The organism is Goodfellowiella coeruleoviolacea, assembly GCF_024171785.1.
Taxonomy (GTDB): Bacteria; Actinomycetota; Actinomycetes; order Mycobacteriales; family Pseudonocardiaceae; genus Goodfellowiella; species Goodfellowiella coeruleoviolacea.
Map to the genome: position 1 here is coordinate 350,491 of NZ_JAMTCK010000001.1, position 114,894 is coordinate 465,384.

Below are 114,894 nucleotides of genomic sequence, written 5' to 3' on the forward strand. Positions count from 1 at the left end.
GGAACCGGCCGGCGACCAGCGAGGCGAGCACGCAGAACGCCCCGCAGCAGCCCAGCGACACGGCGGCGGGCACGCCGGCGCCGAGGGTGGCCGCGCCGACCACCGCCGCGATCGCCCCGCCGATCGACCACATGGCGTGGAAGGCCGCCATGATCGGCCGAGGGTAGGCGCGCTCGACCACCACGGCGTGCGAGTTCATGGCGACGTCGAGGGCACCGTTGCCGAAGCCGACTAACAGCAGGCTCAGCCCCAGCGCCCACCACGACCCGGCCAGGCCGGGACCGACCAGCGCCAGCCCCAGGAGCACGCCGGCCGCGGGGACCAGCCGGCGGTGGCCGAGCCGGTCGGCCAGCGGGCCGGCCACCTGCATGCCGACGAAGGCCGCGCCGCCGAGCACCAGCAGCAGTGCCCCCAGCGTGCTGTGCGAGATGGCGGTGGCGCGCTCGATGCTCGGGATGTGCACCACCCACATGCCGACGGCGAACCCGTTGAGGCCGAAGAAGATCCAGGTGGCCACGCGGGCCACGCGCGGGCGGGGCGGGGAGAGGACGGTCATCGGCTGAGGCCTCCTGTGGGGTGGGGCGGCCGGCGGCGTGCGTGGGCAGCGCGCCGGGCCGGTGGACGGTGGTCCGCTGCCGGTCGGCGCCGCACACGCCACGACCCCAGCAAGGACCACGGATTCGCACAATAATCTTGTGCGTACGATCACGACAACTGTGTGATGTTCCGCTGCGGCATGATGAACGGGTGCATGGCACCGAGACCACCGCGACGTCGTGACCGCCGGGGGCTACCTGAAGGGCCGGATCCGCCGGGAGGACATCATCACGGCGGCGGCCACCGCGTACGCCGAGGCCGGCTACCAGGGTTCGTCGCTGCGCGAGATCGCCAAGCGGGTGGGGATCTCCCACGCCGGCCTGCTGTACCACTTCCCCACCAAGGAAGCCCTGCTCGCCGCGGTGCTGGAGCGCCGGGACGCGGAGGACGCCGAGCGCGAGCAGCTGGCGGCGCCGCCCGGGCTCGCGGTCCTCCGGCACTTCGTCGCACTGGCCGAGCACAACGTCCGCCACCCGGGCATCGTCGACCTGTACACGCGGCTCGCGGCCGAGGCGGTCGCCGCCGACCACCCGGCACACGAGTACTTCGAGCGCCACTACCGCATCGCGCGGGAGAACGTGCTGCGGTCGTTCCAGGCGTTGGCGGCCAACGGTGAACTGCGGCCCGGCGTCGACCCGCACGCCGCCGCCCTGACGTTCATCGCGCTGATGGACGGCCTGCAGGTGCAGTGGTTGACCACGCCCGACGAGGTGGACCTCGTCGGGTCGCTGCGGTTCTACCTGAGCACCCTGCTCACCGTCCCACTCGACTAGCCAGGGCCGCCGGTCAGAGCGTGCGCGCGTGCGGGTCCCAGTCGGCGGGCAGCGCGGGCGGGATCTCGGCGCTGCTCGCCACCGCCACGGTCTGCCCCCGCACGATCGACTCGTCAATGGCCAGCATCGCGTCCAGCACGTGGTAGGCCAGCTCACCCGAGGCGCGCTCCGGCACGCCGGCGCGGATCGCCCTGGCCAGTTCCAGCGCACCCGTGCCGCGCGAGGCCGGGTGTCCCCGCGCCGCCAGCTCCTCCGGCTCCCCGTGCCCGACCAGGTGCAGCAGGGTCGCGCCGTCGAACCGGTTCGGATCGGGCAGCACGGCGGCCCCGTACGTGCCGATCACCTCCAGGCTGGCGCGCGGTAACGCCGAGTCGAAGGTGAGCAGCAACTGGGCACACCCGCCCCGGTGGAACTCGACCAGGGCCCGGACCGTGGTCGGCACGGTCACCGGGAACTCGGTGCCGGCCCGGGGACCGGAGCCGATGACCCTGGTCTCGCGGGCGCGGTCACCGCTGGCCGTGACCTGGCGGATCGGCCCGAACAGGTGGACCAGTGCGGTCAGGTAGTAGGGCCCCATGTCCAGCAGTGGCCCGCCGCCGGCCTGGAACAGGAACTCCGGCGCCACGTGCCAGCTCTCCGGGCCCGGCGTCTGGAACAGCGCCAGCGCGGTGCGCGGGTCACCGATGCGGCCGTCGTCCACGGCCCGCCGCGCGGTCTGCAGGCCGGCCCCGAGCACGGTGTCGGGTGCGCTGGCCACCCGCAGCCCGCTGTCCCGCGCCCGGTCGAGCAGCGCCCGGCCGCTCTGCCGGTCCAGGGCGAGCGGCTTCTCGGTCCACACGTGCTTGCCCGCCGCCAGCGCGGCCAGCCCGACCTCCACGTGCGCCGCCGGGATGGTCAGGTTGACGACCAGCTCGATCTCCGGGTTGTCCAGCAGCTCGGCCGCGGTGCCCGACCACGGCACGCCGTGCTTGGCCGCCTGCGCCCCGGCCCGCGCGGTGTCCAGGTCGGCCACGCCCAGCACGCGCAGGTCCGGGAAGCTGGTGAGGTTCTCCAGGTAGGTGTCGCTGATGACGCCGGCGCCGATGACGCCAACGCCCACCGGCCCCGTGCCGGCGCTCACCGCTCGGCCCCGATCGGGTCGACACCGGTCAGGAAGGCGTGGCTGGCGGCGATGCCGGCGAAGAGGTCCCCGGCGTAGGCGTCGAACTCGACCACGCGCAGCGCGTCCGGCGCGGCCGCGAGCACCTCGGTGACCGGTACCCGCCCCTGCCCGGCCGGGACCTGGCCGGTCGCGTCGGTGGCGAGGTCGCCGTCCTTGACGTGGATGGCGTGCACGCGCTCGCCCAGCCCGCGCAGCAGTGCGGGCACGTCCGCGCCGCCGGCCAGCGCCCAGTAGGTGTCGACCTCCAGCACGACCTGCGGGTCGAGCTGGTCGGCGAACACCTCGAACGCGCTGCGGCCGTCGATCCGGGACTCCAGCTCCCACCAGTGGTTGTGGTAGCCGACCCGCAGCCCGTGCTCGGCGGCGAGCCCGGCCGCGCTGTTGAGGGCGGCGGCGGTCGCGGCGATGTCCGCCGGGTCCCGCCACCGCTCGGGCTGGACGAACGGGTCGATGACGACCTCGATGCCCAGTTCGGCCGCGGCGGCGAACACGGCGTGCTGGTCGACGCCGATGAGCTGCGCGTGCGCGGTCGGCGCGGTCAGCCCGTTGTCCGCCAGCCCGGTGCGCAGCGCGGCCACGTTCTCGACCACGCCGTAGGGCTCGACCCGGGTGAACCCGATCGCGGCCAGCCGCCGCAGCGTGTCCGCGGGATCGGCGGCGAACGCCTCGCGCACCGAGTACAGCTGCACGGAAAGCCTGCTCATTCCAGCTCCTGACGTCGACCCTGACTTCATGGAAGCGCTCCCACAGTTTTCTACCACCTGGTCAAAATTGCTGCCAGAGCTTTTCCGCCTGGTAGCCGCGTCGGCCGGAACCGGACAGCCCGGTCAGCACCCCCGCCCCCACCGCCGGGCCCGATCACGGCGAGGCACCCGCACCGGTCGTGCACAATGCCGGCGGCAGGCCAGGTGGAAGCAGTGGACAGGAGGGCAGCGCCATGCGGCAGCGCACCACGGACGGCAGCGCCGGGGACGCCGACTACGGCAGCATCGGCACCAACTACGCCGTCTACCGCCGACCCGACCCGCGCATCGCCGAGGCCATCTCGCGCGCCCTGGGCCAGGCCCGCACCGTGCTCAACGTGGGCGCCGGGGCCGGCTCCTACGAGTCGGTCGCCCGCCAGGTCACCGCGGTGGAACCGGCCGCGGCCATGCGCGCGCAGCGCCCCGCCGACCTGCCCGAGGCCATCGACGCGGTGGCCGAGGACGTGCCGTTCGCCGACAACACCTTCGACGCGGCCATGACCACGTTCAGCGTGCACCAGTGGAGCGATGTCGCCGCGGGCCTGCGGGAGATGCGCCGGGTGGCCACCGGACCGGTGCTGGTCCTCACCTGCGACCCGCAGCGCGTCCGCGACTTCTGGCTGCACGAGTACGCCCCGCTCGTGCTGGACACCGAGGCCCGGCGCTACCCCGCCATCGAGGACATCACGCGGATCCTCGGCGGCACGGTCACCGTTGAGCCGGTGCCGATCCCCCTGGACTGCACCGACGGCTTCAACGAGGCCTACTACGGCCGCCCGGAGCGGCTGCTCGACCCCGGCGCCCGCCAGGCCTGCTCGGCCTGGAGCTTCGTGGCCGAGGCCACCCGCGCGCACTACGTCGACCAGCTCCGCGCCGACCTGGACAGCGGGGCCTGGGACCAACGTCACGGCCACCTCCGCCGGCAACCGGAGTTCACCGGCTCACTCGTGCTCGTCCGGGCCCTCCCGTAGCACCGCACCGGCCGCACCCCCAGCCGGCTGGTCGTTGTGCGCCAACGGTTTCCGGTGCCCCGACAGGCAGGGGCGGGCCCGGCTCGGGTCGATGGTCAGCGTCCGGCCGGCCAGGTCGACGGCGAGCCAGCCCGTCACGTCCTCGGCCGGGCACAGGTCGGTCCAGGCCGGCACGGTCCCGCCAGCCGCGGCGGAACCGAGGAACAGCGTGAAGTTCCACTGTTCCTGCCAGTCCTGGCCGTGACCGACCCAGGCGCGCCCCCGCACCCTGGGCCGGTCACCGCCGGACTCCACCGCGCCGGGCAGGAAGCCGTCGCACCAGAGGTGGCTGATGTCCTTGTCGGCGAACCCCTCCAGCTCACGGGAGACCCGGTACTCCAACCACGTCCAGAACTCGCGATCGTCCACAACGCTCCTCACCCGCCGGGCTTCCCCACCACCAGCGTCCGGCCCCACCGGCCGTTCTCCCTGTGCCCCAACGCTTTTCGGCCCTAGTCGGCGATCAGGACGCGGCGCCGGTGGGGACCGCGCTCCTGCTGGCGGCGCACCAGCCACCGGCCGGGTGCCACCCCGCTGCCCCCGTGCTCGGGGTGCACCAGGTAGACCGGCGCGATGTTCTCGAACATCACGATGGCCAGGCCGAGCGGGTCGTGCACCGACCCAATCCACCAACAGGTGTCCGGGTCCGCCACCAGGGTGTGCGGGTTGTTGCCGGCCACCCCGCGCACCAGTTCCACGCCCCCGGCCGCGACCGCCTGCCAGTGCGCCCAGGAGTCCGGGGTCACGGTGGTGAGCATGGCCATCGGGATGACGATCAGGTCGCCCTGGGCCTGAAGCCCGTCGACCACCGGGATGGTGGCCTGCCGTTCCAGGTGGTCCAGGGCGTCGACGTTGGTCCGGTCGAGCAGTTCTGCCAGATTCATGATGATCACCTGTGGTGTGCGCGGGGTCGGGGGTCAGGTGCGGCGGCGCAACTGCGCGTACTGGACTCCGGTGAGCCCGTAGGACCAGCCGGCCGCGTCAACCGGGTCGTCGAACCAGGGCGGGACCAGCAGGCCGTACCGGCGGCGGGTGCCGTCGCGCTCCACCGAGCCGTTGACGGCAAGCAGCAGCCGGGTCGGCGCACCCCACCGCGCGTACGGCAGGTCGTAGAGGCGCAGTTCGCAGCCGGGGTTGCCGGGATCGTCGGCCCGGCCGACCAGGGTCAGCCCGGCCTGGTCGATGAACGCCGCCCAGCCGACGCGCTCGATCGCGCACCGGCGCACCTCGACGTTGCGTTCCGCGGCGATCAGCTCGACCGTGGGCGACTCCACCACCCACGCCGGCACCCTGGTGCCGTGCCAGGCGTGCACCGACCAGCCGTCCGGGAAGACGACGGCAGGACCGGTGGGGTTGTGCAACCGCACCTCGCCGTACGCGCTGCCGGCGACCGGTTCGGTGCGGATCGCCAACGGACGCTCGACGACCACGCACACGTCACCCCGGGGCCACCACCAGCCGCAGGAGCGCACCAGCGCCGCCCACAGCTGCCACTGCTCGGCGTCGGCGGCGTCGAAGCGCGCGTCGAGGACCCGGCGGTGCACGTCGTAGTGCGCCACCCAGTCGACGTCGTGCTGGCCGCCCCACCACAGGCCGAGCCGTTCCTCGGGGATCGCCGCCCGGACCAGCCCCGCCACGGACTCCCGGACCACGGCGCGCAGCACGTCGTGCACTCCCCTGGTCACCACCGAGCGCAGATCAGCCCCGGAACGCAGGGCCAGCACCGGGTCCGGTGGTGGCGGGAAGTGGGCGGCGTAGCGGTACCAGTGGTCGTGGATGGCGTGGTCGAGGCGATCGCGCAGCCGCGACACCAGGGTCGCCAACTGCTTCTCCACTCGCCACAGCTCATCGGTGACCCGGGCAGGTGGTGTCGGGGGCACCAGCCGCACCGCGGCGGCGGGCGACGGCACCCAGACAAACCTCGGCCGAGGCCGGTCGAGCAGGGCGTACAGGGCGGTGATGGCGTTCTCGGCGGTGTCCCGATCGGCCGGTGCGCAGCACAGCGCGTGGTTCAGCCACTCGGTGCGCAGTTCAACGGCCCGCGCCCACAGCGGGACCGCTCGCGCCGGATCGGGTGGGACGGGCAGGCGGCGGGATTCCCGCCGCTGACGGGCGCTCATCGCGCCAGGGCGATCACGCCCTTTCCGTTCGACATGCCGGAGATGATCGCAGCCGACCTCCCGAACGCGCAACCCCCGGCCACGCACGCCGACCAACACGTCCGTCCACACAGGACCGAACGGCCCGGCGCACCGCCCGTCCTTGACACCACAGGCGGGACCGATGACACTCGGACGCGACCCACACCGCACCGTCGCGCACCGCAGACCACGGGTGGACGCCGCCGAGGGCCGTCAGAAGACCCGGACGTGACACGTCGTAGCCGTCCCTGCTCGGCCCGGTCGAGTTCCCGCCGCCAGTCGTGGTTCCCGCGCACCGGTTGTGCTCGACCGCCTTGCGCCACAGAAAGGCGCGTCAGCATGCCGCTGCGCCACCGAGTTCTCGCGTTCGCCGTCGGCCTGGCCACCGCGGTCACCGCCGTGGTCGCCACCGCCCCGGCAGCCGCCACCGCCCCGACAGCCGCCACCTACACCGCCTACGTGATGGGCTACTTCACCGAATCGCCCAGCGGTCGGGGCAGCGACTACGGCCTGCACCTGGCGGTGAGTCCCGACGGGCTCAACTGGACCCCGCTCAACCAGAACAACCCGGTGGTCACGCCCACCGCCGGCACCCAGGGGCTGCGCGACCCGCACATCCTGCGCAAGCAGGACGGGACGTTCGTCGTGCTCGCCACCGACCTCAAGGGCACCGACTTCACCCAGCCCAACCAGTACATCCACGCCTGGGACTCGGTGGACCTGACCAGCTTCACCAACTACCGCCGGCTGAAACTGCACTCGATGAACACGCACACCTGGGCGCCGGAAGCGTTCTACGACGCGGCGCGCGGCCAGTACGGCATCGTCTACTCGGCCAACAACGGCACCCGCGACGTCTTCATGGTCAACTACACCACCGACTTCGTCACGGTCTTCGACCCGGGCTTCAACGTGCTGGACGCCACCGTGCTGGTCGACGGGAGCACGAACTACCTGTACTACAAGAACCTCGCGGACGGGAACCTCTACGGGGCCAGGTCCAGCACGCTGGACCCGCGCAGCTTCACCACCTACACCAGCGGCCTGCGCCAGGGCAGCGGCATCGAGGCGCCGATCGTGGTCAGGGCGAACACCGGGGGCGCCCACTACCTGTGGGGTGACTCCTACTCGCCGGTCAACGGCGAGTTCTACGCGTGGTCGTCGACCAACATCGGCGGCGACTCGTGGAGCCCGCTCAACCAGCGCGCCTACACCCAGCCGCTCAACTCCAAGCACGCGACGATCGCGCCGATCACCGCGGCCGAGCAGGACCGGCTGCTCAGCCGGTGGGGCGCGCCCCGGTGGAACCGGCTCAAGTCGTACAACTACCCGGACCGCTATGTGCGGCACCAGAACTACGTGGGGCGCATCGACGCGTACCCGTTCGACCCGTACTCCGACCAGCAGTGGGTCGTGGTGCCCGGCCTGGCCGACGCGGCCGGCGTGTCGTTCCGGTCGCTGACCGACCCGACCCGCTACCTCAGGCACTACGACTACGCCCTGCGCCTGGACGCCAACGACGGCTCGGCCACCTTCGCGGCGGACGCGACCTTCTACCGCACCGCCGGACTCGCCGACAGCGGCTGGGCGTCGTTCCGGTCCTACAACTTCCCGGACCGCTACCTCCGGCACGCGGACTTCGTCCTGCGCATCGACCCGGTCTCGGCGGGTTCCAGCAGCGCCGACAAACAGGACGCGACCTTCCGGGTCGGCTCCTGACAGCGTTGCGCGACAACGGTTACCGCCCGCTCCTGGCCCGGGGGCGGTGAGCCGGCGACGGGTCGGTGGTCGGCGCGGTACCGGCCGGGGCGATCGCGAGCGGCCGTCTCGTCCTCGCCCCGGCCGGTCGCCGGTTCCGCGCGTCGGCCTCAGATCCGGGTCATGGTGGAGGCGTACCCGCCCCCGCCCGGGTAGACCCACTCGCCGGTGACCGTGGTGTCGTCGGCGCTGAACGTGCCCCGGTAGTAGGCCGGGCTGCCCTTGGCGCCGCCCCAGATGGTCAGCTCGTCACCGATCAGCTCGTAGACGTAGTCGAGGGTGTTGCCGGTCGAGTCGTAGAACCGGGACACCACGTCCGCGCCAACGGGTTCGCCGAACGGGCGGAGGTTGCCGATGACCTCAAGACCGGTGACGGGCTGCCCGAACTGGGTCAGCTCGACGTGCTGGAGCAGGAAGAACCGGCCGGTCATCCACTCGTAGCGCACGGTTCCCTCGGCTCCCCCGGTCACCGCCCAGATGCCGACCAGGCGGTCCAGCGCGGTCAGCTCGGCGCTCGGCTGGATGGTGCCAGTCGTCTCGTTCGTCTCGTTCATCTCGTCCTCCTCGGTGGAGTGCTCGCTGTGCTGCACCGGTACCTCGGAGGCGGCGGCCCGGCCTCGACACCCATCACCTATGACGTGTATCACACCGGGAGCGTGTCGAGATCCCGGTGTCCGCCCCGAGGTAGCGGCGGAACTCGCGGATCTGCGCAAGGAGGAAGTCGTGGCCGCTGTCGCCGCACCGCGCGCGCTGACCCGACGTACCGTGTCCGAACACGACCGACGACAAGGACAAACCGTGAAGTACCTGCTGCTCGGCCACACACCCGCCGCCGACTGGGACGCCGCCTCCGCCGAGGCCCCCTCTGCGGAGGCGCTGGCCGCGTTCGCCGCCTACCAGGAGTTCGAGCGGGAACTGCGCGCGACCGGCGAGTTCGTCACCAGTGCGGGTCTTGGCCACCCCGCGGTCAGCACCACGATCCGCAGGACGCCAGCGGGCGTGGTGGCCACCGACGGGCCGTTCGCCGAACTCAAGGAGGTGCTGGCCAGCTTCGCCGTGATCGACGTGGCCAGCCACGAGCGCGCCGTGGAGATCGGCTCGCGGATCGTCGCGGTGCTGGGTGAGCCGATCGAGATCCGCCCGATCATGGGCGAGGACTTCGGCCAGGACGCCACCGCGTGACCCGCCCAGCCACTCCCGCCACCGGGGCGGTCGAGCACCTGTTGCGCACCGAGGCGCCGCAGGTGCTCGGCGCGCTGGTGCGCCGCTTCGGCCACTTCGACCTCGCCGAGGACGCGGTGCAGGAGGCGCTGCTCGCGGCGAGCCGGGCGTGGCCGGCCGAGGGCGTGCCGGAGAACCCGCGCAGCTGGCTGATCCGCGTCGGGTACCGGAAGATGGTGGACCTGCTCCGCGCCGAACAGGCTCGGCGGCGCCGCGAGCAGGAAGCGGGGCTGGTCGAGCTGGCCATGCACGAACCGGCCCGCCAGGCGCACCCGGTGCCGGACACCGACGACAGCCTCGCCCTGCTGCTGCTGTGCTGCCACCCCGCGCTGAGCAGCACCTCCCAGGTGGCGCTCACGCTGCGCGCGGTGGGCGGTCTGACCACCGCCGAGATCGCCCACGCCCACGGAACGACCGAGAACACCATGGGCACCCGGATCAGCCGCGCCAAGCAGCAACTGGCCCGCGCCGGCGCCCGGTTCACCCCGCCGACCGACGCCGACCGGGACAGCCGGTTGGCCGCCGTGACGCAGGTGCTCTACCTGATCTTCAACGAGGGCTACACGGCGTCCACCGGTGACGAACTCACCCGCGTCGAGCTGACCCGCGAGGCGATCCGCCTCACCCGGATGCTCCTCGGTTCCCTTCCCGACGACGACCCGATGACCCCCGAGGTGACCGGCCTGCTCGCGCTGATGCTGCTCACCGAGTCGCGGCGCGCCACCCGCACCGGCGCCGACGGCGCACTGGTCCCGCTGGAGGAGCAGGACCGGACGCGGTGGAACGCCGACCTGATCCGCGAGGGCACCGAGCTGATCGACGGTGTCTGGCACCGCCGCGCGGTCGGCCCCTACCAGCTCCAGGCGGCGATCGCGGCGGTGCACGCCTCGGCCCCGGCACCGGAGCGGACCGACTGGCCGCAGATCGCGGCGCTGTACCTGTGGCTGGAACGGCTCAGCCCGACCGCGCCGGTGCGGCTCAGCCGGGTCGTGGCGGTGGCCAAGGCCCACGGCCCGGTTCGGGGGCTGGCGCTGCTCGACGACCTCAACCGGCGCCACCACCTGGACCGGGAACCACTGACCCGGCAACGAGAACGCGCGGTGCGGGCCCACCTGCTCCAGCTGATCGGCGACACCGCCGCCGCGGCGCGGCTGTACCGCGAGGCGGCCACCCTGACGGACAACCAGGTCGAGCAGCGCTACCTGGAGGCCAGGGCCCGCGAGCTGGACTGACGGCCCCGCCGACACCGGCTGGAGACGGGCAGGGCTGGCTGCGGCCAGTGCTGGGCGGGTTCAGTGCTGGACGGGATCAGTGCTGGACGGGCTCCGGGCGGTAGGCGCGCAGGAAGGTGTCCACCGCGGCGGTGGCCACGGCGTGCGTCTCGGCGGCGGACACCTCGCGGGCACCCAGCCCGGACCGGTGCTCCAGCGGACCGGTGAGCAGCGCGAGGAACTGTTCGGCGGCCTCGGTCGGGTCGCCCGCGCGCAGACGTCCGGCCAGCGCGAGCCGGGCCAGCCGGTCGGCCAGCGCCTCGGTGAGCCGGACCGAGGTGCGCTCGTGGACGGCGTCGGCCAGGTCGGGGAACACGGTGAGCTGCGCGTAGGTCAACTGGCGCAGCGACCGGCAGCGCTGCCCGGAGCACACCTGGAGCAGCCCGCGTGCCACGTCCTCCAGTGCCGCGCGCAGGTCGTCGCCGGGGTTGCGGACGCGCTCGACGACCGCCAGGTTCTCCGCCGCCACCGCGTCGGCCGCGGCCGTCACGGCATGCCGAAACAGGTTTTCCTTGTCGTTGAGGTGGTTGTACACGGTCGGCTTGGCCACGCCGGCCACCTCGGCGATCTCCTGCACACAGGCCTGCGCGTAGCCCCGGCGCGCGAACACGGTGAACGCGGCGGCCAGGATCGCCTGCCGCTTGTCAATGCGCCCCCGCGAGGCGGTCGCTCCGGTCACCCCCGCATCCTATCCGGCGGACCGGCCGAACTTGACGACCTGGTCCAGCCCGGTGAACCGGTCAGTTCTGCGCGAGCGCGGCCCGCAGCCTGGGCAGCGCGTCCGGATCGGACAGTGCCGAGCCGACGGCCACGGCCCGGCACCCGGCGGCGAGGAAGTCCCCGGCGTTGCCCGCGCCCACACCCCCGGTCGCCACGAAGCGGACCGCGGGGAATGGGGCCAGCTGCGCGGTGATCCAGTCCGGGCCCAGCTGCGCGGCCGGGAACGCCTTGAGCCAGGTGAACCCGCTCGCCAGGGCCGCGGCGATCTCCGTGGCGGTGGCCACCCCCGGCAGGTGGGGCAGGCCCACCCGACGCGACTCGGCGACCACCTCCGGGTGCAGCCCCGGCGCGACCGTGAACGCCACGCCCAGTTTCCGGACCTCGGTCAGCTGTTCGACCGTGGTGACCGTGCCCGCGCCCACGCTCCTGCCCCGCTCGGCCGCCGCGGCCAGCGCCGCCCGCAGCGACGGCAGCGCGTCCGGCGACTGCACCGGCACCTCGATCAGGTCGACGCCGAACTCCCAGGCCCGCTCACACGCCGCCACCGTCTGTTCCGGCGAGTGGTTGCGGAAGATCCCGAGCACGGGCGTGCGGGCGAGGTGCCGCTCGAAGAACTCAGCGCTGTCCATGGCTCGTCTCCTCGTCAACCTGGCGGGTGGTGCGCCTCCATGGTCGCTCGCGCGGTCAGCCCGGCCGGTCCCGGGTCAGCGCACCCGCTCCCCACCCGGGTCGGCCGCCGGCCGCAGCCGCCACAGCGAGGTGACCTCGGCGGCGCGCGCGGCGTGCAGCGGGTCCGCGGTGTCGCGGGCCCTCGGGTGGCTCGGCCTGGTGTCGACGCGGTCCACCACGCGCAGGCCGGCGGCGGCGATGGCGGCCGGCAGCTCGCCGGGCGCGCGCAGGCCGAGGCGCTCGGCCAGGTCCGACAGGACGAGCCAGCCCTCGCCGCCCGGGAGCAGGTGCCCGGCCAGCCCGGTCAGGAAGTCGCGCAGCATGCCGCCGCCCGGGTCGTAGACGCCCTGCTCCACCACGGACATCGGCGTGGCCGGCAGCCACGGCGGGTTGCACACCACGAGCGCGGCGCGCCCGGCGGGGAACAGCGTGGGCCCCACCACCTCGACCTGTCCGGCCAGGCCCAACCGGTCGACGTTCTCCCTGGCGCAGGCCAGGGCGCGCGGGCTGATGTCGGTGGCCACCACCCGGTCGAACCCCCGGCGGGCCAGCACCGCGGCCAGCACGCCGGTGCCGGTGCCGAGGTCGAAGGCGGTCCGGGGGCCGGGGCCGGCCGCCGCGGCCGGGGGCAGCGGCACCCGGGCCACCAGGTCCACGTACTCCCCGCGCACCGGCGAGAACACCCCCCAGTGCGGGTGGATGCGGGCGTCCAGCGCGGGCACGGGCACTCCCCTGTCCCGCCACTGGTGCGCGCCGATCACCCCGAGCAGTTCGCTGAGGGGGACCGCCAGGGGGCCGTTCGGTGGCCCGTACGCCTGCGCGCAGGCCAGCCGCACGTCGGGGGCGCGGCGCAGCGCCAGCGAGTAGTCCGCCTCCAGCAGCACCAGGAGCATGCCCAGCACCCGGGCGCGGTGCGCGCGGGCGCGGCGGTGCAGGTGGAAGGACTCGGCCGGGGTGGCGCCGGGCCGGGGCGGCTTCTGGTCGATCCGGCGGCCCACGGCCCGCAGCAGCTGGCGGGCGTTGTGGTAGTCGCCGCGCCACAGCAGCGCGGTGCCGGTGCACGCCAGCCGGTGGGCGGTGGCGGCGGTGGTGCTGTCGTCGGCCACGACGACGCGGCGGGGCAGCGGACGCTCACTCGCGGAGCGCCAGCGGGCGGTTCGGACGGTGTTGTTCTCGGTCCAGCGGATCGTGGACACCGGGTACTCCTCGTGAAGGGACGTGCAAGGGCACGAAGAGCACTTCGACGAGGAGCCGGGGCGCGGCCCGCGGCGGGTGGGGCGGGTGGGGCTTACGGCTCCCGCGTCAAAGCGCGCGAGGAGACGTCGCCGAGCACCATGCCCAGTGTCACGATCAGTCCTTTCCCAGGAGTCGCCCGGGACAGTGCCACAGCCGCGGCGCGCGGGGCAAGTCCGGGTCGGCGCGCGGTGCGCACGCGGGCGCTGTCCAGGGCGCGGGGCTCACGCGGGTGGTGTCGGCGCCCAGAGCCCGACCGCGGTTCCCTCCCGCAGGTGCCGCTCGTAGGTGCGGACCTTGTCCTGGATGACGGCCAGGTCCGCGGTCAGCTCGGCGATCTTGGCGCGCACGGCCTGTTCGTGGTCCCGCAGCAGCGCCAGGCGTTCGGTTTCGTTGCCCGGGCCGGAGCGGACGAGGTCGGCGAACCTCCTGATGGTGGCGATGGGCATGCCCGAGTCGCGCAGCCGGTTGCACAGCAGCAGCCAGTCCACGTCCGCCTGGTCGTAGACGCGCTGTCCGCCGCTGGTGCGCGGGATCGGGCGCAGGAACAGCCCCTCCCGCTCGAAGAACCGCAGCGCGTGCACGCTCATCCCGGTCGCTTCGGCCACCCTGCCGATGGACAGGCCACCAGCGCTGTTTCCCATGCCCCTGTCCCCGCTGCCCACATCTCCGCCGCCCATGTCGGCGACCATATCTTGACCTAGAGTCCAGTCTAGAAAATAGCGTCGCCGCCATGACGACAACGCAGCAGCACAAGATCGGCAGTGGGTTCGGCGCGCACAGCACCGCGGCCGACGTGCTCGCCGGCATCGACCTGACCGGCCGCACCGCCCTGGTCACCGGCGGCTACTCCGGCCTCGGCCTGGCCACCACCCGCGCGCTGGCCGCGGCCGGGGCGCGGGTGGTCGTGCCGGCGCGCCGGCCGGCTCAGGCCCTGCGGGCACTGCACGACATCCCCGCCGCCGAGGTGGCCGACCTCGACCTGGCCGACCTGGCCAGCGTGCGGGTCTTCGCCGACCGGTTCCTGGACACCGGTCGCGTCCTCGACATCGTCATCGCGGGCGCGGGCATCATGGCCTGCCCGGAAACGCGGGTGGGCCCCGGCTGGGAGGCGCACTTCGCCGTCAACCACCTCGGCCACTTCGCCCTGGTCAACCGGCTCCGGCCGGCGCTGAACCCGCAGGGGGCGCGGGTGGTGTCGGTGGCCTCGTCCGGTCACTTCCTCTCCGACATCCGCTGGGCCGACCCGCACTTCCGCCGCGGCTACGACCGGTGGCTGGCCTACGCGCAGTCCAAGACCGCCAACGCACTCTTCGCGCTGCACCTGGACGCGCTGGGCGCGGGCAGTGGGCTGCACGCCTTCGCCGTGCACCCGGGCAGCATCCTCACCCCGCTCCAGCGGCACGTCCCGCACGAGGAGCAGATCGCCCAGGGGTGGATCACGCCGGAGGGCAGGCCTGCCCCCGGGTTCAAGACGCCCGAGCAGGGCGCGGCCACGGCCGTGTGGGCGGCGACCACACCGCTGCTGGCCGGCCGGGGCGGGGCCTACTGCCAGGACTGCGACATCGCCGAGCCGGCGACCACCGACGACATGCTGATCGGCGGCGTCAAACCCTGGGTCAGGGATGCCGACGCGGCGGCCCGGCTGTGGACGCTGTCCAGCGAACTGACCGGCGTGGACGCGTTCGCGTAGCCGCCACGCCCGCGAGCTGGCCGCGCGCGGTGGCCGGGCGACCGCGGTTCGCGAGCGGGCAACCCGGCCCGGGCCCGCGGCAACGCCCTCCGGGCCTGCGCGGATTCGTCCTCTGGGACACTGGAGGAGCACCACCAGCACCGCGTGGCGCGCGCTCGACGCAGGAGAACCCGTACCGTGTCGCACCAGCCCGAAGCCCCCTCCGCCGGTCCCGGCCACCTCGACCTGCGGGCCGACTGTGAACGCTGCTTCGGGCTGTGCTGCGTGGCACTGCGGTTCACCGCGTCGTCGGACTTCGCGATCAGCAAGGACGCCGGCCAGCCCTGCCCCAACCTGCGCGCGGACTTCCGCTGCGGCATCCACGCGCAGTTGCGGGGCAGGGGTTTCTCCGGCTGCACCGTCTTCGACTGCTTCGGCGCGGGACAGCGGGTCTCCCAGGTCACCTTCGGCGGTCAGGACTGGCGGTCCCACCCGGAGCTGGCCGGGCGGATGTTCGAGGTGTTCCCGGTCGTGCAGCAGCTGCACGAACTGCTCTGGTACCTCGCGGAGGCGCTGACCCTGGAACCGGCCCGAGCGGTGCACCCCGACCTGCGCCGCGCCCAGCGCAGGACCGAGGACCTCGCCCGGGGCAGCGCCGAGGAACTCGCCGCGCTGGACGTGGCAGCGCACCGGGACGAGGTGAACGTCCTGCTGCTGCGCACCAGTGAACTCGTGCGGGCCGGGATCCCCGGCCGGAAGAAGAACCACCGGGGCGCGGACCTCATCGGCGCCAACCTCAGGGGCGCCAACCTGCGCGGCGCCAACCTGCGGGGGGCCTACCTGATCGCGGCCAACCTCAGCGGGGCGAACCTGAGTGGGGCCGACCTGATCGGCGCCGACCTGCGCGACGCCGACCTGCGCGGCGCCAACCTGACCGGGAGCATCTTCCTCACCCAGGCGCAGGTCAACGCCGCCAAGGGCGACGCGGCGACCCGGTTGCCGGCCGCGTTGACCCGCCCCGCCCACTGGTAGTCGCGGCCCGACCGCCTCCACTCGGCACTTACCGGACGGCCGGTGCCTTCGCTACGTTCTGGACGTGTCCACCCCGCGTGACCGGTCGAGCCGGGTGCGTGGTGGGGCTCGCCCGCACCGGCGTGCCCACCGGGGTGGGCCTTCGAACGCGCCGGGGAGGTGTCGCGTGGCCGATCGGGAACTGGGTGGCCGCAGGATCGACCGGGGAACCCAGCGGGCCGACTGTCCGGTTCGGCGTGGGCCGGACGGCGTGTGGCAGGTGCACGGCTACGCCGCGGTCCACGCCGTCCTGCGCAGCACCGACACGGTGCAGGCCGGCCTGGGCATCGAGACGGTGGCGAAGCTGCCCGCGTCGATCCGCCGCCCCGTCCTCTACCGGGACGGCCAGGAGCACCGGGAACACCGCAGGCAGACCGCCCGCTACTTCACGCCGCGCCGGGTCGACGAGCAGTACCGCGGGATCATGGTCCGGATCGCCGAGGAGCAGCTGGCCGGGCTGCGCGCCGCCGGCCGGGCCGAACTGGGCGAGTTGAGCTTCCAGCTGGCGATCGGGGTGGCGGCCGCCGTGATCGGGCTGACCGAGAGCCGGCCGGGGATCCGGCGGCGGCTGGAGAGCTTCTTCCCGGAGAAGTTCGGCAAACCGGGCCTGACCAGCTTCAGCGGCCTCTACTGGCTGATCCGGCACAACGTCAACTGGCTGCGGGTCTACCTCGGTGACGTGCGTCCGGCCGTACGCGCCCACCGCGAGCGCGGCCGGGACGACCTCATCTCACACCTGCTCGCCGAGGGCTGCTCGGCCGGGGAGATCCTGGGCGAGTGCCTCACCTTCGCGGCGGCCGGGATGATCACCACCCGGGAGTTCGTCAACGTCGCCGCCTGGCACCTGTTCAGCAACGAGGCGCTGCGGGAACGCTACCGCGCGGCCGACGAGCCGGGTCGGCTCGCCGTGCTGCACGAGATCCTGCGGTTGGAGCCGGTCGTCGGCCGACTCCGCCGCCGCACGACCGCCGCGCTGTCGCTGCCCGGCGCCGCCGGGGCGGTCGCAGCGGAAACGGGCGCGGCAGAAACGGGCGCGGCGGGGACGGTCACCGTGCCGGCCGGAGCCCTGGTCGACCTGTTCGTGGACAGCGCCAACGTCGACCCGCGGGTGGTGGGTGACCGGCCGGAGCGGATCTGCCCCGGCCGGGCCATGGCCGATCACGCCGGCGCCGCCGGACTGTCCTTCGGGGATGGTGCGCACAAGTGCCCCGGCGCCAGCATCGCGATCCTGGAGACCGACGTCTTCCTCAGCCGCCTGTTCGCCCTGCCCGGACTGCGGATGCTGACGCCGCCGAGGATCAGCTTCAAGCACGACATCGGCGGTTACGAACTGCGTGGTCTCACCGTGGCGCTCGACGCCGGTCCGGGCGCCTGACTCGAATCAGCGCGGCGTGGGGTCGCCGACCAGTGCGCCGATGAAGGACGCGCTCGGCGGCAGCGTGGTGATCAGCGCCGCCTGGTAGGCGTGGTAGACGTCGGGCTTGCCCTGCCACACCGAGGCGCCCGGCACGTTGTCCGGGGTGAGTTCGTGGTGCCAGGAGCCGTGCGCGCGGTCCACGAACAGGGTGTCCGCGTGCGCACACCAGCGCTGGAACCAGTCCAGGTACTCCTGCTCCCCGGTGACCTGGTGCAGCACCCAGGCCGTGGCGATCGCCTCGGTCACCACCCAGTGCAGCCGGTCCCGCACCACGGGTTCGCCGCTGAAGTCGGTGGTGTAGACGAAGCCAGGCGCGCCGTCAACGGACCACCCGTCCCGCACCGCCGTGGCGAACAGGTGGCGGGCGTCGGCCAGCAGCCACTCCGGCGCCTGGTCGCCCAGGGCGTGCCGGACGTGCAGGGCGAGCCGCGACCACTCCAGCAGGTGGCCGATGGTCACTCCGTAGGGCCGGAACGGGTGCGCTGGCTCGTCGCGGTTGTAGTCGAGCCGCACCCGCCAGGCCGGGTCGAAGTGCTCGGGCAGCCGCCAGTCGTGCGCCCGCGCGAAACCGTGCACCACGCGCTCGGTGATCCTGGCCGCGCGCCGCGCCCACACCGGCTCGCCGGTCACGTCGGCGGCGGCCAGGAACGCCTCCACGCTGTGCATGTTGGCGTTGACACCGCGGTAGTCCTCGCGCGCCGTCCAGGACCGGTCCCAGACGTCGGCCACCAGCCCGTCGTCCTCGATCCAGAACCGGGTCTCCACCACGGACAGCGCCTCGCCGAGCAGCTCGCGCGCGCCGGCCACGCCGATCGCCGCGGCACTGGCCGCGGCCAGCACCACGAACGCGTGCTCGTAGGCGCGCTTGTCCGCCACCACCGGTCCCGCCGCGCTGGCCGAGGCGTACCAGCCGCCGTGCACGTCGTCCCGGAGCAGCCCGGTCAGCGCGGACACGCCGTGGGCCACCAGCTCCCGCAGGTCGTCCCGGCCGGCGGCGACCGCGAGGGCGAACACGTGGGTCATCCGGCAGGTGATCCAGGTTTCGACCGGCCGCTCCAGCACCGGTGCCCCGTCATCGTCCAGCCACGCGAAACCACCGTCGGGGTGGACGGCCGAGCTGGCGAAGTCGAGCAGTCGGGCGGGCTCGGCCCGCAGCCACTCGGGGACGGCCTGGTCGGTTGCGCGTGATCGGTTCACAGCCCTTCCTTTCCTCGGAGGGGAACCTAACCGATGGCGGGTGGCCGCCAGCGCACTGCCCTGGCCGGCGGGCGGCGCTCAGCCGGGGGCGCGGCGGTGCCTGGTGCGCTGCTTGGCGCGGTTGCCACAGCGCTCCATCGAGCCACACCGTGGCCGACGCGCCCGCCTACGGTGCCGCGCTGGCCGCGGCGCGGTCCTGGGAACGGCCGAGCGTGCTGCGCGGCCACGGCGTCACCCTGGCGCAGCTCAACGCGATCATCGACGCGATCGCCGAGGTGCTGCCCGGTCAGGTGCTGACCCGCGAGGAGCTGACCGAGGCGGTGCTCGACCACACCGGCGAGACCGCCCTGGCCGACGTGCTGCGCTCGGGCTGGGGCTTCGCCCTGAAGCCGGCGAGCTGGCTCGGGCTGCTCTGCCACGGCCCGACCAGCGGCAACCGGGTCACCTTCACCAGCCCGGCCACCTGGCTGCCTGGCTGGCACCCGGTCAGCGCGGACGAGGCCGGCCCCCGACTTGCTGCGCGCCTACCTGGCCGCGCACGGCCCGGCCACCCTGGCCGACTTCGGCCAGTGGCTGTTCCGCGGGGCCAGCACCCGGCTGCTCAAGGGCTGGCTGGCCGCGGTCCGGGACGAGCTGACCGAGGTCACCGTGGACGGCGCGCCGGCCTACGCCCGCACCGCCGACCTCGACCAACTGCGGGAGACCCGGCCGAGCGGCGCGGTGCGGCTGCTGCCCGCGTTCGACCAGTACGTGCTGGCGGCGAACCGGAGCCTGATCCCGGCCGAGCACCGCGGCAAGGTCAGCCGCACCGCCGGCTGGATCTCCCCGGTCGTGCTGCTCGGCGGCCGCGTCGCCGGGGTGTGGACCGTCACCGGGACCGGGGAGATCTCCGTCGACCCGTTCGAGCCGATCCCGCCGCGGGCACTCGCCGCCGAGGTGGCCCGCGTCCAGTCCGGCCGGACCGACCACCCCTGAGCGGCGAGCGCTGTCAGGCGTCCCGGTCAGGCTTCTCGGTCAGGCGTCCCGGTCAGGCGTCGGGGTCGTAGGCGAGGTTGGGCCGCAGCCACCGCTCGACCTCGGCCAGGTCGAGACCCCGCCGCAGGGCGTAGTCCTCGGCCTGGTCCCGGCCGATGCGTCCGACCGTGAAGTAGCGCGACGCCGGGTGGGCGAAGATCAGCCCGCTGACGCTGGCCGCCGGGGTCATCGCGAACGACTCGGTCAGGCCCATGCCCAGCTGGGTGGCGTCGAGCAGCTCGAACAGGTCGCGCTTCTCGCTGTGGTCCGGGCTGGCCGGGTAGCCGAGGGCGGGGCGGATGCCGCGGAACCGCTCGGCGTGCAGGTCCGCCAGCTCCGGGTTGGCGTCCGGCTCGAACCAGGCCCGGCGCGCCCGCAGGTGGGTGTGCTCGGCGAACGCCTCGGCGAGCCGGTCGGCCAGGGCCTTCACCATGATCGCCCGGTAGTCGTCGTGGCGTGCCTCGAAGCTGGCCGCGAGTTCGTCCGCGCCGTGGATGCTCACGGCGAACCCGCCGAGGTGGTCACCGGCCGGCGCCACGTAGTCGGCCAGGCACCGGTTGGGCCGCCCGTCCGGCTTGGCGGTCTGCTGGCGCAACATGGGCAGGCGCAGGACACCGCCCGCACCGGTGTCGAGCACGATGTCGTCGCCGTCGGCGTGGGCCGGCCAGAAGCCGAAGGCGCCCTGGGGCTGGAAGTCGCCGTTGGCGATGATCTGGTCGAGCAGGACGTTGGCCTCGTCGTAGAGTTCGCGCGCCACCGGCTGGTCCAGGATCGCCGGGAACTTGCCCTTCAGCTCCCAGGCGAGGAAGAAGAACTGCCAGTCGATCATCTCGCGCAGCTCGGTCAGCTCCGGGCGGACCGTGCGGATCCCGGTGAACTCGGGCACCGGCAGGTCGTCGAACGACACCTGTTCCCGGTTGGCCCTGGCCTGCGCCAGGGACAGCAGGGGGCGCTGCTGCCGGTTCGCGTGCTGCTCGCGCAGGCGCTGCTGTTCGACCCGGTTGCTCGCGGCCAGTTCGTCGGCCCGCTGCGGGTCGAGCAGGTCCGAGACCACGCCGACCACCCGGGACGCGTCCAGCACGTGCACGGTGGTGGCGTCGTAGGCGGGCGCGATGCGGACCGCGGTGTGCTGGCGGGACGTGGTGGCCCCGCCGATCAGCAGGGGCAGCTTGAGCCCCCGGCGCTGCATCTCGCCGGCCACCGTGACCATCTCGTCCAGTGACGGGGTGATCAGCCCGGACAGCCCCACCACGTCGGCGCCCTCGGCCACCGCGGTGTCCAGGATGGTCGCGGCGGGCACCATCACCCCGAGGTCGATGACCTCGTAGTTGTTGCAGCCGAGCACCACGCCCACGATGTTCTTGCCGATGTCGTGCACGTCGCCCTTGACGGTGGCCAGCACCACCTTGCCGTTGCCCCGGCTGACCTCGTCGCGCCCGGCCAGCCGGGCCTGCTCCTTCTCGGCCTCCATGAAGGGTTCGAGGTAGGCGACGGCCCGCTTCATCACCCGGGCGCTCTTGACCACCTGGGGCAGGAACATCTTGCCCGCGCCGAACAGGTCGCCCACGGTCTTCATGCCGTCCATCAGCGGGCCCTCGATCACGTCCAGCGGCCGGGCCGCCCGCTGCCGGGCCTCCTCGGTGTCGGCCTCGATGAAGTCGACGATGCCGTGCACGAGCGCGTGCTCCAGCCGCTGCTCCACCGGGGCCTCGCGCCAGGACAGGTCCACCTTGCGGCGGGTGCCCTTGCCGTTGACCGTCTCGGCGAACGCGACCAGCCGGTCGGTGGCGTCGGGCCGCCGGTCGAACAGCACGTCCTCGACCAGTTCCAGCAGGTCGGCTGGGATGTCCTGGTAGACGGCGAGCTGCCCGGCGTTGACGATGCCCATGTCCAGCCCGGCCCGGACCGCGTGGAACAGGAACGCCGAGTGCATGGCCTCGCGCACCACGTTGTTGCCGCGGAAGGAGAACGACAGGTTGGAGATGCCGCCGCTGGTGCGCGCGCCCGGGCAGCGCTGCTTGATCAGCGGCAGGGCGTCGATGAACGCCTTGGCGTAGCCGTTGTGCTCGGCGATGCCGGTGGCCACGGCCAGCACGTTCGGGTCGAACACGATGTTCTCGGGGGCGAACCCGACCCGCTGGGTGAGCAGGTCGTAGGCGCGGCCGCAGATCTCCACCTTGCGCTCGGTGGTGTCGGCCTGGCCCTGCTCGTCGAAGGCCATGACGACCACGCCGGCGCCGTAGTCGCGGATGCGCCGGGCCTGGTCGAGGAACTGCTCCTCGCCCTCCTTGAGGCTGATCGAGTTGACCACGCCCTTGCCCTGCACGCACTTGAGGCCGGCCTCCAGCACGCTCCACCGCGAGCTGTCCACCATGATCGGCACGCGGGCCACCTCGGGCTCGGTGGCGATCAGGTTCAGGAACGTGGTCATGGCCCGCTCGCTGTCGAGCAGGTCGGCGTCCATGTTGACGTCGAGCAGGTTGGCGCCGCCGCGGACCTGGTCCAGGGCCACGTCCACGGCGGCCTGGTAGTCCTCGGCCTCGATCAGCCGGCGGAACTTGGCCGAGCCGGTGACGTTGGTGCGCTCGCCGATCATCACGAACCCGGTGTCCGCGCCGATCTCGAACGGCTCCAGCCCGCTGAACCGGGTCCGCGCCGACGGCGCGGGCACCTTCCTCGGCGCCAGGCCGGTCACCGCGTCGGCGATCCGCGCGATGTGCGCCGGGGTGGTGCCGCAGCACCCGCCGACGATGTTGACCATGCCGGTGGCCGCGAACTCACCCAGCTTGCCGGCGGTCTCCTCGGGCGTCTGGTCGTAGCCGCCGAACGCGTTGGGCAGGCCGGCGTTGGGGTGGCAGGCCGTGTAGGTGTCGGCCAGCTGGGCCATGGCCGCGACGTGCGGTCGCATCTCCTCGGCGCCCAGCGAGCAGTTCACGCCGACCACCAGCGGGTTGGCGTGTTCGACCGAACTCCAGAACGCCTCGACGGTCTGCCCGGACAGGGTGCGCCCGCTCAGGTCGACGATGGTCACCGAGATCCACAGCGGCAGCTGCGGCGCGACCTCGCGGGCCGCGGCGATCGCGGCCTTGGCGTTGAGCGTGTCGAAGATCGTCTCGATCAGCAGCAGGTCCACCCCGCCGTCGGCCAGCGCCTGGATCTGCTCGGCGTAGGCGGCGCGGACCTCGTCGAAGGTGACCGCCCGGTAGGCGGGGTCCTCCACCCGGGGGGACAGCGACAGGGTGACGTTGAGCGGGCCGATCGAGCCGGCCACGAACCGCCCGCCCACCTCGTCGGCGGCCTGGCGGGCCAGCTGGGCGCCGCGCAGGTTCATCTCCCGCACCAGCTCCTGCAGCCCGTAGTCGGCCTGGCCGATGCTGGTCGCGGTGAACGTGTTGGTGGTGGTGATGTCGGCACCGGCGGCCAGGTACTGCCGGTGGACGTCCAGGATCAGGTCCGGCCGGGTCAGGTTCAGCAGGTCCGGGTCACCGGTCACGTCCCGCGCGTGGTCGCGGAACCGCTCGCCCCGGTAGTCGTCCGCGGTGAGCTTGGCCCCCTGCAGCATCGTGCCCCAGGCACCGTCGAGCACGGCGACCCGCTGGTCCAGCAGCTCGCGCAGGGCCTGCGTCCGGTCGGATGGGTGAACAGCGGTCTGCGGAGAAATACGTCCCTGCCCGTTGTCGTGGCCTGCGGGCCTGTGCACTGGACCACCTCCCGAAGTGTCTGGGAGGCGCCCTTGGTCACTGAACTCCAGCCCGAGCGTGGCGGACCGGAGTCCGTTGCAGCGCCTCTCGACCTGGGCTTGTCACGATACCGGAAAGAAAACGCGCGCGTGAAGCGCGCACCGCGCTTTCCCGGTCGCACTGACCGCGGCCCGCGCATTCCCGCACCGCGTACCGCACGGTAATCGACCGGGCTCGCCCGCACCCGATCCGGGGCTGCCGCCGGCCCGGCCGCCGGGAGCCGAAACCGGCCGCCGGTCATTTCCCGAGCGGGAGAGGGGAGCACCCGGAAACCTCCACGGGTGACAAGCGTCCACCCGGCCAGGCCGGTCCACCCCGTGCGGAGTCGGGCACCGCGGCCGCCGCCCCGCTCCGCTCCCCCAGCCGCGGTGAGCCCGGCTGACCAGCCCGTTCCCCACGCGCCACGGCCAGCGGCGCCGGCCGGCACCGGCCACCCGCACTGTCCGCCCCCACTGGCCAGCGCGACCGGGAAACACGGCGGGCCACCCTTTCCCCGGCCGGCGGGCACACCCGCGCGGAATTCCGGGAATTCCCCATCCCGAATTCCGGGGGAACCCATCGGAGCGCATTCGTTCCCACCGTCGGGGGAAATACGGCCGGGCGATTCGACCGGGCCCCCGGATGGAATGGCCCGGCCGCGTGACGCGGTTAGCCACCCGCCACCGGCGCGTCCACTATTTGGGACATGACAGGCGTGGCAGCGGGGTGCCCGATCGGCCGGCGCGGGCCGCCGGACCAGCGCCGCCGAGCCCGGCCACGCCTCCCACCTGCGACGCCCACCCAGCGCGATCGATAGCCTCACGTGTCCGTTCCCCAGGTTTGTTGGAGATCTTCGCCCATGTCCGACCGAGCCACCATCGACGCGCTGTTCCCGGCCGACCTGCCCGAGCCAGGGCACTGGGAGCAGCGCTACCCACCGCGCCAGCTGCCCGAGGGCGCGAAGGTCACCCGGATCGGTCCGTCGCCAACCGGGTTCATGCACATCGGCGGGATCTACGTGGGCATGATCGACCGGGACGTCGCGCACCGGTCCGGCGGCACCTACCTGGTGCGGGTGGAGGACACCGACCAGACCCGCGAGGTCGAGGGCGCTGTCGAGCAGTTCGAGCGGGCCTTCGACTACTTCGCCATCCAGCCGGACGAGGCCGAGGGCACCGGCGCCTACGGCCCCTACCACCAGTCGCGGCGCTCCGAGATCTACCTGACCTACGTGCGGGAGCTGCTCCGCCAGGGCAAGGCGTACCTGTGCTTCGCCACCAAGGAGGAGCTGGCCGAGATCACCGCCAAGCAGCAGGCCGCCAAGCTGCCCACCGGCTACTACGGGCGCTGGGCCATCTGGCGCGACGCACCGGCCGAGGAGGTCCAGGCGCGCCTGGCCGCGGGTGACCCCTACGTGGTGCGGTTCCGCTCTCCCGGCCAGCCGGGCGAGCGGGTGCGGTTCACCGACGCGATCCGCGGTGAGCTGGAGCACGACGCCAACCGCAACGACGCCGTCATCCTGAAGTCCTCCGACCAGGAGCCCCGGCTGCCCACCTACCACTTCGCGCACGCGGTCGACGACCACCTGATGCGCGTCAACCTGGTGATCCGCGGCGAGGAGTGGATCTCCTCGGTCCCGCTGCACCTGCAGCTGTTCGACGCGCTGGGCTTCGAGCGGATCGAGTACGCGCACATCGCGCCGCTGATGAAGCAGGCCGGTGGCGGCAAGCGCAAGCTGTCCAAGCGCAAGGACCCCGAGGCGTCGGTCGACTTCTACGTCGAGGCCGGCTACCCGGCCGAGGCCGTCCAGTACTACCTGCGGGGCCTGGCCAACGGCCGGCTCGCCGAGCTGCCGCTGCGCCAGGCGCTGGACGAGCCGATCAACCTGGCCGAGTGCGGGGTGGCCGGTCCCCTGGTCGACCTGGTCAAGCTGGAGGACATCAGCGCGGACCACATCGCCACGCTGTCCGGCGAGACCGTCCTGGCCGCGGTGCGCGCCTGGGCGGACCGCTACGACCAGGAACTCGGGCAGGTGCTGGACGCCGAGCGGGAGCTGGCGCTGCGGGCGCTGGCCGTGGAGCGCGAGGGCGTGGACAACCCGCGCAAGGACCTGCGCAAGTGGTCGGACTTCCGCCCGGTGTACGGGTTCTTCTTCCCGCAGCTGTTCGGCCTGGTCACCGACCCGGCGGACGAGCGCTTCGGCGGCATGGACCCGAAGCTGGTCACGGCGTTCCTCGCCGACTTCGCCAGCGGCTACCGGGAGTCCGACGACTCCCAGGAGTGGTTCGACCAGATCCGCTCGCTCGCCGCGCGGCACGGCTTCGCCAACAGCGTCAAGGAGTACAAGAAGAACCCGGACACCTACGTGGGCTCGATCCGGGAGGCCTCGCAGGCCGTCCGGGTGACCCTCACCGGCTCCACCCGCAGCCCTGACCTGTACCAGGTGGCCAGGGCACTGGGCGCGGACGAGGTGCTGCGCCGGGTGCGCGCGGTGACCGGGGCCTGAGTCCCCGCACTCCGGTGCCTGTCCGGTCGGGGGCGGTGGTGGTGCCGCCGGCCCCGACCGCACCGGCCGCCTGCAAGCGCGTGGGCAGTCTGCCGGACCGTGCCGCTGGGGCGGTCGGGTCACACCGGAACGCGGGTGTTCCGGATTCCCGCACCGGCACCGGTGCCGGTGCCGGCTGCCACCATGCGAAGCCATGAGCAACGATCCGCTCGTGCTGTCGCTGGGTGACACCCGGGCCGACATCGCCACGGTGGGTGGCGAGGCCGCCGCGCTCGCCCGCCTCGGCCGGACCGGCTGTGGCCGGTGCTGAACCGGCTGGTGGGCGCGGACGACGCCAGCGCACTGATGACCGGGCTGCGCGAGGCCGCCGGCGCGGAGCTGGTGAGTCTCGGTCCGGTGCTGGGGCTGGCCCAGCTGCGGCGGGGCGAGATCGACCGGGACAGCTACGTCCGGGCCTGGGGCCACCGCTGCCCCGACGAGTTCGAGATCTCCGCGCCCCGCCCGGTGGAGGACCCGGACTGGCTCGACCGGCAGCTCGACCGCGCCGCGGCCAGGGCGCGGACCCGGGAACGCGCCCGCTCCGAGTTCGCCCGCGGGTTCTGGGTGCTGCGGGCGTTCGTGGTGCGCGCCGGCGAACTCACCGGCCGCGGCGATGACCTGTTCCTGCTGTCCATCGACGAGATCCTGGCCGTGCTCGGTGGCGACGAGGCCCCGCTGGCCTCGGTCCCGAGCCGCAGGGCGCGCTACGAGCGCTACCGCGCGCTGCCGCCGTACCCGACGCTGATCCGCGGCCGGTTCGACCCGCAGCGCTGGGCGGCCGACCCGCACCGGCGCACCGACCGGTACGACGCGACCGCCGCGCACGGTGGCCGGTGGCCGCGGCGGTCACCGGCTTTCCCGGCGCGGTGGGCGTGGTCGAGGGCACCGCCCGGGTGGTGTCCACAGTGGATGAGGCGCAGGCGCTGCCGCCGGGCGAGGTCCTGGTGACCAGGGTGACCAACATCGGCTAGACCCCGCTGTTCCCCCGGGCCGCCGCGGTGGTCACCGATGTGGGCGCGCCGCTCTCGCACGCCGCCATCGTCGCCCGCGAGCTGGGCATCCCCGCGGTGGTCGGCTGCGGCAACGCCACCACCAACCTGTCCACCGGCGACCGCGTCCGGGTGGACGGCGTCCGGGGCACCGTCACCGTCCTGCGGTCCACGGCCTGAGCGCGCCGATCGCGCCCTTGGACGCCGAGTAGGTGGCGGCGGTTCGGCCGGCGCGGACACCGGGCCGGCCGCTGAGGCAGTGGTCGTGTACCGACTAGTGGGTACATTGTCTGGTGTGAACACGTCCGAACGGCTCATCGAGAGCACCCGCGAACTGCTGTGGGAGCGCGGGTACGTCGGCACCAGCCCCAAGGCCATCCAGCAGCGCGCCGGAGCCGGGCAGGGCAGCATGTACCACCACTTCAGCGGAAAGCCCGACCTGGCGCTCGCCGCGATCCGGCGCACCGCCGAGGAGCTGCGCGCCGCGGCCGAAGCGGGGTTCCGCGCTCCCGGCACCGCGCTCCAGCGGATCACCGCCTACCTGCGGCGGGAACGCGACGTGCTCCGGGGCTGCCCGGTCGGCCGGCTCACCCAGGACCCGGACGTGATGGCCGACCCGGTGTTGCGCCAGCCGGTCGAGGACACCTTCGCGTGGCTGCGGACGCGGATCGCCGAGGTGCTGGCCGAGGGGCGGGAGCGCGGTGAACTGACCGCCGCGCTCGACCCCGCCGCCACGGCCACCACCGTCGTCGCGGTGCTCCAGGGCGGCTACGTGCTGGCCCGCGCCGCCAACGACAGCGCCCCGTTCGACCAGGCCGTCGACGGCGTCCTGAACCTGCTGGCCGCGCACACCGCGGACGCCGGCTGAGCCACCTCCGACCGAGCCACCGCCAGCTGGGCCCACCACCGCCGCGGCCGCCCCGGTCCACCTCGTCGCGCGCTGGTCAGAGCGCCGCCCGGCCGGCCGCGCCGGGCACGACCAGGCCGGACTCGTAGGCCAGGACCACCGCCTGGGTGCGGTTCTGCGCGCCCAGCTTGGCCAGCACGTTGCCCACGTGGGTCTTGACGGTCTCCAGGCTGACCACGAGCTGGCCGGCGATGTCCTGATTGGACAGTCCGGTGGCCATCAGCCGGAGGATCTCGGTCTCCCTGGCGGTGAGCGGGACCTGGCCACCGAGCGCGCCGGTCGCGGGCAGGGGCCGCGCCGCCACCATTCGGCGCACCGCGTCGGGGAAGAGCAGCGAGTCCCCGGCGGACACCAGCCGGATGGCGTGCGCGATCTGCCGCGCCGGCGCCCGTTTGAGGATGAAGCCGTCCGCGCCGGCGCGCAGCGCGTCGTAGACGTGGTCGTCGCTCTCGAACGTGGTGATCACCACGACCTTCGGCGGACTGTCCAGTTCGGACCGCAGCCGGCGGGTGGCCGCGATGCCGTCCAGCACGGGCATGCGCACGTCCATCAGCACCACGTCGGGCCGCAGCCGGGCGACCATGGGCACCACTTCCGCGCCGTTGCCCGCCTCCCCCACGACCGCCAGGTCGGGCTCGGCCGACAGCAGCACCCGCAGACCGGTGCGGGTGAGTTCCTCGTCGTCGGCGATGAGCACGGTCACCGGCGGTACGGCTGTGGTCGGCGCGGGCACGGGCGGGGCGGTCACGGTGTCGACCGTAACGGCATCCGGGCCAGCAGCCGCCAGTGGCCGTCGGCGGTCGGGCCGGCCTCGACCTCACCGCGCAGCAGCCGCACCCGCTCGCCGATCCCCACCAGGCCGTGCCCCTGCCGCTCGGCGCGGCCCGCGTCGCCGGCGGCCGGCAGGGGGTTGCTCAGCTCCAGTTCCAGCCAGTCGTCCTGGACGGCCACGCGCAGGCTGATCGGCTCCCGGCCGGCGTGCCGCAGCGCGTTGGTCAGTCCCTCCTGGACAACGCGGTAGGCCTCCCTGGACACCACGGCCGGCAGTTGGGCCCGGTCTTCGTCGAGGTCGGCGCGCACCTCGGCGCCGGCCTGCCGCACCCGCTCCAGCAGGACCTCCAGGTCGGTGAGCGTGTGCCGGGGTGCGGTGCTGGCCTTGCCCGAGCGCAGCACGCCGAGCACGTGGTCGAGTTCGTCCAGCGCGCTGCGGGAGGACTCCTCGATGCTGCTCAACGCGCGCCGAGCCGTCTCCGGGTCGGTGTCCAGCGTCTGTCGCGCCACGGCCGCCTGGATGGTGGCGGTGGTGAGGGTGTGCCCCACCGAGTCGTGCAGTTCCTGGGCCAGCCGGTTGCGTTGGGACAGCAGGTGCATCTGGTCCTGGAGCGCGGCGAGCCGTTCCGCCGGCCCGGGTCCGAGCAGGGCCGGTGCGAGTGCGCGGAACCCGGCGGCGGCGGCCGCGCAGGCGTGACCGGCCAGCAGCAGGACGGCGAGCGCCGCCAGCGGCACCCACGCGCCCAGCCAGCCGCCCGGCAGCTGGACGGACAGGCCGAACACCACGATCCGGTCGCCACCGCCGAGCCAGACGCCGACGAGCACGCCGGCGACCATCAGCAGCAGCCCGGTCCCGGCCAGCACCGCCCAGCCGAGCCAGACGTGCGCCAGCAGCCACGCGGCGGTGCGCCACCGGTTGCGCCAGCCGGTTTCCGGCAGGTCAACGGGCGCGGGCAGGCCGGTGCGCAGCACCCGGTTGACCAGGCGCACGCACCGCCTGCGCACCGAGCGCGGCACGCCGGCGAGCGCGACCAGCGCGGTGGACACCACGGCGAAGCCCAGCAGGCGCGGCCCGGCCGACCAGACCCGAGTCAGCGGGGCCAGCACGGCCGCCGCGGCCAGCAGTGGCACCAGGCTCAGCAGCACGCCGGCGAGCGCACAGCACCAGCCCCGGTAGGTGTCCACATGGAACAGTGGGCGGATCAGCTTCGACACGGCCGCCAGTGTGCCCGGGCGGAATGGCCGCCCGCCTCCCCCTGGAGAGCCAGATCCGGGCTGGCTCCGTGCGGGGAGCGGATCTCCCCCACCGCCGGGATGTGCCCGGCCGCCACCCGGGGCGAGAGTGCTCGCCATGGTCGAACCACGAGAAATCAGCGCGGCCAGCCGCCACCCCGACAACCAACCCGGGACCTCGCGGAACACGGGGGTGCTGGTGTTCCTCGCCATCACCTTCGGCGGGTCCTGGCTGTGCATGCTGGGTGCGTGGCTCGCGGGTCTGTCGCTGGTCAACCCGCTGGTGCAGCTGCCGTTCGCGGTGATGCCCGCGATCGCCGCCGTGGTGGTGCGCGCCTGGGTCACCAAAGAGGGTTTCGCCGACGCCGGGCTGCGCCCTCGGCTGCGCACCGCCTGGCCGCACTACCTGGTCGCCTGGCTGGGGCCGCTGGTGATCGCCGCCGCCACCGTGGCGCTCGCCACGGCGCTCGGGCTGTGCCGCCCTGATCTGTCCCTTCTGGACGGTCTGGTGCCCGGGCTGCCCGGGTGGGCGGTCGTGCCGCTGCTGCTGGGCGTGGTCGTGCTGCTCACACCGGTCTACTGGGGTGAGGAGTTCGGCTGGACCAGTTACCTGCGTCCCCGCGTGGCCTCCGGCCGACCGCTGGTGTCCGTGCTGGTGACCGCGCTGATCTGGGCGCTGTGGCACTACCCGTTGGCGTTCCTGGGCTACATCAGCTTCGCCAACACCGCGGTGGGCCTGCTGGTCTGGACGGTGTCCTTCTGCTGCCAGGAGATCCTGCTCGCCACGCTGTACGTCCACAGTGGCACGGTGTGGGTGGCCAGCCTCGCCCATGCCGGCAACAACATGGTCCTCTCGCTGCTGGTGGGGCTCCTGCTCGGGGACGGCGGCGGCCTGGACAGCACCACTCTGACCTGGCTGCCCGCCGTGCCCATGGCCCTGCTCGGCGGCTGGATCGTGCTCGGCCGGCGGCTCACACCGCGCGCCGCCGCCGCACCGGCGGGTACCGGCCAGCCGGTCGGCGAGGGCGTCCAGCCCACTCCGGGACAGCGCCCCGCCCGAGACCAAGCCATTAGGGGATCAAATGTTTAGAAAGGGAACATTCGCCGCACCAACAACGATGTGGATCGGCGGGAGCACCGATGAGGGGTTGTTAGACTGGCCGCATGGAGACGCCGGCCGAGGATGTGGCTCCCACCCGGTTGACGGGTCTGCCGAGCTGGCTGATGACCCAGACCGCCGCGCACGCCCATCGGCTGGTGGCCAACGGGCTGGCCGCCGTCGACGCCCGCGGCTACCACTACCGGCTGCTGGCGACGCTGGACGAGTTCGGGCCGGCCAGTCAGGCCGCCCTGGGCCGCCGCACCGGCATCCACCTCAGCGACATGGTGGCCGCGATCAACGAACTCGCCGACCGCAAGCTGGTGGTGCGCGCCCCCGACCCGACCGACCGGCGGCGCAACGTCATCACCATCACCCCCACCGGCCGGCGGCAGCTGCGCCGGCTGGACAAACAACTGGACCGGGTGCAGGAGGACCTGCTCGCCCCGCTCACCTCGGCCGAGCGCGACCAGTTGACCCTGTTGCTGGCCCGGCTGCTCAACCACCACGCGCGGCACCACTGACCGCGTGCGGCCCGGGACCGGCGCTGCCGGCCCGAGCCGCGGCCGCTCACCTCACCAGGTCACCGGCACCGCGGTCACCCCACCGGTCACCCGGTCCGCGCGGATCGTCAGCTCGTCGACCGGCACGGCCAGCCGCAGGGTGGGGAACCTGCGGAACAGCGACGAGAACACCACCCGCAGTTCGGTGCGGGCCAGGCTGGCGCCGATGCAGAAGTGCGCGCCGTGGCCGAACGACAGGTGGATGTTGGGGCTGCGGGACGGGTCGAACCGCTCGGCCTCGGGGAACACCGACGGGTCCCGGTTGGCCGCGCCCGAGGAGATCATCACCGCCTCGCCCCGCCTGATCAGCTGCCCGCTGATCTCGATGTCCTCGTGGGCGTAGCGGAGCAGGGCCAGGCCGCCGGGCGCGGACAGCCGCAGGATCTCCTCAACGGTCTGCCTGGCCAGCCCCTCGGGGTCGGCCAGGAACGCGTCCCGCCGGTCCAGGTCGGCGAGCAGCATCAGCACACCCAGGTCGATGCGGTTGACGGTGGTCTCGTGCCCGGCGAACAGCAGGCCGGCGGCGAGCCTGGTCAGCTCGTCGTCGGTGAGCGCGGGGTCGTCGCGCTGGGCCCGGACCAGGTCGGACACCACGTCCTCACCCGGGTTCGCCCGCTTGGCCTCGGCCAGCGCGCCCATGTAGCGCTGGAACTCGGCCATGGCCGCCTTGGCGTCGCCCCCGGAGTTCATCCGGCCGACCCGGTCGGACAGCCCGTGGAAGTACTCCCGGTCGGCGAAGGGCACCCCGAGCAGCTCGCAGATCACCAGCACGGGCAGCGGGAACGACAGGTGCTCGTGCAGGTCGACCGGCTGGTCCGGGGCGCTGGCCCTGGCCGAGGCCATGGCGTCCAGGCAGCCCTCGGTGAGTTCCTGGACGTGGTCGGCCAGGCGGCGCATCCGGCTCGCCGAGAACGCCGGGACCAGCAGCGACCGCATCCGGGTGTGCTCGGCCTGTTCGGTGGTGTAGTCACCGGTCGGACCGTTGATCACGGCGGCGTCCGACACGATCGAGGCGTTCTCCGGTTCCGGGTGCGACCGCCCCAGCCTCGGGTCGGCGAAGAGCGCCCGCGCCTCCTCGAAGCGGGTCACCAGCCAGGCCGGGTCACCGGCGGGGGTGCGCACCCTGGTCAGTGGCGCCTGGCGGCGCAGCACCGCGTAGAGCGGGGCGATCTCCAGCACGTTGGGCCGGTCGAAGGGCAGTTGTGGTGCCTGGTCGGTGCTCGCGGTGACGGTGGTCATCGGGATTGCTCCTCCCTCGGTGGTGGTGTCGCCCGGGCGCGCAGCGCGCTCACCCAGTGCTGCTCGGCGTGGGTGCGGCGCAGCACGTGGTCGAGCACCACGCGGGCCCACCCCTCGGCCGGCGCGGTCCGGGCCAGCCCGTGCAGCCGGGTGCGCCGGGCCGACAGCGCCCGGTCGCGCGCGTCCAGCACCCCGAGCCGCTCGGCCGGGGTCAGCCGGTCGAAGTGGGCCACCCGCGCCAGGAACTCCGCCTCGTCCGCGGCCAGTTCGTCGGGCAGTTCGGCGAGCAGGTCGTGCAGCAGCTCCCGGCCGACGTCGGTGATGGCGTAGACGTGCCGGGCCGGCCGGCCCTCCTGGGGCTGGGCGGTCCTGGTGACCGCCCCGGCTTCGAAGAACCGGTGCAGCGCGGGGTAGAGCGAGTTGTTCGACAGGGCGTACCCGCTGGTCCGCTCCACTCGCTGACGCAGTTCATAGCCGTGCGCCGGCTGGGTGGCCAGGTTCGCGAGCAGCAGGACGTCGGTCCACATCTAGGTCAGGCTAACCTGATGGCGTGCTGATGATCTAGGAGCAATCGGCAGCACATCCACCTCGACCGCCCTCGAATGTTCCTTAGCATCGCTGAAAAAACGCCCAGCGGACGACCAATCGGGCAATCCCGCCCGCCCGGACCGGTCAACCTTGAATAAGACACCCGACTTAGCTGGTCGGTGTTCCCGCCAGCACCGGAGGCGCCCATGACCATCGAGAGCGGCGACACCGCCCAGGACGGCTCAGCGGCCAGCGCCGCGGTGACCGAGCGCAGCGCCGAGACCAGGGAGGCGATCCTGACCGCGGCCGAGCGCCTGTTCGCCGAGCGCGGGATGAGCCCGGTGTCCAACCGGCAGATCGGTGCGGCGGCCGGCCAGGCGAACAACTCCGCGGTCGGCTACCACTTCGGCAGCAGGACCGAACTCGTCGTGGCGATCCTGCGCCGGCACGCCGCGCCGATCGAGCGGCGGCGGGCCGCCATGCTCGCCGGTCTCGACACCACGTCCCAGCTGCACGACTGGATTCGCTGCCTGGTCCAGCCGCTCACCGATCACCTGGCCGACCTCGGCCACCCCAGCTGGTACGCGCGGTTTCTGGCCCAGGCCGACATCGAGCCGGCACTGCGCCGGGTCATGGTGGACAACGCCGCCGCGTCGCCGACCATGGGGCAGGTGGTGGACGGGTTGTGCCAGCTGCTGCCCGCGCTGCCCGAGCACGTGCACGCGGAACGCGGCGCCATGAGCCGCCAGCTCATCGTGCACACGTGCGCGGAACGCGAGCGGGCCCTGCACGAGGGCGGCCCCACCGCGCACCCGACCTGGCAGGCGACCGCCACCGGGCTGGTCGACGCGATCGTGGGACTCTGGCTGACCCCGGTCACCCCGGCCTGACCGCGCCGTCCGGTGCGGACCAGCCGGGCGGCGGACCGGCTACCCGGCCTGCTCGGCGAGCGCCTTGATGCCGCGCAGCGTCTCGCGCATGCCGGCGCGCAGGCTGTCCAGCCGCGTGGCGACCAGCTGCTCCTCATCGGCTGGCCTGCGCTCGATCGCCAGGGTGAGCCCGGAGCGCGCCGGGCCGATCCGCACGGTGTGGCGCAGCAGGGTGGTGCCGTCGTCGCACGGTTGGAGGTCGAACCGCCAGCGCGCGATCGAGGCCTCCGGGTCGGGCAGCGGCTCGCCGAAGCGGTTGTCCGGATCGACCACGACCCAGCCGAACGCCCGTGGCGCGTCCAGTTCGACCACGTGGGAGACGGTTCGCCAGTCCCCGAGCACCGCGTGGTGGTTGTGGCCCTCGAAGCGGGCCCCGAGCACCGGCCGGTCGGCGCCGTCCAGCCACCGCACCCGCTGGAGTTCCGGGCTGAACCGGGCGGGCAGCTCGATGTCGGTGACCAGCTCCCACACCCGGGCCACCCCGGCCGCTACCCGCACCGCGCACTCGGTCGTCGGTCCGTCCGCGAAGCGCACCGCCCGCCCCCTTTCCTCCAGACAGCGTCTGCCGACCAACCTAGTCCGCCAGGGCCGGTGACAGTCATGTGCAATTCTGGCAGGATCTTTCGCTACTTGGTTGACAGTTAACGACAATGGAGGAAGTGGCGATGGCACGACATCCCTCGGTCGCGGCGGTGCTGGCGTTGCTCATGGCCCTCCTGGTCGTTGCCGGACCACCGGCCAGCGCCGCGCCACCAGTGGCCGCCGCACCCACCGCCGACCCCGGGCCAACGGCGGGCGCCTCGGCGGTCCCGGCGCGGACGGTCCGGGTGATGACCTGGAACGCCTGCGGGAACAACAGCGCGTGCAAGTACTACGAGAACCCCGACGGCCTGATCGCGACGGTCCGGTGGCACATGCTCAACCACGGCGCACCCATGGACGCCGCGATCATCCAGGAGTTCTGCCGTTCCTTCGCCAAGCCGCTGGAAACCCAGCTGGAGGCCTACTACGGGTACGGCTGGGACGTGCGGTTCGCGCCCATCAAGATCAAGAAGGGCAGCGACCCGGCGGCCGCGCCCAACAAGCAGTGCGTGCGCGGCCGAGGGGACTACGGGATCGCCCTGGCGGTGCCCGATGAGAACACCTGGTGGGAGGCGAGGTACCTGCCCTCGGCCGAGGGCGCCGAGTGGCGGGTGGCCCTGTGCGCGACGGTGGACTCGTGGTGGGTCAAGCTGTGCAACGCCCACTTCAGCTACGGCGGTGACGACCCGACCGGCAGCTTCCGGGCCCAGCAGGTCGCGGCGTACCAGTCGTTCGTCTGGCCGTCCCGGTTCCGGGTGATCTTCGGCGGCGACCTCAACCTCCGCCCGCCGGGCACGGCGACCTCGGGTGGGCTCGTGCCCGTCTACGACTCGTTCGTCGAGTGCGCGCAGGCCGACCAGAACTCACCGCGGACCGGACCCGGCACCCACTACGAGAGCGAGCCGCACGACGACAGCGACACCGTCAAGATCGACTACCTGTTCACCAACCCGGGCAGCACGCACTCCTGCGACCTGCCGACCGCGCCGGTCCAGTCCTCCGACCACCGTCCCATGTGGATGACGGTGCAGCTGCCGACGGTCTGAGGACACCGCGCCGGCCGACAGCGGCGGCGTGACCGTGGGCGCCACCGGAGGGCAATCCGCGGCGCCCACGTCCGGCTGGCTCAGCCGGCCGCGCGGGTGACGTCCTCCCACTCGGCCCAGGTCTGCAACCGGTTCGCGTACAGCCCCTGCGCGATGTCGTAGGCCGTGCCGGACAGCAGCAGGCGCAGCGGCGGGTTGTCCGAGTCCACCACGGCGAGGATCGCCGCGTCGGTGGCCTCCGGCCCGGGTCGCTGGACGTTCGCCAGTTGCGCGGCCCTGGCCTCGCGCAGCGGCTGGTAGGCGGGGTTGGCCGCGGAGCGCACCGCCGAGTCGGTGGACCAGTCGGTGGCGTAGCCGCCCGGCTCGATGATGGTGACCTTGACGCCGAACGGCGCGACCTCGTGGGAGAGCGCCTCGGAGAAACCCTCCAGGCCCCACTTGGACGCGTGGTAGAGGCCGAGGCCGGGGAAGGCACCGACGCCACCGATGCTGGAGACCTGGAGGATGTGGCCCGCGCCCTGCTCGCGCAGCAGCGGGACCGCCGCCTGGGTCACCCACAGCGCGCCGAACAGATTGGTCTCGATCTGGTCCCTGGCCTCGGTTTCGCTGACCTCCTCGACGAAACCGAAGTGGCCGTAGCCGGCGTTGTTGACCACGACGTCGAGCCGGCCGAAGTGCTCGTGCGCCTGCCGCACGGCGGCGAAGGCCGCGGCCCGGTCGGTGACGTCGAGCGTGATCGGCAGGATCGCGTCACCGTGGCTGTCGACGAGGTCCTGGAGCGTCGACACGTCGCGGGCGGTGGCGGCGACCCGGTCACCCCGCTTGAGGGCGGCCTGTGTCCAACTGCGACCAAAGCCCCGCGACGTGCCGGTGATGAACCAGGTCTTGCTCATGAGGACGTGTCCTTCCCGCACCGCGGCTCGCGGCGCAGCCAGGTGGACCGGTGGGTGGTGGTGAGCGGCAGGGTCAGGACTGGTCCGCGGCGAAGCCGCGACCGGCCTGCGCGAAGCAGTCCCGCACGAGCCGCAGGAAGCGGTCGAAACCCTCGTCCGGCGACCACGCCGCGTAGGCCGTGACCAACACCGCCCGAGCGCTGTTGACCAGCAGGGTGGCGCGCACCCGCCGCGCTTCGGGCGTGCGGGCCGCCACCCAGTCCGACAACTCGGCGTTGAACCGGTCGGCCGAGTCGTGTGCGGACTGGGCCAGCGTTGGCGAGGTCGCCTTGAGCCGCTTCTGGATCGCCATCCGGTCGGCCATCAGGGACAGGTAGCCGATCAGGATCTCCTGCAGCGACGTCCACAGCGGCTCGTCGGCCGGCCGGTCCCGCATCAGCTCGCGCCACGCCTGGGTCTCCTGCGGGTCCGGGTCGAACACCAGGGCTTCCTTGCTGCTGAAGTAGTTGAACAGCGTGCTGCGCGAGACGTTGGCGGCGGCGGCGACGTCGTCGACGCTCACCGCCTCGAAGCCCCGCTCGTTGAACAACCGCAGCGCCGCGGCCCGGATGGTCCGCCACGTCTGGAGCTTCTTGCGCTCCCGCAGGCCCAGCTCGTCCTCGCCGCTCACACCACCCACCCTAGAAGAAACTTGGACTCAGTGCAAGGTTGACCTCCGTTCATGTTCTTCGCCCACCTCGGCGGCGCACCGGCCGGCGGGGCCCGCGGTGCGCGGGACGCTCATCCGTGGTTGCCGCCGTGGTCGCACTTGAGGACGACGTTGATGCAGTTGCTGACCCGCCGCTGCATCTCGGCGGCCGGCCACACGTTGATGAAGTCACCGTGCATGGTGTAGCCGGGCCCGGACGCCAGGCGCATCCGCGCGGTGCTGCCGGTCACCGGGTAGCGCAACACCATGCGCAGCTTCGGCACCGGCACCGGGTGCGAGGCAGGGCAGGCGCCGGCCACCGGAGTGCTCATGTGGCTCTGGTGGTCGGCCGAGTCGAGGTCCCTGCCGTTCCAGCACTGGGGAAAGTCCAAATAGGTCTCCAGCATGGAGTCGGCCGGGCAGACCACGAAGTCCTTCGACGGGTTGACCTCACCGTGGTGCAGGCAGGACCAGCGCGCGCTGCTGTCGGCGTCGCCGGTGGCCCTGGCGTTGCCGGCGACGATCTTCAACCCCACCGGCAGCGGCCTGATCGCGGCCGGGTTGTTCACCCCCTCGCCGAGGTAGTAGAACGTGATGCCGGTCGGCGCGATCACGGTGTCCCCGTTGTAGAGGGTGGGCACCCAGTACGACGACAGGTCTACCACCGGGTTGCAGTTGCCGGTCGCCCCGAGCAGGCTCTGGTAGTTCGAGTGGGCGTTGGTGGACGTGTTGCCGAAGAAGTCGTGCGAGTGGGAGGCGCCGGCGAGCCCGGGCAGCACGATCGGGTCGTCCGGCAGGCGGTGGCTGAGCGCGCACTCGGCCAGGAACTCGGCCACCCGCACCGGCTCGGCCTGCGCCCGCTCGCTGGTCGCGGTCAGACCACCGGTGATCGTGGCGCCGACGAGCGCGGCCGCCAGCCCGATCCGCGCGACACCGCGCCACCTCGTCAGTTTCTTCACCATTGAAGACGAACTCCCTCCGCTGTCGTGTGGTCGAACACGGAATGCGAGAGAGCGCTCTCACCGAGAGCATGGCGCGGCTCACGCCGGCCGTCAACGCGGCGGTGGCGCAAGGGCTTGCGGCTGGTCCATCCCGGCCCACCGGGGACTCCGGAGGGAGTAGCGGTCCCCTCGGGCACCGCGGAACGTGCAAGCGCTTTCCCGACACCGCGGGGTTCCTCGGCAGGAGCGCGGAACGCGGATCGATCAAGGGCGGTCCGCCTCGGCTTCTTGACAGCCGGTGGCGTGCGCTGCACCCTACTGACACCGAGAGAGCGCTCTCACACACCGCTTTCCCAGGCGCTGGTCCCGCATCACTTCTCTCCCCTTTCCCCGCTGCCGCGTCGGCGGCCTGTCGCCCTGTCCGCTTCACGCACCGCAAAGGAGCAGTGCATGACAACGGCTCCGCCCCAACCGCGCCGGTGGCGTCGCCGCCGGCTGTCCCCCCTCCTCGCGATCACCGGCCTGCTGGTCGGTCTGGTGTCGGCGATCGGCCCACCCGGCCAGGCGGTCGCGGCCGGCACCCTGCTGTCGCAGCACCGCCCGGTGACCGCGTCCTCGACCGAGTCGGCCGCCTTCCCGGCGGCTGCGGCGGTGGACGGCGACGCCGGCACCCGGTGGTCGAGCCAGTTCTCCGACGCCCAGTGGCTCCAGGTCGACCTCGGCGGCACCGCCAGCCTCGACGAGGTGCGGCTGACCTGGGAGGCCGCCTACGCCACCGCGTTCACCGTCCAGGTCTCGGCCGACGGCTCGGCGTGGACCACGGTGCACACCACCACCTCGGGGACCGGCGGCAGCCAGGTGCTGCCGATCAGCGGCAGCGGCCGGTACGTGCGGCTGAACCTGACCAGGCGGGCCACGCAGTACGGGTACTCGCTGTGGGAGTTCCAGGTCTACGGCACCGCCGGCGGCACACCCGGGCCGGACCGGCTGCTGTCCTACGGAAAACCCGGCACCGCGTCCAGCAGCCAGGACGACGCGAACTGCGGCGGCTGCGCCCCGGCCAAGGCGTTCGACCTCGACCCGGCCACCCGCTGGGCGACCAGTTCGACGACCGGGTGGGTCGACCCGGGCTGGATCGCGGTGGACCTGGGCGCGACCGCGACGATCTCCCGGGTCGTGTTGCAGTGGGACCCGGCCTACGCGACCGCCTACCAGATCCAGGTCTCCGACAACAACACCGACTGGCGCGGCATCTACTCGACCACCTCGGGCCGGGGGTTCAAGGAGACGCTCACCGTGTCGGGCACCGGCCGCTACGTGCGGATGTACGGCACCCAGCGGTCCAACGGCTACGGCTACTCGCTGTGGGAGTTCCAGGTCTACGGCACCGGTGGCAATCCGGTCACGCCGCCGGCGCAGCCACCCGCGCCGCACTTCCCCGGCACCCTGGTGTGGGGCGACGAGTTCACCGGCCCCAGCGGCGCCACGCCGGACCCGAGCAAGTGGACGCCGGAGATCGGGCCCGGCGTGAACAACGAACTCCAGTACTACACCAACAACCGCAACGCCACTCTGGACGGCAACGGCAACCTGGTCATCCAGGCGCGGCGGGAGGTGACCCCCGGCTCGTCCTGCCCGGTCGACCCGGTCAGCGGCAGCACCACCTGCCAGTACACCTCGGGCCGGCTGAACACGCACGGCAGGTTCGACTTCACCTACGGGCGGGTCGAGGCGCGGATCAAGGTGTCCAGCACCCCGGGGCTGTGGCCGGCGTTCTGGTTGCTGGGCAGCAACTTCTTCGACACCAGGACCCCGTGGCCCAACTGCGGTGAGATCGACATCATGGAGCACGTCGGCAAGGAGCCGACCCGCACGTACTCGACGCTGCACGCACCCGCCTACTTCGGGGGCGGCGGCTACGGCCAGCCGCTGGAGTTCGGCGTGCACGTCAACGCCGGGTTCCACGTGTTCGCGGTGGAGTGGGACGCCAGCCACCTGGCGTTCAGCGTGGACGGCAACGGCTTCTTCACCGTCAACCGGGACCAGCTGGAGACGACCCGCGGCCCGTGGGTCTACGACCACCCGTTCTTCATCATCCTGAACAACGCGGTCGGCGGTGACTGGCCGGGCCCGCCGGGAGCGGGCACGGTGCTGCCGCAGGACATGGTGGTCGACTACGTGCGGGTGTACCAGTAGGTCCACATCGGACGGTGACGGGTGCCGGGCCGCGCGACTCGGCACCCGCTCCGCTCGCCACCGAGTCAGCCGAGCACACCGCTGCCGGGGATCGCGTCCAGCAGCTGTCGGGTGTAGGGCTCGGCCGGGGTGCTCAGCACCCGCTCGACCGGTCCCTGTTCGACCACCCGGCCGTGGCGCATCACCACCACGTCGTGCGCGATGGACCGGACCACGGCGAGGTCGTGCGAGATGAACAGGTAGCTCAGCCCGAGGTCCCGTTGCAGCGTGTCCAGCAGCCGCAGGATCTGGTCCTGCACGAGAACGTCCAAAGCGGACACCGCCTCGTCGCAGACGACCAGCCGGGGCCCCAGCGCCAGCGCGCGGGCGATGGCCACCCGCTGGCGCTGGCCGCCGGACAGCTCGTTGGGGTAGCGGTGGGCCACCGAGGCGGGCAGTGCCACGTGGTCCAGCAGCTCGGCCACCCTGGCCCGGCGGCTGGCCCGGTCGCCCACGCGGAAGATCCGCAGCGGCTCGCTGATCAGCCGCTCCACCGTGAACATCGGGTCCAGCGAGGCGTAGGGGTCCTGGAACACCGGCTGCATGCTGCGCCGGGCCGCCCGCCGCCGCGCGCCGCGCAGACCGGACACGTCCTCGCCGCCCAGCCGGATGCTCCCGCTGGTCACCGGCACGAGCCCCAGCACCATGCGCGCGGTGGTGGTCTTGCCCGAGCCCGACTCGCCGACGATGGCCAGGGTGCGGCCCTCGGCCACGGTGAACGACACGTCGTCCACGGCCCGCAGCACGCCGCCGCGGCCGCGCACCCGGTACTCCTTGGCGATCCGGTCGACCTCCAGCACCGGCCGCGCCGGCTCGCCCTCCCCCGCCGTGGCCGTGGCTCGGCCGGCCGGCGCGGTCACGGTCACCGCCTCGCGCGTCCTGGCGGTGGCCAGGGACGGGGCCGCGGCCACCAGCTTGCGGGTGTACTCGTGACGCGGGTCGGTGAGCACGGTCCGCGCCGGGCCCGCCTCCACCACCCGGCCCTGGGACATCACGATCACCTGGTCGGCCCGGTCGGCCGCCAGGCCGAGGTCGTGGGTGACCAGCAGCAGCGCGGTGCCCAGTTCCCGGGTCAGCCGGTCCAGGTGGTCGAGGATCTGCTGCTGCACGGTCACGTCCAGCGCCGAGGTCGGCTCGTCGGCGATCAGCAGCTCGGGCCGGCAGGCCAGGCCGATGGCGATCAGCACGCGCTGGCGCATGCCGCCGGAGAACTCGTGCGGGTACTGCCTGGCCCGGCGGCGCGGTTCGGGCAGCCCGGCCTCGGCCAGCAGCTCCACCGTCCTGGCCGCGGCCTCCCGCCGGCTGGCGACACCGTGCGCCATCAGGGTTTCCGCGACCTGCCGGCCCACCCGCGCCACCGGGTTGAGGTTGGCCATCGGGTCCTGCGGCACCAGGCCGACCTCCCGGCCGCGCAGCCGCCGCAGCCGCTTCTCGTCGGCGTGGGTGATGTCCTCGCCCCGCAACAGGATTCGCCCGCCGGTGACCCGGCCGGTGCCGGGCAGCAGGCCCAGCACCGCGTGCGCCGTGGTGGACTTGCCCGAGCCGGACTCGCCGACCACCGCGACCCGCTCGCCCGGCATCAGCCGGAAGCTGACCCCGCGCACCGCCGCCACCGCGGCGGCACCGCTGCCGAAGGACACCTCCAGGTCGTCGATCTCCAGCAGCGGCTGCTTGTCGGAACTGGTCATCGTCGTCTCCTCAGCTGCCGGACTTCGGGTCGAGCGCGTCCCGCAGGGCATCGCCGAACAGGTTGAAACCCAGGCAGATCAACGCGATCGCCACCCCGGGGAACACGCCCGGCCACGGCGTGCGCAGCAGGTACTGCTGGGCGTCGGAGAGCATGATGCCCAGGCTCGGGTCGGGCGGCTGGATGCCGAGGCCGAGGAAGGACAGGACGGCCTCGCCGAGCACGGCGGCCGGCATGATCACCGTGGCCTGCACGATGATCGTGGACAGCGCGTTGGGCAGCACGTGCTGGCCGAGCACGCGCCACGGGCCGGCGTCCATCGCGTGCGCGGCGAGCACGAAGTCGCTGTCCTTGAACCGCAGGGTCTCCGCGCGGACCACCCGGACCATGGTGGGCACGTGCGCGATGCCCAGGGCGATCGCGGCGTTGCCGAGCCCGCCGCCGTTGATGGCGGCCAGCCCCACCGCGACGATGAGGAACGGGAACGCGAGCATGAGGTCGACCAGCCGGGACACCACCGCGTCCAGCCAGCGCCAGTACCCGGACAGCAGCCCCAGCGGCACGCCCACCACCACCGCGAGCAGCACCGACAACAGTCCGACCTGGAGGGAGACCCGCGTGCCGTGCAGCACCCGGGACAGCAGGTCGCGGCCGAGGTCGTCGGTGCCAAGGGCGAAGCCGACCGTGAGCGGCCGTTGGAACGGCGTGCTGAAGTGCACCTCGGTCGGCGGGTAGGGGGCCAGCCACGGGGCGAACACGCCGGCCGCCACCACGACGACCAGCAGTGCCCCGCCGATCAGGGCCATCCGGTTGCGGGCCAGGCGGCGCAGCACCCGGCCCCGGGAGCGGCCCAGCGCGGGCACAGGGGTTTCGGCGGCGGTGGTCATCGCGCCCTCCCGGACACTCGCATGCGCGGGTCGATCACCGTGTACAACAGGTCGACCAGCAGGTTGATCACGATGTAGGCGGTGGTGACCACCAGCACGACGGCCTGGATCACCGGGTAGTCCCGGGTGAACACCGAGTCCAGGGTCAGCTTGCCGATGCCGGGCAGGCTGAAGATCCGCTCGGTGACCACGGCGCCGGCGATCAGGCCGCCCAGTTGCAGGCCGACGATCGTGGTCACCACGATCAGGCTGTTGCGCAGCCCGTAGCGGAACACCACGGCCGCCCGGCCGAGGCCCTTGGCGCGGGCCGTGCGCACGAAGTCGGCGGTGAGCGTCTCCACCATCGAGGCCCGGGTCTGCCGCTGCACCACGGCGGTGTGCGACAGGCCCAGGATCAGCGCGGGCAGCGTCAGGTAGTACAGGCCGCGCAGCGGGTGTTCGAACGGGGAGACGTAGCCGGAGGCGGGGAACCAGCCCAGCCGCACCGACAGGTACAGCACGGCGAGGATGCCCAGCCAGAACGTGGGCACGGACAGCGTGACCAGGGACAGGCCGTTGGCGGCCCACTCCGGCCAGCGGCCCCGGAACACGGCCGCGAGCACACCGGCGGACATGCCCAGCAGGATGGCGATGACCATGGCGTACACCGCGAGTTGCAGCGTCACCGGCAGGGTGGCGCCGATCATGTCGCTGACCGGGGTGCCGGTGCGCACCGACGTGCCGAGGTCACCGGACAGCAGCTGGCCGGCGAACCTGAGGTACTGCTCGGGCAGGGACCTGTCCAGCCCGAGCTGGGCGCGGATCGCCTCGACGGTGGCCGGGTCGGCCTCCTCGCCGGCCATGGCCTGGGCCGGGTCGCCCGGCAGCGCGCGCACCCCGACGAACACCACGACCGAGGCGAGCACCAGGGTGAGGGCGGACTGCCACAGCCGGTGCAGGAGATAGCGTCCCACGGTTCAGCCCTCCTGGTCGCTGACGAACGCGGCCCTGCCGAGCCGGACCACCCCGTCGGAGAAGACCCGCACCCCGGTGACCTGTCCGGAGTGGACGGTCAGGTTGCGGACCCGGTAGGTGTAGACGATCGGGTTGTCCCGCTGCACCAGCGCCACGGCCTGCCCGTACAGCTCGGTGCGCTGGGCCACGTCGGTCACCTGGGCGGCCCTGCTCAGCAGGTCGTCCAGCTCCGGCGAGGAGTACCCGCTGTAGTTGCCGCCCGCGCCGGTGGCCAGGAAGCGCGAGGTGTTGGCGTCCGGGTCGATGCGCCCGGACCAGCCCAGCTGCACCGCCTCGAAGTCGCCGCGCTTCTGCACGTCCAGCAGGGTGGAGTACTCGACCGGGACGATGCGCAGGTCGAAGCCGCCCTCGGCCACGCTGGCCTGCAACGCCTGGGCGAAGCGGAGCTGGTCCTGGGAGTTGGACACCTGCATGGTCACGGTGAACGGCACCGGCACCCCGGCCTCGGCGAGCAGCTGCCGGGAGCGCTGCGGGTCGAACGCGGGGCAGGCGTCGCTGGCCGGCGAGGCGTACGGGCTCTGCGGCGCCACGGGCGAGCAGGCCGGCTCGTACCAGTCGTTGAAGACCGTGTTGACCAGGGCCTGCCGGTCGATGGCCGCGGAGAAGGCCGCCCTGATCCTCGGGTCGCGGGCCAGTGGGGTGTCGATCTGGTGGACGGGTTTGCCCACGCCCTCGGTGTTGCCGATGTTGATCGTGACGCCCTGGTAGCCCAGTGACCCGGCCTGCAGCACCCGCAGGTCCGGGTCGCGCACGAGCGCGTCCACGTCCTGCGGGGAGATGGTGTCGGCGACCTGGACGTCCCCGGAGCGCAGGTTGGCCGCGCGGATGTTCGCGTCCGGCATGATCCGGTAGGTGATCGCGTCCAGGTGCACCTGGGCCGCGTCGTAGTACCGCGGGTCGCGGACGACCTTGATCGCGGTCTGCGGCACCCGTTCGGCGAACTTGAACGGGCCGACGCACACCGGCGCGTCACCGAAGTTCTCCGCCTTCTCGGCCAGCGCGGTCGGCGACATGATCATGCCGGCCCGGTCCGCGAGCGCGGCGGTGATCGGCGCGAACGGCCGCTTGTAGTGGATGCTCACCTGGCTGTCGCCGACGGCCTCGATGCTCGCGATCGGCCCCATCTCGCTGGCCCGCTGCGAGCTGGTCATGCTGAGGTGCCGTTGCAGGCTGGCGCGCACGGCCTCCGCGTCGAACGGGGTGCCGTCGGCGAACACGATCCCGGTGCGCACCGGGATGGTCACGGTGCGGCCGTCCGCGGAGATCGTCGGCAGGGCGGTGGCCAGCTGCGGCACGATCTGCCCGTCCTGGTCCAGGTCGTAGAGCTTCTCGCAGATCGCGCTCATCACGTAGCGCGTGTACAGCGAGCTGGACGTGGTCGGGTCCAGCCGGTCCGGCTCGGACGACAGCCCCATCACCAGCTCGCCGCCGGAGCGCACCGGTCGGTCGCCGACCGGGGTTCCGTAGTCGTCGACGTGGGTGGCCGTGCTGGTCACGTGCTGGACCGGGACGCAGGCGGTGAGCGCGGCCGTCGCCGCCACCACCGCGCCGGCGAGCGCCGGCAGCCGTCGGGCACGGCCTGGTAATCGGAATAGCCGGAACAACATGAACCACTCCCGCCGCATTTGTCTGAGCGATCTGAATGCTAGTAACCGGTGGTCCCGAATTGATGTCACCAGGGTTTCGGACTGTTAATCCCGAGACTCCCCGAAATGACCACGAAAATACACCGGGTACTACCAAAAGGGTGGCGAACCACCGCCCGGTTCTTTTCTTCGGACGGTGGTTCGCCACACCGGCGGCGGGTGGTGTCGTTACACCGCGCTACCGGCCCACGGCATAGCCCTGCATGCCCCGGGGGTTCGCCCCAGCTGCGAGAACTCCTGTCTCCGGATCGCGGGAGACCGCGCAGAGCCGGCCCTCGGACCACGGCTCGCCCACGGTCACGTCGTGCCCGCGCCGCCGGAGTTCAGCGATGACATCGTCGCCGATCCGCGATTCCACGGTGACCCCGCCCGGCCGCATCGCGCGGGGGTAGAACGAACTCGGGAAGCTTTCGCTGTGCCAGTTCGGCGCGTCGATCGAACCCTGTAAGTCGAATCCGCCGCGCACCTGCTCGCGCAGCACGACGGCGAGGAAGAAGTGCACGCTCCACTGGTCCTGCTGGTCGCCGCCGGGCGTGCCGAAGGCCAGCACCGGCTCGCCGTCGCGCAGCGCCAGCGAGGGCGAGAGCGTGGTGCGGGGCCGCCGCCCCGGGGTCAGCGAGTTGGGCAGGCCGTGGTCGAGCCAGCACATCTGCAACCGGGTGCCCAGCGGGAAGCCGAGTTCGGGCACCACCGGGTTGGACTGCAGCCAGCCGCCGCTGGGCGTGGCCGCGATCATGTTGCCCCAGCGGTCGACCACGTCGAGGTGGCAGGTGTCGCCCCGGGTCGAGCCGTCCTTGGCCACGGTCGGCTCCCCCAGGCCCGCGGTGGGCGTCGGCGGCGCCGGCACGTTGCCGTCGATGATCTGGCGCACCTGCCGGCTCAGCCGCGGTTCCAGCCCGTCCGGGCTGCCCGGCCGCAGCTCGTGGGAGGCCTGTTCACCGATCAGGGCGCGCCGGGCCGCGTTGTAGTCGGCCGACAGCAGCGCGTCCAGCCGCACCTGGGTGCTGTCGCCGTACCAGGCCTCCCGGTCGGCCATGGCCAGCTTGGTGCCCTCGATCAGGGTGTGCACGTACTCGGGCGTGCCGTAGTCCAGGCTGTCCGGCAGCAGCGCCAGCTGCTGGAGGAAGGTCGGGCCCTGGCTCCACAGGCCGGCCTTGCACACCGTCCAGCCGTTCCAGGTGTAGCTGGCCGGCTCCTCGTAGCCGGCCTGGAACGCGGCCAGGTCGTCACCGGTGAGGGTGCCGGTGTGCCGCTCCCCCGAGCTGTCCATGGTGGGGGTGGCCGCCGCCGCGACCAGGGCCTCGGCGATGAAGCCCTCCCGCCACACCCGGCGCGCGGCCTCGATCTGCGCCTCCCGGTCGGCACCGGCGGCCTCGGCCTCGGCGATGACCCGCCGCCAGGTGGCGGCCAACGCCGGGTTGCGCAGCAGGGCGCCGGGGGCCGGGGCTTTCCCGTCGCGCAGGTAGATCTCGGCGGAGCTGGTCCACTCGGTCTCGAACAGCTCGCGCACCGTCTCCACGGTGGCGCCGATCCGCTCGACCGCGGGAGCACCGTTCTCGGCGTAGCCGATGGCGTACTTGAGCACGTCGGCCAGCCGCTTGGTGCCGTGGTCGCGCAGCAGCAGCATCCAGGTGTCGAACGCCGAGGGCACGGCCGAGGCCAGTGGACCGGTGCCGGGCACCAGGTCCAGGCCCAGCCCGGTGTAGTGCTCGATCGTGGCGCCGGCCGGGGCCGGGCCCTGTCCGGACAGCACCTGCGGCCGGCCACCCCGGGGCGCGATGATGATCGGCACCTCGCCGGCCGGACCGTTGAGGTGCGGCTCGGCCACGTGCAGCACGAAGCCGGCGGCGACAGCGGCGTCGTAGGCGTTGCCGCCGTCCTCCAGCACCGCCATCGCCGTGGACGAGGCGAGCCAGTGGGTGGACGACACCATGCCGAACGTGCCCTGAAGAGTCGGTCGAGTGGTGAACAACCTGGTCCTTTCCCCGGCGTGGTTGGGAAGTAAACACCGCCACCCTGCCGCACGTCCAAAACATCTGTGACACCATCCCGATAGCCAGTCGCTATCGATCAGCCCGCGAGGACACCGTGGAACGCCGCCAGCTCGAATACTTCGTGGCGATCGTGGAGCACGGCGGGTTCACCCACGCCGCGCGCGCACTGCACGTCGCCCAGCCCTCGCTGTCCCGGGCGATCGGCAAGCTCGAACACGAACTCGGCATCACCCTGTTCCACCGGGTCGGCCGCAACGCGGTGCTCAGCGCCGCCGGCGAGGCACTGGCCGACCGGGCCCGGCTGGTGCTGCGCGACCTGGACGCGTTCCGCGCCGCGGCCAGGGCGATCGGCGCGGGCACCGCCGGCCGGGTGGACGTGGCGGCCACCTCGTCCTCGGCGCTGGAGCCGGTCACCAGCGCCGTCGCCGAACTGCGCCGGCACCACCCCGGCGTCACCGTCAGCACCTCGTCGGCGTTGTCCGCCACCGAGGTGGTGGCCATGGTGTTGCAGGGCCGGTGCGAGGTCGGGGTGTGCGGCAGCGCCGAGCGCCCCACCGGCCAGGGCCTGGTGGCGCACTACCTGCGCGACGAGGAACTGCTGCTGGTCACGCCCCCCGGCACGGCCGTCGGCACGGGAACCTCGGTGACTCCTGCGGACCTGCGCGGCATGCGGTTCGTGGTGACCAAGCCGGCGACGGCGGTGCGCACGCTGTTCGACCGGTTCGCCGCCACCGTGGACGACATGGTGCTGGCGGCCGAGGTGGGTGACCGCAGCGCGGTGCTGCCCATGGTGCTCAAGGGCATCGGCGCCGGGCTGATGCCGGACGGCTGGGCCGACCTGGCCCGCCGGGCCGGTGCCCAGGTGTACCACTTCAACCCGCCGGAACGGCTCGCCCAGTGGCTGGTGCACCGCCGGGGCGGGCTGACCGCGGCGGCCAGCGCGTTCGTGGAGACCACCCTGGCGCTGTGCGACCAGCGGGCGGACTGAGTCCACCGCGGGCGGCGCCGCCGGGGCGCACCGCAAACGTTCGGGTGGCCGCCACCTGATTTTTCACCTGTTCCGGCGCCAACGCCGGCGCTAGCGTCCGGCTGCTTCCCGAATTCCCGGCATTGTCGCTCATCCAGGAGGAACGCTGTGACCAGCGTCGACGCCCGCGCGAACGAATTGGGATTCGGCCCGTTGGTGGCCAGGTTGCCACATCCGAACGGCGGTGTTCACGCGTTCGTCTACTGGATTTGGTGCGTTGTTGTCGCGCTGATGCCGCTCAGCATGGTCCTGGTCGTGTTGACCGGCGGGGCGAACGTGGCGGGAGCGGCGCAGGGAATCACCCTCGCCCTGGTCGGGGTGGCCACGGCGGCGCTGGCCTGGCTGCTCGGCGCACTGGCCGTGGGCCAGGTGCGCCGACGCGCCTTCTACCTGTACCCCCAGGGCTACCTCAGCACGGACGCGCTGGGCCGGGTGGCCCGTGCCGTGCCGTGGAACACCGTGTCCCGCATCGAGATCCCGCCGGTCAGCGTGGGTGTGCAGCTCGGCATGTGGGGCTCGAAGCAGCGCACCATCTGCGAGATCCGCCACCACCGGGGCCGGCTCGTCCGGTTCACCGAGGTGACCGGCGAGGAGGTGCTGGCACCGCTGGCGATCGAGTTGCACGCCCAGGCCACCCAGCCATCACGCTGAGCACCGGGCACCACGGCCACACCCCCGGCGCACGCCGCTGACCCGCGTCGACCCCGCCCGGAATAGGCCGATCGGCGCAGCGTTGAATGGGTAGGTGAATCTGCAACTATCTGGCCGGCTGGAGTGAGGGCGATGCAGTTCGGGATCTTCACGGTGGGCGACGTCACCCCCGACCCCACCAACGGCAGCACGCCCAGCGAGCACGAGCGGATCAAGGCGATGGTGGCCATCGCGCTCAAGGCCGAGGAGGTCGGGCTGGACGTGTTCGCCACCGGTGAGCACCACAACCCGCCGTTCGTGCCGTCCTCCCCCACCACCCTGCTGGGCTACGTGGCGGCCCGCACCAGCCGGCTGGTCCTGTCCACGGCGACCACCCTGATCACCACCAACGACCCGGTGAAGATCGCCGAGGACTACGCCATGTTGCAGCACCTGGCCGACGGCCGGGTGGACCTGATGCTGGGCCGGGGCAACACCGCGCCGGTCTACCCCTGGTTCGGCCAGGACATCCGCCAGGGCATCCCGCTGGCCATCGAGAACTACGCGCTGCTGCACCGGCTGTGGCGCGAGGACGTGGTGGACTGGCAGGGCCGCTTCCGCACCCCGTTGCAGGGTTTCACGGCCACGCCCCGGCCGCTCAACGGTGTGCCGCCGTTCGTGTGGCACGGCTCGATCCGCAGCCCGGAGATCGCCGAACAGGCCGCGTTCTACGGCGACGGCTTCTTCGCCAACAACATCTTCTGGCCCAAGGAGCACTTCATGCGCTTGATCGGCTTCTACCGCGAGCGCTTCGCCCACCACGGCCACGGCACGCCCGAACAGGCCATCGTCGGCCTGGGCGGACAGGTGTTCATGCGCAGGAACTCCCAGGACGCCGTCCGCGAGTTCCGGCCCTACTTCGACAACGCCCCGGTCTACGGGCACGGCCCGTCGCTGGAGGAGTTCACCGCGGAAACCCCGCTGGCCGTGGGCAGCCCGCAGCAGATCATCGACAAGTACGCGCGGATGCGCGAGTACTTCGGCGACTACCAGCGCCAACTGTTCCTGATGGACCACGCCGGCCTGCCGCTGAAGACCGTGCTGGAACAGCTGGACATCCTCGGCGAGGAGGTCGTTCCCGCGCTGCGTGCGGAGTTCGAGGCCAAGCGCCCGGCCGGCGTGCCCTCCGACCCACCAGCGGGTGGCACGGCCAGCGCGTGAGCCGATCAGCCCTTGAAGACAAGGATCTCCACTCGAAAGACGGACGCCTTGCGGGCCCGGTAACCACCACGTTCACCCTGTTGAATTAGTCAGCTACTCCAGCCGCATTTCGCCCGCACGGTCAGCGCCCCGTGCGGGCGTTGTCGTGCCTTGCCCCCGGGACCGGGTCTACACCATCCAGGGGGCCCTTTGCGATCCCCCGCAAGCCGGTGACGTTCCGGTGCTAGCCTCCGCACACTCAGTGACATCATCCGTGCAGAAGGGGGGCGCGTGATGGCGAACGAGTCCGCACCAAAGGCGCCGATCGACCAGGAAGTCCAGCAGTACGCCGAGCAGGTGAAGGAAGACCTGAGCCCGACCACGGGTGGTTTTCTCGGCGGGATCCTCGACGGCATCGGCGACATCTCCAACAAGATCACCGCAGTGGCCGCCGCCGCCCGCGCCGGCCAGTTCGCCGTCAGTCCGGACAAAGCCGAGGCGATGACCAAGGAACTCAACAACACCTTGGACACCATCGACCAGATGCGGTCACAGGTCGAGGTCATCTCTCGGGAAACCCCACTGGGTCGTGGTTACGCCGAACAGATCGGCAGTACGAACGCCTCCGTGGGGCAGACCGCAGCCGACGTGCTGGTGGAATTCGCACAGCGGGTGGCAACTCTGCGCGACTCAGTGCGGCAGTCAGTGGCCAACTACCGACGGGTCGACGACGAGAACGCTGGAGGACTTGAAGCCTGATGGGATTTGACGAAATAACTGTCATGAAACGTCGCACCAACGGCCGCCCCATCGTTGCCGCGATCGGAATGGCCGCACTCCTGCTTGTGTCGTCCTGCGGTGGAACGGGTAGCGGAAGTGGGCGCACAAACACGACGACGAACGAGGCAACCAGTTCTGGAGCAACCACATCACCCAACACGTCAGAATCAGCAGGCACCGGGTCTCCCTTGGCTGATCTAGATCCATGCCAGCTGATGACGGCTTCCGAAGCGACAGAACTTGGGATCAGCGACCCTGGGAAGCCTGGCTCGACAGCTGGTTCCCCTGAATGCAACTGGCGAGTCTCTGGTCAGTTTGGCGTTGTGATCTCACTGAGTCCGGACAAGGGAGTTGACAGCTTCAACTACCACGGGAAAACTCCATCCTCGATCAACGTGGGAAAGCACCCTGCCACCAAGGTGGAAGACAGCCTGCAGGGCACCAGGGTGAACACGGGCCTGTGCAACGTGTTCATCGCGGTGTCGGATTCCTCGGCTGTCCAGGTGATTGTTACCAACTCGGGAGCGACAGACACCGCACTTGCCTGTGAGCGTGCGGAGACAGTCGCTGAATTCGCCGACGCAAAGCTTCCGTAAGATCATCAGTAGGGGGGACAGCGACATGGGGATGCGTGAGCGGCCACAGGTGCCGATTTCGGACGCCAATTATTCGGGGTTCGAGCACCAGGTCATGAAGGAACAGGTCACCGCCAACAACGACCCGGGCGTGGCGGGTGCTATCGCTGACGCCTGGAAGCAGCTTGGCCAGAAGTGGGCTGATGTCGCGATCAACTTCAAGGTGATCGTGGAGGGGTCGCGGGAAGCGTGGTCGGGGGAGGCCGCGGAGGCCGCGCGGGCTCAGTTCACCGAGTTCGGCGAGGCGGCGCGGCAGCTCGCCGAGCAGCACACCAACACCGGCAACGTGGTCGCGCAGCAGGCGAGTGCGGCGGAAACCGCGAGGAACAGCATGCCCGACCCTGTTCCCTACGATCCGGCGCAGATGTTCCGGGAGGCGGCGGGCAGCGGGAATCCGCTGAACATGGCCGCGTTGCTGTGGGAGATCCCGGCGCAGAAGGCCAGGTCCGAGGAAGCGCACAGCGAAGCCGTGCGGGTGATGACCGAGCGGGACTCCACGTTCCAGGCCGCCGCATCGGGCCTGCCCGGCTTCACCGACGCCCCCACGCAGACCAGCACCGGCGACGCCACGACCACGTCGTCGGTCACCGGGATCGGCCAGGTGAGTGGGGAGGCGAGGACCTACAGTTCGGCATCGGTGCCGACCGGCGCTTCCGTGACCGGCGCGGGTTACCCCCCGGGCGGGGTCACCACCCCGGGCGGGATCACCGTGCCGAGCAGTGTGGGTGGCGGTTACCCCGGCGGCACGGGCAACGTCGGCGGCCCGGGCGGTCCAGGCAACCCCGGCAGTCCGGGCGGCACGGGCGTCGTCCCCGGCGGGACGGCAACGCGTCCGTCCGACTTCGGCGGAAACCAGAACAACGTCGTGCCACCAGGCGGCCACCGGCCACCGGGCAACTGGCAGCGGCCTCCTGCAACGGGTGGAAACCCGGGTGGTTACCCGTCTCCACCCGGATTCGTCCCCGGGCCTGGGCCGATCGGTGCTGGCAGGCCGGGGCTGTCGGGTGCTGGTGCGCCGGGTCTTCGACCTGGTGGCCCGGGTGGCCCGGGTGGGGCCGGTGGTGGACGCGGGTTCGGGCCGGCTGGCTCGGGGATTCCCGGTACGGCCCGGGGTGGGACCGGGTTCGGCCCGGCAGGTTCGGGCGTCGGCGGATCGGGCGTTGGCGGATCGGGCGTTGGCGGACCGGGCGTCGGCGGACCGGGTGTCGGCGGTCGAGCCGGGGCGTTCCCGGGTGCCGGCGGGGCTGCTGAGGCGGCTGGCCTGCGCGGTGGCTCGACCGGTGCGGCGGCCGGCCGTGGCGGGGTTGGCGCTGCCGGAGCTGGCGGCACGGGCGCTGCTGCTGGTCGCGGCGGGCAGGGCGATGAGGACAAGGAGCACAGCTCCCAGTACCTGGTGCCCACCGACGAGTACTTCGACGACGAGCGCAGGGTCGCCCCGCCGGTGATCGGCGCCTGACCCCCACGGCCGGAAACCCATGTCTGTTATCGCTGAGTTGTCCCTGCCTGCCTTTGACGTGCTCTGGGACGACATGGAACTCGGTGCCGTCCCCGGTTTCCTCCAGGTGCGACACCACGGGGAGACGATCGCCGAGCGCGCCCGGATCAAGGCGGCCGTGTACGTGGACCTGGAACGGCGCGGGCTGGTGCGCCGCGGCCGAACCGAGCCCGACCTGGGGGACGCGCTGCGGTTGCTGGCCCAGCACGACATCCGGCTCGATGCCGTGGCCCTGCTGGACATGGCCGCCACCGACCCGATCAACGCCGTTGTGGTGGCCAGGGGCAGTTACGCGGTTCGCGCGGTGCAACGCGAACGGTCCATCACCCTGGACCACCTGCGGGACACCGGACTGGCCACGGCCATCACCGAGGTGGTGCCCGACAACCGGCCGGGAACGGGTCGGTCGGTGACCATGCCCGTCAACGACCTGAAGGCAGGCCAGCGGGCACCGGTCCAACCGAGCGGCGGATTCACCGAGGCGGTCCGCGCCAGCGGCGGCTCGCGCGGGCAGGACGAGGCGCGGGCACTGGCCGAGATCATGGCCCGTCCCGTGCTGCGCACCGGCCAGTTCGGGGTGACCCTGAAGAACCCGCACGGGCGCGTGCACCAGCTGCCCGGGGTCAGCTGGTTCGACACCGAGGCAGGCCGCTACCTCAACGTCATCTCGCCTGGCCCGAACGGACAGGACTGGGTGACGGTGGCACCAGCCGACAACGCACGCATCGCGCAACGACTCGGTCAACTGCTCGCCACCGCGTGACACCTCACGTGAGACGGTCAGCCTTGGCCGAGGCCAGGAACGCACACCAACGGGCCGGTGTGAACCCCAGCACCGGCCCGTCAGCGTTCTTGGAGTCCCGAACGGCCACCGCAGCCGCCCCGAACGCCACCTCGACGCAGTCGATAAGTTTGTCGGGGTTGCTGTAGCTACTCTTCCGCCAGGAAGTGGTCTGGTAGGTCATCCGGCGTCCTCTCGGGTGACGTTGGTCCGTTGGCCAACCCGGCCAGGAACACCCGCGATTCTGCCTCGTCCAGGGCAAGCTTTTCGAGCCGCTTCCAGTGGCGCCGGAAGATCTCGATGTCCTTCTTCTGTTCCAGGAACACGCTGGTAAGGGCGGCCTCCAGGAACACAACTGCGCGCTTCTCAGGCAGGTCCATCAGCACAAACGAGTTGACCGGAGCCTTCAGCCCGAGAGCTGCCGGCACCACCCGGACGGTGATGTGCGGCCGAGTCGCCTTGAAGATCAAGTGCAACAACTGATCCCGCATGATCGCCGGGTCTTCGAAGGAGCAACGCAATGCGTGTTCGTGGATGAAGAACACCCCGGGCGTGGGAAACTCACCGCGCAGCACGTGTTGCCGCTTCCGCTTGGCCTCCACGAGCTGTTCGATCTTCTCCTCCGCCACGTCCCAGGCACGTGCGGCTTCGCGCATGTATCCAGGCGTCTGAAGCAGACCGGGAATGAGCAGCGGTTGATAACTGACGATGCGGAGCGCGTCCCACTCGTACCGGAGGTAGGTCCTGGTACGCAGCTCCTCCTCATCCGACGCCCGTTGCAGCAGATCCGGCTCGTTCGCGTGGGCGGCGAGGTAGAGCAACCGGTCCCGGTCCGCGCCGGTCACCCGGCAGACCGCGAGGTAGGCGACCACGTCCTGAAGGCGGTACCGGGTCTTGCCCGACTCCATCCGGGACACCTTGCTCGGGTCCCAGCCGAGGATGTGCGCCAGATAGCTGCCGGTCAGCTTCCGCGCCTCTCGCCTCATGCGCAGTTCCTCACCCAGTGCTCGACCTTGGATCGTGGACAGCGCGTCACCCATGTGGCATCCCCTCTCCCGGGCTGCGAGATCAACACGGCGAACCGTAGGCCGCGAACCGCCCGAATTGGCTGGGGGACAACAATTTTCGCTCGAAAGGTGGACGGCTTGCGGTACCGCCAAACACCACATCTACCCTCGGCGAACCCTGCTGTCGCGCGGGGTCCGGTGGGTGCGGCCTGGAGGGCCTGTTCCGCAAACTGGCCGGCTGACCAACGGTCCGGCTCCGTCGCCCGTCTGTCCACTGTGGAGACTACGGCGTCAGGCGTGGCCCGGTCTCGCCGAGGACGGTCGTGTCGCGGTCGGCGAGTTGTCGAGGGCGGCGACCTCGATCATCATCGCCAGGCGTTTGTTGCCGTCGTGCAGGTCCAGTGCGGTCAGCTCGGTCATCTTCCGCAGCCGGTAGCGGATGGTGTTCTCGTGGACACCGAGTTGTCGGCCGGCTTCGACGGGATCTCCCTGGGCCTGCAACCACGCTCGCAGGGTCGCGACGTACTGGGTGCCGTGCTCCGTGTCGTGCCGCCGCAGCTCGGTCACGGGTCCCCGGGCTGGTGCGCGTCCTGACCGCGCGGCGGTGCGGAGGCGTTGGAACAGGATGTCGTCCCACGACTCCTCGTAGGCCGGTGGCACGCTGCTCGCCTGCCGGGTCTCGTGCAGGGCGAGGCACTCGTCGGCTTCCTGCCGTGCCGCCGGCAGGTCGTCCAACACCGCCGGCGCGCTGATGCCGGCCATGAGTGTCACGTGCGTCGGCAGGGCGGCGTGGAGTGATGCGATCCAGGCCCGCGCCGCCGACACGTCGTCCCCGGGCAGCACCGTGTAGAGGGTGTTGCCGGCCACCGCGCTGCGTCCAGGACGTGACCACCCGAAACCGGTGGTCGCGCGGTCGAAGGACAGCAGCAGCGCCGCGTGCCGCTCCTGCTCGGCGGTGTGGGCGCGGGAGGCGATGACGTGCATCGGCCCCTGGGGCAGGCCGAGCCTGCTCGCCACGGTGGCCGCGTCCGCTGTGCCCTCCAGCAGCTGCATGACCAGGTCGGTCTCGACCTGGCGTTCCAGGTCCGCGCTGGCCCGGGACCGGAGCAGGTGCAGCGCGACGGTGCGGGCGCCGTCGGCCAGGGCGCGGCGCCGAGCGCCGTCCAGGGGTTGGGGGCAGGCCACCCACACCGAGCCGAGCAGCTCCCGGCCCGCGCGCACGGCCACCACCATGCGTCCGGTCAGGCCGTGGTCGGCGTCCGCGGGCACGAACAGCGGTTCGTCCGAGGAATCGAGGTGGGTGCTCACCCCGCGCGCCGCGAACAGCGCCCGCAACGGTTCCGGGGCCTGACGTCCCAGGATGGTCTCGGCCCGCGCCCGGTCCGCGTGCTGCTGGAGGCTGGAGTAGGCCAGCACCCGGGACAGCCGGTCCTCGATGGTCACCGCGCCCCCGACCGCGTCGGCGAGGCTGTCGGCCAACGCGAACAGGTCCGTGGGGCCCCGGCCGGACTCGGTTTCCCGGCCTTCGAGCACCAGCCCGTACACGACCGCCGCCACCTCGCTCCACGCCACGGCCGGTTCCACGAGGACCACCGCGACCGGCTGGTCGTCGCCGGCCGGCTCCGGCTCCGGGCTGGCGGCCGCCGCCGGTGCGGTGTCGTCGCGCACGAGCACCACGGCCGCGCGCGCGTCACTCGCCCACGCCACCGCTTCCGCGACCGAGCCGGCGCCGATGGCGAGCAGCACGTCACCGACCACGGTGCGCCCGGCGGTCTGCTCGTGCAGCACCACGCTGCGCAGTTCGGTCGAGCGCGGCACCGGGCACCGCAGCAGCCGCAGCCCGTACCCGCCGAGCACGTTGACCAGCCGGTCCAACCTGACCATGCCCACTCCCCCGGTGAGGAATCCGATCCGCCAGCCCCAACGATCCACGTTGTCGAGATCCGACATCATGGCACGCCCTGTTTGTCGAGATCCGACAACAGCGGGTGGTGGTGTTCGCGTCATCCTGGGATTCGAGTCCAGGACGAACGTGGGAGGTGAGGCATGGCCGACGTCGAGCGCCTCGGTGGCGGGCCGCGGTCCGCTGTCGTGGTCGGCGCGGGTGTCGTCGGGTTGTCGACCGCGTGGTTCCTGCAGGAGCGAGGCGTCTCGGTGACGGTGGTCGACCGCACCGGAGTGGCCGCCGGCGCCTCGTGGGGCAATGCCGGCTGGATCGCGCCCGGCCTGACGATCCCGCTCAACGAGCCCGCCGTGCTGCGCTACGGCCTGCGGTCGCTGCTCAACCCGGCCGCCCCCCTGCACGTCCCCGCGTCGGTCGACCCGCGGCTGTGGTCGTTCCTGACCCGGTTCGCCGCCAACTGCCGGTGGACGAGCTGGAGTCGTGCCGTGCGGGCGAACCTGCCGCTCAACGACGAGTGCGTCGAGGCGTTCGACGCGCTCACCAGGGGCGGTGTGGCCGCCACGACCATCGAGGCGCCCATCACCGCCGGGTTCGCGTCCCCGCGCCAGGCGCAGCGCCTCCTCCGCGAGCTGCGCAGGCTCGCCGACAACGGGCAGGTCGTGCAGCACACCGAGCTGACCGGTGACGAGCTGCGCGAACTGGTCCCGCTGGCGTCCCCCGCGCTCACCACCGGGGTGCGCATCGACGGGCAGCGCTACGTCGACCCGGGCGGTTTCGTGCAGGCGCTGGGCCGCGCGGTCGTCGCCCGCGGCGCCACCATCCACACCCTCGACGTCGTCGACATCCACGCCGACACCCACGGCGTCACCGTGCAGCGCGCCGCCGGCAAGGCGCTGCGGGCCGACGTCGCCGTGGTGGCCACCGGCGCGTGGCTGTCCGACCTGGCCCGCAAGTGGGGCGTCCGGGTGCCGGTGCGCGCCGGCCGCGGCTACTCGTTCACCGTGCCCGTCGACAAGCCCGTACCCGGGCCGATCTACCTGCCCAACATCCGCGTCGCCTGCACCCCCTACCGGGACGGGCTGCGCGTGGCGGGCACCCTGGAGTTCCGCGATCCCGACGCCCCGGGCGTCCCAGCCCGGCTCACCGCCATCATCAACTCCGCCCGCCCCTTCCTCGCGGGCGTGCGGTGGGCGGAACGCAGGGACGTCTGGGTCGGGCCGCGCCCCGTCACCCCCGATGGTCGTCCCCTGGTCGGGGCGGTGCGCGCGCCCAACATCTACGTCGCGGGCGGACACGGCATGTGGGGGCTCGCCCACGGCCCCGTCACCGGCCGCCTGCTCGCCGAGCAGATCACCACCGGCAAGCAACCCCCCGCCCTGCGCGAACTCGACCCCCTCCGGTGAACCGACGCGCGCCAGCCCCCTCCCCTGCGCCGCGCACCGCGACCAAGGAAAGCCGCTACCCGCCATGACGATCGAGCCAGCCACGGACGACGACGCACGGCCCGCTCCCGGGGCCACCCCGGAATCCACCCCGGAATCCACCCCGCGGGCCGACTCGCCGGCCGCCGCCACGTCCGCCAACGGCGGGGACGTGGTGCCGGCGGCGGCGCTCACCGACGACGAGCGCGCCGAACTCGCGTGGCTGCGCACGGAGAACAACCTGCTGCGGGTGGAACGCGACATCCTGCTGCGCGTCGCAACGGGCTACGCCAAGGACATGGACCACCTGCTCAGGCGTTCGGCGCCCCGATCCGCTCCCTGAGCACCCGCCACCACCGGCCGGCGGCACACCGCGCCGCTGCGCGGTGTGCCCGCTCTCCCAGGCCATCTCCCGGGTTCGTGCGAGCTGTTGCCCACACGGCTCCCACGAACCAGGTGCCGTCAGGGCGGCCCTGGCACCTCGTCGCCCTGACGGCACCACACCTCGAACGCAGAACTCTTCAGACGGAGACACGACATCATGACCAGCACCAACCGCGTCTGGCTGACGCCCGAGGCGCACGAGCGGCTGCGCGCCGAACTCGCGTCGCTGCTCGCACCGTCCACACCAGAGGACCCGCCCCACAGCGGTGCCGACGGCGCCGTCGACAACGGCCAGGCGCGCGCCGCACGCGTCCGCGAGATCCAGCAGATCCTGGCCAGCGCCGTCGTCGGGCAGGACCCGCCCAATGACGGGGTCGCCGAGCCCGGCATGGTGCTCACCATCCGCTACGACGACACCGCCGACGAGGAGACCTTCCTGCTCGGCCTGCGGGCCGCCGAACACTCCACCGCCGACGGTGACCGCGACGACCTCATCGAGGTCTACTCACCGACCTCGCCCCTGGGCATGGCCCTGATCGGGGCGCGCCCCGGCGACCGGCGCTCCTACCAGGTGCCCAACGGCAGCACCGTGCACGTCACCCTCCTGCACGCCGTTCCCTACGGCCAGCACCGGCTCCAGCGCGCCGCGACCACCCACACCGGTTAGCCCGACGCGGCCGCCACGTCCAGCGGTCACCGTGGATCGCGCCGGGGTTGGCTGGTGGGAACGGCGTGACGAGCCGCTGCCGGCGGCCGGAGCCGGCCGTCCACTCAGGACCCGGTCAGCTGGTCCAGGCGGGCCCGCTGGTCGGTGCTGGCCTCGGTCACGGTCGCCGCGAGCCGTTGGGTGTCCTGGTCCGCGCCGGACCGCTGCTCGCCCTGGGCGAGGGTGATCGCCTGGTCCAGGTGCGCGCGCAGCGCGGCCACGAACCGCCGGTCGAAGTCCTCGCCCCGGGTCTGTTGGAGCACCGCCAGGTCGTCGGTGGTGAGCATGCCCGGCATCCGGTGCCCGGCGTGCACGTTGGTGGTGGGCAGGCCGGCGCGGTCCCGCAGCTGGCGCAACTGGTCGAGCGTGGCCTGGTGGTCGGTGCGCGCTCGCGTGGCCAGTTCCCGCAGTTCCTGGTCCGCGCCGTGGTCGGGCGTCAGGTCCAGCAGGGCCAGCACCTGTTCGGTCATCGGGATCATCAGCTGCACCCAGGCGGTGTCCGTGGCGTTGGGCCCCGACGCGACCGAGGTCGTGGCGGCCGGCGGCGGCTCGGCTGGCCGCGGGGTCGGTGGCGGGGCGGCTGCCGGGGTGGCGCACCCGGTGAGCAGCAGCACCGCCAGCACCGCGCCGACCAGCGCGCAGCGTTGCGCGCCAACGGTTTTCCGGTGCGTTGGCCGCGCCATCCCGGGTGACCACCGGGTCCCGGGATGGCGCGGGTGGGAGCGGGTGGTCATGCGCGGGGCAGCCGGTAGTGCTCGTCCAGTGCCGCGCCCCGGTCGGGCTTGTACTGGTCGAAGCCGCGGGCGTCGCACTGGAGGCCGCCGTTGATGCAGTGCTTCACCAGGGCCGCCAGCGTGGGCGGGTCCCAGGCGTTGAAGAAGTCGTAGTGCCAGGAGTAGCCGCGCCCGCTGGACAGCCGGACCTGGGACAGGTCCCCGTCCACCGGGAAGGCGATCTTGAACTCCAGCATCGGCACCGGAACCGGGTGGCTGGCCGGGCAGACCAGGTTGACCGGGTAGGCCAGGTGGCTCTGGTGGTCGGGGCTGTCCAGGTGGATTCCGTCCCAGCAGCTCGGCGCCTGGTAGCGGATGTTCACCTGGGTGCCGGCCGGGCACAGCGACGTGGGGAAGTCCCAGTTGTGGAAGCTGTCCCCGCACTCGAAGCCCTCGACCGCGCCCGGGGCGTGCTGGAACTCGTCCTTGGTCGCGGTGGGGCTGCCCACCACGAACCGCAGCCCCTGCGGGAACGGCTTCACCGTGGTGTAGTCCAGCACCCCGGACTTGTAGTAGACGACTTGCGGTCCACTGGGGACGATCATCGTGTTCCCGTTGTACATGGTCGGGAACCAGTAGGCCGACCGGTCGTCCGGCACCTTGCAACTGGTGCCGCCGGCGAGCAGCGAGCCGAGCGTGCTGGTGGCGTTCGTCGTGGTGTTGCCGAGGAAGGTGTGCATGTGCGAGGCGCCGGACAGTCCCGGGTAGACGATGGGGTCGTCCGGCCGGTGCGTGGTCACCGAGCAGTTGGCCTGGAACTCGTGGTGGGTGACCAGGGAATCGGCGGCGGCCACCTGGTTGGCCATCGGGAGTGGGGACGCCACCAGGCCGGCGGCCAGCGCGGCAGCGAGCAGCAAGCGTTTTCCGGACACGGTTTCTCCTGCGGATGCGGGATTCGGGATGCGGAGGGGCGGAAACCGAGAGAGCGCTCTCTCCAGGCTGGTCGCCGGCTGACGGCCATGTCAAGACCGGATGAACTTCCCGTGACGGCAGCGGGATCACCGGGGACGGTGAGATCTTGACAGGGCCGGACCGCACCCGCGACACTCGCATTGGGAGAGCGCTCTCCGCATCCAGGTCCGGCCACACCGGGTCGGCCACCAGCCTGACGACACCGCGTGCCAGCGCCGGCCGCTCCTGCTCGGGTCCGGCGCCCCGCCGCGCCGTCACCGACCAGGAGCCAGGAGACGCCATGCCCGCTCGCCCACCGGTTCCGCCGCACTGGCGGTGGTCGCGAACCCGCTCGATGACCACGCTGCTCACGGCCGCGCTCGCACTGGCCGGCGGCACGCTGACCACGCCGGCCGCATCAGCCGCATCAGCCGCATCAGCAGCACCAGCCGCGCCGGCCGCCCACGCCGCCGGTCCCGCTCTCCCCGCACCGGCCGCCGCGGACGTGGTGCGGGTGACCGGCTCCCAGGGCAACTGGCGGCTGACCGTGAACGGATCGCCCTACCAGGTCAAGGGACTCACCTGGGGGCCGCCGCTCGCGGACGCCGCGCGCTACCTGCCCGACCTGCGCGCGATGGGCGTCAACACGGTGCGCACCTGGGGCACGGACGCGGCCACCAAGCCGCTGCTCGACGCGGCGGCCGCCCAGGGCATCCGGGTGATCAACGGGTTCTGGCTGCAACCGGGCGGCGGACCGGGCAGCGGCGGCTGCGTCAACTACGTCACCGACACCGCGTACCGGACGAGCATGCTCGACACCATCGTCGGCTGGGTCAACACCTACAAGAACCACCCGGGCGTGCTGCTGTGGAACGTCGGCAACGAGTCGATCCTGGGCATGCAGAACTGCTTCTCCGGCGCGGAACTGGAACGGCAGCGCGTCGCCTACGCCCAGTACGTCAACGAGGTCGCCGGCCGCATCCACGCGGCCGACCCGAACCACCCGGTCACCTCCACCGACGCGTGGACCGGCGCGTGGGCGTACCTGAAGACCCACGCGCCGGAGCTGGACCTGTACGCGGTGAACTCCTACGGCGCCGGGTGCGACGTGCAGCGGGACTGGGTCAACGGCGGCTACACCAAGCCCTACATCCTCACCGAGGCCGGGCCGGCCGGCGAGTGGGAGGTGCCCGACGACGCCAACGGCGTGCCCGCCGAACCCACCGACACGCAGAAGCGGGACGGCTACACCACCGCGTGGAACTGCATCACCCGGCACACCGGCGTGGCGCTCGGCGGGACGTTGTTCCACTACGGACTGGAGGACGACTTCGGCGGTGTGTGGTTCAACCTGGTTCCCGGTGGGCTGCGGCGGCTGTCCTACTACTCCGTCAGCCGCGCCTTCGGCGGACAGGCCCCGGCCAACACCCCGCCGGTGATCTCCGGCGTGTCGTTGAGCCGCACCACCGACGTGCCCGCGGGCGGGCAGTTCACCATCGACGTCAACGCCAGCGACCCGGACGGCGACGCCATCGGCTACCAGGTCAAGTTCAACAGCAAGTACCTCGACAACAGCTCCGCGCTCCAGCCGGCGTCGTTCACCGGCAGCGGCGGCCGGCTGACCGTCACCGCGCCGCAGCGGCTGGGCGTGTGGAAGGTCTACGTCTACGCGCGGGACGGACACGGCAACGTCGGGATCGAGGCCAGGTCCGTCCGGGTGGTGGCGCCGCCGGTGGGCGGCACCAACCTCGCCCTGGGGCGGCCGGCCACGGCGTCGTCACACCAGACCGGCGGTGACGGCGCCCCGTTCCCACCCGAGCGGGCCACCGACGGGAACACCGCCACCCGCTGGGCCAGCGACTGGAGCGATCCACAGTGGATCCAGGTGGACCTGGGTCAGGTGTCCACAGTGGACCACGTCCAGCTGGTCTGGGAGGCAGCCCACGCCAGGGCGTACCAGATCCAGATCTCCGACGACGCCACCACCTGGCGAACGCTGTACACCACCACCTCCGGTGACGGCGGCGCGGACGACATCGACGTCAGCGGCTCGGGCCGGTACGTGCGGATGTACGGGACGCAGCGCGCCACCGGCTACGGGTACTCGCTCTACGAGTTCGGCGTCTACCGGCGCTGACCACGTCCACGACACGGCCGCGCGGGACGCTCGGCGAGGCGCCCCGCGCACTGCCCGTCGGCTGAGCGGTCAGGTCAGCTGGAGGTAGTCCAGTTCGGCGTACCCGGTGCCGCCGCTGAAGTACGGCGCGCCCTTGGCCAGCCGGATGGTGTTGTACCCCGCCTTCAGGGTGACCGTGGTGGTCACCGTGGCGCCGAACTGGCCCCACGAGCCGGTCGGCGGGTAGCTCACCGTGGACCAGGCGCCGCCGTTGTAGGCCAGGCCCTGCGTGGCGGTCACGCCGGTGCCGTTGGCGTAGCCGATGGTCATGGTGTAGGCGCGGGCCTGGGGCACGGCGACGACGAAGTCGACGTAGCTCTGGCTGCGCGGGTCGCCGGTGTTGTCGATGCGGCCCACGTAACCGCCGTTGGACGCGCTGGCGGCGCTGAGCCGTTCGGCGCGGAACACCGAGGCGTTCTCCGCCTCGTAGCGCTGCTGGTAGGCGGGAACACCGCTGGTCGGCTCGACCACCAGGTGGTAGGCGCTGGTCGCGGTCATGTTCGCCACCGGGACGGTGATCTCGCCGTTGGTGACGGTGTGGGTGCTGGTGGCGATGGTCGTCGGCGCGGTCACCGCGGTGAACCGGCCGGAGGCCGGCGTGGCTTCGAGGGTCACCCGCACGGTGCCGCCGAGCGCGCCCAGCCCGGTGATCCGCACCGCGTTGCCGCCCGCTTCGTCCCCGAAGACCACGTCCACCCGGCGCCGGGTGCTGTCGTAGGAGGCGAACCCGTCGAGGCCGGTCTGCGCGGGCGGGGTGGTGGTCACCATCGAGCCGGCCATGTCGCCGTACCACTTGTACAGCCACCACGAACCGGTCGGCTGGGTGTTGTTGGTGACCAGGCCGTTGACCGTGCCGTACTCGTACCAGAAGGCCCGGTCGGCGGCCCACACCCCGGCGCGTTCCAGCTTGGCGAGGTAGTTGGTGACCCGGCCGGGCACGTCGACCTCGTCGGTGGCGGCGTACTCGTTGATGAAGACGCGGCGCGGGCTGATGCCCAGGGACGCCTCGATCGACCGGTAGGCCGCGACGTGGCTCGCGATCGACGCGCTGCTGTGGCCCAGCTCGTGCCACACCACGATGTCGGGCAGCGCGTTGCTGGCGCGGGCGGTGGTGAGGAAGGCCCTCATCCGGTTGGCGTCCCAGCTCGCGTAGCCGGGGCCGGCGACGGGTGTGACGGTGTCGCGCGTGCGGATGCGCTGCACGGTGCGCACCCATCCCGCGTTGAAGTCGCCGGCCGCGGCGGTGTTCCAGGTCCAGTCCGGTTCGTTCCAGATCTCCCAGGCCACGACATTGCTGACCGAGGTGGCCGCCAGCCTGGCCGACACCATCCTGTCTACTTTGGACAGCCAGTCGTCCCAGCTGACCCACTTGTAGGGGAAGTCGGGGTAGATGTCGGGCATGCGGATCACCTGGGCGGCGCCCACCCGGTCGGCCTGCGGCGCGACCAGCAGCGCGTCCCCGCCGGGCGGCTGCCCGTTGGGCCGCTGCCCCACGCCCGGCGGCGGCTGGGTGAGGGTGTGCATCCGGAGGGGCAGCAGCGTGGTGTCGGCGGGTCGGTTGTTCTCGGCGAGCGCGTACAGGCCGCCGGAGGCGACGTGGGTGACCGGCCGGAACGGCGCGCCGGCGTTGACCACCAGCGTGTGTCCGGCCGCGCTGGCCGGCAGGGCTGGTGCGACCGCGAGCGCGGCGGCGAGGGCGGTGGCGAGGGCGGGGACCGCGAACGCGGCCCGGAGTGTCGGCTTTGGCACTGGTGCACCTCGATCAGGGAAGGGAACGTGCTCAGCCCGTGGTGCTGGTCGGGGTCGGGACCGCGCGGTCCGCCCGCCGGTGGCGCGGTCGGCGCCCAGGCGGACGAATCAGGAAACCGGTTTCCTCGCAAGGTAGGGACGCGGGCGTTCCGTGTCAAGGTCCTTGTCCGCGGCGATGAGCTGAGCGAACGCCGGATGCAGGCCCGCCAGACCGACCATTCGGAGCAGCCCGCCCAGCCCCCGCAAGGAAAATCACGGAAAACGCCCGGCCAGGTGGTCCCGGCCGGGCGTCTCGGTGTGGGGCTGGTGGCCGCGCGTCACGCGCCCTGGCGCACCCGGTTGATGGTGTCCCGGTACCACAGGGCGCTCTGCTTGGGCACCCGCCGCTGGGTGTCGTAGTCCACCCGCACCAGGCCGAACCGCTTGTCGTAGCCGTAGGACCACTCGAAGTTGTCCAGCAGCGACCAGGCGAAGTAACCGCGCACGTCCGCGCCGGCCAGCCGGGCCCTGGCCACGGCGGCGAGGTGGGCGGCCAGGTAGGCCACCCGGTCGCCGTCCCGCACGAAGCCGGTCTCGTCGGGCTCGTCGCGGAAGGCCGCCCCGTTCTCGGTGATCACCAGGGGCAGGCCCGGGTAGTCATGGCTGAGCCGGATCAGCAGGTCGGTCAGTCCATCCGGGACGATCTCCCAGTCCATCGCCGTCACCGGCCGGCCGAGGCGCACGTCCCGGTGCACCGGGCGGCCGTCCGGGCCGGTGCTGCGGCCCTGATCGTCCACACCGGAGCAGCGCGAGCTGAAGTAGTAGTTGACGCCGAGCAGGTCGATGGGCGTGGCGATGACGTCGAGGTCGCCGTCGCGCACCGGGATGCGCACCCCGGCCAGGGCCAGATCCTCGACCACGTCGGCCGGGTAGTGGCCGCGCACCAGCGGATCCAGGTAGATCCGCACGCCGAGCCCGTCGGCGCGCCGGGTGGCCGCCCGGTCGGCCTCGCTGTCGGTGGCCGGGGTCAGCTGGCTCATGTTCAGCGTGATGGCGAACTCGGCCGGCCCGTCCGCCGCGGCCCGCATGCGCTGGGTGGCCAGGCCGTGCCCGAGCAGCAGGTGGTGCACTGCCGCGATGCTCGCGGGGAAGTCCTGCCGGCCAGGCGCCTGCCGGCCCTCGTGGTAGCCGAGCATGGCCGAGCACCACGGCTCGTTGAGGGTGGTCCAGTGGCGCACCCGGTCCCGCAGCGCGTCGAAGACCAGCATGGCGTAGTCGGCGAACCGGTGCGCGGTGTCCCGCACCGGCCAGCCGCCGGCGTCCTCCAACTCCTGCGGCAGGTCCCAGTGGTAGAGGGTGAGCCACGGGTCGATGCCGTTGGCCAGCAACTCGTCCACCAGCCGGTCGTAGAAGGCCAGTCCCGCCGGGTTGGCCGGTCCCCGCCCGCCGGGCTGCACCCGGGGCCAGGCGACCGAGAACCGGTAGGCGTTCACGCCGAGCTGGCGCATCAGCGCGACGTCCTCGGGCATCCGGTGGTAGTGGTCGCAGGCCACGTCGCCGGTGTCACCGCCGTCGACCGCGCCGGGAAGGCGGCAGTAGGTGTCCCAGATGGACGGTCCGCGACCGTCCTCGGTCACCGCCCCCTCGATCTGGTACGCCGAGGTGGCCACGCCCCAGTCGAAGGTCGGCGGCAGGGTGGCGATCAGCTCCGCCTCGGTGTCGGTCCCGGTGTCGGTCCCGACGGTCGGCGCACTGGTGTCCATGTGTCTCCTCTGCGGATCAGAACCTGGTGTCCTGGACGGGATGCAGCCAGCAGGCCACGGCGTGGTCTCCCCCAGCGCGATCGTTCCCAGCGCGGTCGTCCCCGGCGCGGTCCTCGCCCTGCCGCGCACGCGGCATGCCGAGCACCGGAACCCGCTGCGCGCACGGCTCGAACGCGCGCGGGCAGCGCGGGTGGAACGCGCAGCCGGTGGGCATGGCGCGCAAATCCGGTGGTGAGCCGGGAATCCCGGTCAGCTCCCGGCGGGGACCCCGCAGCGCGGGGAAGGAGTGCAGCAGCCCGTCGCTGTAGGGGTGCAGCGCCCGGCGGTAGAGGTCGGCCGAGGCGGCCTGCTCCACGATGCGCCCGCCGTACATGACCGCGATCCGGTCGGAGAACTCCACCAGCAGGGACAGGTCGTGGGTGATGAACAGCACCGAGAAGCCCAGGCGCTCGCGCAGTTCGGTGAGCTGGCGCAGGATCTGCCGCTGGATCACCACGTCCAGCGCGGTGGTCGGCTCGTCCATGATGACGACCCGGGGTTGCAGCGCCAGTGCCATGCCGATCATCACCCGCTGCCGCATGCCGCCGGAGAGCTGGTGCGGGTAGCTGTCCAGCCGGTCCTCGGCGATGCCGACCAGGGCGAGCAGTTCCCTGGCCCGGTCGCGCCGGTCGGCCCGGCTGCTGGTCGGGTCGTGCGCCTTGATCACGTCCATCAGCTGGGTGGAGACCTTGTGCACCGGGTTGAGCGAGTTCATCGCGCCCTGGAACACGATCGCGGTCTCGGCCCAGCGGAACCGGCGCAGCTGCGCGGGTGACATCCGCAGGACGTCCACGGGCTCGCCGCGCTCCGGGTGGTACAGCACCTCTCCCCCGGCGACCACCCCGGGCGGCGGCAGCAGCCGGGTCAGGCCGTAGGCCAATGTGGACTTGCCGCTGCCGCTCTCGCCGGCCAGGCCGAGCACCTCGCCGCGGCGCAGGGTCAGGTGCACGTCGCGCACGGCGTGCACGGCCGCGTCGCCGAGGCCGTAGTCCACGTCGAGGCCGCGGATCTCCAGCACGGCGTCGTCGCGCACCGCGGGTCGACTTGCTCGACTCCGCGCGTGGTCCGCTCCTCGCTCGCTGACGCTCGCCGCGGTGCTCCCCCGCTGTCGTCTCGCGGGGTCGTCCTTTCGCCCGGACCCGAGCACCGGGGTGAAGCCGACGCGCATCCGGACCCGGTGGCCGTCCTCGGTTCTGGCCGTGGTGCCGCCGTTGCCCCGCAGCCGTGGGCTGACCAGTTCGTCGATGCCGAAGTTGACCAGGGACAGTGCCGTGCCCAGCAGCGCGATCGCCAGGCCGGCCGGCACGAACCACCACCAGGCGCCCTGGGCCAGTGCCTGCTGGCTCTGCGCCCAGAACAGGATGGTGCCCCAGTTCCAGGTGCTGGTGTCGCCGACACCGATGAACGCCAGGGTGATCTCCGAGGTGACCGCGAAGATCACCGTGCTGATGAAGCCGGACGCGATGACCGCGGCCAGGTTGGGCATGATCTCGAACAGGATGATCCGCCAGGTGGACTCGCCGGTCGCCCTGGCCGCCTGCACGTAGTCGCGGCGCCGCAGCGACAGGGTCTGCGCGCGCAGCACCCGCGCCCCCCACGCCCACGAGGTCAGCCCGATCACCAGCGCGATGGTCAGGTTGTCGGTGCCGGGCAGTGCCGAGGCGATGATGACGATCAGCGGCAGCGCCGGGATCACCAGGAACACGTTGGACAGCGCGGACAGGCTCTCCCCGCCGGCACCGGACAGGTAACCGGAGGTGACACCGACCAGAATGGACAGTGCGGTGGAGACGATCCCGGCGACGAAGCCGACCACGACCACGCTGCGGGTGCCGGCCAGCACCTGGCTGAAGATGTCCTGGCCGAGGTGGGTGGTGCCGAACCAGTGGGCGGCTGACGGCGGCTGCAACAGGTCGGTGCCGCGCAACGACGGGTCGTGGGGCGCGATCCAGGGGCCGATGATCGCCAGCAGCACGAAGCCGCCCAGGATGACCAGGCCGGTGGCGGCCTTGGGGTTGGCCGCGAACCGCAATCGCCTGCGCCGGCCCGGGCTGACGGGCGCGGGTTGCGGCGCGGTCGCGGCCAGTTCGGTGGTGGGTACGGCCACGGGTCAGCCCTCCCGCCGGGTGCGTGGGTCGAGTACCAGGTAGGCCACGTCGGCCAGGAAGTTGGCCAGCAGCACGGACAGCGTGATGATCAGGAAGATGCCCTGCATCAGCGGGTAGTCCTTGGCGCCGACCGCCTGGAACAGCTGGAGTCCCAGGCCGGGGTAGGAGAAGACGATCTCGACCAGCAGGGTGCCGCCCACGATGAAGCCGAGCGAGAGCGCGAGCCCGGACACGTTGGGCAGCAGCGCGTTGCGCGCCGCGTAGCTGACCATCACGCGCCGCTCGCTGAGCCCCTTGGCGTGCGCGACCGTCACGTAGTCCTCGGCCGCGACGGTGACCATCATGTTGCGCATGCTCAGAATCCAGCCGCTCATGCACGAGATCAGGATGGTGGCGGCGGGCAGCAGCCCGTGTTGCAGGACGCTGCCGACGAACTCCCAGTCCCAGGACGGGACCAGGCCGGTGTCGTGGGCGCCGGACGCGGGGAAGAAGCTGCCCGGTCCGGTGAGCAGGGTGATCGCGATCAGGCCGAGCCAGAAGTACGGGATCGACGACAGGAACGTGGTCACCGGGATGACCAGGTCCACCCACGAGCCCCGGCGCCAACCGGCCACCGTGCCCAGACCGGTGCCGATCAGGAAACCGACGACCGTGGTGATCCCGACCAGGCCGAGTGTCCACGGCAGACTGTCCCCGATCACCTCGGCGACCGGGCTGGGGAAGAACGTGAACGACAGCCCGAGGTCGCCGCGCAGCAGCTGGCCCAGGTAGCGCACGTACTGGTCGAGCAGGCTCGCCTCGCTGTCCAGTCCGAACAGGACGTACAGTGACTGGACCGCCTCGGCGGTCAGCTGGCCGCGCGCCTTGGTGATCAGCGCCTGCACCGGGTCACCCGGGATCAGCCTGGGCACGAAGAAGTTGATGGTGATCGCCGCCCACGCGGTGAACAGGTAGAAGGCGATCCGCTTGAGCAGGTAGCTCACGGCTGCCTCGCCTCGTCGTAGAGCCAGCACGCGGCGAAGTGCCCCGGGCTGTCGCCGATCGCCAACGGGGGTGGCGCTTCGGTGCGGCAGCGCGCCATCGCGTGCGGGCACCGGGGGTGGAACCGGCAGCCCGGTGGCGGGGTGATCAGGCTCGGCGGCTCGCCGGTGCCCGCCTCGCGGGTGCCGGAATCCGCGCCGGCCAGCCGGTCCGGGTCGGGCGCGGAGTCGATCAGCAGCTGGGTGTAGGGGTGCGCCGGCCGCTGGGTCACCGTCTCGCTGTCCCCGCCCTCGACCACCTGCCCCGCGTACATCACCACGGTGTCGTCGGCGAAGTACCTGGCCGAGGCGATGTCGTGGGTGATGTAGAGGATGGCCAGGTGCAGGCGCTCCTTCAGGTCCCGCAACAGGTTGAGCACGCCGAGCCGGATGGAGACGTCCAACATGGACACCGGCTCGTCGGCGAGCAGCACCTCCGGGTCGGCGCCCAGCGCCCTGGCGATGGCCACCCGCTGCCGCTGGCCGCCGGAGAGTTCGTGCGGGAACTTGTCGAGGTAGCGCTCGGGCGGGGTGAGCCGCACCCGGGTCAGCAGGTCGGCGAGCGCGTCCTCCAGGTCCTTTCTGGACTCGCCGGCCCTGCCGTGGATTTTCAGCGCCCGGGTCAGGTGGTAGCGCACGGTGTGCACCGGGTTCAGCGACGCGAACGGGTCCTGGAAGATCAGCTGGACCCGGCGGCTGTAGGCGCGGAACCGCCGCCCGCCCCTGGCCGACACCGGCTCGCCGTGCAGCCGGATGCTTCCGGCGGTCTGCTGGTGCAGCTGGGCCAGCAGCCGGGCCACGGTGGACTTGCCCGAGCCGGACTCGCCCACCAGCGCGGTGACCTGACCGCGGCGCAGGGTCAGGCTGACGTCGTCGACCGCCCGCAGGCTCGGCCGGGTGCGCGACAGCAGTGCCCGCCCGCGCGCGCGGACCGGGAAGTGCTTGGTCAGGCCGTCGGCCGCGAGCACCACCTCGGGTGCTGGTGCGGCCGGCCGGGCGGACCCGGCGCTCACGCGGCTGGCCGCAGGTGCATCACGACGTCCAGGGCGTTCTCCCAGGTCGTCTGGACGGGTGCGTACGGGTTCTGCTCGTCGGGCCAGCCGGTCCAGTTCTTGGTGCTGTACTCGCCGCCCGCGTTGGCCGCCGAGGTGATCACCACCGGCATCTGCTCGACGTGGATGCGCTGCAGCGCGTGCATGGCCGCGGCGCGGGCGGTGTCGTCGGCCGCGTTGGCGTAGTCGGCCAGCGCCTGGGTGGCCTCGGGGTTGTCGAACCGGCCGTAGTTGCCGTTGACCCCGCCGGTGCCGATCGGCTTGACCAGGGCGCCGTCCATGATGCTGCGGTAGATGTCGTAGGGCGTGGTGCCGTTCTCGCTCCAGTGCAGCGCGGCCTGGAAGTCACCGGTGTCCAGCGCCTTGGTCCAGGTGTCCTGGTTGGTCTTGTCCACCGTGGCGGTGATGCCGATGGCCGCCAGGTTGTCCTTGATGATCTCCAGGTCGGTCACGTAGTCCGACCAGCCGGAGGGCACGGTCATGGTGAGGGTCACCGGCTGGCCGGTGGGGTCGTTGAGGGTGTCGCCGCTGAAGGTGAAACCCGAGTCGGTGAGCAGCTTCCTGGCGCCCTCGACGTCGACGGTGACCGTCCTGTCCTGGTACTCCGGGGCGATGAACGAGTCTCCGGCGGGCGTGGGAATGCCGGTGATGTTGTCCACCTTCGGGTAGAAGTAGCCGGCCTCACCCTGGTTGAAGATGTCGTCCCGGTTGACCACCAGGTTCACCGCGCGGCGCAGCACCGGGTTGTCGAACGGCGCGCGCTGGGTGTTGAACCACAGGCCGTGGATGCCCAGCACGGGCGGGAACCACAGCTTGAAGTGCTCGGGGTCCTTGCTGGTGTAGACCGCCTGGTAGTTCGGGATGAAGGTGAAGCTCCACTCGCACGCGCCGGTGGCCAGTGCCGTGGTCTGCGCGTTGTTGTCGCTGTACGAGGTGTAGCGGACCTCCTTGACCTGCGGCAGGTCCTGCCAGTAGCGGTCGCGCAGGACCACGGTGGCGGCCTGCGGGGTGAAGGACTTGAGCACGTAGGGCCCGCTGCCGATCGGGTTCTTCACCGTGTCCGTGGTGGGGTCGGGAATGGCCGACCAGATGTGCTTGGGCACGACGAACTGCTCGAAGATCTTCTTCTGCCGGACGAACTGCGACTCGGCGAAGCCGAGGGTGACCTGGTTGCCGGACGCGGCGATGTCGCGGTAGGGGACGGCGTCGATGTTCAGGCTGGGGTGGTCCCTGAGCAACTGGAAGGTGAACGCGACGTCCTCGGCCGTCAGCGGCTTTCCGTCCGAGAAGGTCACGTTGTCCCGGATGGTCAGCACCAGGGTGCGGTAGTTGTCCGACCACTCCCACGCGCTGGCCAGCCACGGCTTGAACGGCTCGGTCACCTTGACGTCGTTGACCATCGCCAGCGGCTCGTAGATCAGCCGCCGGTAGCCCAGCGAGGAGGCCGCCGATGAGGTGAGGAACGGGTTGTTGTTCTCCGTCTGCGGACCGTTGGGCATGCCGACGGTCAGCACGCCGGCGGTGTTCTGCTGCCGCGCGCCGCCCGAGCCGCAGGCGGCCAGTCCGGTCAACGCCACGGCCGCCGCAACGACGAGCGTCACTGGTCGTCCAAGTCGCATGGATCCTCCTTGTCGCGATCGGGAAACCGAGCAGTGGGGTGAGCGGGCCGCGCGTGCCGTCGCGGCGGAGAAGGTCGACGTCTCCCGGTGCACGCAGAGTCAACCCAGTGAGCGAGGTCACGTCAATCACGGGAAGGTCACAAACCCGACCTTGTTTTAAGTCTTAAACTAAGCCCCACACTTTCTTCGGGCAGGTCGGCCCGATCATGTCGAGGAGACTTGAGAACCATGCCCGCCAAGCGCACCACCGTTCGCGACGTGCGTCGTCACAACCGGTCCACGCTGCTGTCCACGCTGTTCTTCGACGGCCCGCTCAGCCGGCACGACCTGAGCAGGCTGACCGGGCTCAGCGCCGCGACGGTCAGCAACGTCACCGGCGAACTCGCCGAGGACGGGCTGGTGGTGGAGGCCGGCCTGGTCGACTCCGACGGCGGCCGGCCCCGGGTGCTGCTGCGGGTCAACCCGCAGCACGCCCACGTGGTCGGCGTCGACGTCGGCGAGACCGGGATCAGGACGGAACTGTTCGACCTGGCCCTGACCAGACTGACCACAGTGGACCGCGCGCTGCCGGCCGGCACCCCCGACCCCACCGAGGTCGCCGCCCACGTGGCGGCCAGCGTGCGCGCGGCGATCGAGCAGGCCGGCGTTGCCGAGCGCGGGGTGCTGGGCGTCGGCGTGGGCGTGCCCGGAACGGTCGAGCAGGGCCGCACCGCCGTGGTGCACGCCCAGGCGATCGGCTGGGGCGGGGTGCCACTGGAGGAGCTGATCCGCGCCGAGGGGATCACCCCGCCGCTGTTCCTGGAGAACGGGGCGAAGACCCAGGGGCAGGCGGAGATGTGGTTCGGCGCCGGCCGGGGCGCCAGCCACGTGGTGATCGCGCTGCTGGGCTCGGGCGTCGGCGCGGCCGTGGTCACCGAGGGCAACGTGTACCGGGGCAGCACCAGCAGCGCGGGCGAGTGGGGCCACACCACGATCGTCTACGGCGGCCGGCCGTGCCGGTGCGGCTCGCGCGGGTGTCTGGAGGCCTACGTCGGGGCCGGGGGCGTGCTCGACCGCTACCGCAGGGCCAGGGGCGGCCGGGCCGTCCCCGGCGAGGACGAGCGGGCCCAGCTGGAGCACCTGGTGGCGGCGGCGGAGCGGTCGGCGGCGGCCACCCGCGTGCTGGACGAGACCGCGGGCTACCTCGGCGCGGGCATCGCGAACCTGGTCAACCTGTTCAACCCGCAGCGGATCGTGCTGGGCGGCTGGGCCGGCCTGGCGCTCGGCGCCCAGCTGCTGCCGCGGATCGAGCAGGCCACCGCCGCCCACGCCCTGCACCACCCCTACGGGCAGGTCTCGATCGAGCTGGCCCGGTTGGGGCCGGACGCGGTGGCGGTGGGTGCCGCGACGCTGCCGGTGGCCGCGCTGCTGGAACGCGGCGCCGACCCGCGCCGGCAGCCGTCGAGCGGAGCCGACGTCGCCTGAGCCCGTGGCCGGCTCCGGCCGGGGCGGACCGACCCCGTGGCGCCTGGTCCGCTGCGGTTGCCGGCGGGTTGGCGTACGGTGGACCAGCCTCGGAGAGCGCTCTCCCACGTTGTGATACAAAGGATCTATGAGCAGAGGACTTCCGTCGGCACCGGGCGCGCCCACGTTGGAGGACGTGGCCCGGGCCGCGGGAGTCTCCCGCGCCACGGTGTCCCGGGTGATCAACGGGACCCGCAACGTGGACCAGAAGATCCAGGAGCTGGTGCGCCAGGCGATCGCCAGCACCGGGTACGTCCCCAACCGGGCGGCGCGGTCCCTGGTCACCAGGCGCACCGGCACCATCGCCCTGGTGGTCTGCGGTGCCGGGGAACCCAGGGGCGAGGTCTTCACCGACCCGTTCTTCGGCCGGGTGGCCGCGGGGGTGGTGGGGCTGTTGCGCACCCGCGGCGTGCACCCGGTCCTGATGCTGGCCGACACCGACGAGGCCCGCGCCGAGGTGCTGGCCTTCCTGCGGCAGGGCAGCGCCGACGGCGCGCTGCTGGTCTCCACGCACGCCAAGGACCCGCTGCCCGGCATGCTCGTCGACGCCCGGCTGCCGGCCGTGCTCTTCGCCCGGCCGGCCGAGCCGCTGCCGATCAGCTACGTGGACCTGGCCAACCACACCGGTGGCGTGCTGGCCGCCGACCACCTCGTGAGCCTGGGCCGCCAGCAGGTGGTCACCATCACCGGTCCGCTGGACCTGCCCAACAGCCAGGACCGGCTGACCGGCTTCCGGGAGGCGATGGCCCGCCACGGCCACGCCTACGTGCCGGCGGCCGCGGGCAACTTCACCCAGGACAGCGGTGAGGCGGCCATGGAGCGGCTGCTGGCCGAACACCCGGGGCTGGACGGGGTGTTCGCGGCCAACGACCTGATGGCCCAGGGCGCGCTGCTGGCGCTGCACCAGCACGGCCGCCGGGTGCCCGAGGACGTGGCGCTGATCGGGTTCGACGACAGCAGCGCCGCACTGGCCTGCCGGCCGCAGCTGACCACCGTGCGCCAACCGGTCGAGGACATGGCCGCGGAGATGGCCCGACTGCTGCTGTCCCACATCGACGAGCCCGACCGCCGCGCCACCTCGGTCATCTTCGAGCCCACCCTGGTGCCGAGGCGCTCCGCCTGAACCGCGCCGCGCCGGGGTTCTCGGCCACGTCGCACCCACCGACGCGTCGGCGGGCCGCGCCGAGGGTCCACTCCGGGTCGGCCACGCCGTTGACTTCACTGTGACGCAGGTCCTACTCTTCTGGGAGAGCGCTCTCACAGCCGGTTCGGCGCCGCGGCCCCACGCTCGGAATCCCTTGTCCGGTCGGCGTTTCCCCGAACCGAGCTGTTCCCCGTCGTCTCGGGCACGCTGGCCCCTCACCGTCAGGCAGGACCATGAGTTCTCCTCCCCGTTCCGCCCGGTCACAGCGTTGTGCCAGGCTCGCCGCCGCAGCGGCCCTGCTCGGCCTGACACCCCTGCTCGTCCCGATCGCCGCGGTCCCCGTCGCCGCGGTCCCGATCAGCTCGGCCCCAGTCAGCTCGGCCCCGATCAGCTCGACCCCGGTCAGCTCGGCGCCGGCCGCCGCGGCCACCTGCGGCAGCGACAACGTCGCGCTCAACCGCCCGGCGACCGCGTCCTCCACCGAGAACGGCGGCACGCCCGCCGCGGCGGCGGTCGACGGCAACACCGCCACCCGGTGGTCGAGCGCGTTCAGCGACCCGCAGTGGTTGCAGGTGGACCTCGGCGCGTCCCACCAGGTCTGCCAGGTCTCCCTGGTCTGGGAAGCCGCCTACGGCACGGCGTTCCAGCTCCAGCTCTCGGACGACACCACCGACTGGCGGACCGTCCACAGCACGGTGGCCGGCACCGGCGGCACCCAGACCCTCGACGTGACCGGCACCGGCCGCTACCTCCGGGTGCACGGCACCGCGCGGGCCACCGGGTACGGGTACTCACTGTGGGAACTGGCCGTCCGTACCATGTCCGACGCGTCCACTCCACTGCCGCCCACCGACCCCCGCAACCCCGACTTCGGCCCGAACGTCGCGGTGTTCGGGCCGTCGTCGTCCCCGGCCGACATCCAGAACCGGCTCAACGCCATCGCCGCCCAGCAGCACACCAACCAGTTCGGCACCGAGCGCCACGCGGTGCTGTTCCAGCCCGGTTCCTACACCGCCGACGTCAACCTCGGCTTCTACACCCAGGTCGCCGGGCTCGGCCTGCTCCCGGACGAGGTCAACCTCAACGGGCACGTGCGGGTGGAGGCGGACTGGTTGCAGCAGGGCGACAACCCCAACAACAAGGGCAACGCCACGCAGAACTTCTGGCGGTCCGCGGAGAACCTGTCGGTGACCCTGCCCGCCGGCCAGATCGAGCGCTGGGCGGTGTCCCAGGCCGCGCCCTACCGCCGCATGCACCTGCGCGGCCAGGTGCAGCTGTGGAACGGCGCGGACGGCTGGGCCAGCGGCGGGCTGATCGCCGACAGCAGGATCGACGGCCTGGTCGAGTCCGGCTCCCAGCAGCAGTTCCTGACCCGCAACAGCGAGCTGGGCGGCGGCTGGTCCGGTTCGGTGTGGAACATGGTGTTCGTGGGCTCGGCCGGCGCGCCGCCACAGCACTTCCCCGACCCCGCGCACACCGTGGTGGACACCGCGCCCCGGGTTCGCGAGAAGCCCTTCCTCCACCTCGACCCGACCGGCGCCTACCACGTGTTCGTGCCGGCGCTGCGGCAGAACGCCCGAGGCACCAGCTGGTCCGCTGGCACGCCGGCCGGCTCGTCGATCTCGCTCAGCCAGTTCTTCCTGGTCAAGCCGGGCACCAGCGCGGCGACCATCAACACCGCGCTCGCCCAGGGCCGCCACCTGCTGTTCACCCCCGGCGTCCACCACCTCACCGACACCATCCGGGTGACCAGGGCGGACACCGTCGTGCTCGGTCTGGGCCTGGCCACCCTGGTGCCCGACACCGGCAGGGCCGCCATCTCCGTGGCGGACGTGGACGGCGTCAAGCTGGCCGGCCTGCTGGTCGACGCGGGCCCGGTGAACTCGCCGGTGCTGGTGGAGGTGGGCGAGCCGGGCTCGTCCCGCGACCACGCCGCCAACCCCACCTCGCTGCACGACGTGTTCTTCCGCGTCGGCGGCGCCGGCGCCGGCAGGGCCACCACCAGCCTGGTGGTGCACAGCGACGACACCATCATCGACCACATCTGGGCGTGGCGGGGCGACCACGGCACCGGGGTCGGCTGGACGGTCAACACCGCGGCCACCGGCGTGCTGGTCAACGGCGCCGACGTCACCGCCTACGGGCTGTTCGCCGAGCACTACCAGCAGCACAACGTGGTCTGGACCGGCAACGGCGGGCGGACCTACATGTTCCAGAACGAGCTGCCCTACGACCCGCCCGACCAGGCGGCCTGGATGAACGGCTCGACCCAGGGCTACGCCGCCTACAAGGTGGCCGACTCGGTCACCACGCACGAGGCGTGGGGTGTGGGCAGCTACTGCTTCAACAACGTCAACCCCGCGATCGTCACGGCGCGCGCCTTCGAGGTGCCCAGCACCCCGGGCGTGCGGTTCCACGACCTGGTGACGGTGTCCCTGGGCGGCCAGGGCACGATCAGCAACGTCATCAACAACACCGGCGGGCCGGCGAACTCCACGACCGGAATCCGGTACCTGGTCAGCTACCCGTGAGCAACGGCGCCCCGGCGCACCACGCGGCCCTGGTCGGCGACCGGCCCGCGGCCGGCCGCCGACCAGGGCTAGGCGCGCGCTGACGCGGCGTGCTCGCCCGGTGGTGCCCAGCCGTGCGCGAGGATGTCGAAGATCTCCTCGACGGCGGCCCGGCGGTCCGGTCGGTTGCGGGCGAGTGCCGGGATTTCGAGCACGAACCGGGCAAGGGTCACGCAGGCGAGGTCGTCGTGGTCGACGCCGACCTCGTCGGCGATGGCCGCGCTGAGGGTGTCGGTGTGCCGGGTCCACATGCGCTCGGCGTACGCGCGCAGCGCCGGTGTGGACTCCACCAGGTTGGTGAACTCGGCCGCCTGCGGGTGCGCCGCGATCGGCAGCCAGCTGTCCAGGATGTGCTGTCGGAGAGCGTCGAGGATGCTCTGGCCGTCGGCTCGCTGCCGCACCGAGGCGACCAGGTTCGACTCGCGGTCCTGCTCCTGGTCGAACACCAGCGCTTCCTTGCTGCTGAAGTGCTTGAACACCGTGGTCGTCGACACGTCGGCCTGGTCGGCGATGTCCCGGATGCTGACCTGGTCGTAGCCGCGCTCCAGGAAGAGCCGCAGTGCGGCGTCGGCGATCGCTTGCCGGGTGGCCGCCTTCTTGCGTTCGCGGCGACTGACAGGGGGCACGGTCATGGTGTGAGCGTATCCGATAGTTGCATCCGTAGCTAAGTTACATCGTTGGCTAAGTTGTACCTGTCGCTAAGTTGACTCATTGCACTTTTGAACTCGCTCTGCTTTGCTGGGGATGTCCGTGCCCGAGCGGCACACCCCGTCGATCGCGAGGAACACCCATGAACTCCCCCGCACCCGCCCGCGCCAGAATCAGCGTCATCGGTGCCGGCCCCGGCGGCCTGACCTGCGCCCGCATCCTGCAGCAGCACGGGATGGCGGTGACGGTCTACGACCGCGACCCCGGCCCCGACGCGCGCGACCAGGGCGGCACCCTCGACCTGCACGCCGACAACGGCCAGATCGCCCTGCGGGAAGCCGGCCTGCTCGACGAGTTCTTCAGGCTGGCCCGCCCCGAGGGGCAGGAGATGCGCCAGCTGGACCCGACGGGCACGATCACCGCCCACCACGTCCCGGCGCCCGACGAACTCTTCAAGCCGGAGATCGACCGCGGTCAGCTGCGCACCCTGCTGCTCGACTCCCTGCGGCCGGGAACGGTGCACTGGGGCCGCGCGCTCACCGTGGTCGGCGGGCCGGCCGAGGGGCCACGGCAGCTGCACTTCGCCGACGGCACGACCGTCGAGACCGATCTGGTCATCGGTGCCGACGGCGCCTTCTCCCGGGTGCGCCCGGCCGTGTCCCCCGCCGTCCCCGAGCACACCGGGGTGAGCTTCCTGGAAGCCTGGTTCTCCGACGTCGAGAACCGGCACCCCGACATCGCCGAACTGGTCGGCCCGGGCAGCGCCGCCGCGGCCGACGGCGACCGCGGCCTGTTCGCCCAACGCAACAGCGGAAACCACATCCGCGTCTACATCATCCAGAAAGTGCCGGTCGACTGGATCAGCGCGAGCGGCCTGCGCGTCGACGACACCGACGGCATCCGCGCGCTGCTGCTCGACGAGTACGCCCACTGGTCGCCGCGCATGCGCCAGCTGATCACCGACAACGACGGCCCCTACGTCGACCGGCCGATCTTCGCGCTCCCCGTCCCGCACACCTGGGAGCACAACCCGACGGTGACCCTGCTCGGCGACGCCGCCCACCTCATGCCGCCGCTGGGCGTCGGCGTCAACCTCGCCATGCTCGACGCCAGCGAACTCGCCCTCGCCCTCGCGAACGCGGCCACCGTCGACGACGCCATCCGCACCTACGAGAAGACCATGCTCCCCCGCTCCACCGAGACGGCCAAGGCCCTCGAACACGGCGCCGAACACCTGCTGTCCGCCGACGTACCCGACTTCGGTCCGGACGGCGTCCGGTCCTGAGCGCCCGCCGGCGCTCGCCTGCCTTCCGAGGCAACCAGGTCAACCGATCGAGTTGTCGAAATTGTGGGTTGTGCTGGACGGCCTTACGGTCGGGCCGATCCAGCTCCGACCCGCAAGGAAGTGATCGCATGGCGCGGGCGTCGACCGATGCCGGTGCGGTGCGCGTCCTCTTCGGACAGCGCACCGCACCCATCCAACACCTGGCCGAACAGGCGGGCCAGATCGCCGACGCCTGCCGGGCGATGGCCGCGCGCTTCCACGACGGCGGCAAACTGGTGGTCTTCGGCAGCGGTGAGCAGTGCGCGGACGCGCAGCACGTCGCCGTGGAGTTCGTGCACCCGGTCATCGTGGGAAAGCGCGCCCTGCCGGCGATCTCGCTCACCGGGGACGTGGCGACGCTGACCGGGGTGGCCAGTCGGGCCGGTTTCGCCGAGATCTTCACCCACCAGCTCCGCTTCCTCGCCGAACCGCACGACATCGCGCTCGGCCTCGCGGGCAACGGGAACCACGACGACGTGGTGCGCGCTCTGGCGCACGCCAGGCAACTGGGCATGCTGACCGTCGCGATGGTCGGCGCCGACCCGGTCACCGCGCCGGCGCGGCTGGCCGACCACGTGCTCACCGCGCACTCGGCCGATCCCCGGGTGGTCAAGGAGGTCCACGTCACCACCTACCACCTGCTGTGGGAACTGGTGCACGTCTTCCTCGAACGGCCGGACCCGCTCGCGTCGGGTGCGGTCGCGTGAGCGGCCAGCAGGGCGGTGGGCGCTGTTCCACCGGTGTCTGCGCCACCTGTGCCGACCTGGCCGAGGAGGCCACGGTGCTGCGCCTGCTCGACCGGGGCATGGCCGTGGTCGCCACCGGTGCCGGCGAGCTGGAGGTGAGTGTCGCGCTGGTGGCGGCGGCCGTCGGCGACACGGTCCTGGTGCACGCGGGCGAGGCCATCGCCGTGGTGCGGGGGTGAGCCCGCGGTGACCAGCCAGACCACGGCCGACGGCGCCGAGTTCGGGTCCCTCTACCCGTTCCTCTACCGGGACAACCGGCCTGATGAGTCCATTGTGGACGAGGTGTGCCGGTCCATCGTGGCCAAGACGCGGGAGATCACCGCGCTGCGCGAGGACGTGCTGGCCCGCGACGGCGCCCGGCTGCTCGACTGCGCCACGGCCGTGGCGCACCGGTTCGCCGCCGGCGGTCGGCTGCTCGCCTTCGGCAACGGCGGCAGCTCCACCGACGCGCAGGAGCTGGCCAGCCTGTTCCTGAACCCGTCCGGCCGGTTCCGCCCGCTGCCGGCGTTCGGACTCACCAACGACATCGCGGTCATCACCGCGCTGTCCAACGACGTCGGGTTCGACCTGGTGTTCTCCCGGCAGCTCGCCGCGCTCGGCCGCGCCGGGGACATCGCGGTCGGGCTGTCCACCAGTGGCAACTCCGAGAACCTGCTCCGCGCGTTCGCCGAGGCACGCCGGCGCGGGATGTTGACCGTCGGCATCGCCGGCTACGACGGCGGGAAGATGGCCGAGCTGGACAGCATCGACCACCTGTTCGTGGTGCGCTCCGACTCGGTGCACCGCGTCCAGGAAGCCCAGACCACCATCTACCACGTGCTGTGGGAACTCACCGTGGCCGCGCTCACCGGGGCCTCCGGTGCGGTGGCGGCGCACCCGGACGGGAATGGGTGATCGCATGTGCCTCGGCATACCCGGTGAGATCATCGAGATCCGGCAGGACCGGCCCGACCTGGCGACCGTGGCGGTCAGCGGGGTGAAGCGGGCGATCAACATCGGGCTGCTCGCCGACGACCCACCCCTGCCGGGTGACTGGGTCCTCATCCACGTCGGCTTCGCACTGTCCAAGATAGACGAGGACGAGGCCGCGGCGGCCATGGAGTTCCTGGAGGACATCGGTCAGTCCTATGTGGACGAGGTGGCCGCACTGCGGGAATCCGACATCGACTAGGGGCTGAGCAGATGCGTTTCGTCGACGAGTTCCGCGACGCGAGCACCGCGCGAGCGCTGGCCGCCAAGATCAGCAAACTGTGCGAGCCCGGCCGGCACTACAAGTTCATGGAGGTGTGCGGCGGGCACACGCACACCATCTACAAGCACGGCCTGGAGGACTACCTCCCGGACAACATCACCCTGGTGCACGGCCCCGGCTGCCCGGTGTGCGTGATCCCGATGGGCCGGGTGGACGACGCCATCCACATCGCCCGCCAGCCCGGTGTGCTGATGACCTCCTTCGGCGACATGATGCGGGTGCCCGGTTCGGACGGGAACTTCTTCGACTCCAACGCGGCGGGCACCAACATCCGGATGGTGTACTCACCGCTGGACTCGCTGAAGATCGCCAGGCAGCACCCCGACCTGCACGTGGTGTTCATGGCCATCGGGTTCGAGACCACCGCGCCGTCCACGGCCATGACCGTGCTGCGCGCGGCCGAGGAGGGCATCGACAACTTCTCGGTGTTCTGCAACCACGTGACGATCATCCCGGCGATCAAGGCCATCCTGGACTCCCCCGACCTGCGGCTGGACGGCTTCCTCGGACCGGGCCACGTGTCCACGGTGATCGGCTGCCGCCCGTACGAGTTCATCGCCCGCGACCACGGCAAACCCGTGGTGGTGGCCGGCTTCGAGCCGCTGGACATCCTCCAGTCGATCTACCTGCTGATGCGGCAGCTGCGCCAGGGCCGCGCCGAGGTGGAGAACCAGTACGCCCGGGTGGTGCCCTGGGACGGCAACCCGGTGGCGCTGCGGGCGATCAACGCGGTCATGGAGCCGCGCCCGTACTTCGAGTGGCGCGGCCTCGGCTTCATCTCGCACTCGGCCATGCGGATGCGGGACCGCTACGCCGGGCTGGACGCCGAGCGGCGGTTCGACCTGCCCGGCGTGCGGGTCGCCGATCCCAAGGCGTGCCAGTGCGGCGAGGTGCTCAAGGGCGTGCTCAAACCGTGGGAGTGCAAGGTGTTCGGCACCGCCTGCACCCCGGAGACCCCGATCGGCACGTGCATGGTCTCGCCCGAGGGCGCGTGCGCGGCGTACTACAACTTCGGCCGGTTCGACCGGCGGCGGGTGCGGGAGGTGAGCCGGGCGTGAGCATCACCCCGACCGAGCGCGAGCAGCGCGTGCTCGACCGGATCGACCAGGTGCGGCGCCGGCCGGCGCGGGTGCGCGAGGAGCGCGTCACCCTGGCGCACGGGTCCGGCGGCAAGGCCACCAAGAACCTGATCGAGGCGGTTTTCCTGGCATCGCTGGGCAATCCACTGCTGGACCGGCTGGAGGACGGCGCGGTGTTCCCGGTGGACGCCGGCCGGCTGGCGCTGACCACGGACTCGTTCGTGGTGTCACCGCTGTTCTTCCCCGGCGGGAACATCGGTGACCTGGCGGTCAACGGCACCGTGAACGACCTGGCGGTGTCCGGCGCCAGGCCGCTGCACCTGACCGCGGGCTTCATCCTGGAGGAGGGCTTTCCCATCGCCGACCTCACCGGGATCGTGGCGTCCATGGCCGCCGCCGCCCGCGCCGCTGGCGTGCGCATCGTCGCCGGCGACACCAAGGTGGTGCAGCGCGGCAAGGCCGACGGGTGCTACATCAACACCGCCGGCATCGGCGTGGTGGAACACGACGTGGCGTTGGGGGTGGACACCGCGCGGCCGGGGGACGCGGTGCTGGTGTCCGGGCCGATCGGCGCGCACGGGGTGACCATCATGCTGGCCCGCGGCGAGCTGGACATCGACGCCGACCTGGTCTCGGACACCGCACCCGTGCACGAGCTGGTCGCCGGCCTGCTCGCGGCCGTGCCCGGGGTGCGCGCGCTGCGCGACGCCACGCGCGGGGGTGTGGCCACCATCCTCAACGAGATCGCCGAGGCCGCCAACGTGGCCGTGCTGGTCGACGAGGCCGCCGTACCGGTGCAGGCACCGGTACGCGGCGCCTGCGAACTGCTCGGCATCGACCCGCTCTACGTGGCCTGCGAGGGCCGGATCGTCGTGGTGGTGGACGGCGCGGCCGCGGACGAGGCGCTGGCGGTGCTGCGCACCCACCCGCTGGGGGCGCAGGCCGCGGTCATCGGGCGGATCGCCGCCGACCCGCCCGGACTGGTGCTGCTCAACACCGCCTTCGGCGGCACCCGGATCGTCGACCTGCTCGTCGGCGACCCGCTGCCGCGGATCTGCTGAGCGCGCCGTGCACGAGCTGGCCATCACCCAGGACATCGTGCACGCCATCACCGAGCGGGTGGCCGGCGCCCGGGTCACCGCGGTGCGGTTGGAGGTCGGCCGGCTCTCCGGGGTGCTCGCGCACTCGGTGCGCTTCTGCTTCGAGCTGGTCTGCCGGGGTACCGGTCTGGAGGGCGCCAGCCTGGAGATCACCGAGCCGGGCGGGCGGGCTCGCTGCCACGACTGCGCCGACGAGTTCGACCTGGCCGACCCGATCCTGCTCTGCCCGTGCGGCAGCGCCAACGTGTCCGTCCTCTCTGGACGGCAACTGCGAATCACGTCCGTGGAGGTGTGCTGAGCGATGTGTGGGACCTGCGGCTGCTCGGAGGGGTCCGGGGCGCGGATCTGGCGGTCCGACCAGCCCCACGACGACCATCACCACCACGGCGACCACGACCACGGCGGCGACCACAACCACGGCGGCGAGCACGACCACCCGCATGAGCACGACCACGGCGAGCACCACCACGGCGACCAGCCGCCCGCGCAGGACGGCCGGGTCGTGCGGATCGAGCACGACGTGCTCGCCAAGAACAACGCGCTGGCCGAGCGCAACCGGCGGGAGCTGGCCGACCGGGGAATCGTCGCGGTCAACGTGATGAGTTCACCCGGTGCCGGCAAGACCACGCTGCTCGAACGCACGATCCGCGCGCTCGCCGGTCAGCTGCCCCTCGCCGTGGTCGAGGGCGACCAGGAGACCCGGCTGGACGCCGAGCGGATCAGGGCCACCGGCGCGCCCGTGGTGCAGATCAACACCGGCGCCGGCTGCCACCTGGACGCCGAACTGCTCGCCAGCGGCGTGCGCGCCCTGGACCCGCCCGAGGGCGCGCTGCTGTTCGTGGAGAACGTCGGCAACCTGGTCTGCCCCGCCCTGTTCGACCTGGGTGAGCGGCACCGGGTGGTGGTCACCTCGGTGACCGAGGGCGCGGACAAGCCGCTGAAGTACCCGCACATGTTCGCCGGCGCGGACCTGGTGCTGCTCAACAAGATCGACCTGCTCCCCCACGTCGAGTTCGACGTGGACGCGTTCCTGCGCGACACCCGGACGGCCAACCCGCACGTGGAGGTGATCGCGCTGTCCGCGTCCACAGGGGACGGTCTGGACATCTGGTACCGCTGGCTGCGGAGCACCCGAACGAGCGCTGCGCGAAGCCCCGGCCGGGCGCATCCTGTTGGCAGTCTCACCGGCGAGGTCAACACCGGCTGAGCGCACGGGGGAAGACGACAAAGGGGCTGCCGATGACCGCGGAGGCGACAGCGTCCAGAGTGGACGAGATCCACATCCTGTGGACGTCCGAGGGGATGAGCTGCGACGGTGACACGGTCTCGGTGACCGCCGCGTCGCTGCCCAGCCTGGAGGACGTGCTCATGGGCGCCATTCCCGGGCTGCCCAAGGTGCACCTGCACAACAAGGTGCTCGCCTACGAGACCGGAGACGGCTTCGTCGAGCCGTTCCACCGCGCCGCCCGAGGCGAACTCGGCCCGTTCATCCTCGTCGTCGAGGGCTCGATCCCCAACGAGCGGATCAACGGCGACGGCTACTGGACCTCGATGGGCAACGACCCGGACACCGGTGAACCCATCACCCTGAACCAGTGGATCGACCGGCTGGCGCCGAGGGCGTGGGCGGTGGTCGCCATCGGCACCTGCGCCACCTACGGCGGAATCCACGCGATGGCGGGTAACCCGACGGGGTGCATGGGGCTGGCCGACTACCTCGGCTGGGACTTCCGCTCCACCGCCGGGCTGCCCATCGTGAACGTGCCCGGCTGCCCGGTGCAGCCGGACAACTTCATGGAAACCCTGCTGTGGGTGCTGCACCAGGCCGCCGGACTGGCGCCCACGATCCCGCTGGACGACCAGCTGCGGCCGACCTGGCTGTTCGGCAAGACCGTGCACGAGGGCTGCGACCGCGCCGGCTACTACGAGCAGGGCGACTTCGCCAGGGACTACAACTCGCCCAAGTGCCAGGTGAAGATCGGCTGCTGGGGCCCGGTGGTCAACTGCAACGTGACCAAGCGGGGGTGGATGGACGGTCTCGGCGGCTGCCCCAACGTCGGCGGGATCTGCATCGGCTGCACCATGCCCGGCTTCCCGGACAAGTTCATGCCGTTCATGGACCAGCCGCCGGGCAGCCACCTGTCCGCGGCGGTCGTCGGCGTCTACGGGCCGTTCATCCGCGCGCTGCGCTCGCTGACCAACCGGACCGCCAACAGGGAACCGAAGTGGCGGCACAACCGCACCAGGCTGTCCAGCGGTTACCAGCCGCGCTGGCCGCACAGCTGAGCGGAGTCGAGGAGCACGATGACCACCACCCGCAAGTCCACGGCCGGCGCCACGCAGGCCGCCCGCGAGCCACGGGAACTCACCGAGGTCGCGTTCGACCCGATCACCCGGATCATCGGCAACCTCGGCATCTACACCAAGATCGACTTCGCCGGCCGCGAGGTCGTCGAGTGCAGGAGCACGTCGTCGATCTTCCGCGGCTACAGCGTGTTCATGAAGGGCAAGGACCCCAGGGACGCGCACTTCATCACCAGCCGGATCTGCGGGATCTGCGGGGACAACCACGCCACCTGCTCGGTGTACGCGCAGAACATGGCCTACGGCATCAAGCCGCCGCCGCTGGCCGACTGGATCATCAACCTCGGTGAGGCCGCCGAGTTCATGTTCGACCACACGATCTTCCAGGACAACCTGGTGTTCGTGGACTTCTGCGAGCGCATGGTGGCCGAGACCAACCCGAGCCTGCTCGCGGTGGCCGAGAAGACCGGCGCGCCCCGCGGCGACACGCACGGCTTCCGCACCATCGCCGACATCATGCGCTCGTTCAACCCGTTCGAGGGCGAGACCTACAAGCAGGCGCTGGTGATGAGCCGGGTCACCCGGGAGATGTGCTGCCTGATGGAGGGCAGGCACGTACATCCGTCCACTTTGTACCCGGGTGGGGTGGGTACCGTGCCCACCACCCAGGTGTTCACCGACTACCTGGTGCGGCTGACCCGGTGCCTGGACTTCATCAAGCGCGCCGTCGCCATGAACGACGACATCTTCGACTTCTTCCTGGACGCGCTGCCCGGCTACGACCAGGTGGGCCGGCGGCGCACGCTGCTCGGCTGCTGGGGCTGCTTCCAGAACCCCAACGTGGTCGACTACGACTACCGGCACATGACCGACTGGGGCCGGTCGATGTTCGTCACCCCGGGCATCGTCGTGGACGGTGAGCTGGTCACCACCGACCTGGTGGACATCAACCTCGGCATGCGCGTCCTGTTGGGCAGTTCCTACTACCAGGACTGGGCCGACGAGGAGACCTTCGTCACCCACGACCCGCTGGGCAACCCCGTCGACCAGCGCCACCCGTGGAACCAGACCACCATTCCGCGGCCGCAGAAGCGGGACCTGGACGGCGGCAGGTACAGCTGGGTCACCAGCCCGCGCTGGTACGACAGGCGCACCGGCGACCACCTCGCGCTGGACACCGGCGGCGGCCCGCTGGCCCGGCTGTGGAGCACGGCACTGGCCGGCCTGGTCAACACGCCCTACGTCCGGTCCACCGGGCACAGCGTGCGCATCGACCTGCCGAGGACACCGGCCACCCCGGAGATGAACCTGGAGTGGCGGCCCCCGGCGTACGCCAACACCATCGAGCGGGACCGGGCCCGGATGTACTTCGTCGCCTACGCGGCCGGCATGGCCCTGCACTTCGTGGACATGGCGCTCGCCGAGGTGCGCGCCGGCAACACCAGGGTCTTCACCAACTTCGACGTGCCGGACGAGGCCATCGGGGTGGGCTTCCACGAGGCGGTGCGCGGGGTGCTGTCGCACCACCTGGTGGTGCGGGACGGCAAGATCGCCAACTACCAGCCGTACCCGCCGACGCCGTGGAACGCCAGCCCGCGCGACTCCTACGGCACACCCGGCCCCTACGAGGACGCGGTGCAGGGCCAGCCCATCTTCGAGGAGAACACCAAGGAGAACTTCAAGGGCATCGACATCATGCGCACCGTGCGCAGCTTCGACCCGTGCCTGCCCTGCGGCGTGCACATGTACCTGGGCGGCGGGCACACGCTGCGGCAGACTCACTCCACCACCTCGTTCGGCACCGGAGGACTGGTCCGGTGACCTGGGACGCGCAGCGCCTGCGCGCGCACGTCGGCCAGGTGGAGCAACTGCTCACGCAGGTGGGCGAGCACCAGGACACGCCGGCCGGCCGAATCGCCGCGCAGGCGGTCCAGGCCCTGGTCGACCTCTACGGCGAGGCACTGGCCCGGGTGGTGGCGCTGGCCGCCCGGGCCGGGTTCGGCGCCGAGCTGACCGGTGACGAGTTGCTGGAACACCTGCTGCTGGTGCACGAACTGCACCCCGACCCGGTGGAGACGCGGGTGCGCCGGGTGGTCGGGGAACTCAACGCCGAACTGCGCGCGCGGGGCGCGGTGGTGGAGCTGGTCGAGGTCCGGCCGGACGTGGTCACCGTGCGGCTCACCACCTCCGGCTGCGCCTCGACCGGCCACGCGCTGGCGTCCACTGTGGAGGACGCGGTGCTGCGGGTCGCGCCGGAGGTGGGGCGGGTGGAGACGGTGGCCCCCCGTGCCGAACCGGTGCTGGTCCCCGTGGCCGAGCTGCTGCGCCCGGCGGCGCGGCGGGACGGCTGAGCCCGTGCTGCCCGCGCTGTCCTCCCCTCGGCTGGGCCGGCTCGCCGGCAGCCGGGCGGCCACCGCGCCCGACGCCGGACAGCAGCGCTGCGACCTGTGCGGCGCCGTGCTCGCCCCGGACCACCGCCACCTGCTGGACCTGCCCGGCGACGCGCTGCTGTGCGCGTGCGGCGCGTGCGCGGTGCTGTTCGACGACCAGGCGGCCGGGGGCCGCCACTACCGGCTGCTGCCGCGCCGGCGGGTCAGGCTGGCCGGGCTGCGGCTGGACAACGCGCTGTGGGCCGGTCTGGGCGTGCCGGTGGCGTTGGCCTTCTTCACCCACGACAGCCGGTGCGACGAGGTGGTCGCCCGCTATCCCAGTGCGGCCGGGGCGCTGCGCGCCACCGTGCCGGCGGACAGCTGGCAGCGGCTGGTGGCGGCCAACCCGGTGCTGCGCGGCCAGCACAGCGATGTGGAGGCGCTGGTGGTCAACCGGTCGCGGGGCGCGGCCGACCACTGGCTGCTGCCGCTGGACGAGTGCTACCGGCTGACCGCGCTGCTGCGCGCGCACTGGACGGGGTTCGCCGGCGGCACCGAGGTGTGGCACCGGATCAGCGCGTTCTTCGCGGAACTGGAGGAGGTGCGATGAGTGAGTTGAGCGTCGGCAGGCCCGACGTGACACCGGACAAGCCCGCGCACACCAGGGGCGTGCCCGAGGGCAACAGCACCGGGAACTACGAGCGCCAGCCAGGACACCTGCCCGACGGCAGATCCACCGCGGCGCGGTCCACCGGGATCAACGCCAAGCGGCGCGACCCGATCCTGCCGACCATGCCCAACCTCTCACCGCCGTGAGCACCGCGAACCGGTCCGCTGACCGGGCCGCAGCGCCCGACCTGGCGTTCACCGTGGTCGACGTGGTGGCGCAGGCGTTCGCGGCCGTGCCCACACTGGACGTTCGGGTGCGCGTGGAGCGGATGAGCGGTGGGCCGGTCCAGTCCGTGCTGCTGCACACCGCCGTCGCGATCGCCGCGGCCCGCCGGGGCTACGACGAGCCCACCCAGCGGCGGCTGGTCGAGCTGTTCGGGGCGCCGGAGCTGTGGGACCGGACGCTGCGCTCGCTGGTCTGGCACCGGTCGACCGCGGTGGTGCCGGCGTTCACCGACAGCACCCTGGTGACCGTGGCGCTCGCCTGTTCCTCGGACTTCGAGCTGGCCACCACCAAGTACCTGCACGCCGTCCGGGACGGGGACGTCGTGCTGGAGCTGTCCTTCAGCGGCACCGTGTTCCACTCCACTGTGGACGGCGGGCTGCGTGCGGCCCAGCTGCCGTGGCACCAGCAGGCCAGCACGGCCTTCCCGGTCGGCGTGTGGCGGCGGCTCGTCGAGCGCTACTACGGGACCTCGCGGTGGATCCGGCTCGGGCCGGACACCTTCGACCGGCTGGCCGCCTACCGGGCCGCGCACGCGCTGCCGTCCTGGGACAGCACGGTGGACGCGCTGGTGCTCGGCGCGCGGGAGGGAGCACCCGGATGGACGCGGTGAGCGCGCTCGCCCGCGCCGTGCTCTACGAGGGCTACCTGTTGTGGCCGTACCGCCGGTCCGCGCTGAAGAACCGGCGGCGCTGGACCATCGGCACCCTCGCGCCGGCCACCGAGGCGGTACCCGGCGAGGCGCACACCCAACTGCTGGTGGACAACGCCGGCGGCCGCGCCGGTGTCGTGGTGCGGGTGCGGTTCCTGCACGTGCTGCGGCGGCAGGTGCTGCTGGACGGGCACGCCGTGGACGAACTGCGCGTCGGCGACCAGCTGCACCAGTCCTGGGAGGAGGCGACCGAGCGGGAGGTCGTGCTGGGCCCGTTTGCGCTGGCCGACCTCGGCGCGGTGCGGCGCGTCCCGTTCACCGTCGACGCGGGCGGCTGCGACGAGGCGGTGCCCGGCGAGCCCAGGGGCGTGCTGCGGCGCAGCTGGGGCCGACTGGACGGGGTCGTCGAACTCGCCGCCGAGCAGCGCGCCGCCGGCCTGCACCGGCTCACCGTGCGGCTGCGCAACACCACCCGGGTCGGGGCCGGGACCAGCGCCGGCGCCCTGGTCTCGGCGCACACCGCCGTCACCGTCCGGGATGGACAGTTCGTGTCCGCGATGGACCCGCCGGGCCGGTGGCGGTCCGAGGCCGAGCGGTGCACGCACGCCGGGCTGTGGCCGGTGCTGGTCGGTGAGCCGGGTGAGCGGCACACCGTGCTGGCCGCGCCGATCGTGCTCTACGACTGGCCCCGGGTGTCCCCGGAGAGCCCCGGCGACCTGTTCGACGCCACCGAGATCGACCGGCTGCTCGTGCTCAGCGTGCTGAGCATGACCGAGGCCGAGCAGCGGGAGATGGCCGCGGCCGACCCGAGGGCCAGGGAGATCCTGGACCGGTGCGCCGCGCTGACCGAGGACCAGGTGTGGGCGCTGCACGGCACGCTCCGCGACGTCGCGAAGGAGACCTGGTGACCAGTGACGCCAGCCAGCCGGCGGTGGTCGTGGCCGGACGCCGGCTGCGCCGGGGCAGCCGGGTGCGGCTGCGGCCGGGGCGCCGCGCCGACATCCTCGATCTGGCCCTGCGCGACCAGATCGCGGTGGTGGACGCCGTCGAGGAGGATCTCGACGGCCGCGTGCACCTGGTCGTGACGCTGGCCGCCGACCCGGGGCGCGACCTGTCCGCCCGGATCGGCCAGCGCTACTTCTTCGGCGTGGACGAGGTCGAACCGGTGGACTGTCCCGACGAGCCGGCGCCGATTCGGGTGCTGGTCGCCGGCATCGGCAACGTCTTCCTGGGTGATGACGGGTTCGGTGTCGAGGTCGTCACCCAGCTGCGGCGGCTCCCGCAGCGCGCCGGGGTGGACGTGGTCGACTTCGGCATCCGCGGCATGGACCTGGTGTACGCGCTCACCGCCGGCTACCAGGCGGCCGTGCTGGTCGACGCCGCGCCCCGGGGGGAGCGCCCCGGCACGGTGTCCCTCGTCGAGCCCACCCTCGACCAGGAGCCGGGATCGGTGGACGCGCACGGCATGGACCCGGTCTCGGTGCTGCGGCAGGCCCGGCGGCACGGCCCGCTGCCGGAGCGCGTGCTGCTGGTGGCCTGCGAGCCCGCGCACCACCCGGATCCGGACGACCCGACCGTGCTGGTGGAACTCAGCGAACCGGTGCGCGCCGCCGTGCCCTCGGCCGTGACCCTGCTCAGCGAACTGCTCGACGAACTGGGTGTGCCGCCCGCCGAGAGCGCCGGCCCGACCAATCGAGGTGACCACGGGTGAGGACCACGCGCGTCCACAGTGGAGTGTTCACGTTCGGCACCGGCCTGGCCATCGCCACGGCCGTGGTCGTACTCGTCGTGTTCGTCGTGTTCGTCAGGGAACTGCCGTCGATCCGGCGCTACCTCAAGATCGAGACGATGTAGCGGCCGCCGGCCCGCACGCGCTCAGTCGGACCGGACCAGGCCGGCGCGGTCCCGCGCGGCGGCCACCACCGCCTGGCCCAGGCTCACCCCGCCGTCGTTGGGCGGCACCCGGACGTGGGTCAGCACGCGGAACCCGAGCCCGGTCAGGCCGCTGACCACCCGCTCCACCAGCGGCTGGTTCTGGAACACGCCACCGGACAGCGCGACCGCGTGCTGCCCGGTCAGCTCGCGCAGCCGGACGCACACCCGCACGACCGCGTCGGCGACCCCGTTGTGGAAGCGGGCGGCGATCACCGGGCCGGCGACCCCGGCCCGCAGGTCCTCGGCGCACGCCCGCACCAGGTCCACACCGGACACCACGGCCGGCTGCCCGGTGGAGATCGCCGCGTGGTACCGGCCCCGCTCGGCGGGATCGGCGTGGTGTTCCAACGCGATCGCGGCCTGCCCCTCGTAGCTGACCGCGTCGCACCGGCCGAGCAGGGCGGCCACCGCGTCGAACAGCCGCCCGGCGCTGGTGGTGGCCGGCGCGTTGGTGCCGGTTCTGGCCAGCGCGGTCACCTGGTGCCAGCGGGCGGCGTTGCGCCGCAGCACCGCCAGGTCCTCGGGCACGCCACCGGCGGCGTCGCGGTAGGCGGCGTCGAGGTAGGCGGCGGCCATCCGCCACGGCTGCCGGACCGCGGCCGGTCCCCCGGGCATCGGCACCGGGGCCAGGTGGGCGAGCCGCTGGAACCCGGTGAGGTCGGCGAGCAGGAACTCACCACCCCAGATCGTGCCGTCCACGCCGTAGCCGAGGCCGTCGAAGGCCACCCCCAGCACCGGGCCGGTCTCGTGGTTGTCGGCCAGGCAGGCCGCGATGTGCGCGTGGTGGTGCTGCACGCCGACCAGCGCCACCCCCGTCCGGTCGCGGGCGTAGCGGGTGGACAGGTAGTCCGGGTGCAGGTCGTGGGCCAGGACCTCGGGCCGGACGCCGGTCAGCCGGGTCAGGTGCCCAATACCGTCCACAAAGGACCGCCACGTGCGGTACTCGGTCAGATCGCCCAGGTGCGGTGCGAGCACCGCCTGGCGCGCGGTGCCAAGGCAGAACGTGTTCTTCAGCTCCGCCCCGCAGGCCAGCACCGGTCGGGGGAACTCCACCGGCACGGACAGGGGTTCCGGCGCGTAGCCCCGGGCGCGGCGCAGCACCTGCGCGCCGCCGCGCGCCGGCCGCACCACCGAGTCGTCGGCCCGGACGTGGATCGGGCGGTCGTGGGTGAGCACCGCGTCGGCGATCCCGGTCAACCGGTGCAGCGCGTCCTCGTCGCGGTAGACGATCGGCTCGTCGGACACGTTGGCGCTGGTCAGCACGATCGGTCGGGCCAAATCCGCGAGCAGCAGGTGGTGCAGCGGGGTGTAGGGCAGCAGCAGGCCCAGCCAGTGGCTGCCGGGCGCCACCTGCTCGGCCACCCCGGTTCCCCCGGTCCCGTCGGCCGGGCACCGCCTGGGCAGCAGCACGATGGGCCGGCGGTGTCCGGTGAGCAGGCGTCGCGCGGTCGGGTCCACCGCGCACAGCCGCTCGGCCGCGGCCAGGTCCGGCACCATCAGCGCGAAGGGCTTGTCCGCCCGGTGCTTGCGCCGCCGCAGCCGGGCGACCGCGTCCGGCTGGCCGGCGTCCACCGCGAGGTGGTACCCGCCCAGGCCCTTGACCGCCACCACCAGGCCGGCCCTGATGAGTTCCACAGTGGACTCCAGGGCCGGGCCGATCGCCGTGCCGGTGGGGTCGACCAGCCGCAGCCGTGGCCCGCACGCCGGGCAGCACACCGGCTGGGCGTGGAACCGGCGGTCCGCCGGGTCGGCGTACTCGCGGGCGCAGTCGGCGCACATGGCGAAGCCGGCCATGGTGGTCAGCCGGCGGTCGTAGGGGACGCCGCGCACGATGGTGAAGCGCGGCCCGCAGTTCACGCAGTTGACGAACGGGTAGCGGTAGCGGCGGTCGGTCGGGTCGAACAGTTCCCGCAGGCAGTCCGCGCACGTGGCGCTGTCGGCGGACACGGCGGTGCCGGCGCGGGGGTGCGCGCGGCTGGCCACGATGGTGAACCCGCCCCCGCCCACCGGGGCGATCTCCCTGGCCGTCACCTCGTCGACCAGGGCCAGCGGTGGGGCGTCCCGCCGCAGGGCGAGGAGGAAGTCCCGCACGGCCGGCGACTCCCCCTCGACCTCCAGGAACACCCCGGCGGAGTCGTTGCCGACGTGGCCGGCCAGCCCCAGCCTGGTGGCCAGCCCGTGCACGAACGGCCGGAATCCCACCCCCTGCACGGTTCCCGCCACGCGCACGCTCATCCGGACGCACTGCCGCACCCGCTGAGTGTCCACGATGGACCGTGATCGGCGCGACCCGTGACCGGTGGGTCCGCCCGTCTGAGGAGCACGGCCCGCGGATGTGGCCGGAGCGGCGGGGCGGCCGCGTCCTCCGGCGGGCTCAGGCGCCGGTGGTGCGGATGGGGCGCAGCACGTGCGGGCCGGCCACGTGCGCGCCCAGCTCGGCGACCCTGGCGCGCAGCTGCCGGTCCGCGGTGATCACCAGCACCGGCCGGCCCGCTCCCTCGGCGCGCACCAGCTCCACGATGGCGTCGTCACCGGAGCCGAGCGCGGACACCACCCGCACGGTGTCGGTGCCGGGCACCGAGCGCGCGGCGCCCTCCACCACCAGCACGACCTCCACCGGCGGCCGGTTCGCCCAGTCCGGTGCCCGCTGGCCGGTCTCGGACACCGGCAGGCCGCGCTCGGCGACCGCGCGCAGCGCGTCGCGCAGCCGGGTGGTGGCGCCGACCCGGTCCCGCCACCAGCCGTCCGGGACCGCGCCCACGACGTTGGCCGAGTCGACGACGACCAGCGGCACTGACTGACCTGACATGCTCCCGGCTTCCTGTCCGTGGCACCGCGGCACACACCCTCGGGTGCCACGGCCACTGTGTCATGATCGCGCCGGCCGGGAAAATCGACCGGCCCGGCCCGGATGCGCAGCGTCACCCCGGACGCGGCGACCGGTACCGGACTCGCCCATTGGTTGGCGCGCGACGTGGTTGGGGCAGCACTCCTGTTGGGCTGTCCGTCCGAACTTGTGACAAACCAGGACATACTTCTGTTCTCTTCCGACAAAAGCCAGCTACGTTGCGTGGTGCGGCTCCTGCACTCCGGTCCCCCGTCGGAAGAGGACAACGATGTCTCTGCTGCGCCGTCCGCTGTCCGCCCTGGGGCTCGCCCTGGCGGTGGCCCTGTCGAGCACCGTGGCACCGAGCACCCCCGCGGCCACCGCCCAGCCGCGCCAGCCGGAACCACCTCCACCCGCGTCCGTGACCGTCGAGACCGGCAACACCACCTACGACGTGCCCGGCCCGGACATGTTCGAGAAGAAGAAGCTGACCGCCGACGTCGGCGAGCCCATGGACATGGCGGTCACCCCGGACGGCCGGGTGCTGATGACCGACCGCCGCGGCGTGATCAGGGTCTTCGACCCGCGCACCCACAACGTCACCGAGGCCGGTCGCGTCGAGGTGTACACCGGCGAGGAGGACGGCCTCCAGGGCATCGCCATCGACCCCGACTTCGCCAGCAACAACCGGATCTACGTCTACTACGCGCCGGCCGCGCCGGAGCCGAAGAACGTGCTGTCCCGGCTCACGCTCACCGGCAACACCATCGACCCCGCGTCGGAGCAGGTGATCCTGGAAGTCCCCACCCAGCGCGACCTGTGCTGCCACGTCGGTGGTGACATCGACTTCGACTCCAAGGGCAACCTCCTGCTGTCCACGGGGGACAACACCAACTCGTGGGCCTCGGACGGCTACACCCCGATCGACGAGCGCCCCGGCCGCGCCCCCTTCGACGCGCAGAAGTCCAGCGCCAACACCAACGACCTGCGCGGCAAGCTGATCCGGATCACCGTGCGGGACGACGGCTCGTACACCATCCCGGAGGGCAACCTCTTCCCGCCGGGCACGGCGGGCACCCGCCCCGAGATCTACTACATGGGCCTGCGCAACCCGTTCCGGTTCACCGTGGACAAGAAGACCGACTGGGTCTGGATGGGCGTGGTGGGGCCGGACGCCAGCGAGGACAACCCCGACCGGGGGCCACGGCAGTACGAGGAGCTGCTGCTGATCACCAAGCCGGGCAACAGCGGCTGGCCGTACTGCATCGGCGACAACATCCCCTACAACGACTTCGACTTCGCCACCAACACCCCGGGGCCGAAGTTCGACTGCGCCAACCTGGTCAACGACTCGCCGAACAACACCGGCCTGACCAACCTGCCCCCGGCGGATCTGCCGCTGATCTGGTACCCCTACGACTGCTTCGACACCTTCCCGCAGATCGACTGCCCCGGCGGCGGCACGGCCATGGGCGGTCCGGTCTACCGCTACGACCCGGACCTGGTTTCGGACACCAAGTTCCCGCCCGAGTTCGACGGGGCCCAGTTCTTCTACGAGTACTCCCGCGGGTTCGTCAAGGACGTGCGCGTGGACGAGCAGGGCAAGCTGACCTCGATCAGCCCGTTCCTGCCCGAACTGGACTTCGACCAGCCGATGGACCTGGAGTTCGGCCCGGAGGGGTCGCTGTACGTGCTGGAGTACGGCGGCGGGTTCTTCACCCCCGGCCCCAGGGCCGGGCTCTACCGCGTCGATTACACGCGGGGACAGCACTCCCCCACCGCGCACGTCACCGCGAGCGCGACCGCCGGCAGCGCGCCGCTGACCGTCCGGTTCGACGCGTCGGGTTCCAGTGACGCCGACGGCGACGCGCTCAGCTTCGCCTGGGACTTCGACGGCGACGGCACCAACGACGCCAGCGGCGCGCGGGCCGAGCACACCTACACCGCCACCGGGCAGTTCAGCGCCCGCCTGACGGTCACCGACAGCACCGGCAAGATCACGGTCGCCCGGGTGCGGATCACGGTCGGCAACCACGCGCCCTCGGTCACCCTGGACATCCCGGGCGACGGCGGCCTGTTCTCGTTCGGCGACAAGGTCTCCTACCGGGTGTCGGTGACCGACGCGGAGGACGGCGGCATCGGGTCCGGAGTGGACTGCGACGACGTCACCGTGCAGGTCGCACTCGGCCACGACGAGCACGCCCACCCGCAGACCAGCGTGCGCGGCTGCGAGGGCGTGATCCAGACCAGTGTGGACTCCGGGCACGGTGGCGCGGCCAACCTGTTCACCGTGGTGCGCGCCACCTACACCGACCGGGGCGGGCAGGGGGTGCCCTCGGTGGAGGGCAGCCACGAGATCGTCCTGCAACCCCGGCACAAGCAGGCCGAGCACTTCACCCAGGCGCAGGGCGCGCGGGTGGTGGACGACCAGGCAGCCGAGGGCACCCGCGCGGTGTCCGATGTGGATGGTTCGGGCTGGATCGCGTTCGACCCGGTCGACCTGGCCCACGTCGACGCCGTCGGGCTGCGGGTGGCCGCGGCGACCGCCGGCACCGTCGAGTTCCACAGCCAGGCGCCGGACGGCCCGCTGGTGAGCACCGTGCACGTGCCGGCCGGCGCGGCGGGCGAGTACCGCGACGTCGAGCCGGCACCGGTCAGCGACCCGGGCGGCAGCCACCCGCTGTACGCGGTGCTGCACGGTTCGCTGCGGGTGGACGCGGTGCACTTCACCGGGTTGGGCGCGGCCGGGCCGCGCAACGTGCACGCCCTCGCCGACATCCGGCGCGGTCCGGCACCGATGCGAGTGGCCTTCACCGGTTCGGCGGCCGACGCCCCCGAGGGCGCCACGTTCGACTGGGACTTCGGTGACGGCACCAGCGCCACCGGCGCGACCGTGTCCCACAGCTACGCCCAGCCCGGCGAGTACACCGCCACGGTCACGCTGCGCGACGCGCAGGGCCGGTCCCGCGGTTCGGCGGCCACCCAGGTGCGGGCGTTCGCGCCGGTGGCCGGCACGCTCACGGTGCGCCCGGAGTCGGCCGGCCGCAACGTCCGCGAGCAGCACCAGGTCACCGCGACGGTCGCGCCGGCGGCCGCCGGCCAGCAGGTCAGCGTCGAGGTGTACCGGGCCTCGCCGGCCAGCCCGCTGCCGCCCGGTTCCCCCCAGGGCACGCCCTACCTGCGCGCGGAACGCCAGGTGGTGCCCACCGACCAGGCCGGCACCGCCGTGCTGGCCTACACCAGCGCGGTCGCCGCGGACGACATCGTGGTCGCCTGCCTGGCGTTCGGCGACTCGTGCGTGCGTGGCGACGGGCCGCTGGTGGTGGCCGGCCAGGAGTTGGTGAACCTGCGGGCCGACGTGCCGGTGGGCACCGCGACCACGACCTGGCGGCCGGCGCCCGACGCGGACGGCTGGCTCACCCTGTTCGACGGGCGCAGTCTGGCGGGCTGGCAGCACGTGGGCACCGGTTCGTTCACTGTGGACGACGGGCTGCTGCAGCCGTCGGGCAGCGGCCGGGGCGTGCTCTGGTACGACAAGCAGCGGTTCACCGACTACGTGTTCGAGGCCGAGTACGAGTCGTTCAGCGTCAGCGCGAACTCCGGGCTCTACCTCAGGTTCGGCGACCCGGGTGGGAACGTGGACGTGCCCGGTCGGGACGGCTACGAGGTGGCGATCCTGGACCGGGTGGACAACGCGATCAACCGGACCGGGTCGATCAGCGGGGTGAAGGCCGCGGACTTCCTGGCGGCCAAACCGCCCTACGGCGGCTGGAACACCCTGTCGGTCCAGGTGAGCGGCCGGGACTACACGGTCACCCTCAACGGGCAGGTGGTCACCAGGTACACCAGCGACGGCGCCCGGGGCAACGGTGACCGGATCGGCATCGAGAACGCCGGCGACCAGCTGCGCTTCCGCAACGTGCGGATCAGGCCCTCGGCCGACACCACCGCGCCGACCGCGCGCGCCGTGCTCGACCCACCGGAGCCCAACGGCGACCCGGTGAGCGGGTTCCGCGACACCTACCACTCGCCGGTCTCGGTCACGCTCAGCGCGGACGACGGCACCGGCTGGGGCGTGGCCGGGGTGGAGTACCAGGTGGACGGTGGCGAGTGGACCGAGTACCGGCAGCCGGTGCTGGTCAGCGCGGCCGGCCGGCACACCCTGGCCTACCGGGCCACGGACGCGGCCGGCAACACCTCGCCGGTCGCCCAGGTGGCGTTCACCATCAAGCCGGACGCGTGCGTGGGCTCCGACCTGCGGTCGACCGTGGTGCTGGGCGACGTGGACAGCCGCGTGGCCAACGCGCACCGCGCGGACGGGTGCACGGTGGAGGACCTGATCCGCGACGAGCAGGCCTGGCCGAGCCGGGTCGCGTTCGTCCGCCACGTCGACGAGGTGACCGCGCGGCTGGTGCGCGAGCGCGTGCTCAGCGCCCGGGACCGGGGCGCGCTCCTGGTGGCCGCGCTGCGCTCGGGCATCGGCGGCACCGGGTGAGCCGGCCCAGAACCGACCGAGGAAGACGAGGAGGTCCGACCGTGCGGAGAAAGCTCACCGGCGCGCTGCTCACCCTGCTGGCACTGACCGTGCTCGGGCCGGGCACCGCGGCGTCCCAGGTGTCCGAACTATCCGAACTGTCCGAACAGGACGGTTCCGGCCGGCTGCTGCGCCTGTTCGACGGGCGCGGCCTGACCGGCTGGTCCCAGGCCGGCCCCGGCGGGTTCGACGTGGTGGACGGGGTGCTGCGGTCCCGGGACGGCATGGGGCTGCTGTGGTACTCCGCCCGCCAGTTCGCCGACTACGAGCTGCGGCTGCAGTGGCGGGTGTCCGCGCCGACCGACAACTCCGGGGTGTTCCTGCGGTTCCCCGATCCCGGTGACGATCCGTGGGTCGCGGTCAACCAGGGCTACGAGGTCCAGATCAACGACAACCCCGCCGGCGACCCGCAGAAGACGGGCGCGATCTACAACTTCCAGCAGCCGAGGACCCAGGCGTCCCGCCCGGTCGGCGAGTGGAACGACTACCGCGTCCGGGTGATCGGCCAGCGTTACCGCGTGTGGCTCAACGGGGTGCTGGTCAACGACTTCACCAGCACCGACCCGGCCCGGGGCGATCGGGGCCACCTGGGTCTGCAGAACCACGACCCCACCACCAGGGCGGAGTTCCGCCACATCACCGTGCGGGAACTGCACCGGCGGTAGCCGACGCGGGCCGGGCGGGGCCGTCCACGGGCCGGAGTCGCCGGTGGACGGCCCCGCCGGTGGGGCTTTGTCCGGCCGGGCGTGCTCCGCGACGGCGTTCCCCGGCTCACCGCGCGCCAGCGCAACGACGCGGTCGTCATCGGGTAGACGGCCCCGCGGGCGACCCCGGGGCGCTGCTCAGCGCGGGTTGGACCGCACGCGGATGACCGACTCGGCCCAGACCGCGTGCCGCACCTGGGCCGGCTGGCCGTCGATGGTCAGCTTCCTGGCGATCTCCTCCAGTTCGCGGTCCAGCGCGGTGGCCCGCTCCACGTGCTGGCGCAGGTGCTCGTGCCAGGTCGCCACGATGAAGGTCTCCACGAACAGCGTGGGTTCCTCGGTGTCCTGGAACAGTCCCCACAGGGTCGCGCCGGTGCGCCGCCGCGACCGCTCCAGGTGCTGCATGGCGGCCACGAACAGGCTCGCGTTGGCCTCGTCCACCCGCCATTCCACGATGATGAGCACGGGTCCGGCGCCCGAACTCAGCCTGGACCGGCCGGTCGGCTCCGGCCAGTAGTGCACCGTCTTCAAATCGGGGCGGACCTTCGGCAGCGGCAGGGCGCGCACGCTGACCAGCGCGCCCACCAGCATGCCCAGGGCCGGCGCCACGAACGCGGTGCGCAGTCCGGCCGCGTCGGCGAGCACGCCCCACCCCACCGCGCCCAGCGCCTGTCCGCCCATGAAGACCAGCTGGTAGTAGGCCAGGGCCCGGGCACGCGTCCAGGCCGGCAACAGGATCTGGGCCACGGCGTTGAGCGTGGACTGCACGCCGATCCAGGCCAGCCCCACCACCACCAGCGCGGTCACCACCGCCGGCACCGACTCGACCACGCCGATGACGAACATGGCGCCGGCGAAGACCACCATCCCGGCCGTGGACAGGGTGGCGCTGCCCAGCTGGTCGCGCAACCGGGGCACCACGACGATGCCGACCACCGCGCCCGCCCCCACGCTGGCCAGCAGCAGCCCGTACGCGTCGGCCGCCAGGGCCAGCGGCCCGCGCGCCAGTGCCGGCAGCAGTGCCCACAGCCCGCTGGCGAACAGCATGAACAGCATCGACCTGGCGAGCACCGCCGCGAACCGGGGCGCGCTGCGGATGTAGCGCGCCCCGGCCCTGGTGGCGCCGAGCACGTGCTCCGGGCCCAGCGGGTGGTGGTCGGTCGGGCGCCGCCACTGGTAGAGCACGAGCAGCACACCCAGGAACGACAGGGTGTTGAAGGCGAAGGTGACCGCGGGCCCGATCAGCGCGATCAGCGCCCCGCCCAGCGCCGGGCCCACCGCGCGCGCCACGTTGGCGTTGGCGCCGTTGAGCAGCGCCGCCTGGGGGATCTCCGCCCGGCTGACCAGTTCGGGCTGGATCGCCTGGAACGAGGGCACGCACAGCGCGTCACCGATCCCCATCAGCGCGGTCAGGCCGAGCAGCAGCGCCGGGGTGGTCACCCGCTCCGCGGTCAGCACGGCCAGCGCGCCCGAGCCGACGAACATCGCGGTCTGGCCGCACAGCAGCAGCCGGCGCCGGTCGACGATGTCGCCGAGCGCGCCGGCGGGGACGACCAGCAGGAACACCGGCAGCGTCATGGCGGTCTGCACCAGCGCGATCTGCAGGGCGCGGCCACCGAGGTCGCCCATCAGCCACTGGGCGCCGACCGTCTGCACCCAGGTGCCGGTGTTCGCGCCGAACTGCGCGATCCACAGCGCGCGGAACGTGGGCCGGCGCAGCGGCGCCCACGCCGACAGCGCCACCGCGGTCCGCATCAGGAACTGGCCCGCAATCCGAGCTGCACGCCGGTCCGGCCCTCGGCCACGCGCTGCCTGGCCTCCGGCAGCAGCCGGCCGTCCGCGTCGAGCAGGTCGCGCCAGCTGCGCGTGGGCTTCCAGCCGAACACCCTGGCCGCCTTGGCGCAGGAGATGCCGGACGCCTCGGCGTGGTCGACCGGCCGCAGGTCCACCTCGCCGTCGAAGTTGCGGCGCACCAGGTCGTGCAGGTTCCCGCCGGCCGCGTTGTCGGCCGCGGCGCAGTACACCACCTCGTGGCCGGGTGTGTCGGTGGTGGCCGCGAGCGCGACCAGGTCGGCCAGGTCGTACACCAGCACGTAGGACCAGAACGAGGCACTGCGGTCGGTGCCCCCGTCCCGCACGATCGGGCCGACGTTGCGCTCGATGTTGCCCTCCCACTGCACCCAGGTGGGCCGCACGGACACGCCGGTGAGGTCGCCGCGCTGGACCGCGGCGTCCATCAGCAGCTCGCCGAACCACTTGGACAGCGCGTAGGAGTCCTGCGGCCGGACCGGGTGGTCCTCGTCGATGGGCGCGTAGTCGGCGTGGAAGTAGCGCCGGGGGAAGGAGAACCCGGGCACGGTCTCACTGGAGATGTGCACCACGCGGCGCGCGCCGGACCGCTCCGCCGCCTCGATGAGGTGGTAGGTGGCCATCAGGTTGTTCTGGAAGATCACGTGCGGCGGGTTGTGCTTGGGGCTGGGGATGGCCGCGCAGTGCACGACGGCCTCGTGCCCGGGCACCACCGCGGCGGCGTGTCCGGCGTCGGACAGGTCGGCCTGGACGTAGCGCACCTCCCGGGCGCGCTCGCACACGGCGGGTGCGACGTCGACCGCGGTCACCTGGTGTCCGTCCCGCAGCAGCCGGTGCACGGTGGCGGCGCCGACCTTGCCACGCGCTCCTGTCACGAGAATCCGCATGGCGGCGGTGTACCCGGCCCGGTGCGCGCTACCCGCGGGCGCGGGCGGGCGGGTGCGGAGCCGGGGCCAGGGGGTAACCCGGCATCGCGTGGATTGACCGGGACGTGTCGGGTTACCCCACCCCCGTCGTGCCGACCCTGGAGAGTGGAGGTGAGTGTGGTGCGCAACGCCAGGGCGCTGGGCTCCCGCGCCGAGCCGCGCGAACCCGGCAACGAGGCCGATCTGCTGGGCCAGTACCTGCGGCAGATCTCGGCGACGCCGCTGCTGAGCGCCGCCGAGGAGGTCGACCTGTCCCGGTGGATCGAGGCCGGGGTGTACGCGGCGGAGCTGCTGCGGCGGGCCGACGCGGGTGAGCGCGAGCTGTCCGGGGACGAGCGCCGCGAGCTGCGCGCGGTGGTCGCCGAGGGGGACCGCGCCAAGGACCACATGGTGCGCGCCAACCTGCGGCTGGTGGTGGCCGCGGCCAAGAAGTACGCCCATCGCGGGCTGCCGCTGCTCGACGTGATCCAGGAGGGCAACCTGGGCCTGATCCGCGCGGTGGAGAAGTTCGACTACGCCAGGGGCTACAAGTTCTCCACGTATGCCACCTGGTGGATCCGGCAGGCGGTGGAGCGCGGCCTGGCCGAGCAGACCCGCACCATCCGGCTGCCCGTGTACCTGGTGGAGGACCTGCGCAAGCTGGGGCGCGTCGAGCGGGAGCTGCACGGCCGGCTCGGCCGCGAACCCGGCGTCGCGGAGCTGGCCGAGGCAGCCGAGTTCGACGTGGACAAGGTGCTGCGGCTGCGGCAGGCGGCCAAGGAGGCGATCAGCCTGGACACCCCGGTGGGCGCGGAGGGCGAGGCCCGGGTGGCGGACCTGATCGAGGACACCGAGGTGCTGTCCGCGCCCGACGTGGTGGAGTTCCACGAGCTGGCGCGGGAGCTGCGCGGCCTGATCGACTCGCTGCCGCCGCGCGAGGCGATGATCATCAGCCTGCGCTACGGCCTGCACGACGGCCACCAGCACACGCTGCAGGCGGTCGGCGAGCGGCTCGGCCTGACCAAGGAGCGCGTGCGCCAGCTGGAGAAGCAGGCGCTGGCGCAGCTGCGCCACCCCGAGCGGCACGAGCCGCTGCTGGCCTGGGCCGGCTGAGACGCCTCACCTCGGTGGTGCCGCGTCCGGGTGGTGGCCGAACGGCACCAGGGCCCGGGCCGCCGTGCGCACCACCGAGGCGGTGACTGCGGCCAGCGGCGGCGAGTCGAGCTTCCAGTGCTGCCAGTGCAGGGGCACGTCCACGGGGCGGTCGGGGGCCAGGTCGACCAGCGCGCCGGCGGCCAGCAGCGCCTCGACCTGCGTGGTGGGCAGCATGCCCCAGCCCAGTCCGTTGACCACCGCCTGGCAGAACACCGCTGACTCGGGCACCACGTGGCGCACCCCGCCGGTGGCACGCCGCCCGGTCAGCTCGCGCAGGAACCGGTCCTGCAGGTCGTCCTTGTGGTCGAAGACCACCACCGGGGCGGTGGCCAGCACCTGGTGCAGTGGGCCGTGCGCCAGCCAGCGGGCCGCGAAGTCCGGGCTGGCCATGGCGTGGTAGCGCATCCGACCCAGCGGCCGGGCGGTGCAGCCCTGCACCGGGCGCGCGGACGAGGTGACCGCGGCCATCACCAGTCCCTGGCGCAGCAGCTCCGCGGTGTGGTCCTGGTCCTCCCGGCGCAGCTCGAAGCGGATCGGCAGCTCGTCGGGGTCCAGCCGCAGCGCGTCCAGGAACCAGGTGGCCAGCGAGTCGGCGTTGACCGCGATGGACACCGTGCTCGGCTGGCCGGCCTCGACCATGCCCAGGTCGGCCAGCACGTCCCCGGTGAGCAGCGCCAGCTGGCGCGCGTACCTGGCCACGACCTCGCCCGACTCGGTCAGCCGCACGGGTTTGGACCGGATCAGCAGCACCCGCCCGATCCGCTGCTCCAGCAGCTTGATCCGCTGGCTGACCGCGGACGGCGTCAGGTGCAGCGCACGCGCGGCCGCGTCAAAGGTGCCCTGGTCGACGGCGGCCACCAGGGTGCGGACCAGCTCGGTGGGCAGTTCGGGCATCACCGCGTCATCACGAACGCTAATGATACTGAAGAATCTTTAGCTGGCCTGGCGGGAAAACCCGACCTAGCGTCGCCGTTGTGCAGGTGTTGACTCCCGTGCTCGCCGGTCTGGGGACCGGCCTGTCCCTCATCGTCGCGATCGGCGCGCAGAACGCGTTCGTGCTGCGCCAGGGCATCCGCCGCGAACACGTGCTGCCGGTGGTGGCGATCTGCGCGGTGTCCGACGCCGTGCTGATCGCGCTGGGCGTGGGCGGGGTGGGTGGCGTCATCCAGCTGTGGCCGGGTGCGCTGAGCCTGGTCGGCTGGGCGGGTGGGCTGTTCCTGATCTGCTACGGCCTGCTCGCCGCGCGCCGCGCCCTGCGGTCCACCGCCCAACTGGACCCCGAGGGGTCCTCGGCCGCTGGTTCGCTGCGCGTGGCCGTGCTCACCTGCCTGGCGTTCACCTGGCTGAACCCGCACGTCTACCTGGACACGGTGCTGCTGCTGGGCACGGTCGCCACCGGTTGGGGCGCGGCCCGCTGGTGGTTCGCGGCCGGCGCGGTCACCGCGAGCGCGCTGTGGTTCGGCGGGCTCGGCTTTGGCGCGCGCCTGCTGCGTGGTTTCTTCACCCGACCGTCGTCGTGGCGGCTGCTGGACGGGCTGATCGCCGCGACCATGACCGCGCTCGGCGCGGTGCTGCTGACCGGCGCCACCGGCTGACCGGACCGGCTGACCGGACCGGCTGTCCGGGCCGGCTGTCCGGGCCGGCTGTCCGGCCACCGGCCGGGCCCCGGCGGCCGGTCACTCCCCCACCGGGAACGTCTCCGCCTCGCCCCTGGCCAGCTCCACCGCGTGCAACGGGTTCAGCGCCTCGGTGTGGTCGCAGTGGACGAGCACGTCGTAGCGGCGGGACAGCGCGGTGGGCACGTAGTTGCGGGCCAGGTCGCTGGCCGGGCGGTAGACCACCCCGACGGCCCGGTGGCCGCGCACCCGGCCGGCCCACGCCGGGTCGCCGCCCGGCTCCCCGCCGTCCCCGTCCCCGCGGCCGGTGCCGAAGACGAACAGGCTGTCCGCGTCCGGCACGGCCTCGTGCAGCAGCGCCTCCACGCTGTCCGGCCGGGCCGGGGGAAGGACCATCCGGCGCACCGGCCCGCCCCACAGGTCCGCGGCGACGACGCTGCCCCGGTGGGTGGAGAAACCCACCAGCACCACCCCGTCGTCGGCGTGCCGCTGCCGGACCAGCTGCCCCACGTTCACCAGGCCGGCCGCGGCCATGTCGGTCGCCCTGGCGTCGCCCACGTGGGTGTTGTGCGCCCACACCACCGCCTTGGCGTGCGCGCCGTACGCGCTCACCAGCCGGTCCAGCGTGTCCGCCATGTGGTGGTCGCGCACGTTCCAGGAGCGGCTGTCGCCGCGCACCATCTCCCGGTAGTAGCGCTCCGCGCCGGCCACCACCGCCGCGTTCTGCCGCGCCACGAACCCGGGGGCCAGGCCGGGCAGCGCGTCCTCGTGCGCGGGCGCGCGCAGGTCGGCGAGCAGGCGCACCACGTCCGCCTCGCAGGTCTCCGGCAGGGCCCGGGTGGCGAACGCGTAGGCCTGCGGGTCCTCCCGGTAGGGCTCGAAGCAGCGGTAGGCCCGCAGCGCGGTGTCCACCTGGTCCGGGGCGTGCTCGCGCAGGTAGTCCAGTACCGCGCGCAGCGAGTCCCACAGGCTGTAGACGTCCAGGCCGTGCAGGCCCACCGGCGGGCCGGACCGCCCGCCGGTGGTGTTGACCGCGCGCAGCCACCTGGCGAACTCGACGACCTCCTCGTTGGCCCACATCCAGCGCGGCCAGCGGTCGAAGGTCCACAGCGCGGCGGCCGGGTCGTCGGGTGCGCCGGGCGCGCCCACCACGCAGCAGTGCAGCCGGTGGCAGTCCGGCCAGTCACCCTCCACACCGACGAAGGAGAAGTCCCGCTCGGCGATGAGCCGCCTGGTCAGTTCCGCCCGCCACCGGTAGAACTCCGAAGTGCCGTGCGTGGCCTCGCCGATCAGCACGAACCGCGCCTGGCCGACCCTGGCCAGCACGGCGTCCAGGTCCTGCGGGGCGCGCAGCGGCTGGGCCGCCGCCCGCACCCGCTGCGCAAGCTCCACAACGCCCTCCCGCACCGGTTGGTGGCGCACCGCGGCGGCCAGCACCGCGAGCCGCGTCGGCGGCGCTGTGGGGTTACCCCGGCGAGCACCCGGTCACACGCGAACTGCCCGCCCCGGGTGTTGTCATGTTCGAACCGGGCGGACAACGGGCACTGGCAGGCAACCGGGGCGACCATCCCAGGTGGACACGGACCGGGCGTGGGGCGAGCGATGTCAGCGTGGGCGATGTCAGGGGACAGGGATGCGACACCAGCAGCTACCGACGGGGACACTGGACTGGCTGACGCGACGCACCAGCCGAGCCGCTGACTGGCCGCCGCGCGCGCTGGTCGAGGCCAAGGGCGGCACGCGGATCAGCGTGGTGATCCCCGCGCACAACGAGGAAGCCACCATCGGCGACATCGTGCGGGTGATCCGGCACGAGCTGATGTGCCGGCTGCGGCTCGTCGACGAGTTGCTCGTGGTGGACTCCCGGTCCACCGACGCCACGGCGCGGGCCGCGCACGCCGCCGGCGCCCGGGTGGTCCGCCAGGACGACGTGCTCGGTGAGCTGCCCCCGGCCGACGGCAAGGGCGACGCGCTGTGGAAGGGCCTGGCCGCCTCCAGCGGCGACCTGGTCGCGTTCGTCGACGGTGACCTGCGGTCGTTTCCGCCCGAGTTCGTCACCGGGCTGCTCGGGCCGCTGCTGCTCGACCAGGACGTCGCCTACGTCAAGGGCTTCTACCACCGGCCGCTCACCGACAGCCGGGGCACCGTGCCGGACGGGGGCGGGCGGGTGACCGAACTGGTGGCCCGACCGCTGATCAACCTGCACTGGCCGGCGCTGGCCGGCTTTGTCCAGCCGCTGGCCGGTGAGTACGCCGGGCGCCGCGAGGTGCTGGAGCGGGTGCCGTTCGTCACCGGCTACGGCGTGGAGATCGGACTGCTGGTGGACCTGCTGCACGGCGTCGGCCTGGACGCGCTGGCCCAGGTGGACCTGGGCAGTCGCGAGCACAGCCACCAGAGCATCCCGGAACTCGGCCGGATGGCCACGCAGATCCTGCTCACCGTGCAGCGCCGGCTGGCGCCGCACGCCCACCCCCTGGCCCAGTCCTCGACCGCGCTGGCGCAGTTCCTCCGGGGCGGGTCGGGTGCCGTGGTCGACCGGGAGGTGGTGGTCACCGAGGTCACGGTCACCGAGCGCCCCCCACTGGCCGCGGTGCGCGACGGCGTGCCCACGGATCTGCTGAGGCTGTAGATGGCCCTCCGAGTCCTGATCAACACGGGACCGTGGCTGCCCGTGCCGCCCAGCGGCTACGGCGGCATCGAGAACATGGTGGCCGCGCTGGTTCCCGAGCTGCGCCGGCGGGGCGTGCGCGTGGTGCTGGCCAGCGTCGGGGAGAGCCAGCTGCCCGTCGACGAGCTGGTCCACGTCCACCAGCGACCCCAGTTCGCCGCCCTGCAACAGCCCTACAATCGGGTCATGGGTGTGGCCAACGCCCACATGCACCTGGTGGCCCGCCAACTGCTCCAGCGCGACGACATCGACCTGGTGCACGACCACATGGAGGCGGCCGGACCGACCGTGCTGTCCGCGATGGACGGACACGCGCCGCCGGTGCTGCACACCCTGCACTGGGACCTGGCCAAGCATCCCGACCTGTACGGCACCTTCGCCAGCGAGCGGGTGTTCGTCAACGGGGTGTCCTCGGCCCAGCTGGCCAGGGCGCCGGCCGCGCTGCGCGCGCGCAGCCTCGGCCACGTGCACCTGGCCACGCCGCTGGCCCGGTACGCCGACCGCCGGGTCACCCCGGCCAAGGTGGACTACCTGGTGGTGCTGGGCCGGATCACGCCGGGCAAGGGCCAGCACGTCGCGGCGCGCCTGGCCCACCGGATCGCGGTCGACGTGGTGCTTGCCGGACCGGTCGGCCCGCACCACGACCCGCCGGCGCTGGCCAGGGCACTGGCCGAGGACCCGGACGCCAGGCAGAACCCGGACGTGGCCTACTGGTGCGACCAGGTGCGCCAGCACGTGGACGGGCACCGGGTGCGCTGGATCGGCTCGGTGTCCTCGGCCGAGCGCGACCAACTGGTCGCGCACGCCCTGGCCACGCTGTTCCCGCTGTGCTGGGAGGAGCCCGGCGGCACGGCCGTGGTGGAGTCCCTCGCGCTGGGCACCCCGGTGGTCGGCTACGCCAGGGGCTGCCTGCCCGAGCTGGTCGAGCACGGGCACACCGGGCTGCTGGCCGCACCCGACGACGAGGACGGGCTGGCCGCGCTGGTGCGGCGGGCGCGCACGCTGAGCCCGGCCGACTGCCGGCGCACGGCCGCGCGGCGGTTCAGCCCGGCGGTGATGGCCGACGGGTACTGCCGGCTCTACGAACGAGTCCTGAGTGGACGGTGATGGAACCTCGGCGGGTCCGCGAAGTCCTCGTTCGGCCGGGGAGCGGCCACCAGGTGGCTTCGCGGACGCGCCCCAACGCGGGAGGTGGGTCGTGCGACTGTCCACACCCGAGCGTGTGGTGCCCCACCCGAGCCACGACCAGTCCGGCGGGCGCAGCCCCACGGTGGCGATGGGGCCGGGCTGGTTCCGGTGGCGGGGCCGGTACCGGACGGTGGTGCTGCTGGCGGTGCCGGTGGTCGTGCTGGCCGCGGTGGTGCTGGTGGCCAACGCGTGGTGGGCGGCCAGCCCGGCCGGCCGGGCCTTCGTCGCCGCCCACCCCTGTCATTTGGCCCAGGCCGACGTGCCCACGGACTTCCCGGCCTGGCTGCGCGGGTTGCACTGGTTCAACCTGCTGCTGCTGGTGCTGCTGGCGCGCAGCGGCCTGCAGATCCTGGCCGACCACCCCCGGCTGTACGCCGACGCGCACAGCACGCCGGGCCGCGAGTGGCTGCGCTTCCGCGGCCCGGTGCCCCGGGGACGGCCGTGGACCTCGCTGGACGACTCGGTGCACCTGAGCGGCGCGGTCGGGCTGCCCGGCGGCCGGCACACCGTGGGCCAGGCCCGGTCGTGGCACTTCCTCGCCGCCCCCACCTGGATCGCGATCGGCGTGGCCTACCTGGTGTTGCTGGTGGTCACCGGGGAGTGGCGGCGCCTGGTGCCCACCAGCGCGGCGCTGGCGCCCAGCGCGGTCAGCTGCGCCAGCAGCTACGCCCGGTTCGCGCTGCCGCCGGGCGAGGGCGCGCCCGGCTACAACGCCCTGCAACAGCTCACCTACTTCGCCACGGTGTTCCTGGCCGCACCGGCGGCCGTGCTGACCGGGCTCGCCCAGTCGCCCGCGCTGGTGAACCGCTTTCCGCGCTACGAACGGCTGTTCGGCAACCGGCAGATCGCGCGGTCCCTGCACTTCCTGCTGCTCTGCTACTTCGCGGTGTTCACCGTGGTGCACGTCGCCGTGGTCGCGATCACCGGGCTGCGCCGCAACCTCAACAACATGGTGTTCGGCGCGCCCGGCCACGGCTGGGCCGGTCCCCTGCTGGCCCTGGCGATCCTGGCCGCGGTGGTGGGGCTCAACGTCGCCGCCAACGTGACCACCTGGCGCTGGCCGCGCGGCCTGCAGACCGCCTTTGAGCGCACCAGCATGCGGCTGGTGCGCGCCACCCTCGGCCGGCTGCGGCCCAGCGCGTCCTACCCGGCACGCACGGTGTCGCCGTACTTCTGGGCCAACGGCCTGCTGCCCGACTCCGAGCGCTACCGGCGGCTGGCCGACAACGGCTTCCGCGACTACCGGCTGCGGGTCTGCGGCGCGGTGGAGCGGCCGGTGGAGCTGACCCTGGAGCAGTTGCGCGCGCTGGGCACGGCCAGCCACGTCAGCCAGCACAACTGCATCCAGGGCTGGTCCGGGGTTGCCGCGTGGACCGGGGTGCCGATGGCCGCCCTGATCGACCGCGTCCGGCCGTTGCCGCAGGCCCGCTGGGCGGTGTTCTACTCCTACGGGCCCGGCCTGTCCGGCGGCCCGTACTACGACGCCCACCCGCTGGACCAGCTGTGCGCGCCGCACTGCCTGCTGGCCTGGGCGATGAACGGCGAACCGCTGCCGCTGGAGCACGGCGCCCCGCTGCGGCTGCGCAACGAGAACGAGCTGGGCTACAAGCAGGTCAAGTGGATCGAGCGGATCGAGTTCGTGACCGACTACCACGCGGTCGGCGCTGGCCACGGCGGCTACAACGAGGACCACAAGTTCTACGGCGTCACCGCCGCCATCTGAGCGGCGGGTCCGGCGCCGGCGGTCACCAGGCGTAGGCCTCGGGCGCGGGCTTGGCCCCGTTGGGCGCGGGCGGCGGGAACAGCTCGTCCAACGCGGCCAGGGTGGCGCTGTCGAGCGTGATCTCCAGCGCGCGCAGCGAGCCGTCGAGCTGCGCGACCGTCCTCGGCCCGATGATCGGCCCGGTCACGCCGTCCTGCGCGAGCAGCCAGGCCAGCCCGACGTGGGCGGGGTCCTCGCCGATCTCGGCGCACAGGTTCTCGTAGGCCGCGATGGCGTCCCGGTGTGCGGCCAGCGCGTCGGCCGCGTGCCCGGACGTGCCCCGGGAGGCGCCGCCCTCGCGCTGCTTGCGCAGGACGCCGCCGAGCGCCCCGCCGTGCAGCGGCGACCACGGGATGACGCCCAGCCCGTAGTGCCGCGCGGCCGGCAGCACCTCCAGTTCGACCCAGCGGCTCATCAGGTTGTAGATCGACTGCTCGCTGACCAGGCCGAGGAAGTGCCGCGTCCGGGCGGCCTCCTGCGCCTGGGCGATGTGCCAGCCGGCGAAGTTGGACGAGCCGAAGTAGAGCACCTTGCCCTGCTGGCGCAGCACGTGGAAGGCCTCCCAGATCTCCTCCCACGGCGTGTTCCGGTCGATGTGGTGCATCTGGTACAGGTCGATGTGGTCGGTCCGCAGCCGCGCGAGCGAGGCGTCGCAGGCGCGCCGGATGTGCAGCGCGGACAGCCGGTTCTCGTTGGGCCAGTCGCCCATCGGCAGGTAGACCTTGGTGGCCAGCACGGTCCGCTCCCGCCGGCCGCCGCCGGTGTCGAACCACCGGCCGATGATCTGCTCGGTGGCGCCCGGCCCCTCGCCGGTCCGCCGCCCGCCCCGGCCGGCGGCACCGCCGTAGACGTTGGCCGTGTCGAAGAAGTTGATGCCGTGCTCGTGGGCGCGGTCCATGATCGCGTGACTGTCCTGTTCGGATGTTTCCGGCCCGAAGTTCATGGTGCCGAGCACCAGCCGGGACACCGTCAGGCCGCTGCGACCGAGCTGGGTGTACTCCACGTCGTCCTCCGTCTCGCCCCCGTGGGCGAATTTCGATACTGAACGCACAGTATCATAATTGCTAGACTCGGGGGCGTGACAGATCCCGGCAAGGCGCGCCGCCCCGGGCGGCCGCGCAGCGAGCGATCACAGCGGGCCGTGCTCACGGCGGCGCTGGAACTGCTGACCGACCAGGGCCTGCAGGCCCTGACCATGGACGACATCGCCGCGCACGCCGGCGTCAGCAAGAACACCATCTACCGCTGGTGGCCCAACAAGGCCGCGGTGCTGATGGACGCCTTCGCCGACGCCATCAGCCCGCGAATGGGCTTCCCGGACGAGGGCGACGCGATCACCCGCCTGCGCGCGCAGGTGCGCCGGGTGGCCCAGCTGATGAGCGAACCGCGCGCGCGGCTGCCGTTCGTCGCGCTCGTCGCGGCCAGCCAGCACGATGCCGAACTCGCCACCGCGCTGCGCGAGCGGTTCGTCGCCGACCGGCGCGCCGCCGCCCACCAGCTCATCGCGGCCGCGGTCGAGGCGGGCGAGTTCGCGCCCGACCTGGACATCGAGGTGATCATCGACGCGATCTACGGCGCCCTCTACTACCGGCTCCTGGTCAGCCGCGCACCCGTCACCCCGGACTACGCCGACCGGCTCGTCGACGGCCTCGCCCCGGCCCTGCTGGCCACCGCGTGAGGGCCGGGGCGCCGCCGGTGCTCGCTCAGGCCGCGCTGACGGTGAGCACGAGCTTGCCGAACTGCTCGCCCCCGGCCAGCGCGGCGAGCGCGGCCGGCCCCTCGGCCAGCGGGACGGCGCGGTGGACCACCGGCCGGAGCCGGTGTTCGGCGACGAAGGCCACCATGTCGTGGAAGTCCTCGGCACTGCCCATCGAGGTGCCCAGCAGGCTGATCTGCCGGAAGAACAGCTCGCGCAGGGACAGGGTGACGTCGGGGCCGGTGGTCGCGCCGAGCGAGACCAGCCGCCCGCCGGGGCGCAGCACGCGCAGGCACGCGTCGAAGGTGGCCGAGCCAACGCTGTCCACCACCAGGTCGACGGGTTCGGGCAGCAGCTCCCGCCAGTCACCGGAGCTGCTCACCGCGTGGTCCGCACCCAGGCCCAGGGCGCGGTCCAGCTTGTCCTGACCGCGTGAGGTGACGCTGACCCGGGCACCGGCCGCCTTGGCCATGGCCAGCGCGATGGTGGCCACCCCACTGCCGATGCCGGGCAGCAGCACGTGCTCGCCGGCGCGCAGCCCGCCCCGGGTGAACAGCGCGCGGTAGGCGGTGACCCCGGACAGCGGCAGCGCCGCCGCCTCGGCCCAGTCCAGGTGGCTCGGCTTGGCGACCACGTTCTCCGCCGGCACGGTGACGAACTCGGCGAAGGTCCCGTTGGTCGGCCCGCCCAGGATCTCGGGCACCTCGGGCACCTCCGCCCGGCTGCGCCAGCCCAGGGTGGGGTCGATGATCACCTCGTCACCCGGGGCCACACCGTCCACAGCGGACCCGACCGCGGCCACCACCCCGGCGCCGTCCGAACCGGGCACGAACGGCCCCGCATCCGGCTGCCTGGCCTCGAACACGAACAGGTCCCGGTGGTTGAGGGCGGCCGACCGCACCCGCACCAGCACCTCGGTGTCCCCCGGGGTCGGGGTGTCGATGTCCTGGACCGTCAGCCCGGCGAGTCCGGGCCGACCCACGTGCACCACGGCCTTCATCCACTGCCTCCACTGCTCACTCGCGTGTCTGGACACTCAGTTCGGGAACTTCAGAGCCAGAACCGGAAATTCCCATGATCGCGAGCTGTGAAGATCCTCATAGGACACCCGGTCACACCTAGTCGCGCGGCAGGCGCCTGCGCTTCACCGGGTGCGCGGTGGGCATTGCCACGTAGCGGAAGTCGTCGAGGTTGACCGCCCGGCCGGTGTTCCGGTCGACCAGCACCGGGTCCGCCTCCGCGCCGGTGGCGCTGTCCAGCAGCCGGACGTTGCCCTTCTTGCGGGTCACGTGCTTGCGGCCCCAGGCGGCCAGCGCCTCCACGACCGGCTGGAGGTCGCGGCCGCGCGCGGTGAGCAGGTACTCGTCGCGGGGTGGCCGGTCCTGGTAGCGCCGGCGCTCAAGCAGGCCGGCGGCGCACAGCTCGGTCAGCCGCCTGGTCAGCGAGTTCGGCGAGATGCCCAGGCTCTGCTGGAACTCGTCGAAGCGGGTCAGGCCGTGCAGCGCGTCCCGGATGATCAGCAGGCTCCACCACTCGCCCACCTCTTCCAGGGTCAGCGCGATGGGACAGTT

Annotated in this window: 106 protein-coding genes and 1 riboswitch (2 of these 107 cut by a window edge); of the genes, 58 read left to right on the top strand and 48 right to left on the bottom strand. The window is 72.4% G+C overall.

Features of this window, described 5'->3' with window-relative positions; translation table 11 throughout:
* Nucleotides 1-556, bottom strand: partial view of an MFS transporter gene (locus tag LX83_RS01310; protein ID WP_253766042.1) — the beginning only. 629 nt of this gene lie to the left of the window's left edge; 556 of the gene's 1,185 nt are visible here — the first part of the coding sequence; its start codon is at nt 554-556; its stop codon lies beyond the left edge, outside the window.
* A 220-nt stretch (nt 557-776) separates the two neighbouring features.
* Here LX83_RS01310 and LX83_RS01315 point away from each other — a divergent pair, with 220 nt between their 5' ends.
* Entirely contained in the window at nt 777-1,370 is a 594-nt protein-coding gene (locus LX83_RS01315; protein WP_253766044.1) for a TetR/AcrR family transcriptional regulator, read from the top strand.
* 13 nt (nt 1,371-1,383) lie between these two features.
* Here the strand turns inward: LX83_RS01315 and LX83_RS01320 are convergent, their stop codons facing one another.
* Nucleotides 1,384-2,490, bottom strand: a complete 1,107-nt coding sequence (locus LX83_RS01320) for a Gfo/Idh/MocA family protein (protein WP_253766046.1) — start codon at nt 2,488-2,490, stop codon at nt 1,384-1,386.
* Entirely contained in the window at nt 2,487-3,236 is a 750-nt protein-coding gene (locus LX83_RS01325) for a sugar phosphate isomerase/epimerase family protein (protein WP_253766048.1), read from the bottom strand. Before LX83_RS01325 ends, LX83_RS01320 begins: the two co-directional genes overlap by 4 nt.
* A gap of 233 nt (nt 3,237-3,469) precedes the next feature.
* Here LX83_RS01325 and LX83_RS01330 point away from each other — a divergent pair, with 233 nt between their 5' ends.
* A complete protein-coding gene (locus LX83_RS01330; RefSeq protein WP_253766050.1) occupies nt 3,470-4,246 on the top strand; it encodes a class I SAM-dependent methyltransferase in 777 nt (258 codons plus the stop codon).
* On the opposite strand, the gene LX83_RS01335 is transcribed toward LX83_RS01330, so the two are convergent.
* The 3 genes from LX83_RS01335 to LX83_RS01345 all read right to left on the bottom strand — a co-directional run bounded on the left by LX83_RS01335 (nt 4,217) and on the right by LX83_RS01345 (nt 6,405).
* On the bottom strand, nt 4,217-4,654 hold the full coding sequence (locus LX83_RS01335; protein ID WP_253766052.1) for a hypothetical protein: 438 nt from the start codon (nt 4,652-4,654) through the stop codon (nt 4,217-4,219). The two genes, LX83_RS01330 and LX83_RS01335, sit on opposite strands and share 30 nt — an antisense overlap.
* 83 nt (nt 4,655-4,737) lie before the next feature.
* Nucleotides 4,738-5,169, bottom strand: coding sequence for a hypothetical protein (locus LX83_RS01340; protein WP_253766054.1), 432 nt, complete (start codon nt 5,167-5,169; stop codon nt 4,738-4,740).
* Nucleotides 5,170-5,202: 33 nt separating this feature from the next.
* Nucleotides 5,203-6,405 carry a DUF6745 domain-containing protein gene (locus LX83_RS01345; RefSeq protein WP_253766056.1) on the bottom strand — a complete coding sequence of 401 codons (1,203 nt, stop codon included), beginning with the start codon at nt 6,403-6,405 and terminating at the stop codon, nt 5,203-5,205.
* A gap of 360 nt (nt 6,406-6,765) precedes the next feature.
* On the opposite strand from LX83_RS01345, the gene LX83_RS01350 reads away from it, so the two are divergent.
* Nucleotides 6,766-8,145: a glycoside hydrolase family 43 protein gene (locus LX83_RS01350; RefSeq protein WP_253766058.1), complete on the top strand. Its 1,380-nt coding sequence runs from the start codon at nt 6,766-6,768 to the stop codon at nt 8,143-8,145.
* A gap of 149 nt (nt 8,146-8,294) precedes the next feature.
* Here LX83_RS01350 and LX83_RS01355 read toward each other — a convergent pair whose 3' ends face one another.
* Nucleotides 8,295-8,738 carry a hypothetical protein gene (locus LX83_RS01355; RefSeq protein ID WP_253766060.1) on the bottom strand — a complete coding sequence of 148 codons (444 nt, stop codon included), beginning with the start codon at nt 8,736-8,738 and terminating at the stop codon, nt 8,295-8,297.
* Nucleotides 8,739-8,907: 169 nt separating this feature from the next.
* On the opposite strand from LX83_RS01355, the gene LX83_RS01360 reads away from it, so the two are divergent.
* Complete coding sequence (locus tag LX83_RS01360) at nt 8,908-9,366, top strand: YciI family protein (protein WP_253766062.1); 459 nt, start codon at nt 8,908-8,910, stop codon at nt 9,364-9,366.
* Nucleotides 9,363-10,637: an RNA polymerase sigma factor gene (locus LX83_RS01365; protein ID WP_253766064.1), complete on the top strand. Its 1,275-nt coding sequence runs from the start codon at nt 9,363-9,365 to the stop codon at nt 10,635-10,637. The genes LX83_RS01360 and LX83_RS01365 overlap by 4 nt, the downstream gene beginning before the upstream one ends.
* A 76-nt stretch (nt 10,638-10,713) precedes the next feature.
* Here LX83_RS01365 and LX83_RS01370 read toward each other — a convergent pair whose 3' ends face one another.
* From LX83_RS01370 to LX83_RS01385, 4 genes are all read right to left on the bottom strand, one after another.
* Nucleotides 10,714-11,355: a TetR/AcrR family transcriptional regulator gene (locus LX83_RS01370; protein ID WP_253766066.1), complete on the bottom strand. Its 642-nt coding sequence runs from the start codon at nt 11,353-11,355 to the stop codon at nt 10,714-10,716.
* 61 nt (nt 11,356-11,416) lie between these two features.
* Nucleotides 11,417-12,025 (bottom strand): bifunctional 4-hydroxy-2-oxoglutarate aldolase/2-dehydro-3-deoxy-phosphogluconate aldolase, encoded by a 609-nt coding sequence (locus tag LX83_RS01375; RefSeq protein ID WP_253766068.1) that lies wholly within the window; start codon nt 12,023-12,025, stop codon nt 11,417-11,419.
* Between the two features lie 75 nt (nt 12,026-12,100).
* Entirely contained in the window at nt 12,101-13,261 is a 1,161-nt protein-coding gene (locus tag LX83_RS01380) for a methyltransferase (RefSeq protein WP_253766070.1), read from the bottom strand.
* A 261-nt stretch (nt 13,262-13,522) separates the two neighbouring features.
* Nucleotides 13,523-13,978 (bottom strand): MerR family transcriptional regulator, encoded by a 456-nt coding sequence (locus LX83_RS01385; protein ID WP_253766072.1) that lies wholly within the window; start codon nt 13,976-13,978, stop codon nt 13,523-13,525.
* A 53-nt stretch (nt 13,979-14,031) separates the two neighbouring features.
* On the opposite strand from LX83_RS01385, the gene LX83_RS01390 reads away from it, so the two are divergent.
* From LX83_RS01390 to LX83_RS01400, 3 genes are all read left to right on the top strand, one after another.
* Complete coding sequence (locus LX83_RS01390) at nt 14,032-14,991, top strand: oxidoreductase (RefSeq protein WP_253766074.1); 960 nt, start codon at nt 14,032-14,034, stop codon at nt 14,989-14,991.
* 177 nt (nt 14,992-15,168) lie between these two features.
* The gene (locus LX83_RS01395) at nt 15,169-16,002 is read left to right on the top strand and encodes a pentapeptide repeat-containing protein (protein WP_253766076.1); all 834 of its coding nucleotides are present in this window, start codon (nt 15,169-15,171) and stop codon (nt 16,000-16,002) included.
* 166 nt (nt 16,003-16,168) lie between these two features.
* Entirely contained in the window at nt 16,169-17,416 is a 1,248-nt protein-coding gene (locus tag LX83_RS01400; RefSeq protein ID WP_253766078.1) for a cytochrome P450, read from the top strand.
* A gap of 6 nt (nt 17,417-17,422) precedes the next feature.
* On the opposite strand, the gene LX83_RS01405 is transcribed toward LX83_RS01400, so the two are convergent.
* Both LX83_RS01405 and LX83_RS01410 read right to left on the bottom strand, forming a co-directional pair.
* Nucleotides 17,423-18,655 (bottom strand): AGE family epimerase/isomerase, encoded by a 1,233-nt coding sequence (locus LX83_RS01405; RefSeq protein WP_253766080.1) that lies wholly within the window; start codon nt 18,653-18,655, stop codon nt 17,423-17,425.
* A 286-nt stretch (nt 18,656-18,941) separates the two neighbouring features.
* Nucleotides 18,942-19,106 (bottom strand): hypothetical protein, encoded by a 165-nt coding sequence (locus tag LX83_RS01410; RefSeq protein WP_253766082.1) that lies wholly within the window; start codon nt 19,104-19,106, stop codon nt 18,942-18,944.
* Nucleotides 19,107-19,126: 20 nt separating this feature from the next.
* Here LX83_RS01410 and LX83_RS01415 point away from each other — a divergent pair, with 20 nt between their 5' ends.
* Complete coding sequence (locus LX83_RS01415) at nt 19,127-19,630, top strand: DNA glycosylase AlkZ-like family protein (protein ID WP_253766949.1); 504 nt, start codon at nt 19,127-19,129, stop codon at nt 19,628-19,630.
* 52 nt (nt 19,631-19,682) lie between these two features.
* Here LX83_RS01415 and metH read toward each other — a convergent pair whose 3' ends face one another.
* Complete coding sequence (metH, locus tag LX83_RS01420; protein WP_308203902.1) at nt 19,683-23,330, bottom strand: methionine synthase; 3,648 nt, start codon at nt 23,328-23,330, stop codon at nt 19,683-19,685.
* A 57-nt stretch (nt 23,331-23,387) separates the two neighbouring features.
* Nucleotides 23,388-23,465: riboswitch (S-adenosyl-L-homocysteine riboswitch) on the bottom strand.
* 782 nt (nt 23,466-24,247) lie between these two features.
* Between metH and LX83_RS01425 the strand changes: the two genes are divergently transcribed.
* The 4 genes from LX83_RS01425 to LX83_RS01440 all read left to right on the top strand — a co-directional run bounded on the left by LX83_RS01425 (nt 24,248) and on the right by LX83_RS01440 (nt 27,790).
* Nucleotides 24,248-25,894, top strand: coding sequence for a glutamate--tRNA ligase (locus LX83_RS01425; RefSeq protein ID WP_253766084.1), 1,647 nt, complete (start codon nt 24,248-24,250; stop codon nt 25,892-25,894).
* Nucleotides 25,895-26,197: 303 nt separating this feature from the next.
* Complete coding sequence (locus LX83_RS01430; RefSeq protein ID WP_253766086.1) at nt 26,198-26,881, top strand: hypothetical protein; 684 nt, start codon at nt 26,198-26,200, stop codon at nt 26,879-26,881.
* Between the two features lie 50 nt (nt 26,882-26,931).
* On the top strand, nt 26,932-27,102 hold the full coding sequence (locus tag LX83_RS01435; RefSeq protein WP_253766088.1) for a PEP-utilizing enzyme: 171 nt from the start codon (nt 26,932-26,934) through the stop codon (nt 27,100-27,102).
* Between the two features lie 115 nt (nt 27,103-27,217).
* The gene (locus LX83_RS01440) at nt 27,218-27,790 is read left to right on the top strand and encodes a TetR/AcrR family transcriptional regulator (RefSeq protein WP_253766090.1); all 573 of its coding nucleotides are present in this window, start codon (nt 27,218-27,220) and stop codon (nt 27,788-27,790) included.
* 76 nt (nt 27,791-27,866) lie between these two features.
* Here the strand turns inward: LX83_RS01440 and LX83_RS01445 are convergent, their stop codons facing one another.
* Complete coding sequence (locus tag LX83_RS01445) at nt 27,867-28,577, bottom strand: response regulator (RefSeq protein ID WP_253766092.1); 711 nt, start codon at nt 28,575-28,577, stop codon at nt 27,867-27,869.
* Entirely contained in the window at nt 28,574-29,815 is a 1,242-nt protein-coding gene (locus tag LX83_RS01450) for a sensor histidine kinase (protein WP_253766094.1), read from the bottom strand. The genes LX83_RS01445 and LX83_RS01450 overlap by 4 nt, the downstream gene beginning before the upstream one ends.
* Nucleotides 29,816-29,951: 136 nt before the next feature.
* Here LX83_RS01450 and LX83_RS01455 point away from each other — a divergent pair, with 136 nt between their 5' ends.
* Both LX83_RS01455 and LX83_RS01460 read left to right on the top strand, forming a co-directional pair.
* Nucleotides 29,952-30,923, top strand: coding sequence for a CPBP family intramembrane glutamic endopeptidase (locus LX83_RS01455; RefSeq protein ID WP_253766096.1), 972 nt, complete (start codon nt 29,952-29,954; stop codon nt 30,921-30,923).
* 74 nt (nt 30,924-30,997) lie between these two features.
* Nucleotides 30,998-31,456, top strand: coding sequence for a MarR family winged helix-turn-helix transcriptional regulator (locus tag LX83_RS01460; RefSeq protein ID WP_253766098.1), 459 nt, complete (start codon nt 30,998-31,000; stop codon nt 31,454-31,456).
* 51 nt (nt 31,457-31,507) lie between these two features.
* Here LX83_RS01460 and LX83_RS01465 read toward each other — a convergent pair whose 3' ends face one another.
* Nucleotides 31,508-32,734, bottom strand: a complete 1,227-nt coding sequence (locus tag LX83_RS01465) for a cytochrome P450 (RefSeq protein WP_253766100.1) — start codon at nt 32,732-32,734, stop codon at nt 31,508-31,510.
* Nucleotides 32,731-33,261, bottom strand: coding sequence for a PadR family transcriptional regulator (locus tag LX83_RS01470; protein WP_253766102.1), 531 nt, complete (start codon nt 33,259-33,261; stop codon nt 32,731-32,733). Before LX83_RS01470 ends, LX83_RS01465 begins: the two co-directional genes overlap by 4 nt.
* Before the next feature lie 207 nt (nt 33,262-33,468).
* On the opposite strand from LX83_RS01470, the gene LX83_RS01475 reads away from it, so the two are divergent.
* Nucleotides 33,469-34,152 carry a TetR family transcriptional regulator gene (locus LX83_RS01475; RefSeq protein ID WP_253766103.1) on the top strand — a complete coding sequence of 228 codons (684 nt, stop codon included), beginning with the start codon at nt 33,469-33,471 and terminating at the stop codon, nt 34,150-34,152.
* 39 nt (nt 34,153-34,191) lie between these two features.
* On the opposite strand, the gene LX83_RS01480 is transcribed toward LX83_RS01475, so the two are convergent.
* Nucleotides 34,192-34,725 carry an SRPBCC family protein gene (locus tag LX83_RS01480; protein WP_253766105.1) on the bottom strand — a complete coding sequence of 178 codons (534 nt, stop codon included), beginning with the start codon at nt 34,723-34,725 and terminating at the stop codon, nt 34,192-34,194.
* A gap of 131 nt (nt 34,726-34,856) precedes the next feature.
* On the opposite strand from LX83_RS01480, the gene LX83_RS01485 reads away from it, so the two are divergent.
* Nucleotides 34,857-35,819: an endonuclease/exonuclease/phosphatase family protein gene (locus LX83_RS01485; RefSeq protein ID WP_253766107.1), complete on the top strand. Its 963-nt coding sequence runs from the start codon at nt 34,857-34,859 to the stop codon at nt 35,817-35,819.
* An 80-nt stretch (nt 35,820-35,899) separates the two neighbouring features.
* Here LX83_RS01485 and LX83_RS01490 read toward each other — a convergent pair whose 3' ends face one another.
* From LX83_RS01490 to LX83_RS01500, 3 genes are all read right to left on the bottom strand, one after another.
* The gene (locus LX83_RS01490; RefSeq protein WP_253766109.1) at nt 35,900-36,712 is read right to left on the bottom strand and encodes an SDR family oxidoreductase; all 813 of its coding nucleotides are present in this window, start codon (nt 36,710-36,712) and stop codon (nt 35,900-35,902) included.
* Between the two features lie 73 nt (nt 36,713-36,785).
* Nucleotides 36,786-37,382: a TetR/AcrR family transcriptional regulator gene (locus tag LX83_RS01495; RefSeq protein ID WP_253766111.1), complete on the bottom strand. Its 597-nt coding sequence runs from the start codon at nt 37,380-37,382 to the stop codon at nt 36,786-36,788.
* A 110-nt stretch (nt 37,383-37,492) separates the two neighbouring features.
* A complete protein-coding gene (locus LX83_RS01500) occupies nt 37,493-38,362 on the bottom strand; it encodes a DUF1996 domain-containing protein (RefSeq protein ID WP_253766113.1) in 870 nt (289 codons plus the stop codon).
* Nucleotides 38,363-38,791: 429 nt separating this feature from the next.
* Between LX83_RS01500 and LX83_RS01505 the strand changes: the two genes are divergently transcribed.
* On the top strand, nt 38,792-40,537 hold the full coding sequence (locus tag LX83_RS01505) for a discoidin domain-containing protein (protein ID WP_253766115.1): 1,746 nt from the start codon (nt 38,792-38,794) through the stop codon (nt 40,535-40,537).
* A 65-nt stretch (nt 40,538-40,602) separates the two neighbouring features.
* On the opposite strand, the gene LX83_RS01510 is transcribed toward LX83_RS01505, so the two are convergent.
* The 5 genes from LX83_RS01510 to LX83_RS01530 all read right to left on the bottom strand — a co-directional run bounded on the left by LX83_RS01510 (nt 40,603) and on the right by LX83_RS01530 (nt 47,782).
* On the bottom strand, nt 40,603-42,264 hold the full coding sequence (locus tag LX83_RS01510) for a dipeptide ABC transporter ATP-binding protein (RefSeq protein ID WP_253766117.1): 1,662 nt from the start codon (nt 42,262-42,264) through the stop codon (nt 40,603-40,605).
* Between the two features lie 10 nt (nt 42,265-42,274).
* On the bottom strand, nt 42,275-43,150 hold the full coding sequence (locus LX83_RS01515; RefSeq protein ID WP_253766119.1) for an ABC transporter permease: 876 nt from the start codon (nt 43,148-43,150) through the stop codon (nt 42,275-42,277).
* On the bottom strand, nt 43,147-44,103 hold the full coding sequence (locus LX83_RS01520) for an ABC transporter permease (protein WP_253766121.1): 957 nt from the start codon (nt 44,101-44,103) through the stop codon (nt 43,147-43,149). Before LX83_RS01520 ends, LX83_RS01515 begins: the two co-directional genes overlap by 4 nt.
* Before the next feature lie 3 nt (nt 44,104-44,106).
* On the bottom strand, nt 44,107-45,771 hold the full coding sequence (locus tag LX83_RS01525; protein ID WP_253766123.1) for an ABC transporter substrate-binding protein: 1,665 nt from the start codon (nt 45,769-45,771) through the stop codon (nt 44,107-44,109).
* A 217-nt stretch (nt 45,772-45,988) separates the two neighbouring features.
* Nucleotides 45,989-47,782, bottom strand: a complete 1,794-nt coding sequence (locus LX83_RS01530) for a gamma-glutamyltransferase family protein (RefSeq protein ID WP_253766126.1) — start codon at nt 47,780-47,782, stop codon at nt 45,989-45,991.
* A 116-nt stretch (nt 47,783-47,898) separates the two neighbouring features.
* Here LX83_RS01530 and LX83_RS01535 point away from each other — a divergent pair, with 116 nt between their 5' ends.
* The 7 genes from LX83_RS01535 to LX83_RS01565 all read left to right on the top strand — a co-directional run bounded on the left by LX83_RS01535 (nt 47,899) and on the right by LX83_RS01565 (nt 54,334).
* Nucleotides 47,899-48,792: a LysR family transcriptional regulator gene (locus tag LX83_RS01535; protein ID WP_253766128.1), complete on the top strand. Its 894-nt coding sequence runs from the start codon at nt 47,899-47,901 to the stop codon at nt 48,790-48,792.
* A gap of 270 nt (nt 48,793-49,062) precedes the next feature.
* Complete coding sequence (locus LX83_RS01540) at nt 49,063-49,482, top strand: hypothetical protein (protein WP_253766130.1); 420 nt, start codon at nt 49,063-49,065, stop codon at nt 49,480-49,482.
* A gap of 132 nt (nt 49,483-49,614) precedes the next feature.
* Entirely contained in the window at nt 49,615-50,682 is a 1,068-nt protein-coding gene (locus LX83_RS01545) for an LLM class flavin-dependent oxidoreductase (protein WP_253766132.1), read from the top strand.
* Nucleotides 50,683-50,955: 273 nt separating this feature from the next.
* Nucleotides 50,956-51,420: a hypothetical protein gene (locus LX83_RS01550; protein ID WP_253766134.1), complete on the top strand. Its 465-nt coding sequence runs from the start codon at nt 50,956-50,958 to the stop codon at nt 51,418-51,420.
* A gap of 68 nt (nt 51,421-51,488) precedes the next feature.
* Nucleotides 51,489-52,037: a DUF3558 domain-containing protein gene (locus tag LX83_RS01555; protein ID WP_253766953.1), complete on the top strand. Its 549-nt coding sequence runs from the start codon at nt 51,489-51,491 to the stop codon at nt 52,035-52,037.
* A 25-nt stretch (nt 52,038-52,062) separates the two neighbouring features.
* Nucleotides 52,063-53,532 (top strand): WXG100 family type VII secretion target, encoded by a 1,470-nt coding sequence (locus tag LX83_RS01560; RefSeq protein ID WP_253766137.1) that lies wholly within the window; start codon nt 52,063-52,065, stop codon nt 53,530-53,532.
* 19 nt (nt 53,533-53,551) lie between these two features.
* Nucleotides 53,552-54,334, top strand: coding sequence for an ESX secretion-associated protein EspG (locus LX83_RS01565; protein WP_253766138.1), 783 nt, complete (start codon nt 53,552-53,554; stop codon nt 54,332-54,334).
* Nucleotides 54,335-54,338: 4 nt separating this feature from the next.
* Here LX83_RS01565 and LX83_RS01570 read toward each other — a convergent pair whose 3' ends face one another.
* From LX83_RS01570 to LX83_RS01580, 3 genes are all read right to left on the bottom strand, one after another.
* Nucleotides 54,339-54,536: a DUF397 domain-containing protein gene (locus tag LX83_RS01570; protein WP_253766140.1), complete on the bottom strand. Its 198-nt coding sequence runs from the start codon at nt 54,534-54,536 to the stop codon at nt 54,339-54,341.
* Nucleotides 54,502-55,392 carry a helix-turn-helix domain-containing protein gene (locus LX83_RS01575; RefSeq protein ID WP_253766142.1) on the bottom strand — a complete coding sequence of 297 codons (891 nt, stop codon included), beginning with the start codon at nt 55,390-55,392 and terminating at the stop codon, nt 54,502-54,504. The genes LX83_RS01570 and LX83_RS01575 overlap by 35 nt, the downstream gene beginning before the upstream one ends.
* A gap of 258 nt (nt 55,393-55,650) precedes the next feature.
* The gene (locus LX83_RS01580; RefSeq protein WP_253766144.1) at nt 55,651-57,243 is read right to left on the bottom strand and encodes a PucR family transcriptional regulator; all 1,593 of its coding nucleotides are present in this window, start codon (nt 57,241-57,243) and stop codon (nt 55,651-55,653) included.
* 162 nt (nt 57,244-57,405) lie between these two features.
* Here LX83_RS01580 and LX83_RS01585 point away from each other — a divergent pair, with 162 nt between their 5' ends.
* The 3 genes from LX83_RS01585 to LX83_RS01595 all read left to right on the top strand — a co-directional run bounded on the left by LX83_RS01585 (nt 57,406) and on the right by LX83_RS01595 (nt 59,734).
* A complete protein-coding gene (locus LX83_RS01585) occupies nt 57,406-58,665 on the top strand; it encodes an NAD(P)/FAD-dependent oxidoreductase (RefSeq protein WP_253766146.1) in 1,260 nt (419 codons plus the stop codon).
* Between the two features lie 64 nt (nt 58,666-58,729).
* Nucleotides 58,730-59,026 carry a hypothetical protein gene (locus tag LX83_RS01590; RefSeq protein ID WP_253766148.1) on the top strand — a complete coding sequence of 99 codons (297 nt, stop codon included), beginning with the start codon at nt 58,730-58,732 and terminating at the stop codon, nt 59,024-59,026.
* 198 nt (nt 59,027-59,224) lie between these two features.
* A complete protein-coding gene (locus LX83_RS01595; RefSeq protein WP_253766150.1) occupies nt 59,225-59,734 on the top strand; it encodes a GreA/GreB family elongation factor in 510 nt (169 codons plus the stop codon).
* Nucleotides 59,735-59,838: 104 nt separating this feature from the next.
* On the opposite strand, the gene LX83_RS01600 is transcribed toward LX83_RS01595, so the two are convergent.
* The gene (locus LX83_RS01600) at nt 59,839-60,456 is read right to left on the bottom strand and encodes a DUF305 domain-containing protein (RefSeq protein WP_253766152.1); all 618 of its coding nucleotides are present in this window, start codon (nt 60,454-60,456) and stop codon (nt 59,839-59,841) included.
* Nucleotides 60,457-60,503: 47 nt separating this feature from the next.
* Nucleotides 60,504-61,418 (bottom strand): DUF1996 domain-containing protein, encoded by a 915-nt coding sequence (locus LX83_RS01605; protein ID WP_253766154.1) that lies wholly within the window; start codon nt 61,416-61,418, stop codon nt 60,504-60,506.
* Nucleotides 61,419-61,738: 320 nt separating this feature from the next.
* Between LX83_RS01605 and LX83_RS01610 the strand changes: the two genes are divergently transcribed.
* Nucleotides 61,739-63,574 carry a discoidin domain-containing protein gene (locus LX83_RS01610; RefSeq protein WP_253766156.1) on the top strand — a complete coding sequence of 612 codons (1,836 nt, stop codon included), beginning with the start codon at nt 61,739-61,741 and terminating at the stop codon, nt 63,572-63,574.
* A gap of 69 nt (nt 63,575-63,643) precedes the next feature.
* Here the strand turns inward: LX83_RS01610 and LX83_RS38265 are convergent, their stop codons facing one another.
* From LX83_RS38265 to LX83_RS01640, 6 genes are all read right to left on the bottom strand, one after another.
* Entirely contained in the window at nt 63,644-65,362 is a 1,719-nt protein-coding gene (locus LX83_RS38265; RefSeq protein ID WP_253766158.1) for a CBM35 domain-containing protein, read from the bottom strand.
* 317 nt (nt 65,363-65,679) lie between these two features.
* Nucleotides 65,680-67,104 carry a GH1 family beta-glucosidase gene (locus tag LX83_RS01620; protein ID WP_253766160.1) on the bottom strand — a complete coding sequence of 475 codons (1,425 nt, stop codon included), beginning with the start codon at nt 67,102-67,104 and terminating at the stop codon, nt 65,680-65,682.
* A gap of 16 nt (nt 67,105-67,120) precedes the next feature.
* Nucleotides 67,121-69,250, bottom strand: a complete 2,130-nt coding sequence (locus tag LX83_RS01625; RefSeq protein WP_253766163.1) for a dipeptide/oligopeptide/nickel ABC transporter permease/ATP-binding protein — start codon at nt 69,248-69,250, stop codon at nt 67,121-67,123.
* 3 nt (nt 69,251-69,253) lie between these two features.
* A complete protein-coding gene (locus LX83_RS01630) occupies nt 69,254-70,234 on the bottom strand; it encodes an ABC transporter permease (protein ID WP_253766165.1) in 981 nt (326 codons plus the stop codon).
* Nucleotides 70,231-71,283, bottom strand: coding sequence for an ABC transporter ATP-binding protein (locus LX83_RS01635; RefSeq protein WP_253766167.1), 1,053 nt, complete (start codon nt 71,281-71,283; stop codon nt 70,231-70,233). The genes LX83_RS01630 and LX83_RS01635 overlap by 4 nt, the downstream gene beginning before the upstream one ends.
* Nucleotides 71,280-72,923: an ABC transporter substrate-binding protein gene (locus tag LX83_RS01640; protein WP_253766169.1), complete on the bottom strand. Its 1,644-nt coding sequence runs from the start codon at nt 72,921-72,923 to the stop codon at nt 71,280-71,282. Before LX83_RS01640 ends, LX83_RS01635 begins: the two co-directional genes overlap by 4 nt.
* Before the next feature lie 246 nt (nt 72,924-73,169).
* Between LX83_RS01640 and LX83_RS01645 the strand changes: the two genes are divergently transcribed.
* The 3 genes from LX83_RS01645 (at nt 73,170) to LX83_RS01655 (ending at nt 78,119) form a co-directional block, all read left to right on the top strand.
* The gene (locus tag LX83_RS01645) at nt 73,170-74,405 is read left to right on the top strand and encodes an ROK family transcriptional regulator (RefSeq protein WP_253766171.1); all 1,236 of its coding nucleotides are present in this window, start codon (nt 73,170-73,172) and stop codon (nt 74,403-74,405) included.
* 127 nt (nt 74,406-74,532) lie between these two features.
* The gene (locus tag LX83_RS01650) at nt 74,533-75,567 is read left to right on the top strand and encodes a LacI family DNA-binding transcriptional regulator (RefSeq protein ID WP_253766173.1); all 1,035 of its coding nucleotides are present in this window, start codon (nt 74,533-74,535) and stop codon (nt 75,565-75,567) included.
* Nucleotides 75,568-75,821: 254 nt separating this feature from the next.
* Nucleotides 75,822-78,119, top strand: a complete 2,298-nt coding sequence (locus LX83_RS01655) for a discoidin domain-containing protein (protein WP_253766175.1) — start codon at nt 75,822-75,824, stop codon at nt 78,117-78,119.
* A gap of 68 nt (nt 78,120-78,187) precedes the next feature.
* On the opposite strand, the gene LX83_RS01660 is transcribed toward LX83_RS01655, so the two are convergent.
* The gene (locus tag LX83_RS01660; RefSeq protein WP_253766176.1) at nt 78,188-78,790 is read right to left on the bottom strand and encodes a TetR/AcrR family transcriptional regulator; all 603 of its coding nucleotides are present in this window, start codon (nt 78,788-78,790) and stop codon (nt 78,188-78,190) included.
* Between the two features lie 158 nt (nt 78,791-78,948).
* Between LX83_RS01660 and LX83_RS01665 the strand changes: the two genes are divergently transcribed.
* From LX83_RS01665 to LX83_RS01750, 18 genes are all read left to right on the top strand, one after another.
* Entirely contained in the window at nt 78,949-80,091 is a 1,143-nt protein-coding gene (locus LX83_RS01665) for an FAD-dependent oxidoreductase (protein ID WP_253766178.1), read from the top strand.
* A gap of 128 nt (nt 80,092-80,219) precedes the next feature.
* Nucleotides 80,220-80,837: a D-sedoheptulose-7-phosphate isomerase gene (locus LX83_RS01670; protein WP_253766180.1), complete on the top strand. Its 618-nt coding sequence runs from the start codon at nt 80,220-80,222 to the stop codon at nt 80,835-80,837.
* Nucleotides 80,834-81,055 (top strand): HypC/HybG/HupF family hydrogenase formation chaperone, encoded by a 222-nt coding sequence (locus LX83_RS01675; RefSeq protein ID WP_253766182.1) that lies wholly within the window; start codon nt 80,834-80,836, stop codon nt 81,053-81,055. Before LX83_RS01670 ends, LX83_RS01675 begins: the two co-directional genes overlap by 4 nt.
* A 7-nt stretch (nt 81,056-81,062) precedes the next feature.
* The gene (locus LX83_RS01680) at nt 81,063-81,770 is read left to right on the top strand and encodes a D-sedoheptulose-7-phosphate isomerase (RefSeq protein WP_253766184.1); all 708 of its coding nucleotides are present in this window, start codon (nt 81,063-81,065) and stop codon (nt 81,768-81,770) included.
* Between the two features lie 4 nt (nt 81,771-81,774).
* The gene (locus LX83_RS01685) at nt 81,775-82,047 is read left to right on the top strand and encodes a HypC/HybG/HupF family hydrogenase formation chaperone (RefSeq protein WP_253766955.1); all 273 of its coding nucleotides are present in this window, start codon (nt 81,775-81,777) and stop codon (nt 82,045-82,047) included.
* Between the two features lie 11 nt (nt 82,048-82,058).
* On the top strand, nt 82,059-83,186 hold the full coding sequence (hypD, locus tag LX83_RS01690) for a hydrogenase formation protein HypD (protein ID WP_253766186.1): 1,128 nt from the start codon (nt 82,059-82,061) through the stop codon (nt 83,184-83,186).
* A gap of 2 nt (nt 83,187-83,188) precedes the next feature.
* Complete coding sequence (hypE, locus tag LX83_RS01695; protein ID WP_308203903.1) at nt 83,189-84,268, top strand: hydrogenase expression/formation protein HypE; 1,080 nt, start codon at nt 83,189-83,191, stop codon at nt 84,266-84,268.
* 7 nt (nt 84,269-84,275) lie between these two features.
* Entirely contained in the window at nt 84,276-84,605 is a 330-nt protein-coding gene (locus LX83_RS01700; protein WP_253766188.1) for a hydrogenase maturation nickel metallochaperone HypA/HybF, read from the top strand.
* A gap of 3 nt (nt 84,606-84,608) precedes the next feature.
* The gene (gene hypB, locus LX83_RS01705; protein WP_301327404.1) at nt 84,609-85,514 is read left to right on the top strand and encodes a hydrogenase nickel incorporation protein HypB; all 906 of its coding nucleotides are present in this window, start codon (nt 84,609-84,611) and stop codon (nt 85,512-85,514) included.
* Nucleotides 85,515-85,546: 32 nt separating this feature from the next.
* A complete protein-coding gene (locus LX83_RS01710) occupies nt 85,547-86,593 on the top strand; it encodes an NADH-quinone oxidoreductase subunit B family protein (protein ID WP_253766190.1) in 1,047 nt (348 codons plus the stop codon).
* 18 nt (nt 86,594-86,611) lie between these two features.
* Nucleotides 86,612-88,432, top strand: a complete 1,821-nt coding sequence (locus LX83_RS01715; protein ID WP_253766191.1) for a nickel-dependent hydrogenase large subunit — start codon at nt 86,612-86,614, stop codon at nt 88,430-88,432.
* Complete coding sequence (locus tag LX83_RS01720; protein WP_253766193.1) at nt 88,429-88,962, top strand: NifU family protein; 534 nt, start codon at nt 88,429-88,431, stop codon at nt 88,960-88,962. The genes LX83_RS01715 and LX83_RS01720 overlap by 4 nt, the downstream gene beginning before the upstream one ends.
* A gap of 4 nt (nt 88,963-88,966) precedes the next feature.
* The gene (locus LX83_RS01725; RefSeq protein WP_253766195.1) at nt 88,967-89,590 is read left to right on the top strand and encodes a DUF5947 family protein; all 624 of its coding nucleotides are present in this window, start codon (nt 88,967-88,969) and stop codon (nt 89,588-89,590) included.
* Nucleotides 89,587-89,796, top strand: coding sequence for a hypothetical protein (locus tag LX83_RS01730; protein ID WP_253766197.1), 210 nt, complete (start codon nt 89,587-89,589; stop codon nt 89,794-89,796). The genes LX83_RS01725 and LX83_RS01730 overlap by 4 nt, the downstream gene beginning before the upstream one ends.
* On the top strand, nt 89,793-90,485 hold the full coding sequence (locus tag LX83_RS01735; protein ID WP_253766199.1) for a DUF6084 family protein: 693 nt from the start codon (nt 89,793-89,795) through the stop codon (nt 90,483-90,485). Before LX83_RS01730 ends, LX83_RS01735 begins: the two co-directional genes overlap by 4 nt.
* Entirely contained in the window at nt 90,473-91,432 is a 960-nt protein-coding gene (locus LX83_RS01740) for a hypothetical protein (protein ID WP_253766201.1), read from the top strand. The genes LX83_RS01735 and LX83_RS01740 overlap by 13 nt, the downstream gene beginning before the upstream one ends.
* Nucleotides 91,429-92,235 carry a hydrogenase maturation protease gene (locus tag LX83_RS38270; protein ID WP_308203889.1) on the top strand — a complete coding sequence of 269 codons (807 nt, stop codon included), beginning with the start codon at nt 91,429-91,431 and terminating at the stop codon, nt 92,233-92,235. Before LX83_RS01740 ends, LX83_RS38270 begins: the two co-directional genes overlap by 4 nt.
* Nucleotides 92,232-92,378, top strand: coding sequence for a DUF6893 family small protein (locus LX83_RS01750; protein ID WP_253766203.1), 147 nt, complete (start codon nt 92,232-92,234; stop codon nt 92,376-92,378). Before LX83_RS38270 ends, LX83_RS01750 begins: the two co-directional genes overlap by 4 nt.
* Before the next feature lie 21 nt (nt 92,379-92,399).
* Here the strand turns inward: LX83_RS01750 and hypF are convergent, their stop codons facing one another.
* Together hypF and LX83_RS01760 are read right to left on the bottom strand one after the other, a co-directional pair.
* Entirely contained in the window at nt 92,400-94,694 is a 2,295-nt protein-coding gene (gene hypF / locus LX83_RS01755; protein ID WP_253766963.1) for a carbamoyltransferase HypF, read from the bottom strand.
* A gap of 139 nt (nt 94,695-94,833) precedes the next feature.
* Nucleotides 94,834-95,268: an NTP pyrophosphohydrolase gene (locus tag LX83_RS01760; protein ID WP_253766205.1), complete on the bottom strand. Its 435-nt coding sequence runs from the start codon at nt 95,266-95,268 to the stop codon at nt 94,834-94,836.
* A gap of 307 nt (nt 95,269-95,575) precedes the next feature.
* On the opposite strand from LX83_RS01760, the gene LX83_RS01765 reads away from it, so the two are divergent.
* Nucleotides 95,576-99,781: a PKD domain-containing protein gene (locus LX83_RS01765; protein ID WP_253766207.1), complete on the top strand. Its 4,206-nt coding sequence runs from the start codon at nt 95,576-95,578 to the stop codon at nt 99,779-99,781.
* A 41-nt stretch (nt 99,782-99,822) separates the two neighbouring features.
* Entirely contained in the window at nt 99,823-100,485 is a 663-nt protein-coding gene (locus tag LX83_RS01770; protein ID WP_253766209.1) for a 3-keto-disaccharide hydrolase, read from the top strand.
* Between the two features lie 177 nt (nt 100,486-100,662).
* Here the strand turns inward: LX83_RS01770 and LX83_RS01775 are convergent, their stop codons facing one another.
* The gene (locus LX83_RS01775; protein ID WP_253766211.1) at nt 100,663-102,279 is read right to left on the bottom strand and encodes an MFS transporter; all 1,617 of its coding nucleotides are present in this window, start codon (nt 102,277-102,279) and stop codon (nt 100,663-100,665) included.
* Nucleotides 102,279-103,220 carry an NAD-dependent epimerase/dehydratase family protein gene (locus LX83_RS01780; protein WP_253766213.1) on the bottom strand — a complete coding sequence of 314 codons (942 nt, stop codon included), beginning with the start codon at nt 103,218-103,220 and terminating at the stop codon, nt 102,279-102,281. Before LX83_RS01780 ends, LX83_RS01775 begins: the two co-directional genes overlap by 1 nt.
* Nucleotides 103,221-103,370: 150 nt before the next feature.
* Between LX83_RS01780 and LX83_RS01785 the strand changes: the two genes are divergently transcribed.
* Nucleotides 103,371-104,351, top strand: a complete 981-nt coding sequence (locus LX83_RS01785) for a sigma-70 family RNA polymerase sigma factor (RefSeq protein WP_253766215.1) — start codon at nt 103,371-103,373, stop codon at nt 104,349-104,351.
* A gap of 6 nt (nt 104,352-104,357) precedes the next feature.
* On the opposite strand, the gene LX83_RS01790 is transcribed toward LX83_RS01785, so the two are convergent.
* Entirely contained in the window at nt 104,358-105,287 is a 930-nt protein-coding gene (locus tag LX83_RS01790) for a LysR family transcriptional regulator ArgP (RefSeq protein WP_253766217.1), read from the bottom strand.
* A gap of 86 nt (nt 105,288-105,373) precedes the next feature.
* On the opposite strand from LX83_RS01790, the gene LX83_RS01795 reads away from it, so the two are divergent.
* On the top strand, nt 105,374-105,988 hold the full coding sequence (locus LX83_RS01795; protein WP_253766965.1) for a LysE/ArgO family amino acid transporter: 615 nt from the start codon (nt 105,374-105,376) through the stop codon (nt 105,986-105,988).
* An 81-nt stretch (nt 105,989-106,069) separates the two neighbouring features.
* On the opposite strand, the gene LX83_RS01800 is transcribed toward LX83_RS01795, so the two are convergent.
* Nucleotides 106,070-107,401 (bottom strand): erythromycin esterase family protein, encoded by a 1,332-nt coding sequence (locus LX83_RS01800; RefSeq protein WP_253766219.1) that lies wholly within the window; start codon nt 107,399-107,401, stop codon nt 106,070-106,072.
* 241 nt (nt 107,402-107,642) lie between these two features.
* Here LX83_RS01800 and LX83_RS01805 point away from each other — a divergent pair, with 241 nt between their 5' ends.
* From LX83_RS01805 to LX83_RS01815, 3 genes are all read left to right on the top strand, one after another.
* Nucleotides 107,643-108,638 (top strand): glucosyl-3-phosphoglycerate synthase, encoded by a 996-nt coding sequence (locus tag LX83_RS01805; RefSeq protein WP_253766221.1) that lies wholly within the window; start codon nt 107,643-107,645, stop codon nt 108,636-108,638.
* Nucleotides 108,639-109,784, top strand: coding sequence for a glycosyltransferase (locus LX83_RS01810; protein ID WP_253766222.1), 1,146 nt, complete (start codon nt 108,639-108,641; stop codon nt 109,782-109,784).
* Nucleotides 109,785-109,875: 91 nt separating this feature from the next.
* The gene (locus LX83_RS01815; RefSeq protein ID WP_253766224.1) at nt 109,876-111,588 is read left to right on the top strand and encodes a molybdopterin-dependent oxidoreductase; all 1,713 of its coding nucleotides are present in this window, start codon (nt 109,876-109,878) and stop codon (nt 111,586-111,588) included.
* A gap of 22 nt (nt 111,589-111,610) precedes the next feature.
* On the opposite strand, the gene LX83_RS01820 is transcribed toward LX83_RS01815, so the two are convergent.
* A complete protein-coding gene (locus tag LX83_RS01820) occupies nt 111,611-112,630 on the bottom strand; it encodes an aldo/keto reductase (protein WP_253766226.1) in 1,020 nt (339 codons plus the stop codon).
* A gap of 75 nt (nt 112,631-112,705) precedes the next feature.
* On the opposite strand from LX83_RS01820, the gene LX83_RS01825 reads away from it, so the two are divergent.
* Nucleotides 112,706-113,305 carry a TetR/AcrR family transcriptional regulator gene (locus LX83_RS01825; RefSeq protein ID WP_253766228.1) on the top strand — a complete coding sequence of 200 codons (600 nt, stop codon included), beginning with the start codon at nt 112,706-112,708 and terminating at the stop codon, nt 113,303-113,305.
* A 25-nt stretch (nt 113,306-113,330) separates the two neighbouring features.
* Here the strand turns inward: LX83_RS01825 and LX83_RS01830 are convergent, their stop codons facing one another.
* Both LX83_RS01830 and LX83_RS01835 read right to left on the bottom strand, forming a co-directional pair.
* Nucleotides 113,331-114,323, bottom strand: coding sequence for a zinc-binding dehydrogenase (locus LX83_RS01830; protein ID WP_253766230.1), 993 nt, complete (start codon nt 114,321-114,323; stop codon nt 113,331-113,333).
* 118 nt (nt 114,324-114,441) lie between these two features.
* On the bottom strand, nt 114,442-114,894 hold the 3' portion of the coding sequence (locus tag LX83_RS01835; protein ID WP_253766232.1) for a winged helix-turn-helix transcriptional regulator. The gene runs 3 nt beyond the window's last position; 453 of the gene's 456 nt are visible here — the last part of the coding sequence; its start codon lies beyond the right edge, outside the window; its stop codon occupies nt 114,442-114,444.

Bases quoted from the DNA above. Each gene is read 5' to 3' on its own strand.
- LX83_RS01660 (WP_253766176.1), bottom strand. From the start codon at position 78,790: ATGACCGTGCCCCCTGTCAGTCGCCGCGAACGCAAGAAGGCGGCCACC.
- LX83_RS01550 (WP_253766134.1), top strand. From the start codon at position 50,956: ATGGCGAACGAGTCCGCACCAAAGGCGCCGATCGACCAGGAAGTCCAG.
- LX83_RS01645 (WP_253766171.1), top strand. From the start codon at position 73,170: ATGCCCGCCAAGCGCACCACCGTTCGCGACGTGCGTCGTCACAACCGG.
- LX83_RS01355 (WP_253766060.1), bottom strand. From the start codon at position 8,738: ATGAACGAGACGAACGAGACGACTGGCACCATCCAGCCGAGCGCCGAG.
- LX83_RS01650 (WP_253766173.1), top strand. From the start codon at position 74,533: ATGAGCAGAGGACTTCCGTCGGCACCGGGCGCGCCCACGTTGGAGGAC.
- LX83_RS01390 (WP_253766074.1), top strand. From the start codon at position 14,032: ATGACGACAACGCAGCAGCACAAGATCGGCAGTGGGTTCGGCGCGCAC.
- LX83_RS01575 (WP_253766142.1), bottom strand. From the start codon at position 55,392: ATGGGTGACGCGCTGTCCACGATCCAAGGTCGAGCACTGGGTGAGGAA.
- LX83_RS01545 (WP_253766132.1), top strand. From the start codon at position 49,615: ATGCAGTTCGGGATCTTCACGGTGGGCGACGTCACCCCCGACCCCACC.
- LX83_RS01340 (WP_253766054.1), bottom strand. From the start codon at position 5,169: ATGAATCTGGCAGAACTGCTCGACCGGACCAACGTCGACGCCCTGGAC.
- hypB (WP_301327404.1), top strand. From the start codon at position 84,609: ATGTGTGGGACCTGCGGCTGCTCGGAGGGGTCCGGGGCGCGGATCTGG.
- LX83_RS01610 (WP_253766156.1), top strand. From the start codon at position 61,739: ATGCCCGCTCGCCCACCGGTTCCGCCGCACTGGCGGTGGTCGCGAACC.
- LX83_RS01540 (WP_253766130.1), top strand. From the start codon at position 49,063: ATGCCGCTCAGCATGGTCCTGGTCGTGTTGACCGGCGGGGCGAACGTG.
- LX83_RS01620 (WP_253766160.1), bottom strand. From the start codon at position 67,104: ATGGACACCAGTGCGCCGACCGTCGGGACCGACACCGGGACCGACACC.
- LX83_RS01655 (WP_253766175.1), top strand. From the start codon at position 75,822: ATGAGTTCTCCTCCCCGTTCCGCCCGGTCACAGCGTTGTGCCAGGCTC.
- LX83_RS01830 (WP_253766230.1), bottom strand. From the start codon at position 114,323: ATGAAGGCCGTGGTGCACGTGGGTCGGCCCGGACTCGCCGGGCTGACG.
- LX83_RS01685 (WP_253766955.1), top strand. From the start codon at position 81,775: ATGTGCCTCGGCATACCCGGTGAGATCATCGAGATCCGGCAGGACCGG.
- LX83_RS01590 (WP_253766148.1), top strand. From the start codon at position 58,730: ATGACGATCGAGCCAGCCACGGACGACGACGCACGGCCCGCTCCCGGG.
- LX83_RS01500 (WP_253766113.1), bottom strand. From the start codon at position 38,362: ATGGTGAAGAAACTGACGAGGTGGCGCGGTGTCGCGCGGATCGGGCTG.
- LX83_RS01350 (WP_253766058.1), top strand. From the start codon at position 6,766: ATGCCGCTGCGCCACCGAGTTCTCGCGTTCGCCGTCGGCCTGGCCACC.
- LX83_RS01510 (WP_253766117.1), bottom strand. From the start codon at position 42,264: ATGACCAGTTCCGACAAGCAGCCGCTGCTGGAGATCGACGACCTGGAG.
- LX83_RS01810 (WP_253766222.1), top strand. From the start codon at position 108,639: ATGGCCCTCCGAGTCCTGATCAACACGGGACCGTGGCTGCCCGTGCCG.
- LX83_RS01470 (WP_253766102.1), bottom strand. From the start codon at position 33,261: ATGTGGACCGACGTCCTGCTGCTCGCGAACCTGGCCACCCAGCCGGCG.
- LX83_RS01570 (WP_253766140.1), bottom strand. From the start codon at position 54,536: ATGACCTACCAGACCACTTCCTGGCGGAAGAGTAGCTACAGCAACCCC.
- LX83_RS01465 (WP_253766100.1), bottom strand. From the start codon at position 32,734: ATGACCACCGTCACCGCGAGCACCGACCAGGCACCACAACTGCCCTTC.
- LX83_RS01560 (WP_253766137.1), top strand. From the start codon at position 52,063: ATGGGGATGCGTGAGCGGCCACAGGTGCCGATTTCGGACGCCAATTAT.
- LX83_RS01775 (WP_253766211.1), bottom strand. From the start codon at position 102,279: ATGCGGACCGCGGTGGCGCTGTCGGCGTGGGCGCCGCTGCGCCGGCCC.
- LX83_RS01525 (WP_253766123.1), bottom strand. From the start codon at position 45,771: ATGTTGTTCCGGCTATTCCGATTACCAGGCCGTGCCCGACGGCTGCCG.
- hypF (WP_253766963.1), bottom strand. From the start codon at position 94,694: ATGAGCGTGCGCGTGGCGGGAACCGTGCAGGGGGTGGGATTCCGGCCG.
- LX83_RS01600 (WP_253766152.1), bottom strand. From the start codon at position 60,456: ATGGCGCGGCCAACGCACCGGAAAACCGTTGGCGCGCAACGCTGCGCG.
- LX83_RS01780 (WP_253766213.1), bottom strand. From the start codon at position 103,220: ATGCGGATTCTCGTGACAGGAGCGCGTGGCAAGGTCGGCGCCGCCACC.
- LX83_RS01505 (WP_253766115.1), top strand. From the start codon at position 38,792: ATGACAACGGCTCCGCCCCAACCGCGCCGGTGGCGTCGCCGCCGGCTG.
- LX83_RS01790 (WP_253766217.1), bottom strand. From the start codon at position 105,287: ATGCCCGAACTGCCCACCGAGCTGGTCCGCACCCTGGTGGCCGCCGTC.
- LX83_RS01765 (WP_253766207.1), top strand. From the start codon at position 95,576: ATGTCTCTGCTGCGCCGTCCGCTGTCCGCCCTGGGGCTCGCCCTGGCG.
- LX83_RS01730 (WP_253766197.1), top strand. From the start codon at position 89,587: ATGAGTGAGTTGAGCGTCGGCAGGCCCGACGTGACACCGGACAAGCCC.
- LX83_RS01455 (WP_253766096.1), top strand. From the start codon at position 29,952: ATGGTCGAACCACGAGAAATCAGCGCGGCCAGCCGCCACCCCGACAAC.
- LX83_RS01710 (WP_253766190.1), top strand. From the start codon at position 85,547: ATGACCGCGGAGGCGACAGCGTCCAGAGTGGACGAGATCCACATCCTG.
- hypD (WP_253766186.1), top strand. From the start codon at position 82,059: ATGCGTTTCGTCGACGAGTTCCGCGACGCGAGCACCGCGCGAGCGCTG.
- LX83_RS01325 (WP_253766048.1), bottom strand. From the start codon at position 3,236: ATGAGCAGGCTTTCCGTGCAGCTGTACTCGGTGCGCGAGGCGTTCGCC.
- LX83_RS01580 (WP_253766144.1), bottom strand. From the start codon at position 57,243: ATGGTCAGGTTGGACCGGCTGGTCAACGTGCTCGGCGGGTACGGGCTG.
- LX83_RS01490 (WP_253766109.1), bottom strand. From the start codon at position 36,712: ATGAGCAAGACCTGGTTCATCACCGGCACGTCGCGGGGCTTTGGTCGC.
- LX83_RS01595 (WP_253766150.1), top strand. From the start codon at position 59,225: ATGACCAGCACCAACCGCGTCTGGCTGACGCCCGAGGCGCACGAGCGG.
- LX83_RS01375 (WP_253766068.1), bottom strand. From the start codon at position 12,025: ATGGACAGCGCTGAGTTCTTCGAGCGGCACCTCGCCCGCACGCCCGTG.
- LX83_RS01330 (WP_253766050.1), top strand. From the start codon at position 3,470: ATGCGGCAGCGCACCACGGACGGCAGCGCCGGGGACGCCGACTACGGC.
- LX83_RS01740 (WP_253766201.1), top strand. From the start codon at position 90,473: ATGGACGCGGTGAGCGCGCTCGCCCGCGCCGTGCTCTACGAGGGCTAC.
- LX83_RS01585 (WP_253766146.1), top strand. From the start codon at position 57,406: ATGGCCGACGTCGAGCGCCTCGGTGGCGGGCCGCGGTCCGCTGTCGTG.
- LX83_RS01670 (WP_253766180.1), top strand. From the start codon at position 80,220: ATGGCGCGGGCGTCGACCGATGCCGGTGCGGTGCGCGTCCTCTTCGGA.
- LX83_RS01715 (WP_253766191.1), top strand. From the start codon at position 86,612: ATGACCACCACCCGCAAGTCCACGGCCGGCGCCACGCAGGCCGCCCGC.
- LX83_RS01555 (WP_253766953.1), top strand. From the start codon at position 51,489: ATGGCCGCACTCCTGCTTGTGTCGTCCTGCGGTGGAACGGGTAGCGGA.
- LX83_RS01665 (WP_253766178.1), top strand. From the start codon at position 78,949: ATGAACTCCCCCGCACCCGCCCGCGCCAGAATCAGCGTCATCGGTGCC.
- LX83_RS01805 (WP_253766221.1), top strand. From the start codon at position 107,643: ATGCGACACCAGCAGCTACCGACGGGGACACTGGACTGGCTGACGCGA.
- LX83_RS01385 (WP_253766072.1), bottom strand. From the start codon at position 13,978: ATGGGCGGCGGAGATGTGGGCAGCGGGGACAGGGGCATGGGAAACAGC.
- LX83_RS01345 (WP_253766056.1), bottom strand. From the start codon at position 6,405: ATGAGCGCCCGTCAGCGGCGGGAATCCCGCCGCCTGCCCGTCCCACCC.
- LX83_RS01460 (WP_253766098.1), top strand. From the start codon at position 30,998: ATGGAGACGCCGGCCGAGGATGTGGCTCCCACCCGGTTGACGGGTCTG.
- LX83_RS01475 (WP_253766103.1), top strand. From the start codon at position 33,469: ATGACCATCGAGAGCGGCGACACCGCCCAGGACGGCTCAGCGGCCAGC.
- LX83_RS01565 (WP_253766138.1), top strand. From the start codon at position 53,552: ATGTCTGTTATCGCTGAGTTGTCCCTGCCTGCCTTTGACGTGCTCTGG.
- LX83_RS01515 (WP_253766119.1), bottom strand. From the start codon at position 43,150: ATGACCACCGCCGCCGAAACCCCTGTGCCCGCGCTGGGCCGCTCCCGG.
- LX83_RS01425 (WP_253766084.1), top strand. From the start codon at position 24,248: ATGTCCGACCGAGCCACCATCGACGCGCTGTTCCCGGCCGACCTGCCC.
- LX83_RS01760 (WP_253766205.1), bottom strand. From the start codon at position 95,268: ATGTCAGGTCAGTCAGTGCCGCTGGTCGTCGTCGACTCGGCCAACGTC.
- LX83_RS01485 (WP_253766107.1), top strand. From the start codon at position 34,857: ATGGCACGACATCCCTCGGTCGCGGCGGTGCTGGCGTTGCTCATGGCC.